Source organism: Streptomyces sp. NA04227, assembly GCF_013364195.1.
GTDB lineage: Bacteria > Actinomycetota > Actinomycetes > Streptomycetales > Streptomycetaceae > Streptomyces.
On record NZ_CP054918.1, the window covers coordinates 1,391,552 to 1,506,894 of the forward strand.

The 115,343-nt window shown below is 71.2% G+C and carries 99 protein-coding genes, 1 pseudogene and 2 riboswitches (2 of these 102 running past the window's edge); of the genes and pseudogenes, 36 read left to right on the top strand and 64 right to left on the bottom strand.

Features of this window, described 5'->3' with window-relative positions; translation table 11 throughout:
- A protein-coding gene (dnaE, locus tag HUT18_RS05740) for a DNA polymerase III subunit alpha (RefSeq protein WP_254878441.1) crosses the window boundary here: on the bottom strand, positions 1–1,925 show its 5' portion. 1,636 nt of this gene lie to the left of the window's left edge; the window shows 1,925 of its 3,561 coding nt (coding positions 1–1,925); its start codon is at positions 1,923–1,925; its stop codon lies off the left edge, out of view.
- 356 nt (positions 1,926–2,281) lie between these two features.
- On the opposite strand from dnaE, the gene HUT18_RS05745 reads away from it, so the two are divergent.
- From HUT18_RS05745 to HUT18_RS05765, 5 genes are all read left to right on the top strand, one after another.
- Entirely contained in the window at positions 2,282–3,610 is a 1,329-nt protein-coding gene (locus HUT18_RS05745) for a DUF2252 domain-containing protein (RefSeq protein WP_176098405.1), read from the top strand.
- A 209-nt stretch (positions 3,611–3,819) separates the two neighbouring features.
- A complete protein-coding gene (locus tag HUT18_RS05750; RefSeq protein ID WP_176098407.1) occupies positions 3,820–4,506 on the top strand; it encodes a hypothetical protein in 687 nt (228 codons plus the stop codon).
- Between the two features lie 57 nt (positions 4,507–4,563).
- Entirely contained in the window at positions 4,564–5,382 is an 819-nt protein-coding gene (locus HUT18_RS05755; protein WP_176098409.1) for a thioredoxin domain-containing protein, read from the top strand.
- An 85-nt stretch (positions 5,383–5,467) separates the two neighbouring features.
- Positions 5,468–7,123: an alkaline phosphatase gene (locus HUT18_RS05760; protein ID WP_176098411.1), complete on the top strand. Its 1,656-nt coding sequence runs from the start codon at positions 5,468–5,470 to the stop codon at positions 7,121–7,123.
- A gap of 343 nt (positions 7,124–7,466) precedes the next feature.
- Positions 7,467–8,450, top strand: a complete 984-nt coding sequence (locus HUT18_RS05765; protein ID WP_176098412.1) for a zinc metalloprotease — start codon at positions 7,467–7,469, stop codon at positions 8,448–8,450.
- 186 nt (positions 8,451–8,636) lie between these two features.
- Here the strand turns inward: HUT18_RS05765 and HUT18_RS05770 are convergent, their stop codons facing one another.
- Positions 8,637–9,206: a dienelactone hydrolase family protein gene (locus tag HUT18_RS05770; RefSeq protein WP_176098414.1), complete on the bottom strand. Its 570-nt coding sequence runs from the start codon at positions 9,204–9,206 to the stop codon at positions 8,637–8,639.
- Between the two features lie 30 nt (positions 9,207–9,236).
- On the opposite strand from HUT18_RS05770, the gene HUT18_RS05775 reads away from it, so the two are divergent.
- Positions 9,237–10,463, top strand: coding sequence for a mechanosensitive ion channel family protein (locus HUT18_RS05775; protein WP_176098416.1), 1,227 nt, complete (start codon positions 9,237–9,239; stop codon positions 10,461–10,463).
- 88 nt (positions 10,464–10,551) lie between these two features.
- Here HUT18_RS05775 and HUT18_RS05780 read toward each other — a convergent pair whose 3' ends face one another.
- Positions 10,552–11,292 carry an SDR family oxidoreductase gene (locus tag HUT18_RS05780; protein ID WP_176098418.1) on the bottom strand — a complete coding sequence of 247 codons (741 nt, stop codon included), beginning with the start codon at positions 11,290–11,292 and terminating at the stop codon, positions 10,552–10,554.
- A gap of 361 nt (positions 11,293–11,653) precedes the next feature.
- Positions 11,654–13,240, bottom strand: a complete 1,587-nt coding sequence (locus HUT18_RS05785; RefSeq protein WP_176098420.1) for a Na+/H+ antiporter — start codon at positions 13,238–13,240, stop codon at positions 11,654–11,656.
- Between the two features lie 357 nt (positions 13,241–13,597).
- Between HUT18_RS05785 and HUT18_RS05790 the strand changes: the two genes are divergently transcribed.
- Positions 13,598–14,554, top strand: a complete 957-nt coding sequence (locus HUT18_RS05790; protein ID WP_176098421.1) for a phosphotransferase family protein — start codon at positions 13,598–13,600, stop codon at positions 14,552–14,554.
- A gap of 107 nt (positions 14,555–14,661) precedes the next feature.
- On the opposite strand, the gene HUT18_RS05795 is transcribed toward HUT18_RS05790, so the two are convergent.
- The 4 genes from HUT18_RS05795 to HUT18_RS05810 all read right to left on the bottom strand — a co-directional run bounded on the left by HUT18_RS05795 (position 14,662) and on the right by HUT18_RS05810 (position 18,157).
- On the bottom strand, positions 14,662–15,183 hold the full coding sequence (locus HUT18_RS05795; protein ID WP_176098423.1) for a GNAT family N-acetyltransferase: 522 nt from the start codon (positions 15,181–15,183) through the stop codon (positions 14,662–14,664).
- Between the two features lie 29 nt (positions 15,184–15,212).
- Positions 15,213–16,154: an RluA family pseudouridine synthase gene (locus HUT18_RS05800; protein ID WP_176098425.1), complete on the bottom strand. Its 942-nt coding sequence runs from the start codon at positions 16,152–16,154 to the stop codon at positions 15,213–15,215.
- Between the two features lie 203 nt (positions 16,155–16,357).
- On the bottom strand, positions 16,358–17,074 hold the full coding sequence (lspA, locus tag HUT18_RS05805; RefSeq protein WP_176098427.1) for a signal peptidase II: 717 nt from the start codon (positions 17,072–17,074) through the stop codon (positions 16,358–16,360).
- Between the two features lie 141 nt (positions 17,075–17,215).
- Positions 17,216–18,157: a TraR/DksA family transcriptional regulator gene (locus HUT18_RS05810; RefSeq protein ID WP_176098429.1), complete on the bottom strand. Its 942-nt coding sequence runs from the start codon at positions 18,155–18,157 to the stop codon at positions 17,216–17,218.
- Positions 18,158–18,741: 584 nt separating this feature from the next.
- Here HUT18_RS05810 and ileS point away from each other — a divergent pair.
- Positions 18,742–21,939 (top strand): isoleucine--tRNA ligase, encoded by a 3,198-nt coding sequence (ileS, locus tag HUT18_RS05815; RefSeq protein ID WP_176098431.1) that lies wholly within the window; start codon positions 18,742–18,744, stop codon positions 21,937–21,939.
- 270 nt (positions 21,940–22,209) lie between these two features.
- Here the strand turns inward: ileS and HUT18_RS05820 are convergent, their stop codons facing one another.
- The 16 genes from HUT18_RS05820 to rsmH all read right to left on the bottom strand — a co-directional run bounded on the left by HUT18_RS05820 (position 22,210) and on the right by rsmH (position 40,199).
- Positions 22,210–23,328: a DivIVA domain-containing protein gene (locus HUT18_RS05820; protein WP_176098433.1), complete on the bottom strand. Its 1,119-nt coding sequence runs from the start codon at positions 23,326–23,328 to the stop codon at positions 22,210–22,212.
- A 64-nt stretch (positions 23,329–23,392) separates the two neighbouring features.
- Complete coding sequence (locus HUT18_RS05825) at positions 23,393–23,677, bottom strand: YggT family protein (RefSeq protein WP_176098435.1); 285 nt, start codon at positions 23,675–23,677, stop codon at positions 23,393–23,395.
- A 62-nt stretch (positions 23,678–23,739) separates the two neighbouring features.
- The gene (locus HUT18_RS05830) at positions 23,740–24,372 is read right to left on the bottom strand and encodes a cell division protein SepF (protein ID WP_176098437.1); all 633 of its coding nucleotides are present in this window, start codon (positions 24,370–24,372) and stop codon (positions 23,740–23,742) included.
- Positions 24,373–24,497: 125 nt separating this feature from the next.
- Positions 24,498–25,271: a YggS family pyridoxal phosphate enzyme gene (locus HUT18_RS05835; RefSeq protein WP_176098439.1), complete on the bottom strand. Its 774-nt coding sequence runs from the start codon at positions 25,269–25,271 to the stop codon at positions 24,498–24,500.
- A gap of 6 nt (positions 25,272–25,277) precedes the next feature.
- Positions 25,278–26,009 (bottom strand): peptidoglycan editing factor PgeF, encoded by a 732-nt coding sequence (gene pgeF / locus HUT18_RS05840; protein WP_176104307.1) that lies wholly within the window; start codon positions 26,007–26,009, stop codon positions 25,278–25,280.
- Positions 26,009–27,256 carry a cell division protein FtsZ gene (gene ftsZ, locus HUT18_RS05845; RefSeq protein ID WP_176098441.1) on the bottom strand — a complete coding sequence of 416 codons (1,248 nt, stop codon included), beginning with the start codon at positions 27,254–27,256 and terminating at the stop codon, positions 26,009–26,011. The genes pgeF and ftsZ overlap by 1 nt, the downstream gene beginning before the upstream one ends.
- Positions 27,257–27,540: 284 nt before the next feature.
- Positions 27,541–28,323 carry a cell division protein FtsQ/DivIB gene (locus HUT18_RS05850; RefSeq protein WP_176098443.1) on the bottom strand — a complete coding sequence of 261 codons (783 nt, stop codon included), beginning with the start codon at positions 28,321–28,323 and terminating at the stop codon, positions 27,541–27,543.
- Between the two features lie 45 nt (positions 28,324–28,368).
- A complete protein-coding gene (gene murG, locus HUT18_RS05855; RefSeq protein WP_176098445.1) occupies positions 28,369–29,463 on the bottom strand; it encodes an undecaprenyldiphospho-muramoylpentapeptide beta-N-acetylglucosaminyltransferase in 1,095 nt (364 codons plus the stop codon).
- A gap of 6 nt (positions 29,464–29,469) precedes the next feature.
- Positions 29,470–30,792 (bottom strand): putative lipid II flippase FtsW, encoded by a 1,323-nt coding sequence (gene ftsW / locus HUT18_RS05860; protein WP_254878933.1) that lies wholly within the window; start codon positions 30,790–30,792, stop codon positions 29,470–29,472.
- 195 nt (positions 30,793–30,987) lie between these two features.
- A complete protein-coding gene (gene murD, locus HUT18_RS05865) occupies positions 30,988–32,412 on the bottom strand; it encodes a UDP-N-acetylmuramoyl-L-alanine--D-glutamate ligase (protein ID WP_254878442.1) in 1,425 nt (474 codons plus the stop codon).
- Positions 32,394–33,464 carry a phospho-N-acetylmuramoyl-pentapeptide-transferase gene (gene mraY / locus HUT18_RS05870; protein ID WP_176098447.1) on the bottom strand — a complete coding sequence of 357 codons (1,071 nt, stop codon included), beginning with the start codon at positions 33,462–33,464 and terminating at the stop codon, positions 32,394–32,396. Before mraY ends, murD begins: the two co-directional genes overlap by 19 nt.
- On the bottom strand, positions 33,461–34,888 hold the full coding sequence (murF, locus tag HUT18_RS05875) for a UDP-N-acetylmuramoyl-tripeptide--D-alanyl-D-alanine ligase (RefSeq protein WP_176098449.1): 1,428 nt from the start codon (positions 34,886–34,888) through the stop codon (positions 33,461–33,463). The genes mraY and murF overlap by 4 nt, the downstream gene beginning before the upstream one ends.
- Before the next feature lie 3 nt (positions 34,889–34,891).
- Positions 34,892–36,523 carry a UDP-N-acetylmuramoyl-L-alanyl-D-glutamate--2,6-diaminopimelate ligase gene (locus tag HUT18_RS05880; protein WP_254878934.1) on the bottom strand — a complete coding sequence of 544 codons (1,632 nt, stop codon included), beginning with the start codon at positions 36,521–36,523 and terminating at the stop codon, positions 34,892–34,894.
- 95 nt (positions 36,524–36,618) lie between these two features.
- Positions 36,619–38,583 (bottom strand): penicillin-binding protein 2, encoded by a 1,965-nt coding sequence (locus HUT18_RS05885; RefSeq protein ID WP_254878443.1) that lies wholly within the window; start codon positions 38,581–38,583, stop codon positions 36,619–36,621.
- Positions 38,584–38,587: 4 nt separating this feature from the next.
- Positions 38,588–39,127: a cell division protein FtsL gene (locus tag HUT18_RS05890; protein WP_176098454.1), complete on the bottom strand. Its 540-nt coding sequence runs from the start codon at positions 39,125–39,127 to the stop codon at positions 38,588–38,590.
- 61 nt (positions 39,128–39,188) lie between these two features.
- Complete coding sequence (gene rsmH, locus HUT18_RS05895) at positions 39,189–40,199, bottom strand: 16S rRNA (cytosine(1402)-N(4))-methyltransferase RsmH (protein ID WP_254878444.1); 1,011 nt, start codon at positions 40,197–40,199, stop codon at positions 39,189–39,191.
- Between the two features lie 494 nt (positions 40,200–40,693).
- Between rsmH and HUT18_RS05900 the strand changes: the two genes are divergently transcribed.
- The 4 genes from HUT18_RS05900 (at position 40,694) to HUT18_RS05915 (ending at position 46,490) form a co-directional block, all read left to right on the top strand.
- Positions 40,694–41,254, top strand: coding sequence for a carbonic anhydrase (locus HUT18_RS05900; protein ID WP_254878445.1), 561 nt, complete (start codon positions 40,694–40,696; stop codon positions 41,252–41,254).
- Between the two features lie 438 nt (positions 41,255–41,692).
- The gene (locus HUT18_RS05905) at positions 41,693–42,724 is read left to right on the top strand and encodes a MoxR family ATPase (protein ID WP_176104312.1); all 1,032 of its coding nucleotides are present in this window, start codon (positions 41,693–41,695) and stop codon (positions 42,722–42,724) included.
- Positions 42,724–44,088: a DUF58 domain-containing protein gene (locus HUT18_RS05910; protein ID WP_176098456.1), complete on the top strand. Its 1,365-nt coding sequence runs from the start codon at positions 42,724–42,726 to the stop codon at positions 44,086–44,088. Before HUT18_RS05905 ends, HUT18_RS05910 begins: the two co-directional genes overlap by 1 nt.
- Positions 44,085–46,490 carry a DUF3488 and transglutaminase-like domain-containing protein gene (locus HUT18_RS05915; protein ID WP_176098458.1) on the top strand — a complete coding sequence of 802 codons (2,406 nt, stop codon included), beginning with the start codon at positions 44,085–44,087 and terminating at the stop codon, positions 46,488–46,490. The genes HUT18_RS05910 and HUT18_RS05915 overlap by 4 nt, the downstream gene beginning before the upstream one ends.
- Positions 46,491–46,856: 366 nt before the next feature.
- Here the strand turns inward: HUT18_RS05915 and HUT18_RS05920 are convergent, their stop codons facing one another.
- From HUT18_RS05920 to HUT18_RS05930, 3 genes are all read right to left on the bottom strand, one after another.
- The gene (locus HUT18_RS05920) at positions 46,857–47,264 is read right to left on the bottom strand and encodes a DUF3040 domain-containing protein (protein ID WP_176098460.1); all 408 of its coding nucleotides are present in this window, start codon (positions 47,262–47,264) and stop codon (positions 46,857–46,859) included.
- Positions 47,265–47,628: 364 nt separating this feature from the next.
- Positions 47,629–48,408, bottom strand: coding sequence for a methyltransferase (locus HUT18_RS05925; protein ID WP_176098461.1), 780 nt, complete (start codon positions 48,406–48,408; stop codon positions 47,629–47,631).
- A 224-nt stretch (positions 48,409–48,632) separates the two neighbouring features.
- The gene (locus HUT18_RS05930; protein WP_176098463.1) at positions 48,633–49,178 is read right to left on the bottom strand and encodes an SAV_6107 family HEPN domain-containing protein; all 546 of its coding nucleotides are present in this window, start codon (positions 49,176–49,178) and stop codon (positions 48,633–48,635) included.
- Between the two features lie 273 nt (positions 49,179–49,451).
- On the opposite strand from HUT18_RS05930, the gene HUT18_RS05935 reads away from it, so the two are divergent.
- The 6 genes from HUT18_RS05935 to HUT18_RS05960 all read left to right on the top strand — a co-directional run bounded on the left by HUT18_RS05935 (position 49,452) and on the right by HUT18_RS05960 (position 57,345).
- Positions 49,452–50,270: an ATP-binding cassette domain-containing protein gene (locus HUT18_RS05935; RefSeq protein ID WP_254878446.1), complete on the top strand. Its 819-nt coding sequence runs from the start codon at positions 49,452–49,454 to the stop codon at positions 50,268–50,270.
- Positions 50,242–52,332: a YhgE/Pip family protein gene (locus tag HUT18_RS05940; protein ID WP_176098466.1), complete on the top strand. Its 2,091-nt coding sequence runs from the start codon at positions 50,242–50,244 to the stop codon at positions 52,330–52,332. The genes HUT18_RS05935 and HUT18_RS05940 overlap by 29 nt, the downstream gene beginning before the upstream one ends.
- Positions 52,333–52,343: 11 nt before the next feature.
- The gene (locus HUT18_RS05945) at positions 52,344–52,955 is read left to right on the top strand and encodes a TetR/AcrR family transcriptional regulator (protein WP_176098467.1); all 612 of its coding nucleotides are present in this window, start codon (positions 52,344–52,346) and stop codon (positions 52,953–52,955) included.
- A gap of 419 nt (positions 52,956–53,374) precedes the next feature.
- The gene (locus HUT18_RS05950; protein ID WP_176098468.1) at positions 53,375–54,001 is read left to right on the top strand and encodes a DUF4126 domain-containing protein; all 627 of its coding nucleotides are present in this window, start codon (positions 53,375–53,377) and stop codon (positions 53,999–54,001) included.
- 81 nt (positions 54,002–54,082) lie between these two features.
- Positions 54,083–55,678: an NAD(P)/FAD-dependent oxidoreductase gene (locus tag HUT18_RS05955; RefSeq protein ID WP_176098469.1), complete on the top strand. Its 1,596-nt coding sequence runs from the start codon at positions 54,083–54,085 to the stop codon at positions 55,676–55,678.
- Between the two features lie 392 nt (positions 55,679–56,070).
- Positions 56,071–57,345, top strand: coding sequence for a GDSL-type esterase/lipase family protein (locus HUT18_RS05960; protein WP_254878447.1), 1,275 nt, complete (start codon positions 56,071–56,073; stop codon positions 57,343–57,345).
- A gap of 144 nt (positions 57,346–57,489) precedes the next feature.
- On the opposite strand, the gene HUT18_RS05965 is transcribed toward HUT18_RS05960, so the two are convergent.
- The 7 genes and pseudogenes from HUT18_RS05965 to HUT18_RS05995 all read right to left on the bottom strand — a co-directional run bounded on the left by HUT18_RS05965 (position 57,490) and on the right by HUT18_RS05995 (position 63,592).
- Complete coding sequence (locus HUT18_RS05965) at positions 57,490–57,915, bottom strand: pyridoxamine 5'-phosphate oxidase family protein (RefSeq protein ID WP_176098471.1); 426 nt, start codon at positions 57,913–57,915, stop codon at positions 57,490–57,492.
- Between the two features lie 1,240 nt (positions 57,916–59,155).
- Positions 59,156–59,482: pseudogene (locus HUT18_RS05970) on the bottom strand (hypothetical protein); the annotation flags it as partial.
- Between the two features lie 51 nt (positions 59,483–59,533).
- On the bottom strand, positions 59,534–60,454 hold the full coding sequence (metF, locus tag HUT18_RS05975) for a methylenetetrahydrofolate reductase [NAD(P)H] (protein WP_176098472.1): 921 nt from the start codon (positions 60,452–60,454) through the stop codon (positions 59,534–59,536).
- A gap of 179 nt (positions 60,455–60,633) precedes the next feature.
- A complete protein-coding gene (gene thiE / locus HUT18_RS05980; RefSeq protein ID WP_176098473.1) occupies positions 60,634–61,284 on the bottom strand; it encodes a thiamine phosphate synthase in 651 nt (216 codons plus the stop codon).
- 75 nt (positions 61,285–61,359) lie between these two features.
- Positions 61,360–61,725: an Rv2175c family DNA-binding protein gene (locus tag HUT18_RS05985; RefSeq protein WP_176098475.1), complete on the bottom strand. Its 366-nt coding sequence runs from the start codon at positions 61,723–61,725 to the stop codon at positions 61,360–61,362.
- Between the two features lie 227 nt (positions 61,726–61,952).
- A complete protein-coding gene (locus tag HUT18_RS05990; protein WP_176098476.1) occupies positions 61,953–63,206 on the bottom strand; it encodes an NAD(P)/FAD-dependent oxidoreductase in 1,254 nt (417 codons plus the stop codon).
- Between the two features lie 38 nt (positions 63,207–63,244).
- Positions 63,245–63,592 (bottom strand): hypothetical protein, encoded by a 348-nt coding sequence (locus HUT18_RS05995; protein ID WP_176098478.1) that lies wholly within the window; start codon positions 63,590–63,592, stop codon positions 63,245–63,247.
- Between the two features lie 92 nt (positions 63,593–63,684).
- Positions 63,685–63,798, top strand: a riboswitch (TPP riboswitch).
- On the opposite strand from HUT18_RS05995, the gene thiO reads away from it, so the two are divergent.
- The 5 genes from thiO to HUT18_RS06020 all read left to right on the top strand — a co-directional run bounded on the left by thiO (position 63,795) and on the right by HUT18_RS06020 (position 69,222).
- Positions 63,795–64,979, top strand: coding sequence for a glycine oxidase ThiO (gene thiO / locus HUT18_RS06000; RefSeq protein WP_176098480.1), 1,185 nt, complete (start codon positions 63,795–63,797; stop codon positions 64,977–64,979). Its footprint overlaps the riboswitch before it by 4 nt.
- Before the next feature lie 20 nt (positions 64,980–64,999).
- Positions 65,000–65,200, top strand: coding sequence for a sulfur carrier protein ThiS (thiS, locus tag HUT18_RS06005; protein ID WP_176104313.1), 201 nt, complete (start codon positions 65,000–65,002; stop codon positions 65,198–65,200).
- 2 nt (positions 65,201–65,202) lie between these two features.
- Positions 65,203–65,997, top strand: a complete 795-nt coding sequence (locus tag HUT18_RS06010; RefSeq protein ID WP_176098481.1) for a thiazole synthase — start codon at positions 65,203–65,205, stop codon at positions 65,995–65,997.
- Between the two features lie 308 nt (positions 65,998–66,305).
- On the top strand, positions 66,306–68,255 hold the full coding sequence (gene pknB / locus HUT18_RS06015) for a Stk1 family PASTA domain-containing Ser/Thr kinase (protein ID WP_176098483.1): 1,950 nt from the start codon (positions 66,306–66,308) through the stop codon (positions 68,253–68,255).
- 97 nt (positions 68,256–68,352) lie between these two features.
- Positions 68,353–69,222: a deoxyribonuclease IV gene (locus tag HUT18_RS06020; RefSeq protein WP_254878448.1), complete on the top strand. Its 870-nt coding sequence runs from the start codon at positions 68,353–68,355 to the stop codon at positions 69,220–69,222.
- A gap of 77 nt (positions 69,223–69,299) precedes the next feature.
- Here the strand turns inward: HUT18_RS06020 and HUT18_RS06025 are convergent, their stop codons facing one another.
- Positions 69,300–69,932 carry a sulfite oxidase-like oxidoreductase gene (locus HUT18_RS06025; protein WP_176098485.1) on the bottom strand — a complete coding sequence of 211 codons (633 nt, stop codon included), beginning with the start codon at positions 69,930–69,932 and terminating at the stop codon, positions 69,300–69,302.
- Between the two features lie 158 nt (positions 69,933–70,090).
- Here HUT18_RS06025 and bfr point away from each other — a divergent pair, with 158 nt between their 5' ends.
- Positions 70,091–70,570, top strand: coding sequence for a bacterioferritin (gene bfr / locus HUT18_RS06030; RefSeq protein ID WP_176098487.1), 480 nt, complete (start codon positions 70,091–70,093; stop codon positions 70,568–70,570).
- A 79-nt stretch (positions 70,571–70,649) separates the two neighbouring features.
- Here bfr and HUT18_RS06035 read toward each other — a convergent pair whose 3' ends face one another.
- From HUT18_RS06035 to HUT18_RS06045, 3 genes are all read right to left on the bottom strand, one after another.
- Positions 70,650–70,910 (bottom strand): bacterioferritin-associated ferredoxin, encoded by a 261-nt coding sequence (locus HUT18_RS06035; protein ID WP_176098489.1) that lies wholly within the window; start codon positions 70,908–70,910, stop codon positions 70,650–70,652.
- Positions 70,911–71,100: 190 nt separating this feature from the next.
- On the bottom strand, positions 71,101–72,453 hold the full coding sequence (locus tag HUT18_RS06040) for a class II 3-deoxy-7-phosphoheptulonate synthase (RefSeq protein WP_176098491.1): 1,353 nt from the start codon (positions 72,451–72,453) through the stop codon (positions 71,101–71,103).
- A 43-nt stretch (positions 72,454–72,496) separates the two neighbouring features.
- The gene (locus HUT18_RS06045; RefSeq protein ID WP_254878449.1) at positions 72,497–73,474 is read right to left on the bottom strand and encodes an SRPBCC family protein; all 978 of its coding nucleotides are present in this window, start codon (positions 73,472–73,474) and stop codon (positions 72,497–72,499) included.
- A gap of 45 nt (positions 73,475–73,519) precedes the next feature.
- On the opposite strand from HUT18_RS06045, the gene HUT18_RS06050 reads away from it, so the two are divergent.
- Both HUT18_RS06050 and HUT18_RS06055 read left to right on the top strand, forming a co-directional pair.
- Complete coding sequence (locus HUT18_RS06050) at positions 73,520–74,113, top strand: TetR/AcrR family transcriptional regulator (protein WP_176098493.1); 594 nt, start codon at positions 73,520–73,522, stop codon at positions 74,111–74,113.
- A gap of 274 nt (positions 74,114–74,387) precedes the next feature.
- Positions 74,388–76,433 (top strand): anthranilate synthase family protein, encoded by a 2,046-nt coding sequence (locus tag HUT18_RS06055; protein WP_176098494.1) that lies wholly within the window; start codon positions 74,388–74,390, stop codon positions 76,431–76,433.
- On the opposite strand, the gene HUT18_RS06060 is transcribed toward HUT18_RS06055, so the two are convergent.
- Entirely contained in the window at positions 76,403–77,440 is a 1,038-nt protein-coding gene (locus HUT18_RS06060) for a 6-phosphofructokinase (RefSeq protein WP_176098496.1), read from the bottom strand. The genes HUT18_RS06055 and HUT18_RS06060 overlap by 31 nt on opposite strands.
- Positions 77,441–77,827: 387 nt before the next feature.
- Between HUT18_RS06060 and HUT18_RS06065 the strand changes: the two genes are divergently transcribed.
- Positions 77,828–78,808: a PRC and DUF2382 domain-containing protein gene (locus HUT18_RS06065; protein WP_176098498.1), complete on the top strand. Its 981-nt coding sequence runs from the start codon at positions 77,828–77,830 to the stop codon at positions 78,806–78,808.
- A 126-nt stretch (positions 78,809–78,934) separates the two neighbouring features.
- Here the strand turns inward: HUT18_RS06065 and HUT18_RS06070 are convergent, their stop codons facing one another.
- The 3 genes from HUT18_RS06070 to HUT18_RS06080 are packed head-to-tail and all read right to left on the bottom strand — an operon-like array spanning position 78,935 to position 81,710.
- Positions 78,935–79,648 (bottom strand): response regulator transcription factor, encoded by a 714-nt coding sequence (locus tag HUT18_RS06070; RefSeq protein ID WP_176098500.1) that lies wholly within the window; start codon positions 79,646–79,648, stop codon positions 78,935–78,937.
- Positions 79,645–80,910, bottom strand: coding sequence for a MacS family sensor histidine kinase (gene macS, locus HUT18_RS06075; RefSeq protein WP_176098502.1), 1,266 nt, complete (start codon positions 80,908–80,910; stop codon positions 79,645–79,647). The genes HUT18_RS06070 and macS overlap by 4 nt, the downstream gene beginning before the upstream one ends.
- Positions 80,911–80,945: 35 nt before the next feature.
- Entirely contained in the window at positions 80,946–81,710 is a 765-nt protein-coding gene (locus HUT18_RS06080) for a 1-acyl-sn-glycerol-3-phosphate acyltransferase (protein ID WP_176098503.1), read from the bottom strand.
- Positions 81,711–81,972: 262 nt separating this feature from the next.
- On the opposite strand from HUT18_RS06080, the gene HUT18_RS06085 reads away from it, so the two are divergent.
- Both HUT18_RS06085 and HUT18_RS06090 read left to right on the top strand, forming a co-directional pair.
- Positions 81,973–82,752 (top strand): carboxylesterase, encoded by a 780-nt coding sequence (locus HUT18_RS06085; protein WP_176098505.1) that lies wholly within the window; start codon positions 81,973–81,975, stop codon positions 82,750–82,752.
- On the top strand, positions 82,745–83,584 hold the full coding sequence (locus HUT18_RS06090; RefSeq protein WP_368661505.1) for a hypothetical protein: 840 nt from the start codon (positions 82,745–82,747) through the stop codon (positions 83,582–83,584). The genes HUT18_RS06085 and HUT18_RS06090 overlap by 8 nt, the downstream gene beginning before the upstream one ends.
- 108 nt (positions 83,585–83,692) lie before the next feature.
- Here the strand turns inward: HUT18_RS06090 and HUT18_RS06095 are convergent, their stop codons facing one another.
- From HUT18_RS06095 to HUT18_RS06110, 4 genes are all read right to left on the bottom strand, one after another.
- Positions 83,693–84,448 carry an endonuclease/exonuclease/phosphatase family protein gene (locus tag HUT18_RS06095; protein WP_176098507.1) on the bottom strand — a complete coding sequence of 252 codons (756 nt, stop codon included), beginning with the start codon at positions 84,446–84,448 and terminating at the stop codon, positions 83,693–83,695.
- 160 nt (positions 84,449–84,608) lie between these two features.
- On the bottom strand, positions 84,609–85,550 hold the full coding sequence (locus HUT18_RS06100) for an ROK family glucokinase (protein WP_176098509.1): 942 nt from the start codon (positions 85,548–85,550) through the stop codon (positions 84,609–84,611).
- A gap of 197 nt (positions 85,551–85,747) precedes the next feature.
- Positions 85,748–86,275, bottom strand: coding sequence for a DUF5304 domain-containing protein (locus tag HUT18_RS06105; RefSeq protein ID WP_176098511.1), 528 nt, complete (start codon positions 86,273–86,275; stop codon positions 85,748–85,750).
- 119 nt (positions 86,276–86,394) lie between these two features.
- Positions 86,395–87,810, bottom strand: a complete 1,416-nt coding sequence (locus HUT18_RS06110) for an ArsA family ATPase (protein ID WP_176098512.1) — start codon at positions 87,808–87,810, stop codon at positions 86,395–86,397.
- Between the two features lie 140 nt (positions 87,811–87,950).
- On the opposite strand from HUT18_RS06110, the gene HUT18_RS06115 reads away from it, so the two are divergent.
- Entirely contained in the window at positions 87,951–88,547 is a 597-nt protein-coding gene (locus HUT18_RS06115; protein WP_254878450.1) for an HIT family protein, read from the top strand.
- A gap of 69 nt (positions 88,548–88,616) precedes the next feature.
- Here HUT18_RS06115 and HUT18_RS06120 read toward each other — a convergent pair whose 3' ends face one another.
- Positions 88,617–89,057, bottom strand: a complete 441-nt coding sequence (locus HUT18_RS06120) for an SRPBCC family protein (RefSeq protein ID WP_176098514.1) — start codon at positions 89,055–89,057, stop codon at positions 88,617–88,619.
- Positions 89,058–89,128: 71 nt separating this feature from the next.
- Positions 89,129–89,956, bottom strand: a complete 828-nt coding sequence (locus HUT18_RS06125) for a metallophosphoesterase (protein ID WP_176098516.1) — start codon at positions 89,954–89,956, stop codon at positions 89,129–89,131.
- A 287-nt stretch (positions 89,957–90,243) separates the two neighbouring features.
- Here HUT18_RS06125 and HUT18_RS06130 point away from each other — a divergent pair, with 287 nt between their 5' ends.
- Positions 90,244–92,040: a long-chain fatty acid--CoA ligase gene (locus tag HUT18_RS06130; RefSeq protein WP_176098518.1), complete on the top strand. Its 1,797-nt coding sequence runs from the start codon at positions 90,244–90,246 to the stop codon at positions 92,038–92,040.
- Positions 92,041–92,107: 67 nt separating this feature from the next.
- Here HUT18_RS06130 and HUT18_RS06135 read toward each other — a convergent pair whose 3' ends face one another.
- A complete protein-coding gene (locus HUT18_RS06135; protein ID WP_176098520.1) occupies positions 92,108–93,286 on the bottom strand; it encodes a glycosyltransferase family 4 protein in 1,179 nt (392 codons plus the stop codon).
- Positions 93,287–93,513: 227 nt separating this feature from the next.
- On the opposite strand from HUT18_RS06135, the gene HUT18_RS06140 reads away from it, so the two are divergent.
- Complete coding sequence (locus HUT18_RS06140; protein WP_176098522.1) at positions 93,514–94,779, top strand: glycosyltransferase family 87 protein; 1,266 nt, start codon at positions 93,514–93,516, stop codon at positions 94,777–94,779.
- A 118-nt stretch (positions 94,780–94,897) separates the two neighbouring features.
- Here HUT18_RS06140 and HUT18_RS06145 read toward each other — a convergent pair whose 3' ends face one another.
- The 5 genes from HUT18_RS06145 to HUT18_RS06165 form a co-directional block, all read right to left on the bottom strand.
- Positions 94,898–96,097 carry a hypothetical protein gene (locus tag HUT18_RS06145; RefSeq protein WP_176098523.1) on the bottom strand — a complete coding sequence of 400 codons (1,200 nt, stop codon included), beginning with the start codon at positions 96,095–96,097 and terminating at the stop codon, positions 94,898–94,900.
- Between the two features lie 129 nt (positions 96,098–96,226).
- Positions 96,227–97,192, bottom strand: coding sequence for an NlpC/P60 family protein (locus HUT18_RS06150; RefSeq protein ID WP_254878935.1), 966 nt, complete (start codon positions 97,190–97,192; stop codon positions 96,227–96,229).
- Positions 97,193–97,680: 488 nt separating this feature from the next.
- Positions 97,681–98,712, bottom strand: coding sequence for an NlpC/P60 family protein (locus tag HUT18_RS06155; protein ID WP_176098526.1), 1,032 nt, complete (start codon positions 98,710–98,712; stop codon positions 97,681–97,683).
- 471 nt (positions 98,713–99,183) lie between these two features.
- Positions 99,184–100,542: an NYN domain-containing protein gene (locus HUT18_RS06160; RefSeq protein ID WP_176098528.1), complete on the bottom strand. Its 1,359-nt coding sequence runs from the start codon at positions 100,540–100,542 to the stop codon at positions 99,184–99,186.
- Between the two features lie 30 nt (positions 100,543–100,572).
- On the bottom strand, positions 100,573–100,767 hold the full coding sequence (locus HUT18_RS06165) for a hypothetical protein (protein ID WP_176098530.1): 195 nt from the start codon (positions 100,765–100,767) through the stop codon (positions 100,573–100,575).
- Positions 100,768–100,897: 130 nt separating this feature from the next.
- Here HUT18_RS06165 and HUT18_RS06170 point away from each other — a divergent pair, with 130 nt between their 5' ends.
- Both HUT18_RS06170 and HUT18_RS06175 read left to right on the top strand, forming a co-directional pair.
- A complete protein-coding gene (locus tag HUT18_RS06170) occupies positions 100,898–101,647 on the top strand; it encodes a rhomboid family intramembrane serine protease (protein WP_176098532.1) in 750 nt (249 codons plus the stop codon).
- 64 nt (positions 101,648–101,711) lie between these two features.
- Positions 101,712–101,993 carry an Lrp/AsnC family transcriptional regulator gene (locus HUT18_RS06175; RefSeq protein ID WP_176098533.1) on the top strand — a complete coding sequence of 94 codons (282 nt, stop codon included), beginning with the start codon at positions 101,712–101,714 and terminating at the stop codon, positions 101,991–101,993.
- A gap of 31 nt (positions 101,994–102,024) precedes the next feature.
- Here the strand turns inward: HUT18_RS06175 and HUT18_RS06180 are convergent, their stop codons facing one another.
- The 6 genes from HUT18_RS06180 to HUT18_RS06205 all read right to left on the bottom strand — a co-directional run bounded on the left by HUT18_RS06180 (position 102,025) and on the right by HUT18_RS06205 (position 109,508).
- On the bottom strand, positions 102,025–103,482 hold the full coding sequence (locus HUT18_RS06180) for an aminotransferase class V-fold PLP-dependent enzyme (RefSeq protein ID WP_176098535.1): 1,458 nt from the start codon (positions 103,480–103,482) through the stop codon (positions 102,025–102,027).
- Between the two features lie 306 nt (positions 103,483–103,788).
- Positions 103,789–103,905, bottom strand: a riboswitch (SAM riboswitch).
- A 188-nt stretch (positions 103,906–104,093) separates the two neighbouring features.
- Positions 104,094–105,158, bottom strand: a complete 1,065-nt coding sequence (gene trpD, locus HUT18_RS06185; protein ID WP_176098537.1) for an anthranilate phosphoribosyltransferase — start codon at positions 105,156–105,158, stop codon at positions 104,094–104,096.
- A gap of 151 nt (positions 105,159–105,309) precedes the next feature.
- Positions 105,310–106,962, bottom strand: coding sequence for a cytochrome bc complex cytochrome b subunit (locus HUT18_RS06190; RefSeq protein WP_176098538.1), 1,653 nt, complete (start codon positions 106,960–106,962; stop codon positions 105,310–105,312).
- The gene (locus HUT18_RS06195) at positions 106,959–108,020 is read right to left on the bottom strand and encodes a ubiquinol-cytochrome c reductase iron-sulfur subunit (RefSeq protein ID WP_176098539.1); all 1,062 of its coding nucleotides are present in this window, start codon (positions 108,018–108,020) and stop codon (positions 106,959–106,961) included. The genes HUT18_RS06190 and HUT18_RS06195 overlap by 4 nt, the downstream gene beginning before the upstream one ends.
- Positions 108,017–108,826, bottom strand: a complete 810-nt coding sequence (locus tag HUT18_RS06200; protein WP_176098540.1) for a c-type cytochrome — start codon at positions 108,824–108,826, stop codon at positions 108,017–108,019. Before HUT18_RS06200 ends, HUT18_RS06195 begins: the two co-directional genes overlap by 4 nt.
- Before the next feature lie 70 nt (positions 108,827–108,896).
- A complete protein-coding gene (locus tag HUT18_RS06205; protein ID WP_176098541.1) occupies positions 108,897–109,508 on the bottom strand; it encodes a heme-copper oxidase subunit III in 612 nt (203 codons plus the stop codon).
- A gap of 232 nt (positions 109,509–109,740) precedes the next feature.
- Here HUT18_RS06205 and HUT18_RS06210 point away from each other — a divergent pair, with 232 nt between their 5' ends.
- On the top strand, positions 109,741–110,142 hold the full coding sequence (locus tag HUT18_RS06210) for a hypothetical protein (RefSeq protein ID WP_176098542.1): 402 nt from the start codon (positions 109,741–109,743) through the stop codon (positions 110,140–110,142).
- A 173-nt stretch (positions 110,143–110,315) separates the two neighbouring features.
- Here HUT18_RS06210 and HUT18_RS06215 read toward each other — a convergent pair whose 3' ends face one another.
- The 4 genes from HUT18_RS06215 to coxB all read right to left on the bottom strand — a co-directional run bounded on the left by HUT18_RS06215 (position 110,316) and on the right by coxB (position 114,840).
- Entirely contained in the window at positions 110,316–111,578 is a 1,263-nt protein-coding gene (locus HUT18_RS06215) for an Ig-like domain-containing protein (RefSeq protein ID WP_176098543.1), read from the bottom strand.
- A gap of 129 nt (positions 111,579–111,707) precedes the next feature.
- Positions 111,708–112,106, bottom strand: a complete 399-nt coding sequence (locus tag HUT18_RS06220) for a cytochrome c oxidase subunit 4 (protein ID WP_176098544.1) — start codon at positions 112,104–112,106, stop codon at positions 111,708–111,710.
- On the bottom strand, positions 112,103–113,839 hold the full coding sequence (ctaD, locus tag HUT18_RS06225; RefSeq protein WP_176098546.1) for a cytochrome c oxidase subunit I: 1,737 nt from the start codon (positions 113,837–113,839) through the stop codon (positions 112,103–112,105). Before ctaD ends, HUT18_RS06220 begins: the two co-directional genes overlap by 4 nt.
- On the bottom strand, positions 113,836–114,840 hold the full coding sequence (gene coxB, locus HUT18_RS06230) for a cytochrome c oxidase subunit II (protein WP_176098548.1): 1,005 nt from the start codon (positions 114,838–114,840) through the stop codon (positions 113,836–113,838). The genes ctaD and coxB overlap by 4 nt, the downstream gene beginning before the upstream one ends.
- Before the next feature lie 370 nt (positions 114,841–115,210).
- Between coxB and HUT18_RS06235 the strand changes: the two genes are divergently transcribed.
- Positions 115,211–115,343: the beginning of a cysteine desulfurase/sulfurtransferase TusA family protein gene (locus tag HUT18_RS06235; RefSeq protein ID WP_176098550.1), read on the top strand. The gene runs 1,247 nt beyond the window's last position; only the first 133 of its 1,380 coding nucleotides appear in the window; its start codon is at positions 115,211–115,213; its stop codon lies off the right edge, out of view.

A 115,343-nucleotide genomic window follows, 5' to 3' on the forward strand; every position in this document is an offset into this window, starting at 1 on the left:
CCGTCGAACTGGAAGACGCCCAGGGTTTCGCCGCGCTGGAGCAGTTCGAAGGTCTTCGGATCGTCCAGTGGCAGGGCCAGCAGGTCGAGTTCGACGCCCTTGTTGGACTTCACCATCTTGACGGCGTCGTCCATGATCGTGAGGTTGCGCAGGCCCAGGAAGTCCATCTTGAGCAGGCCGAGCGACTCGCACTGCGGGTAGTCCCACTGGGTGATGGTCACGCCGTCGGTGTGCCGCGTCCACAGCGGGGCGTGGTCGACGATCGGCTCACTGGACATGATCACGCCGGCGGCGTGCACGCCCATCTGCCGGACCAGGCCCTCGACACCCTTGGCGGTGTCGATGACCTTCTTCACGTCCGGTTCGTTCTCGTACATGCCCCGGATCTCGCCCGCCTCGCCGTACCGCGGGTGAGTGGGGTTGGTGATGCCGTCGAGGTCGATGCCCTTGCCGAGGACGTCGGCGGGCATCGCCTTGGTCAGCCGGTCGCCCATCGCGTACGGGTAACCGAGCACGCGGGCCGAGTCCTTGATGGCGTTCTTGGCCTTGATCTTGCCGTAGGTGCCGATCATGGCGACCTTGTCGGCGCCGTACTTCTCCGTCACGTACCGGATCACCTCGACGCGCCTGCGCTCGTCGAAGTCGATGTCGACATCGGGCATGGAGACGCGCTCGGGGTTGAGGAAGCGCTCGAAGATCAGGCCGTGCGGGATCGGGTCGAGGTCGGTGATGCCCATCGCGTACGCCACGATCGAACCGGCCGCGGAGCCTCGGCCAGGGCCCACCGCGATGCCCTGCTCCTTCGCCCACATGATGAAGTCGGCGACCACCAGGAAGTAGCCCGGGAAGCCCATCGAGATGATGACGTCCATCTCGTACTCGGCCTGCTTCTGGCGGTCCTCGGGGACGCCGCCGGGGAAGCGCCGCGCCATGCCCCGGCGGACCTCCTCCTGGAACCAGGTGACCTCGGTGAAGCCCTCGGGGATCTCGAACTTCGGCATGAGGTCGCGCTTCTCGAACATGCCGGTGGTGTCGATCTGTTCGGCCACCAGGAGGGTGTTGGCGCAGCCCTCCTGCCACGCGTCCGAGGAGTCGATGGCGTACATCTCGTCGGTGGACTTGAGGTAGTAGCCGGTGCCGTCGAACCGGAAGCGGTCCGGGTCGGAGAGGTTCTTGCCGGTCTGGATGCACAGCAGGGCGTCGTGCGCCCCGGCCTCGTGGGAGTAGGTGTAGTGCGAGTCGTTGGTGACCAGCGGGGGGATGCCGAGCTTCTTGCCGACCTCCAGGAGGCCGTCGCGGACCCGGCGCTCGATCTCGATGCCGTGGTCCATCAGTTCCAGGAAGTAGCGGTCCTTGCCGAAGATGTCCTGGTACTCGGAGGCCGCCTTGAGCGCCTCGTCGAACTGGCCGAGGCGCAGCCGGGTCTGGAGTTCGCCGGAGGGGCAGCCGGTGGAGGCGATCAGGCCCTCGGACCACTGGGAGATGGTCTCCTTGTCCATCCGGGGCCACTTCTGCAGCCAGCCCTCGGCGTACGCGTCGGAGGAGAGCCTGAAGAGGTTGTGCAGTCCGGTGGAGTTCGCCGCCCAGATGGTCTTGTGGGTGTAACCACCCGAACCCGAGACGTCGTCGCGCTTCTGGTGCGGCTGGCCCCACTGGATCTTGCGCTTGGTGCGCCGCGACTCGGGCGCCACGTACGCCTCGATGCCGATGATCGGGGTGACCCCGGACTTCTTGGCCGTGTGGAAGAAGTCGTAGGCACCGTGCAGGTTGCCGTGATCGCTCATGGCGATATGCGTCATGCCCATCTCGTTGCAGGCATTGAACATGTCCTTGAGCCGCGCGGCACCGTCCAGCAGCGAGTACTGCGTGTGCACGTGCAGGTGCGTGAACGGCGGCTTCCCGGCGGGAACGGACGAGTCGGCCACGGCGGAAGCCTCCAGCGGAACTTTCGACGACATGTGTGCGACGTCCCGCCGACAGCACGGAAACCGACACGGACGACCGGCACGCGAAGCGCTCCGCGGACAGTCCGGCGGGACAGCCACGAAGTCTACTGACGGCCACTGACAGCCGGGTCCCGCGCACGGACTCCCCGGGCGGGGAGCGGGTGACGCGGGCGGGCACTCCCGCGTACCTTCGAGCGTTGGAAGGGATCGGAGCCCCCGGGTCCGGAAGTACGTACGACCCCGCCCGGCTGCCCCTTCCCGTACACGGTGCACGGCCCCGCGCCCGCGAGCGCGTTCCCGAGGCACCTTCGTCCCGTCCCAGGAGGCATCCACCGATGTCGGTCCCGCAGCCCGCCGCCGAAGCGCGCGGGGAGCAGATCCTCAGCGTTTTCGACACCGCGTTCGGCGAGCTCCTCGCCGCCGACCCGGCCGCCTTCCGTGTGAAGTTCCGGAAGATGGCCTCCTCGGCCTTCGCCTTCTACCGAGGCACCGCCTGCCTCTTCTACGAGGACCTGGAGGGGGACCGGGAGGGCGGCCCGTACCTGGACGAGCGCACCGCGCGGGTGTGGATCCACGGCGACCTGCACGCCGAGAACTTCGGCACCTACATGGACTCCCAGGGCCGTCTGATCTTCAACGTCAACGACTTCGACGAGGCCTATGTGGGCCCCTTCACCTGGGACCTCAAGCGCTTCGCCGCCTCCATCGCGCTGATCGGGTACGCCAAGGCGCTCAGCGACGAGCAGATCACCGAGCTGGTCCGGATCTACGCCACCGCCTACCGGGAGCGGGTGCGCGCCCTGGCCACCGGCGCCAAGGACGACGAGGTGCCGCCGTTCACCCTGGACACCGCGCAGGGTCCGCTCCTGGACGCGCTGCGTGACGCGCGCGCCTTGACCCGGTTCGGTCTGCTCGACTCGATGACCGAGATCCGCGAGTTCGAGCGGCGCTTCGCGGCCGGCGGCGGCGCGGTCGAGCTGGACGCGGCGACCCGCTACAAGGTGCTAGCCGCCTTCGACGGCTACCTGGAGACGCTGCCCGAGTCCTCGCTGAGCCGCCCCGACTCCTACCGCGTCAAGGACGTCGTCGGGCGCCGCGGCATCGGCATCGGCTCGGCGGGGCTGCCCTCGTACAACATCCTGCTCGAGGGCAACAGCGACGCCCTGGAGAACGACGTCGTGATCTATATGAAGCAGGCGCAGACGCCGGCCGTCTCGCGGCACATCACGGACCCGGCGATCCGCGGCTACTTCCGGCACGAGGGCCACCGCACGGTGATCTCGCAGCGCTCGCTCCAGGCGCACGCCGACCCGTGGCTGGGCTGGACCGAGCTGAACGGCGCGGGCCAGCTGGTCGCCGAGGTCTCGCCGTACGCGGTGGACCTGGACTGGTCGGACATCGACGACCCGGTGGAGATCGCGGCCGTGGTCGCGGACCTCGGCCGGGCGACGGCCACCATGCACTCGGCCGCCGACGACGAGAGCGGCCACTCCGAGCTGGTGCCGTTCTCCACCGAGCGGGCCATCGACGCCGCGATCGCCGCGGACGAGGCGGGCTTCGGCGAGCTCCTGGTGGACTTCGCGCACGCCTACGGCGCACGGGCCCGCGCGGACCACCAGATCTTCGTGGACCTGTTCCGCAACGGCCGTATCACCGGGGTCTGAAGCACCTCGGTCGGCGCCGAAGTCCGGGCGGCGCGGCACGGCCAGCGGAGATCGAGCGGCGCGGCACGGCCCCACAGCGTCTCTTTAGGAGGCCCTTACCCGGGGCCGTGCCACACTCCTGGTCGGCGACCGACAACCACGAGACGAGCGAACGGGACGACGCGCCCGGCACGAGCCGGAGGGCGCGGGAAGGGCGAGGGCGGACGGCAGTGGACCTCACACGGACGGCACCCCGGGTGGTGCGCGCGGCGCTCTTCACGGCGCTCGTCGTGCTGCTCTCCGCGGCCTCCCATGTGCTGCTGTCCCGGGCGCCGCTCCCGCTGAGCACCGTCGCCGCCATCGCGGCGGGCGTGTTCGCGGTCTCCTACGCCTTCGCCGGACGCGTGCGCGGCTTCGGCCGTACGGCCGCCCTGTTCGTCCCGCTCGAACTGGCCGCCGACACCGTCTTCACCGCCGGGCAGCACGCCTGTTACGGCCCGGCCGGCGGACCGGTGACCGGGCCGCTGCGCTCCCTGGGCTTCGACGCGCTGTGCGGCAGCCCCGTCGGGACCCCGCTCGCACAGGTGGCGGGCGGCCCCGGCCGGGGCGCCGCCGAGGTCCTCGCGCACACCAATCCGGCGGTGCCCTGGCTGCTGCTCGCCGCGCACGTCACCGTCGGCCTGCTCGCGACCGCCTGGCTGCGGCGGGGCGAGCGCGCCCTGGCCGAGCTGCTCCGGGCGGCCGCCCTCAGCGGCTTCCGCCCGCTGCTGCTCGCGCTCACCGGTGTCCGGGCGTACCGCCTGCCGCCGCGCCGGCTCCGGGCCAGGACGTTCCGTGTTCCGTCGGCACGCTCCCGACTGTGGGTGCACTCCGTGGGGCGGCGTGGGCCGCCTCGGCCGGTCCTCACCACCGGCTGACCCGCGCGGGCCTTGTGCGCCCGCGCTCCCACGCATTCCACGGAGCGGAACACCACCATGAGCAAGAGGAACAGCCAGGCCGCGAAGCAGGCGGCCCGCGAGCGCATGCGCGCCGAGCGCGAGCGCCAGGCCAAGAAGGACAAGATGCGGCGGCAGTTGATCGTCGCGGGCGCCATCGTCGGCGTCCTCGCCGCCTCGGGCGGCATCGGCTACGCCGTCGTCCAGAGCAACAAGCCCGGCTACTGGGAGTCCGCCAAGGACAACCCGCTGGTCAAGCCCACGAACACCAGCGGCGAGAACGGCACCACCGTCCTCCTCGGCAAGGACAGCGCCAAGAAGACCCTGAAGCTCTACGAGGACTCGCGCTGCCCGGTCTGTGCGCAGTTCGAGCAGCAGGTCGGCCCGGAGATCGACAAGGACCTGGCCGACGGCAAGTACCGGATCCAGTACATCGGCGCCACCTTCATCGACAAGGGCGCCCCGGGTGAGGGCTCGCGCAACGCGCTCAGCGCGCTGGGCGCCGCGCTGAACGTCGGCGAGGACGCGTTCCTCGACTACAAGGCCCAGCTGTACTCGGCGAAGTTCCACCCCTCGGAGCAGGACGACAAGTTCAAGTCGGACGCGTATCTGCTGAAGGTCGCCGAGCAGGTGCCCGAGCTGAAGGGCAACGCCGCGTTCCGCAAGGCGGTTCAGGCCGGTACGTACGACCGCTGGGCGCTGGAGATGTCGGACACCTTCACCAAGAACAAGGACGGGGTGGACGGCACTCCCTCCCTCGTCATGAACGGCAAGAAGCTGACCGGCGACGACAACGAGCACGCGCCGATGACTGTGCCGGAGTTCCGCAAGGCGGTCGATGCCGCGCTGAAGGGATAAACCCGGCGAAGCCGAGCTGAAAAGCGGGCGAACTCTTTCGAGTTCGCCCGCTCTTCAGTACAACCGGTCAGTAACCTGACCGGTCGTGAACAATTCTCACTTCCCCGAGCCCCAGTCCCCCGGGGCACCGGCCCCGCGCCGCCGCACCGTTGTCAAGGCCGCCGCCACCACCGCGGTCCTCGCCCCGCTCGCCGCGGGTGCCCTTCAGCCGACGGCCCACGCCGCCACCGGCCCCAGCTTTTCGCACGGTGTCGCCTCCGGCGACCCGCTCCCCGACGGCGTCCTGCTGTGGACGCGTGTGACCCCCACGGCCGAGGCCGTCCCCGGCTCCGGCAAGGGCCCGGACACCGAGGTGAGCTGGGAGGTCGCGGAGGACAAGGACTTCCAGCGGATCGTGGTGCGCGGCAGCACCACCAGCCGCGCGGCCACCGACCACACGGTGAAGGCCGATGTGCGCGGCCTGCGCCCGGCCACCGCGTACTGGTACCGCTTCCGCGCCGGTGACGTCGTCTCGGCGGTCGGGCGCACCCGTACCACCGCGACCCACGACGCCGACGTGTCCGGCGTGCGCTTCGGTGTCGTCTCGTGCTCCAACTGGGAGGCGGGGTACTTCTCCTCGTACCGCCACCTCGCCGCGCGCGGCGACCTGGACGCCGTGCTCCACCTCGGCGACTACATCTACGAGTACGGCACCGGCGAGTACCCCGAGAAGGGCGTCCGCGCGACGAGCCCGGCGCACGAGATTCTGACGCTGGCCGACTACCGCACCCGGCACGGCAGTTACAAGACGGACGCCGATCTGCTCGCGCTGCACGCCAGGCACCCGGTGATCGCGATGTGGGACGACCACGAGATCGCCAACGACACCTGGGCGGGCGGCGCGGAGAACCACACCCCCGGCACCGAGGGCGACTGGGCGCAGCGTCAGGCGGCGGCCAAGCAGGCGTACTTCGAGTGGATGCCGGTGCGTCCCTCCACCGAGGGCACCACCTACCGGCGGCTGCGTTTCGGCAAGCTCGCCGATCTGCACCTGCTCGACCTGCGGTCGTTCCGCTCGCAGCAGGTGGGCGTGGGCAACGGCGATGTGGACTCGCCCGAGCGCACCCTCACCGGGCGCAAGCAGCTCGACTGGCTGAAGGCGGGCCTGTCCGCCTCGCAGACCTCCTGGCGGCTCGTCGGCACCTCGGTGATGATCTCGCCGATGGCCTTCGGCTCGCTGCCCGCCGAGTTGCTCAAGCCGCTGCTCGAACTCCTCGGTCTGCCCTCGCAGGGTCTCGCCGTCAACACCGACCAGTGGGACGGCTACACCCACGACCGTGCGGAACTCCTGGGCCACCTCCAGGCGCAGGCGATCCGCAACACCGTCTTCCTCACCGGTGACATCCACATGGCCTTCGCCAACGAGGTCCCGGTGAAGGCGGGTACCTACCCGTTGTCGGGCAGTGCGGCCACCGAGTTCGTGGTGACCTCGGTGACCTCGGACAACATCGACGACATCGTCGGGTCCTGGGCCTCCCCCCTCGCGGAGGGCGCCATCAAGCTCGCCAACCGGCACATCAAGTGGCTCGACATGGACTCGCACGGTTACGGCGTCCTCGATGTGACCGCCCAGGCCTCGCAGATGGACTACTACGTGGTCTCCGACCGCGAGGACCCGGCGGCGACGGTCTCCTGGACCCGCGGTTACCGCACCCCGAGCGGCACCCAGAAGGTGGAGCGGGCGAACGCTCCGGTGCGCTGATCGGGCAATTCCCACAGGGTGCACCGACTTTGGGAGCTTTGACCGAACGTTTTCAGCCATCCTCCCTCTGCGTTTCCCTGTGATCACACCCCTGTGACGGCTGGCCCCCTCCGGACGCTCGAATCCGGACACACCCACCCGTCACAGGGGTTTTCTGTCACCACAAGCAATCCGCCGGGCGGTCGGTTTGAGCCGGAAACCCTCCCGCGATGCACCGATTTGGCGGGCGAAGTGCCGGTCGGGAGTGGGCCAGAAGAACACTCTTCACCTTCTGACATGGCCGCGTAATCTCCCCGCGTCGGCCGAGGATTTGCCTCGCCGACTTCTTACGCGAGGAGTTGTGATGGGCAGATCTGTCCGCATTTCCCCGTCCGTTCGCCGACGGATACTTGGCACGACGCTGGTGGCCGGAACGCTGGCCCTGGCCCCGCTGTCCGCCCCCACGGGCAGCGTGGCCGTCGCCAAGGCCGTCACCGGCGCCGAGGCCTGCGCCGAGGACGGCGCCGCCAACGCCCGCGTGGCCCACCCGGACAAGCACGGACACGCCGCGGAGCCCAACGCCGTCAGCGCCACCAAGGCGAAGGCCATGGACGCCGACCTGGACAAGAAGCTGGACAAGCTCCGCAGCAGCGGCCGCGGCATCAGTGCCGCCTCGGCCACCATCCCGGTCTACTTCCACGTCATCCACAAGGGGACCGAGGGCAAGCTGTCCGCCACGGACGTCTCCAACCAGATGAACGTGCTGAACGACGCGTTCGCGGGCCAGGGCAGCGGCAACAACGACACCGGCTTCCGGTTCCAGCTCGCCGGCACGGACTACACGGACAACGCCGCCTGGTACAACGTGACTCCGGGCAGCTCCGCCGAGACGCAGATGAAGAACGCGCTGCGCAAGGGCGGCCCCGAGACCCTGAACATCTACGCCGCCGAGATCGGCGACGGCCTCCTCGGCTGGGCGACCTTCCCGAGCGACTACTCCTCGCACCCGAAGGACGACGGCGTCGTCCTGCTCAACTCCTCGCTGCCCGGCGGCTCCGCGGCCAACTACAACGAGGGCGACACCGCCACCCACGAGGTCGGCCACTGGATGGGCCTCTACCACACCTTCCAGGGCGGCTGTACCGGCAAGGGCGACTACGTCAGCGACACCCCCGCCGAGAAGTCCGCCGCGTTCGAGTGCCCGACCGGCCGTGACACCTGCGCCACCAAGCCGGGCGCCGACCCGATCCACAACTTCATGGACTACACGTACGACAACTGCATGTACCAGTTCACCTCCGGCCAGGTGACGCGCATGCAGGAGCACTGGACCGCCTACCGCGGCTGATCCACGGCACCTCCGCGCGACGCGGCGTGAGCCGTCCCCGCGCACACCGGCGGCCGGGTCCTTACGGGCCCGGCCGCTGCCGTTGTCGCGGTTTGCCGTTGTCGCGGTTTGCCGTTGTCTCGGTCTGCGCTTGTCGCGGCCTGTCCTTGTCGCGAGCCTGTCCTTGGCGGCCCAAGTCCTCGGTTCTCAGAGGCTGTCGAGGAAGCCCAGGGCGGTGCGCCAGGTGTCCGACGCGGCGCGCTCGTCGTAGTCCGGGAGTTCCGGGTCGGTGTACAGGTGGCCCGCGCCCCGGTACCGGTAGATCTCGACGTCCGCGCCCGCCCGCCGCATCCGCAGGTACCAGGCGCTCAGCCAGTCCTCGCTCTCGAACGGGTCCGGCTCGGCGACGTGCAACTGCACCGGCAGGTCGTCGGCCGAGGCGTTCTCCGCGAGGTCGGAGGTGCCGTGCAGCAGAAGCAGCCCGCGCGCCTTCTCGTCGCCGAGCGCCAGGGTCTGCGCGACGGCGGCGCCGAAGGAGAACCCTGCGTAGACGAGTCCGCGCTCCGAGTAGGGCGCGGCGGCGAGCACCGCCCGCTTCAGGAGTTCGTCCTTACCGAGCGCGTCCCGGTAGCCCAGTCCCTCCTCGACCGTCTGGAAGATCCGGCCCTCGAAGAGGTCGGGAGTCCACACCTGGTGGCCCGCGGCGCGCAGCGTGTCCGCGGCCTCCGCAACCGCCGGGCGCGGCCCGAAGGCCGAGTGGAAGAGCACGATGTTCATGCCCCCATCATGCCGGTTAGGTTCGAGGGCATGGACAATGTGCTGCGCCCGCTGATCGTTCTCGGCGGTGCGGTCGTACTGGCCGTGCTCCTGGCATGGGTGGCCGACCGACTGCTGAGACTGGCCGATGAAAGGCACCGGGACACCCCGTTGTGGGGCCTGCTCCGCCGCGGCCGGGTCCCCTTCCGGTTCGCCCTGTGCGCCGCCCTGCTCCGCGGGTCCTACGGTGAGGCCGAGGTGGCCGAGGACCACTCCGCGGGCATCGGCCAGATCCTCACCCTGACCCTGATCGCCTCCACCGCCTGGCTGGTGGTACGCATCGCCGCCGCGGTGGTCGAGTCGAGTTACGCCCGCTTCGCCACCACCAGCCGTGATCCAGCCCGGGTACGCCGGGTCCGCACCCAAGTAACCCTGATACAGCGGGTGGTCTCCGCCGTGGTCGGCGTGGTCGCCTTCGCCTCCATGCTGCTCACCTTCCCCACGATGCGCACCGTCGGCACCTCGCTGCTCGCCTCCGCCGGACTCGTCGGCATCGTCGCCGGTGTGGCCGCCCAGTCCACGCTCGGCAACCTGTTCGCGGGGCTCCAGATCGCCTTCGGCGACATGGTGCGGATCGGCGACACCGTCGTGGTCGACGACGAGATGGGCACCGTCGACGAGATCACGCTGACCTATCTGACCGTGCGCACCTGGGACGAGCGCCGCATCACCATGCCCGTCTCCTACTTCACCAGCAAGCCCTACGAGAACTGGTCGCGCGGCGGCAACGAGATGACGGGCACCGTCACCCTGCACGTCGACCACAGCGCCCCGGTGGATCTCATGCGCGAGAAACTGGAGGAAATCGTCCGCTCCTGCCCGGCCTGGGACGGCCGCGAATGGGGCCTCGCCGTAACCGGCTCCACCCCCAACACCATCGAGGTACGGGCCCTCGTCACCGCCAAGGACCCCGACGATGTCTGGACGGTACGTGTCACCGTCCGCGAACAACTCATCCGCTGGCTGGCCGCCGAACACCCCTACTCCCTTCCCCACGTGAACACGGCTGAGGCTGTGTTGCCTCCGGCGGGGGCGCGTGCGGGGGCGTCTCGTTCGGGAGTGTTGCGCTCCGGAGAGTCACGTTCGGGCGAGTTGCGTTCGGGAGAGGTGCCTTCGGCGCGTGAGTCGGCCGAGCGGAGCGGGAGTGACGTGCGGGGCGAGACCGAGGTGCGTGGTACAGCGAGTGAGCACGGGGGTTCGGGCAGCCGGGCCGAGTGAGTACGAGGGTCGGAGTGAGGGACCGATCGCCTGCGGAGCGGGGGCGGGACCACCGCCCGCGCTCCGCGGAGCAGACGAACGGCTGGGCTCAACGCCCGCGCTCCTCCCCGCCGTTGACCTGGATCACCTGAGCGGTGATGTGGCCCGCCGCGTGCGAGGCGAGGAAGTGCAGGGTCTCGGCGATGTCCTCCGGCGTACCCGCCCGGCCGGTCAACGTACGGGCGGCGCGCGAGGCCCTCTCCTCCTCCGGCATCTCGGGGCCGAAGAACTCCGTACGCTCCACGAACCCCGGCGAGACCACATTGACCGTGATACCGCGCGGGCCGAGTTCGCGGGCCAGGTCGAAGGCGTACGGGTGCAGCGCCGCCTTGGAGGCCGCGTACGCCCCGGATCCCGAGCCTCGGTACGAGGCGATGGAGCTGAGGAAGAGGAGCCGACCGCCCGGTGAGGCGAGCCGGTCCTTGAGTGCCTCGGTCAACAGCGCGGCAGTCAATGTGTTGATGCGAAAGTTGACCGTCCAGTCATGAGCGACCCGGTCCAGTGCGTCCTCGGATTCCGCCCCGGGTTCGAGCCCCCCGTTGCCGCCCGCACTGTGGATCAGCACATCCACGGTGCCCAGTTCACGTGCCACGAAGTCGGCCACCGCACGCGCACCGGCCACCTCACCGAGGTCTGCGACGAAGCTGAGCGCCCCGGGAACATCGGCCTCTTCCAGAACCTTGGCCCGGCGTCCGAGCAGCAGCACCCGGTCGCCATCCGCGGCGAACGCACGTGCCGCCGCCAACCCGATGCCCGTACCGCCGCCGCTGATCACTACGTTGCGCGTCATGCCGGGATCCTACAAAGACGTACTGGACGAACAGCGCAGATAGTGGACGCGGGCGATGCGACGGAGGCGGTCCGTACATGTGGTCCACAGGATCCACAAATCGATGCACTTGGTCCACTATGGACTCAACACGATCAATGTCACGCAATGCGCTCAATGCAAGCCACATCATCGTCAACGCCGTCATCATCATCCATCTGGTCAATGCATTGCTCCGGCAGGCTCAACATGCTCAACACGGTCAACACCGGCTCGCGCAGTCAAGATTGATCAACAGACCGCACTGCCAACGCCGAACGCCGAACATCGAACGCCACGAGGCGCGTGCCGGTACACATGCCGCAGGGACCATCAAGACGACTCAACGCATGCTGCGCACATCGAGATGACGCAACACCCGGTCGACGATCTCCGGATCGGCACCGGCCTCACTGCGCGCGGCCAGGATCTCGTGCCGGGCCGCCGACAGCAGTTCGCCGTTGAGACGCCGTAGCAACCGGATGCGCTCGACCCGGTGCTGGTGGGCTTCGCGGCGCTCCTCCTCGGCCATGTCGGGGCTGATGCGCACCCCGATCTCCAGTGCCCTGCGCATGAGTTGGTCGGCCAGGTCCTCCGGGATGTCCTCGGCGGCCTCCAGTTCCTTGAGCCGGTGCCGCGCGGCCTTGGCGGCGCGTACGGCGAGTTCCTTCTCCATGGCCTTCTCGGCGCCGATGTCCCGGCGCACGTCGAGGGTCCGTACCAGCCAGGGCAAGCTGAGGCCCTGGAGGACGAGGGTGGTCATGACGACGCTGAAGGCGATGAAGACGAGTTCGTCGCGGTAGGGGAAGTCGGCGCCGGAGTCCGTGTGCAGCGGGATGGCGAGGGCAAGGGCCACCGAGGCCACTCCGCGCATGCCGGACCACCAGACGACCACGGTTTCGCGCCAGCTGGCGGGGATGTCCTCGTCGTAGTCGCGCCGTGCGTGCAATCGCTTGGTGAGCCAGGTGGCGGGCAGCAGCCACATCAGGCGTACGAGGACGACGACGACGACCACGGCGGCGCCCCAGCCGAGCACCTTGCTCCAGCGGCCCTCGGCGGTTTCCAGCGCGGTGTGCAGTTCGAGCCCGATGAGCCCGAAGGCGACGCCGGTGATGAGGGTGTCCAACACGCCCCAGAAGGCACCGCCGGTCAGCCGGACCATGACGTCGTCCGGGTCCGTCGAGAACTCGGCGAGGTAGAGCGCGGTGACCAGTACCGAGAGCACGCCGGAGCCGTGCAGTTCCTCGGCGACGATGTACGAGGCATAGGGCACCAGAACGCTCAGGCCGACTTGCAGGGTGGAGTCGTCGAGCCGTGCCATGACCTGGCCGCTGGCCCAGCCGAGGGCCAGTCCGATCACGAGCGCGACCACGGCGGACAGGACCAGGTCGAGGGCGGCCTCGCCGAGCGAGAAACTGCCGCTGACGGCGGCGGTGATGGCGACGTTGTAGAGCACGATCGCGGTGACGTCGTTGAACAGCCCCTCGCCCTCCAGGATCGACAGCAGCCGTCGCGGCAGGCCCAACTGGCCCGCCACAGCGGTCGCGGCCACCGGGTCCGGCGGCGCGACCAGGGCGCCGAGTGCCACCGCCGCCGCGAGCGGGATGCCGGGCAGAAGCGCGTCGGCGACCGCGGCGACGGCCGCCGTGGTGACGAAGACCAGGGCCACGGCCAGCAGGAAGATGGGCCGCTTGTTGGCGGCGAACTGACGCCAGGAGGTGCGCTGTACGGCCGCGTAGAGGAGTGGCGGCAACAGCAGGGGCAGGATCAGTTCCGGCGGGATCTCGACGTTGGGCACGAATTCGAGCAGGGCGAGCACGATGCCGAGCACCGTCATCAGCACCGGCGCGGGCAGCCGCAACCGGTCGCCCAGCGGCACACTGACCACGGCTCCGAGCAACAGGACGAACAGCAGGGCCAATTGATCCACGGCAGCGCTCCGGGCCGGTTAGCGATCAGGACGGGGCAGAACGGTGAGGGCGGTCGAAGGCGGGCGTGGACGGGACGTAGGCAGGTCAGCGCCCTCCGGGCGGAAGGGCCGGGCCAACGGGAGGGCCGGGCTAAAGGGTGCCAGCAGGTCGGGTGAAAAGCATTGATAACGGGTCAACAAGGGCAGCGATTCTGCTGCCCCTCAACGTGGCCGATGCCGCACCACGACCCGCACCACAACCCGAACCGAGCCCGCCGTACGGTCCTCAGAACGTCCGCAGTACGCCTCGCGGCACGACTCCCCGCCCGCACCCGCACCCGCACCCGCACCCGCACCCGGCGGGCATACCCTGAGTCGGTGGCCGATGATCCGCAGCTTCCCCTGCATCCGCGTACCCATGCCTGGGTGGAGCGTTTCCTCGCCGAAGGTGAACGGCTCGACGGCGTGACCCGGCTCAAGGGCGGGTGGTCGGCCGAGATGCGGTCAGTGCGTGTGGCGGGGCCCGCGGGCGGACGCCAACTGGTCCTGCGCTCCTTCGTGAAGCCCTTCTTCGTCCGGCACGCCCCCGGGCTGCTCAACCGCGAGGCGGACGTGCTCCGGCTCCTGGACGCCTCGGAGGTTCGCGCCGCGCGGCTGGTCGCGGTCGACCCGGACGGTACGTACTGCGCGCGCCCTTCGCTCCTGATGACCCGGCTGCCCGGGAGCATCCGCCTCGACGAAGGAGACGTGAGCAGTCGACTGCCGCTGCTGGCAAGGGAGTTGGTGCGGATCTACGGCCTTGAGGTCGCCGAGGAGCAGCGCCCCCGGGTGTACCAGGCCTGGGCCTCGGCGGAATCGGTGGAGCTGCCGCCGCGGACCCGGCGCCCGTGGCTGTGGAAGCGCGCGGTCGAGGTGATCGGGCAGGAGCCGCCGCCGTACGTACCGCGGTTTCTGCACCGGGACTTCCACCCGGGCAACGTCCTGTTCGAAGGCGCGGGCGCCGACCTGGCCGTCAGCGGAGTGGTCGACTGGGTCGAGACCTCCTGGGGCCCGGCCGAACTCGACCTCGCCCACTGCTCGACCAACCTGGCCTTCCTGCACGGCACCGGGACCGGCCTCGCCTTCACCGGGCACTACCTCGCGGCCGGGGGGCGCCTCACGGACGATCCGGCGGCCCGCCTGTACTGGCATCTGCTCGACGCGCTCGCCTTCGCACCGCACGCGGAGAAGGTCGGCGAACCCTGGCGGGAGAGCGGCCGCCCCGACCTCACCGAGGAACTCCTCGCGGAGCGCCTCGAAGACTGGCTACAGGCACTGTTCGACACGTACGGCTAGGTCCGCGCGGCCGGATTCACGGCGCGACCGAAAGGCCCAAGTGACCGCTCGGCGCCCCAACCACGTTCCGGAGCCGCGCAGTTGAGCCCCGCCCAACCGCAAACCGGTTAGGCCGCCCCGCCACCGCCGACGCCGACAGCCTCAGCCCCACCGCTCCCAAGCCCCCTGCGCATCGACTGATGCGGCAGCCCCGCCTCCTCGAACTCCGGCCCGTATGCGACGTAGCCGAGCCGTTCGTAGAAGCCGAGGGCATGGGTCTGGGCGTGCAGGCCGACGGTGGTGAGGCCGCGCAGGCGGGCCGCCTCCTCGATGCCCCGCACCAGTGCGGCGCCCACGCCGAGGCCGCGGACGTGCCGGGTCACGGCGAGCCTGTCGAGGGATCCGAGGCCGGGTTCGCCGCCGGTCTTCGTGGCGGCGCCCGGGCCGTACAGCAGGCGGCCGGTGCCGAGCGGGGTGCCGTCGCTGTCGACCGCGAGGACGTGGACGACGAGGGAGGCGTCGTTGTCGTAGGCGTCGTATTCGAGGTCCTCGGGCACGCCCAGCTCGGCGACGAAGACGTCCTCGCGGATCGCGAAGCAGGCCGCTCGGTCCGCGTCGGCCACGGCCTCCCGCACCCGGACCTCACCCACGGCCCCGCCCCCGTCCCCGCTCGGGCCGGTCACGAGCTCTCGGCCCGCACCCGGTCCAGGGCCTGCTGGAGGTCGTCGGGGTAGCCGCTCTCGTACTCGACCCAGCGGGCCTCGCCGGGGTGCTCGAAGCCGAGCCGTACGGCGTGCAGCCACTGCCTGGTCAGGTTCAGACGGCGGGCGAGGGTGGGGTCGGCGCCGTAGGTCAGGTCGCCCACGCAGGGGTGCCGGTGGGCGGCCATGTGCACCCGGATCTGGTGGGTGCGGCCGGTCTCCAGCTTCACGTCGAGGAGCGAGGCGGCGCGGAAGGCCTCGACGAGGTCGTAGTGGGTGACCGAGGGCTTGCCGTCGGCGGTCACGGCCCACTTGTAGTCGTGGTTGGGGTGTCGGCCGATCGGGGCGTCGATGGTGCCGCTGGTCGGGTCGGGGTGGCCCTGGACCAGGGTGTGGTAGCGCTTGTCCACGGTGCGCTCGCGGAACTGCTGCTTGAGCGAGCTGTACGCGTACTCGGACTTGGCCACCACCATCAGGCCCGAGGTGCCGACGTCGAGACGGTGCACGATGCCCTGGCGTTCTGCGGCGCCGGAGGTGGAGATGCGGTAACCGGCCGCGGCCAGACCGCCGATGACGGTGGGGCCGCTCCAGCCGGGGCTCGGGTGGGCGGCCACGCCGACCGGCTTCACGATGACCACGACATCGTCGTCGTCGTGCACGATCTCCATGCCCTCGACCGGTTCGGCCACGATCTGCACCGGGGCGGGCGCCTGCGGCATCTCGACCTCGAGCCAGGCGCCGCCGTGAACGCGCTCCGACTTTCCGGCGACCGTGCCGTCGATCAGCACCTTGCCGGCCGCGGCGAGCTCTGCGGCCTTGGTACGGGAGAAGCCGAACATGCGCGAGATGGCGGCGTCGACGCGCTCGCCCTCCAGGCCGTCCGGCACGGGCAGGGTACGGATCTCGGGAATCGTGCTCACCCGTCGAGTATGCCGGACCCCGGGAGGGCCCCTCGCCCACAGGGCGGCTGGGCAGCCACCGCACGGGTGTGGGACGTGGCCCGGGCCACGTCCCACACCCGTGCGACGGTTCGGTCCCCGCGGACCGCGGCCCTCGTAGACCGTGTCCGCACACCCAGTCCTCGTGGACGGCGTCCGAACCCTCAGTCCTCAGTCCTCAGTCCTCAGTCCTTGTGGACGGTGCCGTCCGGGTCGAGCCCGCGGAACGACAGCAGCACGATCAGGATGCCGCCGCAGACGATCGCGGAGTCGGCGAGGTTGAACACGGCGAAGTGCTTCGGTGCGATGAAGTCCACGACCGCGCCCTCGAAGACGCCCGGCGCGCGGAAGATACGGTCCGTGAGGTTGCCGAGCGCGCCGCCGAGCAGCAGCCCGAGCGCGATCGCCCACGGCAGGCTGTAGAGCTTGCGGGCGAGACGGACGATGACCACGATCACGGACGCGGCGATCAGCGTGAAGATCACGGTGAAGGCCTCACCCATGCCGAACGCGGCACCGGGATTGCGCACCGCCTCCAGCTGCAGCCACTCCCCGATGATCTCCACCGAGGCGCGGTGTTCGAGCTTGGCGACCACGATCATCTTGCTGACCAGGTCGAGGATGTACGCGACGGCCGCGACCGCGAACAGCACGGCGATACGGCGCCTGCCGCGCGAGGCCTGGGCCTGCTCGGTCCCCTCGCCCTCGGCCGACGCGGACGCTTCGGTGCTCTGGGAGGCCGAGCGGTCCGCGCCCTCCTCGGGGGCGGCGCTCTCGGCGGGCCGGTCGGCGGCCGCCTCACGGGCGTGCTCCCCGGGCGCATCCGGCCGCGGCGTCGCGGGCTGTGCGCCCGCCGCCCCGGCACTCTGCGGCGTACTGATGATGCGCTCCGCCTCTGCCACGTAAGTGTCCCTCGATCCGGATACCGACTGGGCACGAGGGTACGTCACAGGGGGCCCCGGCCCCGAGCCGAGAGGCCCCGGCAGCGCTGCCGCGAGGCCGGAACGAGCCGCCGGGGCCCGGCGGCGGTCACCGGCGGGTGGTCAGACGCGGCGTTCCTGCTTCTGCTTGCACTCCACGCACAGGGTGGCGCGCGGGAAGGCCTGCATCCGGGCCTTGCCGATGGGGTTGCCGCAGTTCTCGCAGCTCCCGTAGGTGCCCGCCTCGATGCGATCCAGTGCGCGTTCGGTCTGCAGCAGCACCTCGCGGGCGTTGGCCGCGATGCCGAGTTCGTGCTCCCTGGTGATGTTCTTGGAGCCGGTGTCGGCGTCGTCCTCGCCCGCCCCGTCCTGCGAGTCCCGCATCAGGCCGACCAGGGACTCCTCGGAGGACTCGATCTCGCTGCGCAGCCGCAGCGCCTCGGCGGACAGTTCCGCGCGGGCCTCGGCGACCTCCTCCGGGGTCCAGGGCTCCTCCCCCGGCCGTACGGCGAGTTCTCCCGGCTCGGCCGCGGTGTGCCGCGCCTTGGGCACTCCGGCCGTGGCCGTGCCCGTCTTCGCTGCCGCCTTCTTCGCAACCACCGTCGTGGCTCCCGTCGTCGTCGCGGTCTGCGCCGCAGCCGCCTGTTCCTGCTCTTTCCCGGTGCTCTTCTTGGCCGTGCTCTTCTTGGCCGCGCTCTTCTTGGCCGTGGCCTTCTTCGCCGCCGTCTTCTCGGCCGGGGCCTTCTTGACTGCTGTCTTCTTGGCCACGGCCTTCTTCTCCGGCTTCTTGGACTTCTTGGGCTTCTCGGGCTTGTCCGGCTCGGCGCTCTGCGCGCTCTTCTCCGGCTTCTCGCTCTTCGCGCTCTTCTCGGACTTCCCGGGTTTCGCGGCCTTCGCCGCCGTCTTCTTCGCCGTGGCCTTCTTCGCCGCGGATTTCTTCGCGGCCGTCTTCTTCGCGGCCGTCGTCTTTGCCGCCGCCTTCTTCACGGGGGACGCTTCAGTCGTTTTCCCGGCCGCCGATTTCTGCGCCGTCGACTGCTTCGCCGTCGACTTCTTCGCCACCATGGCCGCGGCCCCTTCACATATTGTGATCTTGCTCGCGAATCGTGCTGGGACGATAAATCGACTCCCAGCGCGCGGCAACGGGGCACGCCGCCCGATTCGCCGCCCCGCCAACGCGGTGCGGCCGACCTGCAAGCGTTGTGCCCAGCTCCCCGGCCGGTAATCCGCCGAGCTGCGCGGATCGCGGTCCGCGGCCCGGCGTCTGACCATTCGGGTCACCGGCCGGCCCGGGCGGGACGAGAGCCGGGGCGCCGAAAATCCGGTCATCGCCGCTCCCCGAGGGCCCGTACACTGGGCACAGCGAAAAGCGTTGATGGGGACGAGTAACGCCGTACGCAGCCATGAGCGACCCGGGGACGGTGCGAGCCCGGGGGACTGCCCGACGTGAAGATCACCCCGGAGCCGCCGGAAGAAAGCCGCGGGCGCGGATGGGCGCCACGGCCGGTAGAACCGGTATCGCGACCCCAATGAGGGGGCCTTTCGGCGTCGATCGCCGAAGGCCAAGGAGGGTGGTACCGCGGGAGTCCAGCCGCTCTGGCTCTCGTCCCTCCGACGGAAGGCAGCAGTCCGTTGGAGGAGCAACCTCGATGAAATCGACCGAGCAGCAGTACCACCAGGTACCCGCGCAGGTGGACCTCCCCGCGCTCGAGCACACGGTCCTCGACTTCTGGCGCGAGCAGAAGATCTTCGCCAAGTCCCTGGAGCAGTCCGAGGGCCGCCCCGAGTGGGTCTTCTACGAGGGCCCGCCGACCGCGAACGGCATGCCCGGCGCCCACCACATCGAGGCCCGCGTCTTCAAGGACGTCTTCCCGCGCTTTCGCACCATGCGCGGCTACCACGTCGCCCGCAAGGCCGGCTGGGACTGCCACGGACTGCCCGTCGAGCTCGCCGTCGAGAAGGAACTCGGCTTCAACGGCAAGAAGGACATCGAGGCGTACGGAATCGCCGAGTTCAACGCCAAGTGCCGCGAGTCGGTGACCCGGCACACCGACGCCTTCGCCGAGCTGACGACCCGCATGGGCTACTGGGTGGACCTCGACGAGGCCTACCGCACCATGGACCCCGAGTACGTGGAGTCCGTCTGGTGGTCGCTGAAGGAGATCTTCGGCAAGGGCCTGCTGGTCCAGGACCACCGGGTGGCCCCCTGGTGTCCGCGCTGCGGCACCGGCCTGTCGGACCACGAGCTCGCGCAGGGCTACGAGACCGTCGTGGACCCCTCGGTCTACGTCCGTTTCCCGCTCACCTCCGGTCCGCTCGCCGGTGAGGCCTCGCTCCTGGTCTGGACGACGACCCCCTGGACGCTGGTCTCCAACACCGCGGTGGCCGCGCACCCCGACGTCACCTATGTCGTCGCCACCGACGGCGCGGAGAAGGTCGTCGTCGCCGAGCCGCTCGTCCAGAAGGCGCTCGGCGAGGGCTGGGAGCCGACCGGCCTGCGCTTCACCGGTGCCGAAATGGAACGCTGGAACTACCAACGGCCGTTCGCGCTCGTGGAGTTCCCGGCCGGGGAAGGCGCCGCCGAACAGAGCCCCACCGGCGCCCACTTCGTGGTGAACGCCGGCTACGTCACCACCGAGGACGGCACCGGCCTCGTCCACCAGGCCCCCGCCTTCGGTGAGGACGACCTCAAGGTCTGCCGCTCCTACGGCCTGCCCGTGGTCAACCCGGTCCGGTCGGACGGCACCTTCGACGAGAGCCTCGACCTGATCGGCGGCCAGTTCTTCAAGAAGGCCGACGAGGCGCTGACCGCCGACCTCGGCGCACGCGGCCTGCTCTTCCGCCACCTCCCGTACGAGCACAGCTATCCGCACTGCTGGCGCTGCCACACCGCGCTGCTCTACTACGCGCAGCCGTCCTGGTACATCCGCACCACCGCGATCAAGGACCGCCTGCTCGAGGAGAACGAGCGGACCAACTGGTTCCCGGACTCCGTCAAGCATGGCCGCTTCGGCGACTGGCTGAACAACAACATCGACTGGGCGCTGTCGCGCAACCGCTACTGGGGCACCCCGCTGCCGATCTGGCGCTGCGAGGAGGGCCACCTCACCTGCGTGGGCTCGCGCGCGGAGCTTAGCGAGCTGAGCGGCACCGACCAGTCCGCGCTCGACCCGCACCGGCCCTACATCGACGAGGTCACCTTCGGCTGCACCCACGAGGGCTGCGCGCTCACCGCGACCCGGGTGCCCGAGGTCATCGACGCCTGGTACGACTCGGGCTCGATGCCCTTCGCGCAGTGGGGCTACCCGTACAAGAACAAGGAGCTCTTCGAGAGCCGGTACCCGGCGCAGTTCATCTCGGAGGCGATCGACCAGACCCGCGGCTGGTTCTACACGCTGATGGCCGTCGGCACCCTGGTCTTCGACAAGTCCTCCTACGAGAACGTCGTCTGCCTCGGCCACATCCTCGCCGAGGACGGCCGCAAGATGTCCAAGCACCTGGGCAACATCCTCCAGCCGATCCCGCTCATGGACGAGCACGGCGCCGACGCGGTCCGCTGGTTCATGGCGGCGGGCGGCTCCCCGTGGGCCGCCCGGCGGGTGGGCCACGGCACCATCCAGGAGGTCGTCCGCAAGACGCTCCTGACCTACTGGAACACGGTCGCCTTCCAGGCCCTGTACGCGCGTACCTCCAACTGGGCGCCCTCGGCCGCGGACCCGGCCCCGGCCGAGCGCCCGCTGCTCGACCGCTGGCTGCTCTCCGAGCTGCACGCCCTGACCGCCCAGGTCACCACCGCCCTGGAGGCCTACGACACCCAGCGCGCGGGCAAGCTGCTCTCGGCCTTCGTGGACGACCTGTCCAACTGGTACGTACGCCGCTCCCGTCGCCGCTTCTGGAAGGGCGACCCGGCCGCGCTGCGCACCCTGCACGAGGTCGTCGAAACCATCACGCGGCTGATGGCGCCGCTGACGCCGTTCGTGACCGAGCGGGTCTGGCAGGACCTGGTGGTGCCGGTGACGCCGGACGCCCCGGAGTCGGTGCACCTGTCCGACTGGCCCGAGGCCGACCCGTCCGCGATCGACCCGGAACTGTCGAAGCAGATGGCGCTGGTCCGCAGGCTGGTCGAGCTCGGCCGGGCCACCCGTGCCGAGTCGGGTGTGAAGACCCGCCAGCCGCTGTCCCGCGCGCTGGTCGCCGCTACCGGTTTCGAGCGGCTCTCGCCCGAGCTGCGGACGCAGATCACCGAGGAGCTGAACGTCTCCTCGGTGGCCGCGCTGTCGGATTCCTCCACTGGTGCAGCGGGCGGCGGCTCGCTCGTGGACACCACCGCCAAGGCGAACTTCCGGCCGCTCGGCAAGCGCTTCGGCAAGGGGGTCCAGGCGGTGGCCAAGGCCATCGCCGCCGCCGACGCCGCTGCGCTGTCCCAGGCCCTGCGGGCGGGTACGGCGAGCGTCGAGGTCGACGGCGAGACGGTGACCCTGGAGCCGGAAGAGGTGATCATCACGGAGACGCCGCGCGAGGGCTGGTCCGTCGCCTCGGACTCCGGTGCCACCGTGGCCCTGGATCTGGAGATCACCGAGGAACTGCGGCGCGCGGGCCTGGCCCGCGACGCGATCCGCCTGATCCAGGAGGCCCGTAAGAACAGCGGCCTGGACGTCGCCGACCGGATCGCCCTGCGCTGGGCGTCCACCGACCCGGCGGTCACCGAGGCCCTGGCCGAGCACACCCTGATGATCGCGGAGGAGGTCCTCGCGACCGACTTCGCCGAGGGCGAGGCCGACGGCTCCTACGGTGACGCGTTCACCGACGAGCCGCTCGCGCTGACCTTCCGGCTGCGCAAGGCCTGAGCCCGAGCACCGGCGACCGGTCGGCCAAACGGTCGCCGGTCGCCGGTCGCCGGTCGCCGGTCGCCGGTCGCCGGTCGCCGGTCGAGCATCTGTACGCCGAGGCCCGGGCCCGCGGAAAGGATCTTCCGCGGGCCCGGGCCTCGGCATTGCGTGCGCGCGTACAGGCGTACGTCCTGGGCAGGGCGGAGGCACAAAAGGAGCGGGGCCCCGGATCTCCGGGGCCCCGCTCCTTGAACGCTTCCGACGCCAGTGGCGCCGCTCGGACGTCCGTCAGTTGTCGTCCTCGTCGATGAGGAAGCCGCGCATCGGCGACGGTGCCTGCTGCATGGGCTGCGGGCCCTGCGGCCGGACCGGGGCCATCGGCTGGGTCATCGCGGGGGACATCTGCTGCTGACCGCCGTAGGACGGGCCACCGGCCGGGGACGGGGTGTTGCCGCCCATCGTCTGGTTGCCGCCGTAGGACGGGGCGCTCGCACCGGCCGAGGCCATCGAAGGCGCCGGGGACGGCGGGAGCGAGGCCGTCGCCGGGGTGCGCGGCGGGGCCAGCGAGTCGTCGGCCTGGGTCTCCAGCTGACGGAGCTGGCTCTCCAGGTAGGACTTCAGGCGGGTGCGGTACTCGCGCTCGAAGCCGCGCAGGTCCTCGACCTTGCGCTCCAGCGTGGCGCGCGCGGACTCCAGGGAGCCCATCGCCACACGGTGCTTCTCCTGCGCGTCCCGCTCCAGGGCGTCGGCCTTGGCACGGGCGTCGCGCTCCAGACCCTCGGCACGGCTGCGCGCCTCACCGACGATCTTGTTCGCCTCGGAACGGGCCTCGGCGATCGCCTGGTCGGCGGTCTGCTGGGCCAGCGAGAGCACACGGGCGGCGCTGTCGCCACCGGGACCCTGACCGGGCTGCGGAAGCTGCGGGCCACCGTGACCACCGGGGCCGCCCATGGGGCCGCCCATCGGACCACCCTGCTGCTGCATCGGGCCGCCCTGCTGCTGCATGGGGCCACCCTGCTGCTGCATCGGGCCGGGGCCGTGCGGGCCCTGCGGTCCGCCGGGGCCCGGGGGCAGCTGCGGAGCGCCACCCGGCAGCTGGGGCGGGCCGCCCATCTGCTGCTGGTGCGGCGGTACCGGCTGCGGACCGGATATGGCAGCGGGCACGGGAGCGCCGGGACGGTCCTGCGGCTCCGGCGGCTTGCGCATCTGCTGCTGTTGCTGGTTCTGCGCGGCGGCACGGGTGGCGGCGGCGAGCTTCGCGCGAAGGTCCTCGTTCTCGCGGAGCAGCCGTGTCAGTTCGGCCTCGACCTCGTCTAGGAAGGCATCGACCTCGTCCTCGTCATAGCCTTCTCGGAGACGGACGGTCGTGAACTGCTTGTTCCGCACGTCCTCGGGGGTCAACGGCATCTCTTCACCTCAACTGGGTTCCATCGGCGGGGCCATCCCCGCGTGGGGCAGGGAACACCATCATTCACAGCTGACCCACGATGGCGATCAGAATGTAGACGATGATCATCAGGACGAAGAAGGACAGGTCGAGCGCCACGCCCCCGAGACGCAGCGGCGGGATGAACCGCCGCAGAAGCTTGAGCGGTGGATCGGTGACAGTGTAGGTGGCCTCCAGTACGACCACCATCGGCTTGCCCGGTTGCCACGAGCGGGCGAACTGGAACACGTAGTCCATGACCAGCCTGAAGATCAGCACGATGAGGAAACACATCAGCGCGATGTAGAGCACATCCATGACCACGCTCATCTCCGCGCGTCCCTCTCCCCTGTCACTCTGGTCCTTAGGACCGGTCTCGTCGGCCTTGCGTCTCAGCTCTGGTTGAAGAACCCGCCCTCTGCGATGCGGGCCTTGTCCTCCGCCGTTACATCGACGTTAGCAGGCGAGAGCAGGAAGACCTTCTGAGTCACCCTTTCAATACTTCCGTGAAGACCGAACACGAGTCCGGCAGCAAAGTCGACAAGTCGCTTCGCGTCGGTGTCGTCCATCTCCGTCAGATTCATGATCACCGGAGTGCCCTCGCGGAAGTGTTCCCCGATGGTACGGGCTTCGTTGTAGGTCCGCGGGTGCAGAGTGGTGATGCGGTAGGGCTCCCGCTCGGACACAACCTTGGGCATGATCACCGGTGCGTTCTTCTCCAGACTCTGACGTTCGGGTGTGATGGATGCCACGGGGGCGATTCGCGCCGGACGTCCTGATTCCGCGGGCAGCGAAACAGCGTGGGCGGACGGTTCGCGCTGCGCGGGCGGCGCCACCGCGCGCACCGACTCCTCCCGCGAGGGGGTGTGCGACTGGTGCGACGGCTCGTGCCGTCGTCTGTCCCGCTCGGGCTCCGGGTCGAGCTCGGGCTCGAACTCGTCGTCGGGGTCAAAGCCCCTGCCGTCGTACCCATCGTCCTCCACGAGGCCGAGGTAGACCGCCATCTTGCGCATCGCGCCGGCCATGCTCTGAGTCCTCCGCTCTGTGGTGGATCGGCTGACGCCAACAGTGCCCGCGATCCACGAGGTACACCCCGCTTCATCTGCGGGAATGACCATATTTTGTGCTGTGGTCCGACTTCTTGGCGACGTTACCCGAGCCGTGGTCGGACTCCGAGTACCGCCGTACCGACGCGTACATGTGTCGCCCCGGCCGCAACGGCCTGCTCGAGGTCCGTACTCATCCCCGCTGAAACCATGTTCGCAGCCGGATGGGCCGCGCGCACAAGGGTTGAGAATTCCATCAGCCGCTGGAACGCCGCCAGTTGCCTCCCCGCATACGGCCCGGTGAGCGGCGCGACGGTCATCAGACCGCCGAGTCGCAGACCCTCGGCCGCGTCGATCAGAGAGGCCAACTCCTCGATTCCGTCCGGCGTCACGCCTCCGCGCGCACCGGTCCGCCCCTGTCCCCCGGCAGCGCCGGCCTCCCCTCCCCCGACGCCCGTGGCCGCCTCGCCGAAGTCCGCGTCGAGCGCGACCTGGACCAGGCAGTCCAGTTCGCGCCCGGAGCGCACGGCCTCCTTGGACAGCGCCGTGACCAGCCGCGGCCGGTCGACGGACTGCACCACATCCGCGTAACTCACCACGGAACGTACCTTGTTGGTCTGCAACTGGCCCACAAAGTGCCAGGAAAGGGGCAGGTCCGCACAGTCGGAGGCCTTCGCTCCGGCTTCCTGATCACGGTTCTCGGCCACGTGACGGACACCTAGTTCCGACAAGATCCGCACATCGCTCGCCGGGTAGGTCTTGGTGACGACGATCAGCGTCACCTCTTCCCGCTTGCGGTCCGCGGCCGCGCAGGCGCGCGTGATGCGGTCCTCAACCGCGGCCAGATTCGAGGCCAGTTCGGCCCTGCGGTCGTTCATCCCACCTCAGTCCAGCCACACATAGCCCGCGAGACGGCCGGTGGCCCCCTCGCGGCGGTACGAGAAATGGTCCGCGGACTCCAGCGTGCAGACCTCGGACCCGGCGAGGTCACGGACCCCGAGCCGGTCCAGTTGCGCGTGCACCCCGGCGGTGACGTCGACGGCGGGCGTACCCCAGCTCGTCTCCGCGTACGAGGCGGGCTCGACCTCGGCCACCTCGGCGCGCATCGCGGCCGGGACCTCGTAGCACCTCCCGCAGACGGCCGGGCCGGTGCGGGCGACGATACGGGCGGGTTCGGCGCCGAGTTCGGTCATCGCGCGCAGGGCCGCCGGAACGATTCCCTTGACCATTCCGGGCCGTCCCGCGTGCGCCGCGGCCACCACACCCGCGACCGGGTCGGCGAGGAGCACGGGGGTGCAGTCCGCGGTGAGTACGGCGAGAGCCAGTCCACGGCGTGCGGTGACCAGCGCGTCCGCCTCCGGGAGCTCCTCGTCCGCGGCCCAGGGCCCGACCACGGTCACCGCGGTGTCGCCGTGGACCTGCCGCATCCAGACCACCCGGGCGGCGTCCAGGCCGAGTTCGGCGGCGGCGCGTGCGCGGTTGCCGAGCACCGCGGCCGGGTCGTCACCGACCGCGCCGCCGAGATTGAGCTCCTCGTACGGAGTGGCGCTCACCCCGCCCCACCTGTCGGTGAAGGCGAAGTGCGCGCCACTCGTCGTACGGGTGTGTGCGGTTATCACTTCAGGAAGTCCGGCACGTCCAGCTCCTCGGCGGCGCTGTCCTGGTACCGGGCCGAGGGAACCTGCGGGGTGGTGAGCGAGGAGGTGCCGCGCTCCGAGGCCTCGCTCACGGGCGACGGGCTCACGGGCTCGGACGCCGGCTCCGGGGCGGGGGCCAGGTCGCGGTCCTCGCGCGGGGTGACGCTGCCGAGGCCACCGAAGGCCGGGCGGCTCTCGGTCGCCGGACGGGCCGGGGCGGGAGCCTCCTCGCGCTTGGCCGAGGCGGAGCCGAGCACACCGTCGCGCTTGGAGGGCGGCTGACCGCCGTCGAAGCCCGCGGCGATGACCGTGACCCGTACCTCGTCGCCGAGGGCGTCGTCGATGACCGCGCCGAAGATGATGTTGGCCTCGGGGTGGGCGGCCTCGCTCACCAGCTGGGCGGCCTCGTTGATCTCGAAGAGACCGAGGTCGCTGCCGCCGGAGATGGACAGCAGCACGCCGCGGGCGCCGTCGATGGACGCCTCCAGGAGCGGCGAGGAGATCGCCATCTCCGCGGCGGCCACCGCGCGGTCGTCGCCGCGGGCCGAGCCGATGCCCATCAGGGCCGAACCCGCCTCGGACATCACGGACTTGACGTCGGCGAAGTCGAGGTTGATCAGGCCCGGCGTGGTGATGAGGTCGGTGATGCCCTGCACACCGGAGAGCAGTACTTGGTCCGCGGACTTGAACGCGTCGAGGACACTGACCTGGCGGTCCGAGATGGACAGCAGCCGGTCGTTGGGGATGACGATGAGGGTGTCGACCTCGTCGCGGAGTTCGGCGATGCCGTCCTCGGCCTGGTTCGCGCGCCGACGGCCCTCGAAGGTGAACGGGCGGGTGACCACGCCGATCGTCAGGGCGCCGAGCGAGCGGGCGATGTTGGCCACGACGGGTGCGCCGCCGGTACCGGTGCCGCCGCCCTCTCCGGCGGTGACGAAGACCATGTCGGCCCCCTTGAGGACCTCCTCGATCTCCTCGCGGTGGTCCTCGGCGGCCTTGCGGCCGACTTGCGGGTTGGCCCCGGCGCCGAGTCCGCGGGTGAGTTCACGGCCGACGTCGAGCTTGACGTCGGCGTCGCTCATCAACAGGGCTTGCGCGTCAGTGTTGATCGCGATGAACTCGACGCCTTTGAGGCCGACCTCGATCATCCGGTTGATGGCATTGACACCACCGCCGCCGACACCGATGACTTTGATGACTGCGAGGTAGTTCTGCGGTGCTGCCACGTCGAAGGCCTCTCGCCTCGAGTTACGTGTCGCCGCTTCGCAGCTTGGCTGCGCGACGACTGATGCCGAATGGGACGGTTCGAACGCCGACCCGAACCCTAACGCTGAAGTTTAGGGTTACCAGAGTGTTCCTTGCTGGAACTTCATTGACTGTTCCGAACAGGACACTAAGTCGACAAGTGGCGCGCGTTCAATGAACACGCCGAACCTCCCTCTTTTCTTTTCACCCTATGTGATCAGGCGTTGCGCTGCTCAACCAGGGTGCTGGCCTGCGACGACGGGCGTCAACTCCGTGACGTGGCAGGGGCGGTGGGAACACTCACATCGAAGTGCCGCGCCTTCGGGGCGGCTTTCAGAAGTGCCGTGAGTGTACGGGCCTTCGCCGCGCTCTTCTCACTGCTTCCCCACTCGACACTGCGGCCCCCGCTCAGCTCCAGCGAGAAGTCGTCGTACGAACTCGCCTTCAGCAGACGGGTCTCACGGGCCACCGGGTCCGGGAGGCGACCGGCGACCCGGACCGCTTCGCGTACCAGCCGGGAGACCGGGAAGCGGCGCAGACTGGGTGAGTCGGCGGTGGCGAGTTCGAGAACCGGAATGCCCTCGGGCGCCCGGTCCAGCTCGGCGAACCGCACGCCCTCGGCGTCGACTTCGGTGTAGCGCCCGTCCTTTCGGACGAGCAGTACGGCCTTGCGTTCGGTGAGTTCGACGCTGATGGTGTGCGGCCAGGAACGGCTCACATCGACCAGGTCGATACGCGGCAATTTCTTGCGCAGCCGCGCCTCGACGGCGTCCGTGTCGACGGAAATGAGCGGGGAGCCGATCGGAAGGTCGGCCGCCTCGCGGACCTGAGCGGGCGTCAGTACCCGGGTGCCGCGTACCGAGGACTTCTCCGCGCGCAGCCAACTCGACCCGTACAGCGCCCAGATGGCGAATCCGGTGAGCAGGAGGAGGACGACGAGTACGAGAAGCAGCAGACGCGGCCGGGTCAGCCTCGGGCCCGGCGGCCGGGGCGGGCCGGTCCTCGGCTCCTGCCGTTCGCCGCGTTCGGCGGTGGTGGATCCGGCCACGCTCCCCTGCCTTCTGTCACGCGCTGGGGCGTGACCCTTTCACGGTCACGCGCTCTGCCGTGACCTGATCGCCTCGTACACCATGCCGACGAGCAGGTCGTCGGCGTCCCGGCGGCCGAACTCCGAGGCGGCGCGGGACATCTCGTAGAGCCGGTGCGGATCGGCGAGCACCGGCAGGACGTTGCCGTGCACCCATTCCGGGGTGAGTTCGGCGTCGTCGACGAGGAGTCCGCCGCCTGCCTTGACCACCGGCTGGGCGTTGAGCCGCTGTTCGCCGTTGCCGATCGGCAGCGGGACGTACGCGGCGGGGAGCCCGACGGCGGAGAGTTCGGCCACGGTCATCGCGCCCGCGCGGCAGAGCATCATGTCGGCCGCGGCGTACGCGAGGTCCATCCGATCCACGTACGGTACCGGGATGTAGGGGGGCATTCCCGGCATGTTGTCCACGTGCGGCAGTTCGTTCTTCGGGCCGACCGCGTGCAGGATCTGAATTCCCGCCCGCTGAAGGGCCGGAGCGACCTGCTGGACGACCTCGTTCAGGCGACGGGCGCCCTGCGAACCGCCCGAGACGAGCAGGGTGGGCAGCTGCTGGTCGAGGCCGAACAGGGCGCGGGCCTCGGGGCGGGCGGCCGCGCGGTCCAGGGTGGCGATGGAACGGCGCAGCGGAATGCCGATGTAGCGCGAGCCGCGCAGCTTGCTGTCCGGCGTGGAGACGGCGACCTGGGAGGCGTAGCGCGAACCGATCTTGTTGGCGAGGCCGGGGCGGGCGTTGGCCTCGTGCACCACGATCGGCACCCCGAGCCGCTTGGCCGCGAGGTACCCGGGCAGCGCCACGTAACCGCCGAAGCCGACCACCGCGTCCGCCCGCGTGCGCTCCAGGATCTGCTCGGCCGCCTTGATGGTGCCGCGCAGTCGGCCGGGCACCGTGATGAGCTCCGCGGTGGGCTTGCGCGGCAGCGGAACGGCCGGGATCAGGGCGAGTTCGTAGCCGCGCTCCGGCACCAGGCGGGTCTCCAGGCCGCGTTCGGTTCCGAGGGCGGTGATGCCCACGCTCGGGTCCTGCCTGCGCAGGGCGTCCGCGAGGGCGAGCGCGGGCTCGATGTGACCGGCGGTCCCCCCACCGGCGAGTACGACATGCACCGAAATTCACCGCTCTCCGGACGAACGCGTCGTGGCGCGCCGTCTCATCGTGTTCCATCTGCGAGGACCCCGGTCGCCCGGAGTGCCTTGTGGCGCCTCACGCTTCGCCTCACGCTTTCTACCAAAGGCGCTCCCCCAGTGCCTGAGCGGCCCGGGTGATGCCTTCTTCCGCAGCGCGAGCGCCGCCCGCGCCGCGGGTTCCTCCCGTGCGAAGGCGATGAGGAGCCCGATCGCGAACATGGTCGGCAGCAGGGCCGAGCCTCCGTAGGAGAACAGCGGGAGCGGGACACCGGCGATCGGCAACAGGCCGAGCACCGCACCGATGTTGATCACCGCCTGCGCCGTGATCCAGGTTGTCACGCCTCCCGCGGCGTACCTCACGAAAGGTTCCTCCGTGCGTCCGGCCACGCGGATACCCGCATAGCCTAGAGCCGCGAAGAGCACGAGTACGGACAGCGTCCCGGCCAGGCCCAGTTCCTCCCCGGTGATGGCGAAGATGAAGTCCGTGTGGGCTTCGGGGAGTTGACCCCATTTCTCCACACTCGCACCGAGTCCGGATCCGAACAGACCGCCGGAGGCGAGGGCGTAGGTTCCGTGCACCGCCTGCCAGCACTGGTCGTTGGGGCCGGGGTCGGTCGCGAACATGCAGGCGAGTCGGCCCATCCGGTTCGGGTTGGTCTTGATGAGCACCGCGCCGATGAACAGGGCCACGCCGAGTACGCCCGCGAACAGCCGGGTCGGCGCGCCCGCGAGCCACAACAGGCCGAACAGGATGGCCGAGAGGATGATCGCGGTGCCCATGTCGCCGCCGAGCATGATGAGTCCGAGCAGCATGAAGGCGACCGGAACCAGCGGCACCAGCATGTGCTTCCACTGCGTCAGAAGGCGCTTGTCGTTCTTGCGGGCGAGCAGGTCCGCGCCCCACAGCACGAGCGCGAGTTTGCCGAACTCGCTCGGCTGGAGCTGGAAGGGGCCGCCCAGGGAGATCCAGTTCTGGTTCCCGTTGACCGCGACTCCTATCCCGGGAACCTGCACCAGGATCATCAGAAAGACCGATCCTGCGAGGATCGGATAAGCCAGCGCCCGGTGCAGTCGGACGGGCATCCGCGTCGCCGCGTACATCAGGATGCTGCCGAGCACCGCCGCCACGAACTGCTTCTTGAAGAAGTACGCACCGGGCAGCGAGAGCTGGAGCGCCGTGATCATCGACGCGGAGTACACCATCACGAGCCCGAGGGCGGTGATCAGCAGCGCGCTGCCGAACAGCAGGTAGTACGCCGTGAGCGGCCGGTCCCAGGCGCGTTTGAAGCTCAGGTACAGCCGCAGCAGCCGGGGTTCGCGAGGCGGTCGGGGGCGGCCCGGCGGCGGTGAACGCCGCGCGGAGGGACGCCGGTTGGCGCCCTGTGGGCCGCGGCCGCCGCCGCGCGGCGACGCCCCTTCATCGGCCCGGGACCCGGGACCCAGCCATGAAGATGTCACGTTCCCCTCCGAGGTGCCCGGCGCCGCCGGGCCACGCCGGCCCGGTCAGGCGCTGGCGGCGTCGAGTTCACGGACCGCAGCCGCGAACGCCTCACCGCGCTTGTTGTAGTTGGTGAACATGTCCATCGAGGCACAGGCGGGCGCCATCAGCACGGTGTCGCCCGACTTCGCGAGTCGTGCCGCCTCCTGGACCGCCGCCGACATCGCCCCAGTGTCTGTCCGGTCGAGGTCGACCACCGGGACCCCGGGCGCGTGTCGCGCGAGCGCTTCACGGATGAGGGCGCGGTCGGCACCGATGAGCACAACACCGCGCAGCCGGGGCGCGGCCTTCTGTACGAGCTCGTCGAAAGTCGCGCCCTTGGCCAGGCCGCCCGCGATCCAGACGATCGACTCGTACGAGGCCAGCGAGGCTTCGGCGGCATGGGTGTTGGTGGCCTTGGAGTCGTCCACGTAGGCGACCGAGTCGACGTCCGCGACATGCTCGATGCGGTGCGGGTCGGGCCGGAAAGCGCGCAGTCCCTCGCGTACGGCGGCCGGTTCGACACCGTAGGCACGGGCGAGGGCCGCCGCGGCGAGGGCGTTGGCGATGTTGTGCGGGACCGGCGGCCGGACGTCGGTCACCTCGGCGAGTTCCTGTGCCTGCTTCTGCCGGTCCGCCACGAACGCGCGGTCGACCAGGAGGCCCTCCACGACGCCGAGTTGGGAGGGCGCCGGGGTGCCGAGCGTGAAGCCGATGGCGCGGCAGCCCTCCTCCACGTCGGCGGCGCGCACGAGTTCCTCGGTGGCGGGGTCGGCGACGTTGTACACACAGGCGACCTGGTTGCCCTCGTAGACCCGGCCCTTGTCGGCGGCGTACGCCCGCATCGAGCCGTGCCAGTCCAGGTGGTCGGGCGCCAGGTTGAGGACCGCGGCGGAGTGCGCGCGCAGGCTGGGCGCCCAGTGCAGCTGGTAGCTGGAGAGTTCGACGGCCAGGACGTCGAACTTCTCCTCGCCGAGGACGAGGTCGACGATCGGGGTGCCGATGTTGCCGACCGCGGCGGTGCGCAGTCCGGCGGCCTCCAGGATGGCGGCCAGCATCCGGGTCGTGGTGGTCTTGCCGTTGGTGCCGGTGACCGCGAGCCAGGGCGCCGCCCCGGGGCCGCGCAGCCGCCAGGCGATCTCGACATCGCCGACCACGTCCACACCCACCGCGGCGGCGGCCGCGAACAGCGGGCTGCCCGGCTTCCAGCCCGGTGAGGTGACGACGAGTTCGGTGCCCTCGGGCAGCGTCTCGGCGTCCGCGAGGCGTACCGCGACGCCCTCGGCGCGCAGTTCCTCGGCACGGGCGCGCAGGCCCTCGTTGTCGCCGCCGTCCACGACGGTCACCGAAGCGCCGAGGCCGGCCAGGGCGCGGGCGGCACTGATGCCGCTCACGCCGAGACCGGCGACGGTGATCTGCTGTCCCCGGAAGGTCACTTGTCGGCTGCCCACCCTGCGTAGAAGAGTCCGAGGCCGACGATGACGCACATGCCCTGGATGATCCAGAACCGGACCACGACCAGGACCTCGGACCAGCCCTTGAGTTCGAAGTGGTGCTGGAGCGGGGCCATCCGGAAGACGCGCTTGCCGGTCATCCGGAACGAGCCGACCTGGATCACCACGGACATGGTGATGAGGACGAACAGGCCGCCGAGCAGGGCGAGCAGCAGCTCCGTACGGGAGCAGATGGCCAGGCCCGCCAGCGCGCCGCCGAGGGCGAGCGAACCGGTGTCGCCCATGAAGATCTTCGCGGGTGAGGTGTTCCACCACAGGAAGCCGAAGCAGGCACCCATGAGCGCGGAGGCGACCACCGCGAGGTCGAGTGGGTCGCGCACCTCGAAGCAGGCCGACGGGTTGGTCAGCGTCGCCGCGTTGGCGCAGGACTCCTGGTACTGCCAGATGCCGATGAAGGTGTAGGCGCCGAAGACCATCACCGAGGCGCCGGTGGCCAGGCCGTCGAGGCCGTCGGTGAGGTTCACGCCGTTCGACATGGCGAGGATCATGAACAGGGCCCAGACCACGAACACGACCGGGCCGATGGACCAGCCGAAGTCGGTCACGAAGGAGAGCTTCGTGGAGGCCGGGGTGTTGTTGCGGTTGTCGGCGAACTGCAGCGACAGGACCGCGAAGGCGATGCCGACGATGAGCTGTCCGGCCATCTTCGCCTTGGCCCGCAGACCCAGCGAGCGCTGTTTGACGATCTTGATGTAGTCGTCCAGGAAGCCGACCAGACCCATGCCCGCCATCAGGAAGAGCACCAGGACACCGGAGAAGGTCGGGTCCTCGCCGGTGATCACCTTGGCGAGCGCGTAGGCGATCAGGGTCGCCAGGATGAAGGCGATACCACCCATGGTCGGGGTGCCGCGCTTGCTGTGGTGCTCGCGCGGGCCGTCGTCCCGGATGAACTGTCCGTATCCCTTGCGGGCCAGGAACTTGATCAGCAGCGGGGTGCCGACCAGTGTCAGGAAGAGCCCGATTACTCCCGCGAAGAGGATCTGCCTCATCGGCCGGCGACCTGCCCCTCGCCCGATGCGACGCCCGCGAGCAGCTGTTCGGCCACCCGCTCCAGGCCCACCGACCTGGAGGCCTTCACGAGTACGACGTCACCCGGGCGCAATTCGCTGCGCAATAGGTCGACCGCCGCCTGTGCGTCGGACACGTGCACCGACTCCTCACCCCACGAACCCTCGTTGTATGCGCCCATCTGCAGCCAGGCGGCTTCCCTGCCCCCGACGGCCACGAGCTTGCCCACGTTCAGCCGGACGGCGAGCCGCCCGACCGCGTCGTGTTCGGCGAGAGCCTCGTCACCGAGCTCGGCCATCTGACCGAGCACCGCCCACGTACGTCCCCCTCTGGCCTGTGCGGCCTGACCCATGGCGGCGAGCGCGCGCAGCGCCGCTCGCATGGACTCGGGGTTCGCGTTGTAGGCGTCGTTGACGACCGTCACGCCGTCCGGGCGCTCGGTGACCTCCATACGCCAGCGAGAGAGGGAGCCCGCCTCACTGAGCGCAAGGGCGATCTCTTCCGCGGACATGCCCAGTTCATGGGCTACGGCGGCCGCTGCGAGCGCGTTCGACACGTGGTGCTCACCGTACAGGCGCAAGGTCACATCGCTGCACCCGGAGGGTGTGTGCAGGGCGAAGGAGGGCTGTCCGGTGTCCGTCAGGCGCACATTTTCGGCGCGTACGTCGGCTTCGCCCGCCTCACCGAAGAGCAGCACCCTGGCCTTGGTCCGGCTCGCCATGGCGCGTACGAGCGGATCGTCGGCGTTGAGGATCGCGGTCCCCTCGGCGGGCAGGCTCTCCACGAGCTCGCCCTTGGCCACGGCGATCTGCTCCCGGCCGCCGAACTCCCCGATGTGGGCGCTGCCGACGTTCAGTACGACGCCGATCCGCGGTGGGGTGAGTTCGGTGAGGTAGCGGATGTGGCCGATTCCGCGCGCTCCCATCTCCAGTACCAGGTAACGGGTTTCGGCCGTGGCGGCGAGCGCGGTCAGCGGCAGACCGATCTCGTTGTTGAGCGAGCCGGGCGTCCACACGGTGGGCGCCTTGCGCTGGAGGACCTGGGCGATCAGGTCCTTGGTGCTGGTCTTTCCGGCCGAGCCGGTGACCGCGACGAGGGTGGCGCCAAGACGCCGCACGACGGTACGGGCCAGGGCGCCGAGCGCCGTTTGCACATCCTCGACCACGATGGCCGGAACGCCGACGGGGCGGGTCGCGAGTACGGCGACGGCCCCCTTGGCGACGACCTCGGCGGCGTAGTCGTGGCCGTCCACGCGCGCGCCCGCGAAGGCGGCGAAGAGAGATCCCGGCCGCACTTCCCGGGAGTCCTTGACGACGGATCCGGTCACTTCCACGGACGGATCCGGTATGTCGTACGTCTGCCCGCCGACGGCTTTGGCGATCTCGGCGAGGGAGAGGGCGATCAAGAGTTATCCCTGGGTCTTGTCGATGGCTTCGCGGAGCACTTCGCGGTCGTCGAAGGGGCGGATCACCCCGGCGATGTCCTGGCCCTGTTCGTGTCCCTTGCCCGCGACGAGCACGGTGTCGCCGGGCTCGGCTCGGGCGACGGCGGCCGCGATGGCCGCGGCCCGGTCCTCGAAGACCGCGACATCGCCGCGCTCGTGGGCGGGGACCTCCGCGGCGCCCGCCATCATCGTGGCGAGGATGGCCAGCGGGTCCTCCGAACGCGGGTTGTCCGAGGTGAGGATGGCGGTGTCCGACAGCCGTGCGGCAGCGGCGCCCATCGGCTTGCGCTTGGTCTTGTCGCGGTCGCCGCCGCAGCCGAGCACGATGTGGATACGGCCCTCGGTGACCTTGCGCAGGGCGCGCAGCACCGATTCGACGGCGTCGGTCTTGTGCGCGTAGTCGACGACGGCGAGATAGTCCTGGCCCGCGTCCACCCGCTCGAGCCGGCCGGGGACGCCGGGGATCGCGCCCACGCCGGCGGCGGCGCGCACCGGGTCCAGGCCCGCGACGGCGAGGGTGACGATCGCGGCGAGGGTGTTGGAGACGTTGAAGGGTCCGGGCAGCGGCGCCCTGGCGGGGATCCGCTCCTCCTTGGGGCCGATCACGGTGAACGTCGAGCCGAGCGGCCCGACTTCGACGTCCTCGGCGCGCCAGTCGGCGTCCGGGTGGCCCTCGGCGGAGTAGGTGGTGACGGGCACCCCGGACTCCTTGACCAGGCGTCGGCCGTACTCGTCGTCGAGGTTGACCACGCCCTGCTTGCTGCGCAGTGGCGTGAACAACTGGGCCTTGGCCTGGAAGTAGTCCTCCATGTCGGAGTGGAACTCCATGTGCTCCGGGCTCAGGTTGGTGAAGACCGCCACGTCGAAGACGCAGGCGTCCACCCGGCCGAGGACCAGGGCGTGGCTGGAGACCTCCATGGCGACGGCCTGTACGCCGCGTTCGCGCATGACGGCGAACAGCGCCTGCAGATCGGTGGCCTCGGGGGTGGTGCGCTCGGACTTGACACGCTCCTCGCCGATCCGGATCTCCACGGTGCCGATGAGTCCGGGTACGCCCCCGGCCGCCTCGTCGAGTCCGCCCTGGACGAGGTAGGCGGTGGTGGTCTTGCCGGAGGTGCCGGTGATTCCGAGCTGGAGCAGATGACGCCCGGGATGGCCGTAGACGGTCGCGGCGAGCTGGCCCATCCGCGCCCGGGGGCTGTCCACGACGAGGACGGGCAGGCCGGTGCGCTCGGCGCGTTCGGCGCCCGAGGCGTCGGTGAGGATCGCGACCGCGCCGAGGTCGGCGGCCTGCGCGACGAAGTCCGCGCCGTGCAGGCGGGCGCCGGGCAGTGCGGCGTAGATGTCCCCGGGGCGTACCGCGCGGGAGTCGTGGGTGACGCCCGTGACCTGGGCCTCGGCGCTCGCGGTGACGCCCATTTCGGCGGCGAGCTCGGTGAGGGCGGTGGGCTCGACCCGCTCCGGACGCGGTGGTCCCGGGTAACCGGCGTTCGCGTCGTTCTGGGCGTTTTGTGACTGATCAGCATGTGGCACGGCGGTAACCGTACCGGCCCCACCCCCGCCGGGGCGAAGTGAAGGGCGCGGCGAAGCAAGCACCTGTTTCTCGGTGCCGGACTGGAGATCGTTCGTCGTCACAGATGATTCCCGGTCAATCTTTCAGGGGGTGAACCGGACGTTCGGGGTGGTTCGGATCAGGGCTTGAACGCTACGGGCAGCCTCGCGGGCTCGGCTCCGGTCGGCGGCACCTGGAGCGTCTTCAGGGCGAATTCCATGACCTTCTTGTAGATCGGACCGCAGATCTGCCCACCGAAGTAGCCGCCTTTGGTGGCGTTCTGGATCGCGCAGTACACGGTGACCCGCGGCTTGTCGGCGGGGGCGAACCCGGCGAACGACGAGGTGTAGCCGTTGTAGCGGCCGGTCTCGGGGTCCACGCGGTTGGCCGTTCCCGTCTTGCCCGCGACCCGGTAGCCCGGGATACGGGCCTTGACGCCGGTGCCCTCTTCGTCGTCGACCACGGACTCCAGCATCTGCGAGAGGGTCCGTGCGGTCCGTTCGCTGACGACCCGGGTCGACTCGGGCTTCGGCGCGGGCGTGAACTCGCCGTCCGCGCCGCGGCTGCCGCGTACCAGGGTGGGCTCGATACGGGTGCCGCCGTTGGCGATGGTCGAGTAGACCGAGGCCGCCTGCATGGCGTTGATCGAGAAGCCCTGGCCGAAGGGGATCGTGTACTGCTGCGAGGTGGACCAGTCGTCGGGCTGGGCGAGGATGCCGGGCGTCTCGCCCGGGAAGCCGAGTCCGGTGGGCTTTCCGATACCGAACTTGCGCAGGTACGTGGAGAGCACCTGGTTGGACTCGGCCTGGTTCTTGCCGAGTTGACCGGTGGCCAGGATGGTGCCGATGTTGCTGGACTTGGCGAGCACCCCGTTCAGGGTCAGGTGCCAGGTCGGGTGGTCGATGTCGTCCTGGAAGAGCCGGTCGCCGCGGTGCAGCCGGTTGGGCACCGTCACATGCGTGCCGGGCGTGGCCTTCTTCTCCTCGAGTACGGCCGCCATCGACATGACCTTGGCGGTGGAGCCGGGCTCGAACGCGTCCTGCACGGCGGCGTTGCCGAGCGAGCCGCCCTTGGCCGTGGACAGGTCGTTGGGGTCAAAGCCGGGCGCGTTGGCCATGGCGAGGATCTCGCCGGTCTGCGTGTCCTGGACGATCACATAGCCGCGATCCGCTTTGGACTTCCTGACCTGCTTGCTGATGGCCTCCTGGGCCGCCCACTGGATGTCCCGGTCGATGGTCAGCTCGACCTCGGCGCCGGGTACGGGCGGCTTCTCGGTACCGCCCGCGGTGGGCACCCGGCGGCCGCCGGACTGCGCGTAGGTGATCTTGCCGTTCTTGCCCGCGAGTTGCTCCTGGAGCTGCTGCTCCAGACCGCCGCCGCCCTTGCCCTCGGCGTTGACCCAGCCCAGTATCCCGGCGGCGAGATCTCCATTGGGGTACACGCGCTTGCTGCTGGCCTCCTGGAAGACCCCGGACAGGATGTTGACCGAACCGTCCTGCTGCGCACGGTCGTTGAGGGTGCTGCGCAGGTCCTTGATCTGCTTCCAGACCGAGGGCGCCTGACGGCGGGCGAGCACCACGTAGCGGGTCTTGGGGGTACGCAGCTTCTCGGCCAGGCTCTCCGTGGGCTGCCCGAGGATCGGCCCGAGCAGCGCGGCCGCCTGGTCCGGGGCGTCCTTGGCCTTGGTGAACCGGGCCGTGAACATGGTGGGGTCGGCGGTGATGTCGTACGCGTCGTCGCTGATCGCGAGGGCCACGCCGGTGCGGTCGGTGATCCGGCCCCGCTCGGCGGCCAGGGTGTGGGTGAGGTACCGGTCCTTCTCGGCCTTGGCGGCGTAGGCGCTGGCGTCCACGGCCTGCACCTGGAGCAACCGTCCCACGAAGATCAGCATGACCACGGTCAGGCCGAGGCCGACCATGCGCAGCCGGGGGCGCGGGCTGCCGAGACGGATGGTGCGGCCCCGGTTGCGCAGCGCCGGGCGCGGCGTGCGCGCCGGGCGTGTGCCCTGGCGCGGGGGGCGCGGGCGCCCGCCCCGGCTGCCGCCGGAGCGCTCGGGCCGTGCGGGCCCGGGCACTTTGCGCCGCGGGGGTTGCCTGTCGGTCACGGCGTCACCTGCCGGAGGTCGAGGGGGCGGGGTGCGAACTGCGGGGAGTCGCGGGGGTGGCGAAAGGCGCGTCGGACCTGGAGCCCTGCGCCGTGGGCGCCGTGTCCGCCGGGGCATCGGAGCTCGCGGATGCGGAGGGGCGCGGTGTGGACCGCGGCCGCGCCGGAGCGCTCGCGGGTTTCTGGGCCACGCCCGGCACTCCGCGCAGGGTGCCGTCGGGAGCGAGGAAGACCGGGTCGCCGCCGGGCACCATGCCCAGTTCCCTGGCCCGGCGTTGCAGGGCGCCGGGGGCGGCGTAGCCGTCCACGTCCCGTTCGAGTTCCTGGCGTTCCTCGGTCAGCGAGGTGGTGTCCTTCTTGAGCTCGCTGAGCTCGAAGGAGCCCGCGTTCAAGGAGGAGTTGAGCATCAGCAGCACGATCAGACCGCCACCGAGAAGCACCACCACGAGCAGAACGAACGGCGTACGTGCGGCCCCGCTCGGCCCCGTGGGAAACAGCCGCGCCAGACGCGCCGCACGCCCCTTGAGTTCGGGTGACTTGCTCATGCGCACGCCCCTCGGTCTTGTCGCTGCGGGTCGCCGACCGGCTCCTCTGCCTCTTGGGGCACTAGCCCTCCTCGGGGCGGATGCGCTGCGCACCTCGCAGCCGTGCCGGTGCCGCCCTGCGGTTGACGGCGATCTCTTCCTCGGTGGGCAGTTCGGCACCTCGGGTCAGAAGCTTGAGCCGGGGCTGGTAGCGCTCGGGCACCACGGGCAGTCCGGGCGGTGCGGTGTTGGCGGCCCCGGCCGCGAAGACCTGCTTGACCAGCCGGTCCTCCAGCGAGTGGTACGAGAGCACCGCGATCCGTCCGTCGACCGCGAGCGCGCCGACGGCTGCCGGGATCGCCCGCTCCAGGACGGAGAGTTCGCCGTTCACCTCGATACGCAGGGCCTGGAAGGTGCGCTTGGCGGGGTTGCCGCCGGTCCGCTTGGCGGCCTGCGGCAGTGCCTCGCGGATGAGTTCGACCAGGCGCGCGCTGTTAGCGAAGGGCTCCTTCTCGCGCTCCTTGACGACCATCGAGACGATCCGCTTGGCCTGCTTCTCCTCGCCGTACGCCCGCAGGATGCGCACGAGTTCACCGGCCGGGTAGGTGTTGAGCACCTCGGCCGCGCTCAGGCCGGTGCTCTGGTCCATGCGCATGTCCAGCGGGGCGTCCTGCGCGTAGGCGAACCCGCGCTCGGCCTCGTCGAGTTGCATGGAGGAGACGCCGAGGTCGAAGAGGATGCCCTGCACCTTGGCGATGCCGAGCCGGTCCAGGACCTCGGGGAGTTCGTCGTAGACGGCGTGCACCAGGGTGGCCCGCTCGCCGAAGGGCGCGAGCCGCTGGCCGGACAGGCGCAGCGCCTCCTTGTCCCGGTCGAGGGCGACCAGGCGCGCCTCGGGGAACTCCGTGAGCAGGGCCTCGCTGTGGCCGCCGAGTCCGAGGGTGCAGTCGACCACGACCGGGGCCGTGTCGAAGGATCCGGTGAGGGCGGGGGCCAGCAGGTCCAGGCAGCGCCGCAGCATGACCGGTACGTGGCGTGGCCCGTCCGCGCCGGGCTGCGCCCCCTCGTCGGGGAGCACCTCGCGCTCTTGCATCGGCCCTCCCGTGTCTCGCGCCGTCGCCCCCGGGGGTGCTCGGCGCCGTCGCCCTGTGCTCGGCCCGCGCTCCGGACGGTGGGTACCGCTGACTCCGTCCTCCCCGAAACGGGGAACGGGCCGCCGGTGCCGGGTGAGGTTCCTCGGCCGGCCGAGGAATGGGTGGAGGCCGGGCCGTATGTGTCCGCCGCACGCCGAAAAGCCCCGGTCGCGGGGCCTCAAGGGGGGCGTGCGAGCCGCAGGAAACTCTCTCGCCTGCCGCTTCGCGTCACTTTAGTCCACACTGTCTTGCGGTCAATCAACTGGCCCGCGCGTGGCGGCGGCTGTGCGCGGGAAACCGGCCGAGTGTCCGGATGCCCCGTCCGCGGACCGTCCGCCACCCGGACGGGTGAGCCGCGCGGGGCCTGTGCACTTGCTCACAGCGGGGCTCATTGGGGTTCTTTGTCCGTCCTCACAGCGGGCCCCGCGCAGGTCGGCCGGTTAACGTCGGTCCCATGTCGACTTCCGCGTCCCCTCAGGGGAATCTCGCCACCAGCTCCGACGAGGGCATACACACCGACTCCTCGGTGACGGACCGGCTCGTCGAGTCCAACCGCGCCTACGCGGCGGACTTCACCGATCCCGGTATGGACGCACGGCCCGTCCTGAAAGTGGCCGTCGTGGCCTGTATGGACGCCCGGCTCGACCTGCACGACGCGCTCGGCCTCGCCCTGGGCGACTGCCACACCATCCGCAACGCCGGTGGCGTGGTGACCGACGACGTCATCCGCTCCCTCACCATCAGCCAGCGCGCGCTGGGCACCCGCAGTGTGGTCCTGATCCACCACACCGGATGTGGCCTGGAATCGCTGACCGAGGACTTCCGGCACGAGATCGAGATGGAGGTCGGCCAGCGCCCGGCGTGGGCGGTCGAGTCCTTCCGCGACGTCGACCAGGACGTGCGCCAGTCCATGCAGCGGGTGCGCACCTCGCCCTTCCTGCTGCACACCGAAGATGTGCGCGGCTTCGTCTTCGACGTGCACACCGGTCTGCTCCGCGAGATCGAGCCCGCCTGAGACACCCGGAGCCCCGGTCGGCGTCGCCCAGGCGAACGCTGCCCGGGGCCCTTTCGGTCCGACACCGCAAGCCCTGTGGACAACTGGCCGCCGGAACACCCGAGTCCGGCCCGGGGCGGACCGCGATTCGACCGAGTGTGACCGCGCGGACGCGAAAACACACCGGCGAAGCACGTCAAAGGCCGACAAATCGGCTCCAGTTGTCCACAGGCAAGTGACACGAACCGGTACGGCCATCAAGAATGCTGCATGTGACACTGCGGGGAACTCCCCGCTACCGGTGTCCGTGTAAGGGGTGGGCCGGTCCGCTTCCCAGGCGACGGTCCTGAGATGGGTTTCCCTGCTCCTCGCGAGCGCGGGAAGGGCCGAGGAGGGCCGGTGACGACCTATGAGGATCGGGCGAGCCATGGGGGTGTCCCCGCTCGTGCGAAGTCGAGGGTGGGGGAAGACCTGACGACGACCGCGGAGCGGGTGCGCGCGTCGGTGGAGAGCGTGATCGAGGGCAAGCCGGAGGTCGTACGGCTGTCGCTGACCGTGCTGCTCGCCGAGGGGCATCTGCTCATCGAGGACGTCCCCGGCGTGGGCAAGACCATGCTGGCCAAGGCTCTCGCGCGGTCCGTCGACTGCTCGGTGCGGCGCATCCAGTTCACACCCGACCTGCTGCCCTCGGACATCACCGGTGTGTCCATCTGGGACCAGCAGCGCCGCGAGTTCGAGTTCAAGCCCGGGGCGATCTTCGCGCAGATCGTGATCGGCGACGAGATCAACCGGGCTTCGCCGAAGACGCAGTCCGCCCTCCTGGAGTCGATGGAGGAGCGCCAGGTCACCATCGACGGCACGAGCTACGAACTCCCCGACCCCTTCATGGTGGTGGCCACCCAGAACCCGGTCGAGATGGAGGGCACCTACCCGCTGCCGGAGGCCCAGCGCGACCGGTTCATGGCCCGGGTGTCGATGGGATACCCCAGCCCGGCGGCCGAGCTGCGGATGCTCGACGTACACGGCGGGCCCTCGCCGCTGGAGGACCTGCAGCCGGTGGCGCACGCGGACGACATCGTCAAGCTGATCGAAACGGTGCGCACCGTGCACGTGGCCGAGGCCGTGCGCCGCTACGCGGTGGACCTGGTCTCCGCCACCCGCAGCCACCCCGAGCTGCGGCTCGGTGCCTCGCCGCGCGCCACCCTGCATCTCGTACGGGCCGCGAAGGCCTCAGCGGCGCTCGGCGGCCGTGAGTACGTCCTGCCGGACGATGTGCAGTCGCTGGCCGTGGCCGTACTGGCGCACCGTCTGCTGCCCACCGCCCAGGCGCAGTTGAACCGCCGCACCGCCGAGCAGATCGTCCGCGAGATCCTTCAGCGCGTACCGGTGCCCGCCTCCGGACCGGCGCCCGCGCCCGGTCCCGCCTTCACCGCGGGGAACGGGCGGCCGCCGATGCCGCCGCACCAGCCGCACGGCGCGCGGAGGGCCTGATGTCCCTCGGGGCCGGTCCCCCGGTGTCCGCGGGCGAGCGGGACAAAGCCCGTCTGCGTACGGCGTTCGCGGGGCTGACCACCCGGGGGCGGTCCTTTCTCGCGGCCGGTGTGGCCGCCGGGATCTGCGCGTACGTCCTCGGGCAGGACGACCTGCTGCGGGTGGGCCTGCTGCTCGCCACGCTGCCGCTGGTCTGCACCCTCGTCCTGTTCCGCACCCGGCACCGGGTCGCGGGCAGCCGTCGGCTGTCCCCCGCCCGGGTCCCGGCCTCCGCCGAGGCCAAGGTCCACCTGCGGGTGGAGAACATCTCCCGTATGCCCACCGGCCTGCTCATGCTCCAGGACCAGGTCCCCTATGTGCTCGGTCCCAGGCCCCGCTTCGTCCTGGACCGGGTGGAGCCCGGTGGCCGCCGCGAGGTCGCCTACCGGGTCCGCTCCGACCTGCGCGGCCGCTATCCGCTGGGGCCCCTGCAACTGCGTCTGAGCGACCCGTTCGGGATGTGCGAGCTCACCCGCTCCTTCTCCTCCCAGGACATGCTCACCGTCGTCCCCCGGGTGGAGGCGCTGCCCGCGGTCCGGCTGACCGGCGAGGCCAGGGGGTACGGCGAGGGCCGGTTGCGCGCCCCCGCACTCGCCGGGGACGACGACGTCATCCCGCGCGGCTACCGGCACGGCGACGACGTACGCCGCGTGCACTGGCGCTCCACGGCCCGGCACGGCGAGCTGATGGTGCGCCGCGAGGAACAGCCGCAGCAGGCGCGGTGCACGGTGCTGCTCGACACCCGCGGCGTGGCCTACTACGGCGCGGGGCCCGGCTCGGCCTTCGAATGGGCGGTCTCGGCGGCCGCCTCCGCCATCACGCATCTGCTCGAACGCGGCTTCTCCGCCCGGCTGTTGACCGACACCGGCGCCTCGGTACCGCGCTCGGGCGCGGAGGCCGCGCTCACCGGGCAGGACTCCGCCGAGGCGGCCGGGCTGATGCTGGACACCCTCGCCGAGGTCGACCACTCCGAACTGCCCGGACTCTCCCTCGCCTACGACCAGTTGCGCGGCGGCAAGGAGGGCCTGCTGCTCGGCTTCTTCGGCGACGTGGACGACGAACAGGCCGCGGTCATCGGCCGGATGTGCCGACGCAGCGGTGCCGCGGTGGCCTTCGTCCTGGACAGCTCCGCCTGGGCGAGCGAAACGGATCCCGACTTCCCGCCCGGGGCGACGGGCTCGTGGACCGAGGAGCGCAGACGCATGCTGCACGAGGCGGGCTGGACGGTGGTACCCGTACTGCCGGGCACCGCGATGGCCGACATCTGGCGGCAGGCGGACCAACTGCGCGCCCATGAACGCGCGAGCGCGGGAGGCCGGACATGAGCGGACACAGCCGGATGGCACTGTGCGCGGCCCTGGCCTCGGTACTCGCCGCCACGGCCCTGCTGCCGCTGGTGGACCCGGCCACCTGGATCCTCCAGGCCGCGGTGCTCGTCCTGGTACAGGCCGCGGTGGGCATCGCCGGGCGGCGGGCACCGCTGCCCCGACCCGCGACGGTGGCCGCCCAGGCGCTGGTCAGCCTGATGCTCCTGACGCTCTTCTTCGCCGGTTCGTACGCGATCGCCGGGGTGATTCCCGGACCCCAGGCCGTGAACGAACTGGGCGGCCTGCTCCAGGCGGGCGCCGACGACGTCAACAGGTTCGCGATACCGGCACCGCTGTCCAAGGGCATCAAGCTGATGCTGGTCGGCGGTGTCCTGGTCATCGCCCTGATCGTGGACGCGGTGGCGGTGACCTACCGCAGCGCCGCCGCGGCCGGGCTTCCGCTGCTCGCCCTGTACTCGGTGGCCGCGGGTCTCTCCGAGGGCGGCGCGGGCTGGCTGTGGTTCCTGCTGGCCGCCGCCGGCTATCTGTTGCTGCTGCTCGCCGAGGGCCGCGACCGGCTCGCCCGGTGGGGCCGGGTGTTCACCGGCGCGCCCCGCGCCCCCGGCGGTTATTCGGCGGCGGCCGAGGGCGCGGCCACCGCACCGGTGCGCACCGGGCGGCGCATCGGCGCGCTGGCCCTGGGCATCGCCCTGATCGTGCCGCTCGGCCTGCCCGCCCTGGACGGCGGACTGCTCGACTCGGCGGGCCGGGCCGACGGGAAGGGACCGGGCGGCGGCACCATCTCGGCCGTCAACCCGGTGGTCTCGCTGCAGAACAACCTGAACCAGGCCGAGGACCGCGAGGTGCTGACGTACCGCACCGACGGCGCCCAGTCGCAGCCCCTGTATCTGCGCATCGTGGCCCTGGACAAGTTCGACGGCTCCGCGTGGAAACCCGCGGTGCGCCGGGTCCAGGAGATCCCCTCGCCCTTCCCGACACCGAAGGGGCTGGCCGCCGGGGTGCGCAGCATCGAGCTGAACACCCGGGTCCAGGCCTCCGACGACTATGCGCAGGGCTGGCTGCCGATGCCCTATCCGGCGAGCAATCTGCGGATCGACGGCGACTGGCGGTTCGAACCGGTGGGCCGCAACGTGGTGGGCGACCACGGCGAGACCACCCGCGGCAAGTCCTACCTGGTCTCCAGCCTCGCCGTGGAGCCGACTCGGTACCAGCTCGCCGAGGCGGGGGAAGCGCCCGCCGAGATCATGCGCGAGTTCACCGAGGTGCCCGGCAACCTGCCCACCGTCGTGGAGCGGACCGCGCGCAGGATCACCAAGGGCACGAACAACGACTACGAGGCTGCGGTCCGGCTGCAGGACTGGTTCGCGGCCGACGGCGGCTTCCTGTACGACACCAAGGTGAAGGCGGGCAGCGGGCCGGACGCCATCGCCCGGTTCCTGCGGGACAAGGAGGGCTTCTGCGTCCACTTCTCCTTCACGATGGCGGCCATGGCCCGCACCCTCGGCATCCCGGCCCGGGTCGCGGTCGGCTTCACACCCGGCTCCCCGCAGTCGGACGGCTCGATGTCGGTGGGCCTGCGGGACGCGCACGCCTGGCCGGAGCTCTACTTCGAGGGCGTGGGCTGGACCCGCTTCGAGCCCACCCCGGCCCGTGGCACCATCCCCGACTACGCGCGCAGCCAGACCCCCGGCAGCACCCCGACGATGCCCGCCGAACCGACGCCGTCCGCCTCCGAGGACATCGCGGTCCCCACCCCCGGCACCGACGCGTGCCCGCCCGGCGCGCACAGGTCGGGCTCCTGCGAGGACTCCGCGCTGCCCGAGGCCAAGGACGAGGACGAGGAACACTGGTACGAACGCCTCGACCTGCTCGCGATGATCGCCCTCGGCGTGCTGCTGGCCCTCGCGCTGCCGCTGCTGCCGATGGCCTGCCGCATGCGGACCAGATCGCTCAGACTCCTGCCGGCGCCCGGCTCCCCCGCCCTCGCGGGCCCGGCCACGCTCCGGGTCTGGGAGGAGGTCCAGGACAGCGCCTGGGACTACGGGATCCCGCCCGACCCCTCGCTCACGCCCCGTGGGGCGGCGCAGCGGATCGTGCACGGCATGGATCTGCACGGCCCGGACGCGGCCTCGGTGAACCGGGTGGCGGGAGCCGTGGAGCAGACGCTGTACGCGCCGCGGGCCGAACCGGTACCAGGGCTGGGCGACGAGGCCCGCCGTATCGCGGCCGCCCTCGGCAGACAGGCGGGCCGCGGCGCCCGGCTGCGGGCACGCTTCCTGCCCCGGTCCAACGCCCGGCTGGCCTGGGCGTTCACCCAGGAACGACGCAAGGCGACGGAACGCCTCCGCGCCGGGCTGCGCTCAGGACTCCCGCGGCTTCGACCGCGACTGCGGCGCTGAGCCCGGGGCTCCGGGTCCGATGCCGGCCGGGGCTCCGGGTCCGGTGCCGGGCCCCGGGTATCTGGGCGTGGGGCGGGGCTTGGGCTTCGGCTTGGGCCCCGAGCCTCAAGCCCCGAACCCCGATCCTGAACCCCGATCCCCGAACCCCAAGGTCCGGAATCCGGAGCAAATCCCCGTCCCGGCCCGCGAAGAATTCCGGGCCTTCCGTGGCCCCCCGAACTCCGGTGGAATTACCCATGCCCCGGGGAAATGCCGGGGCATACGGAATTCCCCGCACCGGAATACGCCTGTGGGGTGACCGTCGGTGCGGTCACCCCACAGAGCGAGTGGTACCGGGATTGCTGCCGCTGCGTCAGCGGCGGAGGATCAGTGGCCCTGTTCGTCGCGGCGGCGCTGCCAGCGCTGCTCGATGCGGTCCATTACGGAACGGCGCTGCCTGGTCTGACGCCGGGCGGTGCCGCCTTGCCGGTTACCGGATCCGGGCTGCTGCTGCTCGCCCGGCTTGGGTGCCTTGCGCCAGCCGGTTACCGCGAGCACCGCACAGCCCAGCATGACGAGGAACCCCACCACACTGATCCAGATCTGCTGCGCGACCATACCGGCCATGAGGAGCGCGATACCCACCAGAAAGCCCGCGGCCGCCTGGTAGACCCGTCGCCGGGTATACGTACGCAGCCCGCTTCCCTCAAGCGCTGTCGCGAACTTGGGATCTTCGGCGTACAGCGCTCGCTCCATCTGCTCGAGCATTCGCTGCTCGTGCTCCGAGAGCGGCACGGAGTCCTCCTCATCGTGCAGTCGCCGGGGGCGACCGGGGGTCCCCTTCAGGATAGGCAGGGAATCGCCCCCGTGAAACCCGCCCCTCTACGCCAACTTCGCCTTCCGGACCCGCCAGGAAGACCGGATCCGCTGAAGCCGTCATTCCCCAGCAGCCGGTCCGTCATGCCGGACCTTCGGGGCCATCTCACGGATTCGTCGGCTCGGGCAGCGGGACGCACCCCTCTGCGCCGACCGGTCCGACCCGGAAAAACGGCCCACGGCCGATCATACGGGGCCGGAGCCCGGTTCGGAGGGGCTGTGGCGTACTCCATCCACGGCTTCGCCCCTGATCAGGACGCGGAGGCCGGGCTGTGCTACGGATTCACGCCACTGTGGCCGCTTGCGACTCCCGCTTCACACCGAGCACATGGAGCTGGCTCGCGATGGAGCGGAAGGCCGGGAGTTCGGACGCGGCGCTCTCCAGCTGGAGCAGGGCGTCCAGGGCACCGGGTTCGGTGTCCACCAGGGCGCCGGGGACCTGATCGGCGAAGACGCGTACGCCGTGCACCGCGCCCACGGCGAGGCCCGCCTCCTCGGCGAGGCCGACGAGCTGGTCGGCGGAGAAGCGCCGGGGCACCGGGTCGCCCTCGCCCCAGCGTCCGTTCTCGTCGGTCAGCGCGCGGTGGGCCTCCTTGAAGTGCCCGGCCAGCGCCCTGGCCAGGACCGCGCCGCCGAGCCCGGCCGCGAGCAGGCTGAGCACACCGGAGGGGCGCAGCGCGGCGGTGACATTGCGCAGCCCCTCGGCGGCGTCGTCCACGTACTCAAGGACTCCGTGGCAGAGCACGGCGTCGTATCCCCCGCGCTCCACGACGTCGAAGAGGCCGTGAGCGTCGCCCTGGACGCCGCGCACCCGGTCGGCCACGCCCTCCTCGGCGGCCCGGCGCTCCAGGGCGAACAGGGCGTTGGGGCTCGGGTCGACGACGGTGACGCGGTGGCCGAGCCCGGCCACCGGTACCGCGAAGTGTCCGCTGCCGCCGCCGGTGTCGAGGACGTCGAGCGCGCCACGTCCGGTGGCCGCGACCCGCTTGTCGAGGGCGGCACGCAGCACGTCCCAGACCACGGCGGTACGAAGGGCGGCGCGGGGGCGCATCGGGTCGGGCACGGCAGTTGACTCCTAGGGCCTGTCGTTTGGATCTTGTCGGGGTCGCGGGGTCAGGCGCGGCACCGCCTCCCGAAGGGCGGAGCGATGGTCTTTCGCCCCTCCGTACACGGTGCGCGTCGTACACACTGCGCGCGGCAAGGGGGCACGGGTCCCAGCCTATTGCCTCCGGGCCGTTCGCCCGTGCCCCCTTCGCCCCCCGGGCGCCCGCGCGCCCGGCCGTGCGCTCAGCCGGTCCGGGATCCGACCGCATCACCGCCTTCGGCCCGCGGGCGCGGCAAGGTCGGCACGGGGACCAGCATGCGTTCCACGATGCCGAGGAACATCTCCACGTCCCGCAGCAGATCGTCGGCGTCGCGACGGCTCGCGGCGTCCTTTATCCCCGCTTCGGCGAGGGCCCGGCGGCGGGCGCCGGAGGCGAACAGGGCGCTCCACTCGGTGAGTTCGGGGGCGACCTGGGGCAGGACCTCCCAGGCGCTGCGGATACGGGCCCGGCGGCGGGGCGAGGGGTCGGGCCTGCCGCGGGCGGCGAGTACCGCCGCGGCCGTGCGCAGGGCGGCGAGGTGGGCGGTGGCGTACCGCTCGTTGGCGGTGGGCAGGAGTGCGGCTTCGTCCAGACCTTGGCGGGCCTGGCCGAGCAGGTCGAGGGCGGCCGGCGGGACGGATGCCCGGCGGAGCACGGGGTGCACGTCGGCGGCGGGTGAGCGCGGCGCCGAGTTCGCCGGGTTCAGAGTGCGGGGCCACTGTGCGGCCGCGGCGGATGAAGCTGCCATGACGAACCTCCTGTCGTCCGTGAGTACGGCAGGCGCGTACGAGGTGTACGGCACTGTCCGTATGGCCCCCATCGTGAGGTACGCCACTGACAGTCCGAGGTGACCTGCGGTTTTGGCGTCTCGCGGCAGACGGCGGGCGGGAGTTGGGCGCTGGGGCTTTGCCTCGCGTACCCGCCGTGGCTATTTTTGTACTGACCGGTCAGTTCAAAAATGGTCGGAGGCCCGCCGGTGGACGACCGCGGACGGGCCGGAACCGGAACCAAGGGGAGGAACGTGGACGGGCAGGCGGCCGCAAAAGCGGCCCTGAACACCGCAGGGGTGGCGGTCAGGGCCGAGGGCTTCGGGCTCGAGGGCCCGCGCGGATGGGCCTTCCGCGACCTCACCATCGACGCCGAACCCGGCTCCCTGATCGCGATCGAGGGCCCGTCCGGGACCGGCCGTACCTGCTTGCTCCTCGCGCTCACGGGCCGGATGCGCCCCACCGAGGGGACCGCTTCGGTCGGCCGGATGCGGCTGCCCAAGCAGATGGCCGCGGTGCGCCGGATCAGCGCACTCGGGCACACCCCGGGCGTCAGCGAACTCGAACCCGCGCTGACCGTCGCCGAGCACCTGCGCGAACGCGCCCTGCTCCAGCGCCGGTTCGGCGGTTCGCTGCGCGGACTGCTGCGCCCTCGTGCCGAGCGCACGGCCGAGGCCCGGCTACGCATCGAGCGCGCGCTCCAGGCGGCGGGGCTCGATCCCGAGACGCTGCCCAAGGGCACCCGTACCGCCGTGCGCGACCTGGAGCGGACCGAGGCGCTGCGGCTGTCGATCGCGCTGGCGCTGATCGCCGAGCCACGACTGCTCGGCATCGACGACACCGATCTGAAGCTGTCCGACGACGAGCGCACCGAGATCTGGGAACTCCTCGCCTCCCTCGCCGAGAGCGGCACGACCGTCGTCGCGGTGTGCAGCGAGGCGCCCGCGAACGCGGTCGTGATCTCCACGGCAGCCGCCACCGACACCGGCGCGAACGACGACACAACCGACGGCACCACCGCCGACAGCAGAAGGGGGAACGGGGATGCGCTCGCCGAGGCTCGCCGCGCTTGAGTTCAGGCGGTTCGCGCGGGGGCGGCTGCCGCGTGCGGCGATGGTCGCGCTGTTGCTGCTGCCGCTGCTGTACGGGGCGCTGTACCTGTGGTCGTTCTGGGACCCGTACAGCCGTCTCGACAAGATCCCGGTCGCGCTGGTCAACCAGGACGAGGGCACCGTCGCCTCGGGCAAGAAGATCACCGCGGGCGACGACCTGGTCAAGGGGCTGCACGGCAGCAACACCTTCGACTGGCGGGAGGTCAGCGCCGAGGAGGCCGAGGACGGTGTCGCGAGCGGGGAGTACTACCTGTCGCTGACCATGCCCGCGGACTTCAGCAAGCGGATCGCCTCCAGTTCCGGCGACAGTCCCGAGACCAGCCCGCTGCGGGTGAAGACCAACGACGCCAACAACTACATCGTCGGGCAGATCTCCCGGACGGTGTTCTCCGAGGTGCGGGCGGCGGCGTCCAGCAAGGCCTCGCGCGGCTTCTACGACCGCATCTTCATCGCCTTCTCCGACATCCACGACGCGACGGAGAAGGCCGCCAAGGGCGCCTCGCAGCTGGAGGGCGGCATCGGGCGCGCGACGAACGGTTCCAAGGACCTCGCGGACGGCCTCAAGGAGGCCAAGAACGGCAGCGGCAAGCTGCACGGCGGCATGAAGAAGCTCGACAAGGGCTCCGGTGACCTGTCCACGGGCGCGGGCCAAGTCGCGGGCGGCACACAGCAGTTGGCCGACAAGGTCAACAACGTGAACACCAAGCTCGGGCCGTTCCTGCGGGACAACAAGGACGCCATCGAGCACACCGCCCGGCTGGTCTCGGACTCCACCGGCGTCATCCGGGGGCACCTGGACACCTTCGTGAAGGTCGCCCCGGCCGCCGCCGAGGGCACCCGGAAGGCCTCCGAGGCGCTCGACGGGGTCTACGAACGCCGTTGCGAGAACGCCGTGTTGCCCGACCCCGCCTGCCCCGAGCTGAAGAAGGCCAGGGACGCCGCCCGGACCGCGGCGAAGCTGACCAAGGACGTGGACGACGTCCTCAAGGACTACGACTACGACGTACGCGAACTCGACAAGCGCCTCGGCACGCTGCAGAAGCAGGCCGACGCGCTCGCCGAGGCGGCACCGCACCTGGACAAGGACCTGGCCAAGGCCGTCGCGCAGATCAACAAGCTCAACGACGGCGCGCACAAGGTCGCCACGGGCGCCAAGACCCTGCACACCGGGCTCGGCACCGCACGCAAGGGCTCCAAGCAGCTCGACACCGGGGTGGGCAAGCTCAAGAGCGGCGCGTACGAGCTGCGCGGCGGCATGTACAAGATCTCCGACGGCTCGCAGCAGCTCGCCACCGGCCTGCACGACGGCGTCGACAAGATCCCCGACTACGGCAAGAAGGACCGCGACCAGCGCTCCGGCGTGATGTCCGACCCGGTCCAGCTCGCCTCGCAGGCCATGCACCAGGCGCCCAACTACGGCACCGGCTTCGCGCCGTACTTCATCCCGCTCGCGCTGTGGGTCGGGGCGATGGTCGCGTACATGTTGATCTCCCCGCTGAACCAGCGCGCCCTCGCCGCCGGGGCCTCGGCCCTGCGCATCGCGCTCGCGGGCTGGCTGCCGGTCGCCACGCTCGGCGTCGCGCAGGCCGCCGCCCTGATGGCGGTGCTGCACTGGTCTCCCGGCATGGGGCTGCAAATGGAGCACGCCGCGGGAGTGGCGGGGTTCCTGGTCCTCGTGGTGGCCTGCTACGCGTCGATCGTGCAGTGGCTCAACGCACGCTTCGGGGCGGCCGGACGGATCCTCGTACTCGCGCTCCTGATGCTCCAGTTGACCTCGGCGGGCGGTACGTATCCGGTCGAGACCAGCCCGGGCTTCTTCAACGCCATTCACCCGTTCCTGCCGATGACGTACATCGTGGAGGCACTCAGAAGGCTGATCACGGGCGGCGACCTGACACCGGTGTGGACGGGCTGCGCGGTCCTGGTGGCCTTCACCGTGGGCGCCCTCGCCCTGACGGCCTTGTCCGCGCGCAGCAAGCAGGTGTGGACCTTCGCACGTCTGCACCCCGAGCTGAGCCTGTGACAATCTCTGTCATGGCAAGCAGCAGCGGCCGACGACAGGCCACCCGTCAGAAGGTCTTCGAGGCGGCGGTGCCCCTCCTCGCCGAGAAGGGCTTCGCCGCCACCACGGTCGACGAGATCGCGGAGCGGGCGGGGGTCGCGAAGGGCACCGTCTACTACAACTTCGAGAGCAAGTCGGTTCTCTTCGAGGAGCTGCTGCGGCACGGCGTCGCCCTGCTCACCGCGTCCCTGCGGGAGACGGCCGAGCAGACGGTGCGCGAGGGCGGCAGCCAGGTCGACGCGCTGGACGCGATGATCGGCGCGGGGCTCGCCTTCATCGAGCGGTACCCGGCGATCACCACGCTCTACGTCAGTGAGCTGTGGCGGCCCCACACGGAGTGGAACGCCGCCCTGCGGATGGTCCGCGAGGACGCCGTCGCGGTGGTGCGCGGCGTCCTCGAAGCGGGCGTGGCGGGAGGCGAGTTCAGCGGCGAGATCGACGTACAGCTGACCGCCTCGGCGATGACCGGGATGGTGCTCGTGGTCGCCCTGGACTGGCGCACCTTCCAGCCGGACCGCAGCCGCGAGGACGTGCACGCCTCCCTGTCGCTGCTGCTCCAGGGCAGGGTCGCGGCGCGGCGCTGAGCGCCGGGCAACCAGTGCCGAGTGCCGAGTAACCAGTGCCGAGTGCCGAGTCCGGAGTGGCCCAAGCCGCCCGCCACGGACGGTACTTGGGCCCCGACCCACCGGCCCGGCCGGTCGGACCCACCCGTAAACGCACAGCGTCGGCCCGGCGGTGATTCCCGCCGGGCCGACGCCCCCGTTGGCCCCCGTGTTCTCCCCCGCGCCCGCGGTCGGACGGGCAGCGGGCGGGACCCGCTCCGTACCGCCGCCCCGTGTCGGCGGTGCGGTGCGCTGTCCTGCCGCGCGGCCCACTCTTCCGTGTGCCGGGCTCCGGGCCCATCCGTTTTCGTACTCATCTCGCCGTCTGGGTACGGGTACTCAGTTACCCAGGTCCCCCCGCGCCCGCAGCCATGAGCATGCCCACTGGCTACGATCGCCCCGTGTCCGTACTTCCGCTTGTCTTCACCAGCGGCTGGGCGAGCGGGATCAACGCCTACGCCGTCGTCCTCCTCCTCGGCGTCCTCGGTGCCACCGGCGTGAGCGACGAGGTCCCCGAGGCGCTGCAGCGCCCCGACGTGATCGCCGTCGCGGCCGTGCTGTTCCTGTGCGAGGCCGTCGCCGACAAGATCCCGTACGTGGACTCGGTCTGGGACGTGGTGCACACCGTGATCCGGCCGGTCTCCGGGGCGGTGGTCGGGGCGCTGCTCGCCGGGCAGGACGGTTCGCTGCCCGATCTCGCGGCCGGTGCGCTGGGCGGCTCCACGGCGCTGGCCAGCCATGCGGTGAAGGCCGGTACGCGGATGGCGATCAACAGTTCGCCGGAGCCGTTCAGCAATGTGCTGATGTCCCTCGCCGAGGACCTGTCGGTGGCGGGCCTGATCACCTTCGCCCTGTTCCATCCGGAGATCGCGGCGACGATCGCCGCCGCCCTGCTGCTGCTCGGCTTCGGCCTGGTCTGGTTCCTGGTCTCCCGGATCCGGCGGTTCTGGCGGCGGCGGGCGGAACGCCGGGCCGAGCGCCGTGCGCGAAGGGGCAGACCGGTCGCCGCCTCCCAGTGGCCGCAATGAATCCGAGGCGGCCAAAGCCCCGCCCGCCTCGGCGGGAGCCGGGCGCCAAGACCGCCCCGCCCTGTCGGTAAGGTCCCTGGCATGGCAAGGATTGCGGTGATCGGCGCAGGCACGGGCGCCCTGGCGGCGGCTGCCCGGCTGGCCGTGGCGGGACACAGCGTGGTGGTCCACGAGCGCGCCGACACCTACGGCGGAGCCCTGGGCCACCGCACCCGCGACGGCTTCTCCTTCGACACGGGGCCGGTGCTGCTGCCGCTGCCCGCGGTCCACCGCGACCTGTTCCTGAAGACGGGCAAACAGCCCCTGGAGGACCGGGTCCGCCTCACCCAGATCGAGCCCGCGGTACGGCACCTGTTCGCCGACGGCACCCGTACCGATCTGCCGAACGCCTCACGGGCGGGCGTACGCGAGGCACTGGACAGCTCGCTCGGCGGGGGCGCGGGCGCCCTGTGGGCGGACTTCATGAACCGGGCGAGGGAGGCCTGGGACCGGGCCCGCCGACCACTGCTCGAAGAGCCGCTGTGGCCCAACTGGCAGGTCCTTGCCGAGCAGGAGCCCTATCCCGCGCTGCGCCAACGCCGGCTGCTGCGCCGCGACCTCACCGCGCGCACCCTCGCCGAGATCGCCACGCTCGAACTCGGCGACGAGCCCCGCCTGCGCGCCCTCCTGGAGCACTACGCGCTCGCCCAGGGGCTCGACCCGCGCACGGTACCCGCGAGCGCCGCCGTACTGCCGTACATGGAGCAGACCTTCGGGCTGTGGGCGGTCGAGGGCGGCATGCGGGAACTGGCCCGGGCGATGTACGAGCGGTGCCTGGAGCGGCGGGTGACCTTTCGCTTCGGGGCGGAGGTGACCCGGGTGGTCACGCATGAGGGGCGGGCGACGGGGATCGAGGTCGCCGGTGGGGCGGGCGGCGAGAACGACGACCACGGCACCTCCGCACCAGCCGAACCGGGCGCCGGGACGCCGCGGTTCGAGGCCGCCGACTTCGTCGTCGCGGGCATCGCGCCCACCCTCCTGGACCGGCTGGTTCCCGACGGGACGCCTGAGCGCGCCGATGGACCGCCGACCCGGCCGAACCACGCGAGCCGGGTGACGGTCCTGCTCGCGCTGCGCGGGAGCCGCCCGGCCGACGCCCCGTACCGCACCGTGGTCCACTCCCACGACCGCGACGAGGAACTGGGCACGCTCTTCCCGCCGCTGCCCACGCTGCCGGAGCACCCGACGGTGACCGTGCACCGGCCCAGCGGCCCCGGCCACACGCCGGACGCCGAGCACGAGGCCGTGATCCTCACCGCCACCGCGGCCGTGTCACCGCCCGAGCGCTTCGAGCTCGGCGAGGAGCACGAAATCCGGCCCGCCTACGAGCTGTTCGCCGACCGGATGATCGCGGCGGCACAACGGGAGATCCCGGACCTCTCCGAGCGGCTGCTCTGGCACGAGGTCCTGACCCCCTACGACATCGCCCGCGCGACCGGAGTCGAAGCGGTGCCCGCCCCCGCACTCGCCGCGGGCGCGGGCCAGTGGCTGCACCCCGCCAACAGCACCGGAATCGACGGCCTGTTCACCGTCGGCGGCTGGTCCCACCCGGGCGGCGGGCTGCCGCACGCGGGCATGTCCGGCGCCCTGGTCGCGGGACTGATCGTGGAGGGGCCGGGGTTTCGCGGGTCCCAGTGAGGCGCCGGTCGCGGTGCGGCACTGTCCACGTGCGACGCGGGAACCGGTGCGGTGCTCACCACGGTGAGCACCGGGCCCGACGCCACGCTCGCCGCGGTGAGCACCGGACCCGTCGCAGCGCTTGCCGTGCAGCTCAGAGCGGTGTCGTAATCGAACCGACATCTTTCGCTACCTTGCGGTAACAATCAGCGCCGTGTGAGATTGCGCTCCACCACCGGTCGGCGGCCTTCCCCAAGGCCGCCGGGTCCACACGGTGTTCGAGACCCGCGGGTCCACGGGAGACCCCCATGGCCGCGGCCTCCTCTGGCGCACCTCCCGGGACCGCCTCGCACTTCTCCCCATCAGCGTCCCGCCGCATTCCCCTCGGCGTGGCCTACCGCAGGAGTTCCACCGTGCTCGGATTCCGTCTGCGCCGCGCGAGCGACGCCCCCTCCCCAAGCGGTGTCACCCACAGATCCCGCCCCGCCCCTGCGACCCGTACGCGGGCCCGTACCGGCTCCGTCCGTCGGCTCACCGCCGCGCTCCTCCCCCTGACCCTGACCGGCCTGGCGCTCACCGCCGCGCCCTCTCTCGCGGCCTCGTCCCCCGCCGACGGGGAGGCCGCCGGCTTCGCGGCGACCGGTCCCACCGCCCTGGTCACCATGGGCGACAGCTACATCTCCGGCGAGGCCGGCCGCTGGCGCGGCAACAGCCTCAACAACACCGGCAGCCGCGACGGCACCGACCGCGCGTGGACCGGCAGCACCTACGACCCCACCCGGGTGTACGGCACCAGCCAGGCCAACGGCTGCCACCGCTCCGACTCCGCCGAGGCGAAGTCCGCGACCGGCACCACGCAGGAACTGATCAACCTCGCCTGCTCCGGGGCCACCACCGAGAACGTCTTCCGCTCCAGCAACGGCGGCGTGGCCTACCGGGGCGAGGCGCCGCAGGCCGACCAGCTCGCCGCGCTCGCCGCCACCAAGGACATCAAGCTCATCGCCCTGTCCATCGGCGGCAACGACCTCGGCTTCGCCGACATCATCACCGCCTGCGCCACGGACTACATCGTCTGGTACTCGTACTGCAACGACGACCAGCAGACCGTGGTCGACACGAAGATCGACGGCGCGATGGCCAAGGTCGGCAAGGCGATCGACGAGATCCGTGCGGTCATGTCCGGTGCGGGACACCAGAGTTCGGACTACCGCATCGTGCTCCAGTCGTACCCCTCCCCGATTCCCCGGGGCGCCGAGAACAGATACGCGGAGAGCGGCTGGAGCCGCGTCAACACCGGCGGCTGCCCCTTCTGGAACGACGACTCCGACTGGGCGCGCGACTCGCTCGTCCCGCAGCTCGCCGACCGTCTGAAGGGCGTCGCCGCCGCCAAGGGCGCGCAGTTCCTCGACCTGCGCGACATGCTCCAGGGCCGCGAGGTCTGCGCCAAGGCGAGCAAGCAGGTGACCGGTACCCAGCAGCCGTCCGCCGCCACCAGCGAGTGGGTCCGCTGGATCGACAGCCGGTCCACCCAGGGCCAGGTCCAGGAGTCCTTCCACCCCAACTACTACGGCCAGTTGGCACAGGGCCGCTGCCTGTCCCTGCTGTACGCGAAGCCGAGCGGCGACTTCAGCTGCCGGAACACGGCGGGGCAGGGCACCTCGGGGATCCACCTGACGTCGGTGTCGTGAGCCACTGACAGCGCGGTGCCGTGAGCCACTGACTCCGCACCGCGCGCCACCTGCCAAGGGACCGGCCCACCCCACGGGCCGGTCCCTTGGTCATGGTGCTTCCGGGGGCCGGCCGCACTCGCGGTTTCGGCGGTTCCGGGCGGCTCAGATCGTCCCGAGGTCCGCGCCGAGCCAGTGCTCGGGAGACATCCGGACCAGCACCTGCTCCCCCAACTCGGCCTCGGCGCGGGCGACATAGCGTTCGAGGACGTCACCGGCGAGGTACCGGCTCGCGATCCGCCGATGGCAGTCCTCGTCCGCGGGGACGATCGCGGCCACCGGCCCCTCGACCGAGACGTACCGGACCGAGGGCACAGTGTCCTCCACCAGCAGGCTGAACCGCCCGGCCGCCTTGAGCAGGGCGGTCTTGCGGGAGTCGGCTCCGGTGATCAGCCAGGGTTCACCACCCGGCTCGTAGCCGTACCAGACAGGGACCAGGAGCGGGCCGCGGCCGGGCCCCGCCGCGACCCCCAGGGCGGCGACGCGCGGCTCGGACAGAAAACTTTCCCGTTCTTCGCGTGAGAGTGCCATGGCGCCGACTGTAGGGAGCGGCACTGACAACGGGGGGATGTCCGGGCCGAGCCGGTACGGACCACCCGTCGGGAACCGGCCATCACCCGGTTCCCACGGCGGCTGCGGGTTGCGGGTTGCGAGTCGCGGGGGCTCAGTACCGGTACTGCTGGCCCTCGTAGCCTTCGTATCCCTCGTACGCGCCCCCGGGAGCGTACGGGTACGGGTCCTCCGGGGGCAGGGCGCCGCCGTAGGGGTCGGAGTCGCGCTGCTGCGGGACCCAGACGCCGCCCGGGGGCGTCTCGCCGTACGACTCGGGGCCGGGCTGTGCGTAGGACTGCTGGCCGCCGTAGGAGTCGTAGGAAGCCTGGGAGTCGTAGGAAGCCTGGGAGTCGTAGGACGGGTCGTAGTGGGGGTCGTACGCCGGGGCGGGGGTTCCCTGGACGTAGGAGTACGGATCCTGGGATCCGCCGTAGCCGGGGACGCCCGCTTGCTGGGCGCCATAGCCCGGGTCCTGGCCGTAGCCCTGGAACACGTCGGCGCCGTTGCTGTCGGCCGAGGAGGCCGCGGCGTAGGCCGCGTCGCTGTACACCCCGTAGTTGCCGGTGTCGTCGGGCATCGGCTGGGGCTGGTAGACGGGCGGCGGGGGCATCTCGTCCGGCAGGGGGCGGCTGTGCTCGCCGGTGCCCTGGCCGAAGGGCGCGAACTCGGAGGGAGCCGTGGGGCCGGTGAGCGGGTCCTCGTGGCCGTAGGGCGGGTAGCCCGGGTGCGCGCCGCCGTACCCGTCCTGACCGGGGAGGCCGGAGCCGGGGAAGTCGGAGCCTGGGAGCCCTGAGCCGTGGGGCTGTTCCGGCGGGAGCGGGTAGCCGGAGGCCGCGGCGGTGGCCGCCTGGTACTCGTGGTCCTGGTATCCGTGCGAGGGATAGCCGTGTTCCGGACCGGCGGAGGCGTACGTCTCGGAGGGGTAGCCGTAGCCGGTGCCCGGGTAGTCGTAGGACCCGCGCTCCTCGTATCCGAGGGGAGTGTCCTCGTACCCGAGGGAGGTGTCCTCGTATCCACCGGAGGTGTCAGCCCGGCCGCCGTAACCGGCCGGGGCCGCCGGCTCGTCCGGGTGGGCGGCCGGAATGTGGCCGGGGTACGGCGGCGGCGTCTGGGGGCGGGGCGGTTCGGCGTCGAGGGGGGCGCCGCCCGGCTGCGGGGGCGCGTACGACGCGTCGTCGTAGGCGCCGCGGTCGCCGTGCTCGTCGTGCTCGTCTGCGGACTCGACACCGGAGACGGAGAGTTCGGGATCGCGGCGGCCGCCGCCGGAACGGCGCCGCTTGCTGGCGCCGGGGCTGCCGCCGAGGGCCCAGCCGGTGGAGAAGCCGCGGCGGAAGGAGAGGGTCACATAGGTCTGGCCGACGGCGAATCCGGCCGCGCCGAGCGCGATGACCACGATCGAGGGGATCAGTACACCGAACACGACACCGAGGAAGCCCACGAACGCGAGCAGCCGCCAGCGCAGCCGCGCCTTGTACTGCAGCAGCACCTCGCCGAGCAGCCAGAGCGCGACCAGTCCGAACGCGATGTAGAGGACCGTCCAGCCCATGTACGCCCCTCTCGAACGGCCGCGCCCCTCGTTGGACGCGGCCGGGCCGGCCTAGGCCGGAGTGTGGTGCAGACCCAGATTTTCGTAGATCTCGAGTGTCGCCGTGGAGTTGTTCAGCGTGATGAAGTGCAGCCCGGGCACGCCCTCGGCCAGCAGCCTCGCACAGAACTCCGTCGCGAAGTCGATGCCAATGGAGCGTACCGCCGCCGGATCGCCCTGTGCGGCGAGGATGCGCTCTTTCAGGGTCTCGGGGATGGCGGCGTTGCTCAGCATCGGCAGCCGCTCCAGCATCTTCACGCTGGTCACGGGCATGACCTCGGGAATGATGGGCGTCTCGCAGCCCGCCGCGGCCACCTGGTCGCGCAGCCGCAGATACGACTCCGGGTGGAAGAACATCTGCGTGATCGCGTAGTCGGCGCCCGCGCGGCACTTGTCGACGAAGTGCCGTACGTCCTCGTCCTCACGGGCCGAGCGCGGGTGCATCTCGGGGAACGCGGCGACGCCGACACAGAAGTCGCCGGACTCCTTGATCAGCTCCACCAGTTCGGAGGCGTAGGTGAGCCCCTCGGGGTGCGGCACCCACTCGGCCATCGGGTCGCCGGGCGGGTCGCCCCGTACGGCGAGCATGTTGCGGATCCCGGCGTCCGCGTACTGGCCGATGATGTTCCGCAGCTCGGCCACCGAGTGGTTGACCGCGGTGAGGTGGGCGATCGGGGTGAGGGTGGTGTCGGCGACGATCTGCTGGGTCGCCTTGACCGTGCCGTCCCGGGTGGAGCCGCCCGCGCCGTAGGTCACCGAGACGAAGCTCGGGGAGACCGCCTCGACCCGGCGCAGGGAGTTCCACAGGCTCCGCTCGCCCTTCGGCGTCTTGGGCGCGTGGAACTCGAAGGAGTAGGTCGTCGCCTGGGAGGCGAGCATGTCGCGCACCGTATGCGCGCGATCCGTCCGGGTGGACGCAGTTCCGAGGGCCATACCCGCAGGTTAGTCAGCCGTACGGCGTCCCCCAACAGGACGCATCGGATTTGCCCCGGTATGGCCAGCTTGTTGTCCACGCATCGGACGGGACGAGAGACGGATGTCGGCCGCTGTTCAAAATACGGACACATTCGGGGCGCCGGACAGGCCCAAGGGGGGCGCGCCGAGGCGGGGCGTCAGACGTCCCGCAGGCGCCGGACGAACTCGGCCGCGGCCGCGCCGGGGTCGTCGGCCTCGGTGAGGGCCCGCACCACCACGACCCGGCGGGCGCCCGCCTCGACGACCTGGTCGAGGTTGCCGAGGCCGATGCCGCCGATGGCGAACCAGGGGCGGTCGGTGCCGAGGCCCGCCGTGTACCGGACCAGGTCGAGTCCGGGCGCGTGCCGTCCCGGCTTGGTGGGGGTGGGCCAGCAGGGCCCGGTGCAGAAGTAGTCGACGCCCGGCTGTACGGCCGCCGCGGCGGCCTCGGCGGGGGCGTGGGTGGAGCGGCCGATCAGCGGCCTCTCTCCGAGGAGAGCGCGGGCGGCGGGCACCGGCAGGTCGCCCTGGCCGAGGTGGAGGACGTCGGCGCCGGCGGCGTGGGCGACGTCCGCCCGGTCGTTCACCGCGAGCAGCTTGCCGTGCCTGCGGCAGGCCTCGGCGAAGATCTCCAGGCAGTCCAGCTCCTCGGCCGCCTCCATGCCCTTGTCCCGCAGCTGCACGATGTCGACGCCGCCCGCGAGCACCGCGTCGAGGAACTCGGGCAGGTCGCCCTGTCGCTTGCGGCCGTCCACACAGAGGTAGAGGCGGGCCGCCGCGAGCTGTGCGCGCGGTGTGGTGCTGGGCATGTGGCGGTGTCCCCCCGGCTTTCGGTGGGCGGGAGCCGCGCGTGCGCGGTCCCGCCCACCGGTCGTGGTGTCGGCTCAGACGGCGAGCGCCTGTGCCCGGCGCTTCACCTCGGTGCCCCGATTCTCGCTCAGGGCCTGGGCGGGGGTGCCCGGCAGGGTGTCGTCAGGAGTGAAGAGCCACTCCAGCATCTCCTCGTCGGTGAAGCCGTCGTCCCGCAGCAGCGTCAGGGTGCCGTTGAGGCCCTTGACCACCTTGTCGCCGTCGATGAAGGCGGCCGGTACGTGCAGCGCCCGGTTCTCACCACGGCGTACGGCGATGAGCTGGCCCTCCTTGACCAGCTGCCGCACCCGGGTCACCTCGACACCGAGCATCTCGGCGATGTCGGGGAGGGTGAGCCAGGCAGGGACGAGAGCATCGGTCTTCGCATCAATCTCGGTCACGGTGACAAGCGTGCCATCCGGGACCGACAGTCGGAAGCCGGACCGCCGGGACAACGCTCCTCGTGCGGCACTCGCGCAGGTGGGAGAGGGTGCGCACGGAGGTGGCCGCCGCGCCGGTGCGCGGCCCGAAGGGCCCAGCGGCGCCCGGAGTCGCCATGTGCGGCGACGTTCCCCGGCCATCCGGAGGGCCCGTGTGGGGGCGGCTGCCCGGGTCGGGGGCGAGTGCCTCAGCCCGTGACCGCCGACTTCAGCGGCCGCGCCGGGTCGGCGAGTACCGCCCGGTCGACGGTCCGGCCCGACTCGATCAGCTTGCGTCCCTGGGCGAGGTCGCGCGGGCGCCCGACCGCCAGCACGGCGGCCAGCCGGTCCTCGCGCAGCCAGCACACCGACCAGGCGGCGCCGGCCGGGTCCCCGCGCCAGACCAGCGTGTCCGCCCCGCCGTGGAACCCCGCGTACTGCACGAACCGGCCGAACTGCTCGGACCAGAAGTAGGGCACGGGGTCGTACTCGGCGGGGGCGCCGCCGACGTCGGCGATGATGTTCGCCGCCACCGTGCGCGGGCCTTGGAGGGCGTTGTCCCAGTGGTGGACGAGCAGGCGGCGGCCGTAGCGGCGGGAGGGGAAGGACGCGCAGTCGCCGACCGCGTAGACGTCGGGGGCCGAGGCGGCGAGGCGGGAGTCGGCGAGGACCGAGCCGTCCTCGCCGAGGGCGAGGCCGCTGTCGCGCAGCCAGCGGGTGGCGGGCCGGGCGCCGATGCCGACCACGACCGCGTCCGCCGTGAGCCGGGTGCCGTCCGCGAGCAGCACCGCGCCCTTCTCGACGGCGGCGACCAGGGCGCCGGTGCGCAGGTCGACGCCCGCGTCCGCGTACCAGCGGGCCATCGGCGCCGCGACCTCCGGCGGCAGCGTGCCCGCGAGCGGCACCGGACCGGCTTCGACGACCGTCACCGCACAGCCCGCCGCCCGTGCGGCGGTGGCGAACTCCGCGCCGATCCAGCCCGCGCCGACCACCACGATGCGGTGCCGCCGTTCCAGTACGGGCCGCAGCCGCGCGGCGTCGTCGAGGGTGCGCAGCAGGTGTACGCCGGGGACATGGGTGGCGCCCGGCAGTTCGATCGGCTCGGCGCCGGTGGCCAGCACGAGACGGTCGTAGCGGACCGGGCCCGCCTCGGTGTCCAGGGTGTGCTCGGCCGGGCGCAGGGCGGTGACCTCGCAGCCCAGGCGCAGTTCGATGCCGAGTGCCTCGAAGTCGACCTCGAAGGCGGAGCTTTCGGCGGTGCCGAGCAGGATCGCCTTGGACAGCGGCGGCCGGTCGTAGGGCTGATGGGGTTCCGCGCCGAGCAGCGTGACGGAGCCGGTCCAGCCCTGGTCGCGCAGGGCGACAGCGGTCTGCACCCCGGCCATCCCGGCACCGGCGATGACCACGCCCTCGGGGCGGTCCGGCTCCGAGTGCGGCTGCGCTGCCTGCGTCTGCTCGGTCATCTGCCCACCTTAGTCAGCCGGGGCCACCGGCCGACGGCTCACCGAGGCGTAGTGACCTCTTCCACAACGCTGGTCCCGGCACCCGCCTTCGACTCCCACTGCCAGCTCTCCGCCAACCGCAGCCGCCCGTCGGGCAGTTCGGTGATCTCGGAGACGCAGTGGCCGGTGGCGGTGGCGCCGTCGAGGGTGAGCTGGAGGTAGCGGAAGTCGATACGGTCACCGGTCCGGGTGCCGACGAGCCGCCCGTAGGCGATGTCGCCGCCCTCGTACTCGGCCCAGATGCGGCCCTCGTGCTCGTGGTAGGCGAACCGGGTGCGGGCGCCCACCTGTCCGGGGGCCTGGTCTGCCACCGGGGCGAACCACACCCCGTCCAGCGAGCGGGTCATGTACGGCTCCTCCTGCTCCTCGGCGGTGCTCTGCGAGCCACTCGTCACCGCGGTCTTCGGCCCCGGAGCGGCCCGAGTTAGGCTGACCAACGTAGAGCACTCGCGGGAGCCCGGCGCACCGGGCTGAGAGGGAGGCTGAGGCGGCCTCCGACCGTACGAACCTGATCCGGGTCATACCGGCGAAGGGAGGAGCCGATCAGTCGTGCGATCTCACGCACCGAACGGTGCCACCTGCGACGTGGTCGTCGTGGGTGGCGGAATCATCGGGCTCGTCACCGCCTGGCGGGCCGCGCAGCGCGGTCTGCGCACCGCGGTGGCCGACCCCGAACCGGGCGGCGGGGCGGCCAAGGTGGCGGCCGGGATGCTGGCCGCGGTCACCGAACTCCACTACGGCGAACAGGACCTGCTCGCCCTCAACCTCGCCTCCGCACGCGCCTATCCGGACTTCGTCGCGGAGCTCACCTCGGCCACCGGCATGGACCTCGGCCATCGCACCTGCGGCACCCTGGCCGTGGCGCTGGACGCCGACGACCGGGCCCATCTGCGCGAACTGCACGCCCTCCAGCGCGATTCGGGCCTGGAATCGGAGTGGCTCACCGGACGTGAGTGCCGCCGTCTGGAGCCCATGCTGGCCCCGGGCGTACGCGGCGGTCTGCGAGTGGACGGCGACCACCAGGTGGACCCGCGCCGTCTGCTCGCCGCGCTGCTGCGGGCCTGCCAGTCGGCCGGGGTGGTCTTCCACCGGCGGTGGGTCCGGCGCCTGCGGGTCGAGGGCGACCGTGCCACCGGCGTCGTGCTCGACGACGGCGGCGTGCTGGCCGCGGACCGGGTGGTGCTCGCCGCGGGCAGTCACAGTGCCTCGCTCGACGGGGTGCCGCCCTCCGTCGTGCCGCCGGTACGGCCGGTCAAGGGCCAGGTGCTGCGGCTCCAAGTGCCGCGCGCCCGGGCGCCGTTCCTCAATCGGACGGTGCGCGCCATGGTCCGCGGCAGCCATGTCTATCTGGTGCCGCGCGAGAACGGCGAGCTGGTCGTCGGCGCCACCAGCGAGGAACTCGGTTTCGACACCACGGTCACCGCGGGCGGCGTGTACGAACTCCTGCGGGACGCCCACGAGTTGGTGCCCGGTCTGACCGAACTCCCGCTCACCGAGACCCGGGCCGGACTGCGCCCCGGCTCCCCCGACAACGCGCCGCTGCTCGGCCCGACCGAGCTGCCGGGCCTGCTGCTCGCCACCGGTCACCACCGCAACGGCGTCCTGCTCGCCCCGGCCACCGGCGAGATCCTCGCGCACGCCCTGACCACGGGCGAACTGCCCGAGCAGGCACGCGCGTTCAGCCCCGGACGTTTTCGTACGGCCGCCCACCACCTCACGGAGCAGCCCACATGAGCGACACCGCACCCGCCACGATGCGGGTCACCCTCAACGGCACACCCCACGAACTCGACCCGGCCACCACACTGGCGGCCCTCGTCGCCACCTTGACCACCGCGCCCTCCGGCGTGGCGGCCGCGCTCAACGAGACCGTGGTGCCCCGCACCCGGTGGAGCGCGACTGTCCTCGGCCAGGGCGACCGGGTCGAGGTCCTCACCGCGGTACAGGGAGGCTGACCATGGCCGACGACGCGCTGGTGATCGGCGACCTCCTCCTGGGTTCCCGGCTGATCATGGGAACCGGGGGCGCGCCCTCCCTCGAGGTGCTCGAACGTTCCCTGATCGCCTCCGGCACCGAGCTGACCACGGTCGCGATGCGCCGGGTCAACACCGAGGTGCACGGCTCCGTACTGTCCGTGCTGTCCCGGCTCGGCATCCGCGTACTGCCCAACACCGCGGGCTGCTACACGGCGGGCGAGGCCGTCCTGACCGCCCGGCTGGCCCGGGAGGCACTCGGCACCGAACTGGTGAAGCTGGAGGTCATCGCCGACGAGCGGACCCTGCTGCCCGACCCGATCGAACTGCTGGACGCGGCGGAGGTGTTGGTGGACGACGGGTTCACGGTGCTGCCGTACACCAACGACGACCCGGTGCTCGCGCGCAAGCTCCAGGACGTGGGCTGCGCGGCGGTGATGCCGCTCGGCTCCCCCATCGGCTCCGGGCTCGGCATCCGCAATCCGCACAACTTCCAGCTGATCGTCGAGCAGTCCGAGGTGCCGGTGATCCTCGACGCGGGCGCCGGAACCGCCTCGGACGCGGCCATCGCGATGGAGCTCGGCTGCGCCGGGGTGATGCTCGCCTCGGCGGTGACCCGGGCCCAGGAGCCGGTGCTCATGGCCGAGGCGATGCGCGCCGCGGTGCACGCGGGACGGCTCGCCCACCGGGCCGGACGCATCCCGCGCCGTCACTTCGCGGAGGCGTCCTCGCCCGGTGAGGGCATGGCGCGGCTGGATCCGGAGCGGCCCGCGTTCTGATCGCGCGGGCGGGCGGGCGCCGGTCACGCGGGCGGGTGCGCCCGGCGCGGGTATGCGGGCACGTGCGCGGGCGTGCGTGACCGCGTGTGCGCGGGCGCGGGTACTCCCGTGGGCGCGGCCCGGCCGGGAGGCGCGGGACCGGGAGGCGCCGGGCCACGCGTACGAACGGACGCGTCCGCGTCGCCCGTACCGGTGACGGTCCGCCGTGCGGGTACGGCGGACCCGGGCTGTCACAGCTCGGCTGCAGTACTGTTGCCGGTTTCCCGCAGTGGCCTGGGGTGTCGGTGACTGCTCGTACACTCGCCTGCGTGGACACGACCCTTCAGGATCCCCTCGTCGGGCAGCTGCTCGACGGCCGCTACCGCGTGGACGCGCGTATCGCGACGGGCGGGATGGCCACGGTCTACCGGGCCGTGGACACCCGCCTCGACCGGGTGCTCGCGCTCAAGGTGATGCACACCTCGCTCGCCGGGGACGCCGTCTTCGTGGAGCGCTTCATGCGCGAGGCCAAGTCGGTGGCCAGGCTCTCGCACCCCAATGTGGTCGCGGTGTACGACCAGGGGGCGGACGGCGCGTATGTGTACCTCGCCATGGAGTACGTGGCCGGGTGCACCCTGCGTGACGTCCTGCGGGATCGCGGGGCGCTCTCGCCGCGGGCCGCGCTCGACATCCTGGAGCCGGTGCTCGCCGCGCTCGGCGCCGCGCACCGCGCCGGGTTCGTGCACCGGGACATGAAGCCGGAGAACGTCCTGATCGGGGACGACGGCCGGGTCAAGGTCGCCGACTTCGGCCTGGTCCGCGCCGTGAACACGGTCACCAGCTCCACCGACACGATCCTCGGCACGGTCTCGTACCTGGCGCCCGAGCAGATCGACAGCGGTACGGCCGAGCCGCGCGTGGACGTCTACGCCTGCGGTGTGCTCCTGTACGAGATGCTCACCGGCGCCAAGCCGCACGACGGCGACACCCCGGCGCAGGTCCTGTTCCGGCACCTCAACGAGGACATGCCGCTGCCGTCGGCCGTCGTGCCCGGCCTCGCACCGGGGCTCGACCCGCTGGTCTCGACGGCGGCCGCCCGCGATCCGGAGGCACGCCCGCAGGACGCGCGCGAACTCCTCGCCCAGGTGCGCGAGGCGCGCGCCGCGCTCACCGCGGCGCAGCTCGACGCCGTACCCCCGCAGGCGCACGGCGCGGAACACGACAACGCCGAGGACCGCACCAGCGTGATCCCGCGTATCGCCCCGCGCCCCGGACCTTCCGCGCAGACCGCCGCGGCCGAGGACGAGCTGAACCGGACGAGCAGGCTGCTCCTGCCGCCGCAGCCGCCGGTCGAGTCGGCCCCGGCCGCCTCGGTGGAACCGCCCGACCCCCGGCGGCGCCGTCTGATCCTTGTCCTGGTCGCCGCCGTCGTCTGTGCCCTGGGCCTGGGCGTCGGGGTCTGGTACATCAACTCGGGCCAGTTCACCAAGGTCCCGCCGTTGCTGACGAAGACCGAGGCCCAGGCCCGGGACCGGATCGAGGCGGCCGGTCTGGAAGTCGGTGACATCAAGCGCACGTACAGCGACACCGACAAGCGCGGCACCGTGATGGCCAGTTCGCCCGAGGCCGGTGCCAAGATCCGCGACAACGACGAGGTGGACCTGACCGTCTCGCTGGGCCCCGAGAACGTGAAGGTGCCCGCGCTGGAAGGCGTCCCGCTGGCCAAGGCCAAGGAGCGGCTGAAGCAGGCGGGCCTCAAACCAGGCATGGTGACAAAGGAGTTCGACGACGAGCTCGCCGTGGGCTCCGTCGTCTCGGCGGAGCCCGGCGAGGGCACCAAGCGCCGCGCCGGGTCCGCGGTGGCCCTCGTGGTGAGCCGTGGCCCCGCGATCGAGGTGCCCGACGTCACCGGCGAGTCCGCCACGGACGCCACCAGCGAACTGCAGGACCTGGGCCTGAAGGTCGAGATCTCCAGTACGCGCGTCAACTCCGCCTTCGACGCGGGACAGGTCGCCGACCAGAACCCCGCCACGGACGCCGAAGTGGGCGAGGGCGACACCATCACGCTGATCCTGTCCAAGGGGCCGGTGATGGTGGAGGTGCCCGACGTCGAGGGCATGAAGGTCGACGCCGCCGAGCAGAAGCTGTCCGACCTCGGCTTCCAGGTGCACGTCGACCGCGGGATCTTCGGGATCTTCGACGACGAGGTGAGCGGACAGTCCGTGGAGGCGGGCGAGAAGGCACCCAAGGGCAGCGAGATCACGATCAAGGTGGAGTAGGGCAGCGGGGCGGCCGGGCCGGGCATCGCGGTTCCGATGCCCGGCCCGGCCGCCCGCGATTCCCCTTCGGACCGCGCGACGTGCCACCCTGGGCGCCGTGACCGAACCCCTCAGCACCCGCCCGGTCGGCGGGCACGTCCCGGTGGCCGGTGGCCTCGCCAAGGTCGGCCTCGCGTACGCGCGGGAGATCGGCGCCGAGGCCGTACAGGTCTTCGTCGCCAATCCGCGCGGCTGGGCTACGCCCACCGGGGACCCGCGTCAGGACGCCCTGTTCCGCGAGTCCTGCGCCGAGCGGGACCTGCCGGTGTACGTACACGCCCCGTACCTGATCAACTTCGGTTCCTTCACCGAGGCGACCGTGGAACGGTCGGTCGAGTCGCTGCGGCACTCGCTGCGACGGGGCCGGGCGATAGGCGCGCGCGGGGTCGTCGTGCACACCGGTTCGGCGACCGGCGGCCGGGCCCGCGAGGTGGCGCTGCGCCAGGTGCGCGCCCATCTGCTGCCGCTGCTCGACGAGTTGACGCACGAGGACGATCCGTACCTTCTGATCGAGTCGACCGCGGGCCAGGGCGCCTCGCTCTGCTCGCGCGCCGAGGACTTCGGCCCCTACTTCGCGGCCCTGGACGCGCACCCGATGCTGGGCCTGTGCCTGGACACCTGCCATGTCTTCGCCGCCGGGCACGACCTCGCGGGGCCGGACGGGGTCCACCGGTTCCTCGAAGAGCTCACCGCCGTGACGGGCGAGGGCAGACTGCGCCTGATCCACGCCAACGACTCCAAGGACGTGGTCGGCGCGCACAAGGACCGGCACGAGAACATCGGCCGCGGCCACATCGGCGAGGACGCCTTCCGGGCACTGCTCGCCCACCCGGCCACCGAGAACGTGCCGCTGATCATCGAGACCCCCGGCGGCACATCCGGCCACGCCGCGGATGTCGAACTCCTGAAGAAGCTCCGGGACGGGTAACGGCGCCACGGCGCACGGGCCCGCGTTTGACCTCTGCGAGGGTCCCGGACAGACACCGATGCGCGGCCGCGCGGGATCTACAACTCCGGCCCGTCGCCGGGCTCTTCCTGGTACGAGTACCGCTGCTCGCGCCACGGGTCGCCCAGGTTGTGGTACCCGCGCTCCTCCCAGAAGCCGCGCCGGTCCGCGGTCATGTACTCGATGCCGCGGACCCACTTGGGGCCCTTCCACGCGTACAGGTGCGGCACGATCAGCCGGACCGGGAAGCCGTGCTCGGCGGTGAGCAGCTCACCGTCCTTGTGGGTGGCGAAGATTGTGCGCTCGGAGGCGAAGTCCTCGAGGCAGAGATTGGCGCTGTAGCCGTACTCGGCCCAGACCATCACATGGCTGACCTCGGCGGCGGGCGGCGCGAGTTCCAGGACCGCGGTGGCCGCCACCCCGCCCCATTCGGCGCCGAGCATGCTGAACTTCGTGACGCAGTGCAGGTCCGCCTCGACGGTCGTATAGGGCAGCGCGGTGAACTCCGGGTGTGTCCAGCGGGACTTGTCACCGCTCTTGGTGGCGCCGAAGACGGCGAACTCCCAGCGCTCCGGGCGGAACTTGGGCACCGGACCGTAGTGCGTGACGGGCCAGCCGCGCTGGAGCCGCTGCCCCGGCGGAAGCTCCGGCTGCCCTGCCTGCCGAGATTCGCGACCAACCGGATGACCCATGCCTCCATCCTGACAGACCCCACGCGTATGCCGTGACCTGGGCCCAGGCGATTCGGGCAACTCCCACTAAGCCTGCACTTACTGGACGCTCCCGATCACCGATGCGAGGATGCGGCCACCATCCGCCAGCCACGCGATCCGGACAAGGAGTCCCACCGATGCAGGGCGATCCCGAGGTCATCGAGTTCCTCAACGAGCAGCTGACGGCCGAGCTGACGGCCATCAACCAGTACTTCCTGCACGCGAAGATGCAGGAGAACTTCGGCTGGACCAAGCTCGCCAAGTACACGCGGTCCGAGTCGATCGACGAGATGAAGCACGCGGAGCGGCTGACCGACCGCATTCTCTTCCTCGAGGGCCTGCCCAACTACCAGCGGCTGTTCCATGTCCGGGTGGGGCAGACGGTCACCGAGATGTTCCAGGCGGACCGCCAGATCGAGGCCGAGGCGATCGACCGGCTGAAGCGCGGTATCGAGGTCATGCGCACCAAGGGCGACATCACCTCGGCGAACATCTTCGAGGACATCCTCGCGGACGAGGAGCACCACATCGACTACCTGGACACCCAGCTGGATCTGGTCGACAAGCTCGGTGAGGCGCTCTACATCGCCCAGATCATCGAGCAGCCCGAGAGCTGAGCCGGCCGGGCACTGCTCTACGCCGGGAAGGTCCGCGTACGCGGCGGAAGGGACGGCCGGGTTCTCCCCCGGCCGGACATCAGGCGGCCTCGTCCAGCGCTTCGGCGAGAGCGGGTTCGGCGGCGAGCGCCGCAGCCGAGTCGCCCTGGTCCATCAGCTCACGACGCGGGCAGGCCTCACGGCCGAGCAGTGCCTGTATACGCCGTACGCAGGAGCCGCAGTCCGTACCCGCCTTGCAGGCGGAGGCGATCTGCCGAGGCGTGCAGGCGCCGTCCTGTGCGTGCTGCTTGACCTGCGCTTCCGTCACACCGAAGCAATTGCACACAAACACGCGGCCCACCTCCCCGGAATCACGCGGGAACCCTTGTTCGGATACTGCGAACGCTGCCCCGACTTCTCGGTGAGGCCAACCTAACCTTACCCATAGCCCGGGTTCGCGAAAAGTCCCGCGTACGACGTTGGGGCGTGGATCACAGATCCACGCCCCAACGGCCGTTTCCGGCGTGCGCCCCGGCCCTCGGCCGGTTATGTCACTGGTCCCGGTACATCTCCGCGACCAGGAAGGCCAGGTCGAGGGACTGGCTGCGGTTGAGCCGCGGGTCGCAGGCCGTCTCGTAGCGCTGGTGCAGGTCGTCGACGAAGATCTCGTCGCCGCCGCCCACGCACTCGGTGACGTCGTCACCGGTGAGCTCGACGTGGATGCCGCCCGGGTGGGTGCCCAGTTCCTTGTGGACCTCGAAGAAGCCCTTGACCTCGTCGAGCACGTCGTCGAAGCGGCGGGTCTTGTGGCCGGAGGCCGCCTCGAAGGTGTTGCCGTGCATCGGGTCGGTGACCCAGGCGACGACCGCGCCGGAGGCGGTGACCTTCTCGACCAGCTCGGGCAGGCGGTCGCGGACCTTGTCCGCGCCCATCCGCACGATGAAGGTCAGCCGGCCCGGCTCGCGGTCCGGGTCGAGGCGCTCGATGTACTGCAGCGCGTCCTCGGCCGTGGTGGTCGGGCCGAGCTTGATGCCGATCGGGTTGCGGATCTGCGAGGCGAACTCGATGTGGGCGTGGTCGTGCTGGCGGGTGCGCTCGCCGATCCAGACCATGTGGCCCGAGACGTCGTAGAGGTGCCCGGTGCGCGAGTCGGTGCGGGTGAGGGCGGACTCGTAGTCGAGGAGCAGCGCCTCGTGGGAGGCGAAGAACTCGACGGTGCGGAACTCCTCGGGCTCGGCGCCGCAGGCGCGCATGAAGCTCAGCGCCTGGTCGATCTCCCGGGCCACCTGCTCGTAGCGCTGACCGGAGGGGGAGGACTTCACGAAGTCCTGGTTCCAGGCGTGCACCTGGCGCAGGTCGGCGTAGCCGCCGGTGGTGAAGGCGCGCACCAGGTTCAGCGTGGAGGCCGAGGCGTGGTACATCCGCTTGAGGCGCTCCGGATCGGGGATCCGGGACTCCTCGGTGAAGTCGAAGCCGTTGACCGAGTCGCCCCGGTAGGTCGGCAGGGTGACGCCGTCGCGGGTCTCGGTGGGCTTGGAGCGGGGCTTGGAGTACTGCCCGGCGATCCGGCCGACCTTCACGACCGGCACGGATGCCGCGTAGGTGAGGACCGCGCCCATCTGGAGCAGGGTCTTGAGCTTGTTGCGGATGTGGTCGGCCGAGACGGCGTTGAACGCCTCGGCACAGTCGCCGCCCTGAAGCAGGAACGCCTCGCCCTTGGCGACGGCTCCCAGGCGGGCGCGCAGCTGGTCGCACTCGCCCGCGAAGACGAGTGGCGGATACGACTCGAGGTCCGCGATCACATCGCGCAGAGCCTCGGCATCGGGGTACTCGGGCTGCTGCGCCGCGGGCAGGTCTCGCCAGGTGTTGCCACCGGCAGCGGTGGGCTTAGCGTTCACGGTCACCTGTCCAACAGTACGGGGTCCCGGGGGCCGGACGGCGGCCCGCTCAAGGGGTGAGACGGGCACTGGACGCCTCCGGAACGCCCTTCCGCAGGGCTATCCGGAACCGCTCCCGGGACACCGGCCCGGGCGCGGCGAAGGCCAGTCTGCGGTGCTCCTTGCGGAGCATGAGGCGGGCCATCACCGGATGCCCGAGAGCGACCACCCGGAAGCGGAGTCTGCCGAGGCGGCCACCGCGAACCCGGGCCACCGTGTTGAGAGTCACACGGCGCTTTTCGGTGTCGATGTGCAGGGAAGCGCGGGCGTGGACTCCTGCTGTGTCGACGTTCAGCAGGAGTTCGTTCCCGCTTCGTTCGAGTACCGGGAAGGACTCGCGCAGTACGCCCGTCCACGCCTCGGGGTCGACGGGCTGACCCGGCAGCAGTTCCAGTTGCCAGGCGTCGTGGAAGTCGGCGGACTCCGGCCCACCGAGGGCGCCGCGGATCAGGGTGGCGTCCTCGGGGATCTCGGCGGCGGTGGCGCGCGGCCAGGCGAGGCGACCGAAGAGCGCGGCGCGTGCCGGGCGGCGGTGTCCGCGGCGCAGGGTGCCGGTGGCGAGTTCCTCGGCGTTGTCGAAGAGCTCCTCGACCATCGCCTCGTGCACGGGCTTGATCGCGGCGATCCACAGCAGCCAGTCGGCCGGGCCCTGCGGGGCGAACAGCTCGTGGCGCAGCCGGCAGCGATCCGGGCCCAGCGGCTCCACGGTCAGCTCGTGGTGGCCGGTGCCCGCGGGCAGGAAGTCGAAGCGGATCCGGCGGCCGGGCTCGTACGCCACGACCTCGTACTCCAGACCACCATGGCCGCCGACCGCGCCCACGCCCAGCGGGCGGTCGAGCCGCAGCGGGGGCCAGTCGGGCACCGGGAACACCGGGTCCTCCCAGGTGCTCAGCCGGTCGATCAGCGCTCCGACCCGGTCCGCCGACGCCGCGACGACCCGTTCGTGCACGTCGCGGACCTTGATCCGCATTCCCGCACCCATCCCCATGGCGCACCTCCATACGCTGGCGTATGTTCAACCGTACGGTAGCGTATGGACATGGCGCAACGAGCTTCGAGCACAGCGAAAAAGCCCCGGCTGACCGCCGAGAACTGGGCCGACGCGGCACTGGCCGCCATGCGCGAGGGCGGGCTCGCCGCGGTCGCCGTGGAGCCGCTGGCCGCCCGTCTCGGCACCACGAAGGGGAGCTTCTACTGGCACTTCACGGGGCGGGACGCGCTGATCGAGGCGGCGCTGCGGCGCTGGGCGCAGACGGAGACCGAGGCGACGATCGCCGCGCTCGAGGCGGAACCGGATCCGGAGCGGCGGCTGCGCGCCCTGTTCGTGGACGCCGTCGAATCGGCCACCGCCGACACCCTGGAGGTCTCGCTGCTCGCCACGGCCGACGACCCCCGGGTCGCCTCGGTCCTCAAGGAGGTCACCCGGCGCCGGATCGCGTACGTCTCCGAGCAGTTCGCCGCGCTCGGCTTCGACTCGGTGGAAGCGCACCGCCGCGGCTTGCAGGCCTACAGCGTCTACCTCGGCCACACCCAGCTCGGCCACGCCGTCCCCGAGGCACTGCCCTCCGGGCCCGATCTCGCCGCCTACCTGGACTCGGTCATCGACCCGCTGGTGCGCAGGGACTGATCCGGTGGGTGCACGGAGCCCGCACGGACGGCCGGGCCGTCGCGCCGCCGCCGTCGGGTAGGGTGCCGCTCATGTTCGCGCACTCGACCCGCACCTGGTGGTGGCCCGCTCCTTCGGCGGCCCACTGACTGCGCGTACCCAGCGAACCGAGGCCGCCCGAGGGCGGCCTTTCGTGTTTTCCCGGGCCGTTCCTCCCCGCGTACGCCGCGCCCCCGGCGCCGCACGCAGGCAGCCGCACGAGACCAGCGGCACCGAAGACCCGGAAGGAACCACCATGGATAAGCCCAATCCGCTCAATCCATCCAATGCATCCAATGCATCCATTCCATCCAATCCGCTCGATCTGCTCGATCAGCTCGCACCCGGCACCGGACCCGGCACCCCGTTCGCCCTGCTGCACCGCCGCACCCCCGGACACCCCGCCGACACCGTCGAGGTGCTGCGCGGCCCCGTCGAGGAGTACGCGCGCCTGGCCGACATCCCCGTCGACGAACGGCCCCGGCTGGCGCTGATCCCGTTCCGCCAGATCCGCGAGCGCGGCTTCGACGTACGCGACGACGGCACACCGCTGGCCGTGCTGCGGGCGGACACCCGCGAGGAGATCCCGCTGGCGGAGGCGCTGGAGGCACTGCCCCGGCACGAAGTGCGGGTCGAGGGCGGCGGGTTCGACGTCGGGGACGAGGAGTACGCGCGGATCGTCGAGCGGGTCCTGGCCGAGGAGATCGGCAGCGGCGAGGGGGCCAACTTCGTCATCCGTCGCACCTTCCGGGGGCACCTGCCGGGCTTCGGGGCGGCGGACGCGCTCGCGCTGTTCCGGCGGCTCCTTGCGGGGGAACGGGGCGCGTACTGGACCTATGTGGTCCACACCGGCGACCGCACGTTGGTCGGCGCGAGCCCCGAGGTGCACGTACGGATGTCCGGCGGCACCGTCACGATGAACCCCATCAGCGGCACCTACCGGTACCCGGCCACCGGGCCCGACGCCGAGGGGCTGCTCCGGTTCCTGGCGGACGGCAAGGAGCAGGAGGAGCTGTCGATGGTCGTCGACGAGGAGCTCAAGATGATGTGCACGGTCGGCGACCGCGGCGGCGTGGTGGTCGGCCCGCGTCTGAAGGAGATGGCCCATCTCGCCCACACCGAGTACGAGTTGAGGGGCCGGTCCACCCTCGATGTGCGCGAGGTGCTGCGCGAGACGATGTTCGCGGCGACCGTCACCGGCTCGCCCGTGCAGAACGCCTGCCGGGTCATCGAGCGCCACGAGCCGCTGGACGCGGACGGCCGGGCCCGGGGCTACTACGCCGGGGCGCTCGCCCTGCTCGGGGCCGACGAGAACGGTGCGCAGACGCTCGACTCCCCCATCCTCATCCGTACCGCCGACATCGCGGCCGACGGACAACTGCGGGTGCCGGTCGGCGCCACACTGGTGCGCGGTTCCGATCCGCACGGCGAGGTCGCCGAGACCCGGGCGAAGGCGGCCGCGGTGCTCGCGGCGCTCGGTGCGGCGCCGCGCCGCGCGGAGCCGGCCGGGGCGCGGCCGGTGCTGGCCGACGACCCCCGGGTACGGGCCGCGCTGGATGCCCGGCGCGAGCGACTGGCCCCGTTCTGGCTGCGAATGCAGCGGGCCGGTACGGAACTTGCCGGGCGGGCCGGTACGGAACTTGCCGGGCACGCGCTGGTGGTGGACGCCGAGGACACCTTCACGGCGATGCTCGCCCATCTGCTGCGGGCGGGCGGTCTGACCGTCACCGTCCGCCGCTACGACGAGCCCGGACTGCCCGGGGCGGCGCTCGCCCACCGGGGTCCGCTCGTCCTCGGCCCTGGCCCCGGCGACCCGGCCGACACGAGGGATCCGAAGATGCGCCTGCTGCGCTCGCTGACCGCCGACGCCCTCGCCCGCCATCCGTACGGGGTGCTCGGCGTCTGTCTCGGCCACGAGCTGATCGCGGCCGAACTCGGCCTGGACCTGGTGCGCAAGGCGGTGCCCTTCCAGGGCGCGCAGACCCGGATCGACCTCTTCGGGCGCGCGGAGACGGTCGGCTTCTACAACAGCTTCACCGCCCGCTGCGACAAGGCCCGCGCCGCCGCGCTCGCCGCCGAGGGGGTCGAGATCTCCCGCGATCCGGCGACCGACGAGGTGCACGCACTGCGCGGCCCGGGCTTCGCCGGGGTGCAGTTCCACCCGGAGTCGGTGCTGTCGGTGCGGGGCGAGGGGATCGTGCGGGAGCTGATGGGCGCGCTTGTCGCCGGGGCCGACGGGGCTGCCCGAACGCCGGGCGCACAGCCGGGCGCTCAGCCGAAGAAGACCCCCGCCTCCTCGTAGAGCGCCGGGTCGACGGTCTTCAGCGTGGCGGTCGCCTCGGCGATCGGGACGCGGACGATGCGGGTGCCGTGCAGGGCGACCATCTTGCCGAAGTCGCCCTCGCGCACCGCGTCCACGGCGTGCAGCCCGAAGCGCGTGGCCAGCCAGCGGTCGTACGCGCTCGGGGTGCCGCCGCGCTGTACGTGGCCGAGCACCGTGGTGCGTGCCTCGTGCCCGGTGCGCCGCTCGATCTCGTGCGCCAGCCACTCGCCCACGCCGGACAGGCGTACATGCCCGAAGGAGTCGCGCGAGGTGTCCTTGAGGACGAGTTCGCCGTCCTTGGGTACGGCGCCCTCGGAGACGACCACGATCGGGGCGTACGAGGCCTCGAAACGGGAGGTGACCCAGGCGCAGACCTGCGCCATGTCGAAGCGCTGCTCGGGGATCAGGATGACGTTGGCCCCGCCCGCGAGGCCCGCGTGCAGCGCGATCCAGCCGGTGTGCCGGCCCATCACCTCGACCACCAGGACCCGCATGTGGGACTCGGCGGTGGTGTGCAGCCGGTCGATGGCCTCGGTGGCGATCTGTACGGCCGTGTCGAAGCCGAAGGTGTAGTCGGTGGCCGACAGGTCGTTGTCGATGGTCTTGGGTACGCCGACGCACCGGATGCCGTGCTCGTCGGTCAGCCGGGCGGCGACGCCGAGGGTGTCCTCGCCGCCGATCGCGATCAGCGGGCCCACCTCGGCCTTGGCGAGGGTCTCCCTGATCCGGCGGATGCCGTCCTTCTCGGCGAACGGATTGGTGCGCGAGGAGCCGAGGATGGTGCCGCCGCGCGGCAGGATGCCCCGTACCGCGGGGATGTCCAGGCGGACGGTGCGGCCGTCGAGGGTGCCGCGCCAGCCGTCGCGGAACCCCGTGAACTCCATGCCGTAGTCCTGGACGCCCTTGCGGACGACGGCCCGGATGACGGCGTTGAGGCCGGGGCAGTCGCCGCCCCCGGTGAGCACTCCGATGCGTGTCGCGGGCATGGCCGTCCCGTCCCTTCGCGTGCTGCTGTTCCGGTCTCGGTCAATCCGGCCGCATCCGGAGTATCCGGCGGGATATGAGCCGGTCCGGCGGGATCCGGGTTCACGCTAGCCGCGCCCCGGCCGCAGGAGGCGCCCGTGGCGCGTCCGGCGCGGCGCCGGTGCCCGGCCGGGGCGGTCCCGGGCCCGGCCGCCTCACCCGTTCGGATCAGTGCCGCTCGGCGCGGCGACACCGCCCGCCGTCACCGCAACGGCCGCGTGACCGGCCCAAACGGACCGTGACCGGGACCCTGTGCGCCGCCGTCCCGACTCGCTGCGGCGCCCGAGGGCGCGCGCAATAGAGGTTGTGCGCGCCTCTCCCGCCGGCGCGCGCGGAAGGAGAGAGACGTCATGAATGCACCCCTGGGTGACAGCCCGCAGGACCTGGCCGGTCTCAACGTCGTCGACGCGGACGGCGGCAAGGTCGGATCCGTCCAGCAGATCTACCGGGACGATGCCACCAACGCCCCCGAGTGGATCACCGTGCGCACCGGTCTGTTCGGGATGAAGGAGACCTTCGTGCCCCTGGCTGGCGCCCGCCGTGCCGAGGACGCCGTCCAGGTCCCGTACACCAAGGACCAGATCAAGGACGCCCCGCGGATGGAGGCGGACGGGCACCTCGACCCCTCCGAGGAGGAGCAGCTCTACCGCCACTACGGACTCACCCGGCGCGGCAACGCGGGGATGGGCCGCGGTGAGGGCATGGGCCGCGAGGAGACCGCGGCGGCCGGTGGCATGGGTGCCGCGGGTGCGGCCGGTACGGCGGCGGGCACGGGTCGGCACGCCCGTCCCGAGGACACCACCGTGGAGAAGCCGATGGCCGGGATGGGCACCGGCCAGCGCGACATGGCGATGTCCCGTGGTGCCCAGGCGCCGGAGACCGGCCGGGCCCAGGAGCAGGTGCCGGACATCGTCCTGAACGAGGAGCGCGTCGACATCGGCACCGAGGAGCGCGTGAGCGGCCGGGCCCGGCTGCGCAAGACGGTCGTGACCGAGAACGTCAGCCGCACCGTGCCGATCAGTCACGAGGAAGTGCGGATGACGCGCGAGAAGATCAGCCCCGAGGAGGCCTCCCGGCTGGGTTCCCGCGAAGCACGCATCGGTGAGGGCGGCGACTACGAGATCGTCCTGCACGAGGAACAGGCCACCGTCAGCAAGACGACCGTGCCGGTGGAGCGCGTGCACCTGGAGACGACCCGGGTGACCGAGCAGCAGGAGGTCAGCGCCGAAGTCCGCAAGGAGCAGCTGGAGTTCGACGACGGCGCCAGCGAGCGCAAGGCCCGCCGCAGGGGCGCCGCAGGACCGGACCGCGGCACCGAACCCCGCCGGTGACCTCTCTCCCCGCCCGTCGCCCCCGCTCCCGTCGTCCCCGGTGAGAACCGGGAGACGGCGGGCGGGGGCGTCGGCGCGGGGAGCGCCGCGGGGACCTCGCGGGCGTGACGCCCGGCCCGGTGGCGCTCAGTCCGTGTCGAGCCCCCGCTCGATCGCGTACCGCACCAGCTCCACCCTGTTGTGCAACTGGAGCTTGCCCAGGGTGTTCTGGACGTGGTTCTGGACCGTGCGGTGCGAGATGACCAGACGTTCGGCGATCTGCTTGTAGCCGAGGCCCTTGGCGACCAGCCGGAGCACCTCGGTCTCGCGGTCGGTCAGGCGCGGGGCCGCGGGCTCGTTGGGGGTCGCCGGGGCGGGTTCGGCGGCGAGCCTGCGGTACTCGCCGAGGACCAGGCCCGCCAGTCCCGGGGTGAACACCGGGTCGCCGACGGCGGTCCTGTGCACCGCGTCCACCAGTTCCTCGGTCGACGCCGACTTCAGCAGATAGCCCGTCGCACCCGACTTCACCGCTTCCAGTACGTCGGCGTGCTCACCGCTGGCGGACAGCACGAGCACCCGCAACGAGGGGTCGGCGCCCACGAGTTCACGGCACACCTCCACGCCCGGCTTGGCGGGCAGGTTGAGGTCGAGGACCAGTACGCCCGGTGTCACGGCCCGGGCCCTGCGTACCGCCTGCTCGCCGTCGCCCGCGGTGGCGACCACGTCGAAGCCCGCCTCGGCCAGGTCGCGGGCGACCGCGTCCCGCCACATCGGGTGGTCGTCGACGACCATCACCCGCACCGGGCCGCCCTCCCCCGGCCGGCCCCGCTCGTCGGTCGTGCCCTGCTCCTGCTCGCTCATGCCCGTCCCTTCCCCCGGTCCTGTCGCGGGACCCGTAGTTCCACTTCCGTGCCCTGGCCCGGTACGGAGACCAGTTCGGCGCTGCCGCCGATGTCGCGCAGCCTGCCCTTGATCGAGAGTGCGACGCCGAGCCTGCCCTCGCCCTCCGCCTGGGCCAGCCTGCCCTCGGGGATGCCGGGGCCCTCGTCGCGCACCGTGACGATCACCTCGTCCGACCAGTCCTCGACCAGGATCCAGGCGCGTGCCTCCTCCCCGACGTGTCTGCGCACATTGTCCAGTGCGGCACCGACAGCGGCCGCCAGCTCCCGGGCCGCGCGGGGCGGCAGCGGGACCGGGGCGCCGGGCTCGGAGAGCGTGACCCGCGCGCCGGCGTACGGGGCGAGCAGGGTGCGCAGGTCGCCGGGCGTCGCGCCGGGGCCGTCCTCCTCCGTACGTCCCTCGCGCGCGGCGGCACCCTCCCCCCGCTCCTCCCCTTCGTCGACGAGCCGGACCACCGCGCCCTGTGCCGCGTCCTCGCTGACCCGGGAGGGGCGGATGAGCCCGCCCGCGACCAGGGTGCGCAGGGCGACCTCCTGCTCGCCGGCCATCCGGCCGAGCTCCGCCGCCTCGCCGCCCAGCGCGTTGCCGCGGCGCTGCACCATCGCGAGCACCTGAAGGACGCTGTCGTGGATGTCCCGGGCGAGACGCTCGCGTTCGCGGGTCGCGGCCTCGATCTCCAGGGCGCGGGCGAGGGTGCGCTCGGAGGCGCGCGCGACCTCGACCACGTAGCCGATGGCGATCGCCGCGACCCAGACGAGCAGCACGTTGTGCAGGGTGTCCTGGACGAGGGCGCCGCGCTGGACGACGTTGGCCACGCCGACCAGGGCCGCGGCCACCGCCGCCCAGCGCCAGCCGCCCTTGAGGGCGAAGGCGAGCACCGAGCCCGCGGTCCATATCGACGGCAGGGTGGGCCCGCCGTCGACGATGCTCTCGTGGGCGACAGCCACCGGCGTCAGCAGAATTCCGGCCAGCGCGACGGCCAGGTCGCAGAAGAGGAAGCGCCGGGTGCAGGCGGCCTCCCCGGCGACCTTGCGCAGGGTGCCGAGCGTCCACAGGGCGAGCACCGCGTAGTAGCCGATGGCGACGGCCGGGCGGGTGCAGCGGTCGTAGTCGGAGAAGAACAGACCGATGGCGTACGCCATGGTGAGCGGGCGGTAGAAGGTCAGGGCACGCCACATCGGCTGCTCCACCGACATCCGCATGACCTTTTCGCGCCGTGCCATTTCGACTCCCCCGCCCTCCTGTGCCCCGTGCGGGCTCAGGCCCCGCCGCTGTGCTCGCCGGACGCCTGGGCGTTACCGGTCTCCTTGGCCTCTCGCGCCGCCTTGGCCGCCTTCGCCTCCTCGGCGATACGGCGCTTGGCGGCGGTCGCGTAGATGTCCACGTACTCCTGGCCGGAGAGCTTCATGATCTCGTACATGACCTCGTCGGTCACCGCGCGCAGGACGAAGCGGTCGCCCTCCATGCCCTGGTACCGGCCGAAGTCCAGCGGCTCGCCGATACGGATGCCCGGCCGCATCAGCTTGGGCATCACCTTGCCGGGCGGCTGGATCTTCTCGGTGTCGATCATCGCGACCGGGATCACCGGCGCCCCGCTCGCCAGCGCCACCCGGGCGAGACCGCCGGGCTTGCCGCGGTACAGCCTGCCGTCGGGCGAGCGGGTGCCCTCCGGGTAGATACCGAACAGCTCGCCCCTGGCCAGGACGTCGAGTCCGCTCTGGATCGCGGCCTGGCCCGCGCCGCGCACCACCGCGCGGTCGACGGGGAGTTGGCCGACGCCCTTGAAGAAGGCGGCCGTCATCCGGCCCTTGAGGCCCGGGGTGGTGAAGTACTCCGCCTTGGCGATGAAGGTGACCTTGCGGTCGAGGACGGCGGGCAGGAAGAACGAGTCGGAGAACGAGAGATGGTTGCTGGCGAGAATCGCCGGGCCGTCGGCGGGGATGTGCTCAAGGCCCTCCACCCAGGGCCGGAAGGCGAGCTTCAGCGGCCCCCCTACGGTGAACTTCATCGCGCCGTACAACAACGTCAGCCGCCTCCTGTGTCCGTCGCACCGACATCGCACCGACATTACTGACATTCGCTCCAAGCTGTCGCGCGGGGTCCCGCCCGCCGCCCGGGGCGCCCGACCGGCGCCGCGCCGCGTCCCGCATCCCGGACCGGGCGGCTGCGGATCTGGTCGGGTGTCACTGTGCTCGCGTACGGTGAAGCCACGCCGCGCAGTGGGCCGACGCACCGGCCGTCCGTCCCGTGATCGAGCCCGCGCCAACCCGAAGTGGAGACCCGACGTGCCCCTGCTTCCCGGAGCCGAGCCCTACCGTCACGAGGGCAACGAGGTCGGAGTCCTGCTCTGCCACGGCTTCACCGGCTCCCCGCAGTCCATGCGGCCGTGGGGCCAGTACCTGGCGGCCCAGGGCCTGACGGTCTCGGTGCCGCTGCTGCCGGGCCACGGCACCCGCTGGGAGGACATGCAGCTCACCGGGTGGCAGGACTGGTACGCGGAGGTCGACCGCAAACTGACCGCGCTCACCGACCGGTGCGAGCGGGTCTTCGTCTGCGGCCTGTCCATGGGCGGCGCCCTTGCGCTGCGGCTCGCGGCCAAGCACGGCGAGGCGGTCAGCGGCATCGCGGTGGTCAACCCCGCGAACAAGATGCACGGCATCGCGGTGAACGCACTGCCCGTGGCACGCCATCTGATCCGTACGACCAAGGGTGTGGCCGGCGACATCGTCAAGCCCGGCGTCAAGGAGGTCGGCTACGACCGCGTCCCGCTGCACGCCGCGGACTCGCTGCGCCGGTTCCTGCGCCTGCTCGACGGAGAACTCCCCCAGGTCACCCAGCCCCTGCTGCTGATGCACAGCACCGTGGACCATGTGGTGCCGCCCACCGACTCCGCCCGCATCCTCGGCCGGGTCTCGTCCACCGATGTCCGCGAGGTGCTGCTGGAACAGAGCTACCACGTCGCGACGTTGGACCATGACGCGGACCGGATCTTCGAGGAGAGCTTCGCCTTCTTCGCCCGGCTCGCTCCCAGTGTCGGCAAGGAAGGGACGGCCACCGGTGGCTGAGCACGACGCGGACCGCGAGGACGGCCGCGAGCCCGAGGAGGGCGCGGCGTCCGCGGACCCGGCGGCCTCCGCACCGGATGCCGTACCGGCCTTCGACGAGAAGGCCGCGTGGGAACAGATCGTCGCGGCCTACGGCGAGGAGCCCGCGGACCCGCCGGGCGCACGGCCCTTCCGGTCCGTGGAGGACCTCGCGCTGCGCGAGAGCTTCGACTTCGGGGACAAGGACAAGGACGGGGGCAAGCCCGAGGACGGGGGCACGGCCGAGTCCGAGTCCGACGTGGGCACGGTGAAGGACCGCCCGACGGACCGGGACGGCGCCGGTAGCGACGCGGCTACGGGCACGGTGAGCGATTCCGGTACGGGCACTGACACCGGCACCGGCACCACTTCCGGAAGCAAGGATTCCGCCGGGCCCGAGAGCCCGGACCCGGACCCGGACTCGGACCCCAAGGCGGGCGAAGGCACCGGAGCCACCGGCTGGGCAGGCGGTGCGCTGGGCAGTTCGGTCATCTTCGCCCCGGGACAGGGACCGCGCGACCACACCGCGCCGGAGCCCTCCGAGGACGACTTCGACAAGGACGACGAGGGCCACTTCGTACCGCCAGAGCCGCCGCCGCTGCCCGCCGCGGACACCACGGCGAAGTTCGCCTGGCTCGGCGCCCTGGGCGGACCGCTGCTCCTGCTGTTCGCGGTGCTCCTCGGCTGGCAGATGACCTGGTGGCTGACGGCCCTGAGCATCGGCGGCTTCCTCGGCGGCGTCGCCACCCTGGTCGCCCGGATGCGGGACGGGGACGAGGACGACGAGGACCCGGGGCGCGGCGCGGTCGTCTGACCCGGGCCGCGCGCCCGGTCCCGACCTCTCGATCCCCAGCCTCTCGATCCCCGGCCGGAGTCTGCTCAGCCTCCGGCCGGAATCGGCTCGGTCCCCGGCCGGATCCGCTCAGTCCCCGGCCGGAATCCGCAGCGCCGCGAGGACCGGCAGATGGTCGGTCGCGGTCCGCAGGTCCTCCTCGGTCACGCCCGGATGGCCGGTGGGTACGCCGCAGCCGAGGATGTCGACGCCCTCGGTGACGAAGAGCGCGTCGATCCGCCGCTTGGGCCCGGTGGCCGGAAACGTGTACTCACTGCCCCAGGGCCGCTCCACCCAGCAGTCCCGCAGGGCCTCGGCGATGAGCCGGAACGTACGGCCGTGCGGACGGTCGTTCACGTCGCCGCCCGCCAGCAGGTGCGGGGCGTCCAACGTCTCCAGCTGGGCGAGGAGTTTGCCGCCCTGCGCATAGCGCTCGGCGTTGTCCAGGGAGAGGTGACAGCACAGGACGCCGAGCCGGGCGTCGCCGAAACGGACCACCGCGGTGGAGAAGCCGCGCCGGTGCAGGCCGGGGGTGAGTTCGAGCAGGACGTCCTCGGTACGTTCCACCGTCGCCCGCAGCGAGCAGAGCAGCGCGGGCCCGGCGGCCGGGCCGCCGCCGGAGAGGATCACCAGTCCGGCGGCGTGCGCCAGCCTCGCCAGCTTCTTGCGCCAGCGGAAGAAGCGCGGTGTCTCCTGGAGCAGCACCAGGTCGGGGGCGCAGGCGCGGATCACCCGGACCAGCGCGTCGAAGTCGTCCTGGAGCGAGCGGACGTTGTAACTGAGCACCCGGATGACGGCCGAACCGTCCTCGTCGGTACGGGAGTCGGGCAGCGCACTCGTCGGCATGCCGATCAAGATACGCCGCACGGCCCCGGCGGCGGCGGCCTTCGCACGATCGCCACCGCCGGCGCCGTGCGGCCTCACAGGTCCGTAAGCCGGGTCCGTACGCCGGGGCCGTGCGGCGTCACGGGTCCGTACGAAGGTGCCGGTCTCGGCCCTGCCTCGCTCAGCCCTGCCGGGCCAGGTCCGCCGCGCCGACCAGTCCGGCCTTGTTGCCGAGTTGGGCGGCGAGTACCTGGGCGTGCGGCCGCCACTTGGCGCCGATGAGCCAGCGGCGGAAGGACTTGCGGATGGGGTCGAGGACCAGGTCGCCCTCGTCGGAGACACCGCCGCCGACGATGAACGCCGAGGGGTCGAAGAGCGAGGCGAGGTCGGCCAGGCCCGCCCCGGCCCAGCGGGCCAGCTCACGGAAGGAGTCGACGGCGACCGGGTCGCCCTGCCGGGCGGCGAGGCTGATGTGCCTGCCCTCGATGCCGTCGGCGGTGCCGTCGCCGAGGCCGAGCAGTACGGCGGCGTTCTCCGGGGTGGCGAGGGCGCGCTGGCGTGCGTAGCGCACCAGCGCGCGGCCGGAGGCGTACTGCTCCCAGCAGCCCTGGCTGCCGCAGCCGCACAGCAGTCCGTCCGGGACCACCCGGATGTGGCCGAACTCGGCGGCCACCCCGAACCGGCCGCGGCGCAGCTTGTTGCCCATGATGATGCCGCCGCCCAGGCCGGTGCCCAGGGTGATGCAGATGACGTCCTCGTGGCCCTGGCCCGCGCCGAAGCGGTACTCGCCCCAGGCGGCGGCGTTGGCGTCGTTCTCGACCACCACGGGCAGGCCGACCCGCTGCTCGACCTTGTCCTTGAGCGGTTCGTGCCGCCAGTGGATGTTGGGCGCGAACAGGACCGTCGCGCACTTCTCGTCCACGTAGCCCGCCGCGCCGATGCCGACGGCCTCGATGTCGTGACCCTTGCCCGCCCCGATGACCGCGGCGGCGATGGCCTCCACGATGCCCTCGGCGGTCGGCGGGGTGGGCACCGTGTGCGTTTCGAGGATCGCCCCCGACTCGTCGACCACACCGGCCGCGATCTTGGTACCGCCGATGTCTACGCCGATGGTGAGTCCCATGTGTCCCTACAGTCAGAAGTCGGCCGCGTGAGCGCGCACGGCTCCGTCGCCGTGTCGCGTGCGTGGACACCTTTCCGCCGATGCCGGTGGGGACGCGCCAGAAACGCAGTCACGCGCGGGCATCAAGGCGACGGCGTCGCGGCAAACGCTACCGGAGCCACGGGCCGGTCACGGTCAGTGCGGGCCGGACGACGGGGTCAGTCCAGGTCGATGTGCTCGCCCGGGCCGAGGCCGTCGTCGCGGGGGTCGTCCCCGCCCTTGCCGCGTGCGGTGTCGTCCGGGTCGCCGAGGCCGGTGCTCTTCTCCCGGGTCCAGCGGTTCTCCTGCTGGGAAACGGCCGAGCGGTAGGCCGCGAGCAGTTCCGATCCTGCCGCGGCGAGGTGGTCGAAGACCTGCGGGTTGCGCTCGACGACGGGTTCGACGGCCGCTCTGGCCTGCCGCACCACCTGGCGTACGGCCTGCTGCGCGGCGCCCTGACCGGCCGGTCCGAGCAGCGGGCCGCCGATCTCGGAGAGCTTCTCGCCCACGGCGTCGACCAGTTTCAGGAGTTCCTCGGCCGCCGAGCCGGGTTCCCGCCCCGTGCGGGCCCGCTGCCGCGCCCGCTCCGCGGCGAGGTCCTCGGCACAGGCCTTCGCCCAGGCGTCCGCGTCGGTCGCCCCGGCGGGCTCGGCGGTTTCGGCGGCCTCGGCGGGCTCGTCCGCCGGGCGCTCGGTGGCATCACTCATGACGGGCAGGCACTTCCCTCGTCCGCGTGGGCCCGGGCCGGGCCCTGGGTTCTCGTACCTTCGACGGTACCGGACCGCCCCCGGCAACCGACCGCTGCGGGCCCCGGTTCCGGCCGCGCTCAGCGTTCCTTCGGCCAGAGGTCGGGGTCGGGCGCGAACCGCAGTTCCAGTACGCCCTCGCGCAGCGCCGCACCGGCCACCCGGCAGCGCCGCAGCGCCGAGGGCAGCGGCACGATCCGGCGGAACGGGCCCACGGAGAGCGCCAGTTCGGTGCCCCGCCGGACCAGATCGAGCTCCCCGCGTACGGCACCGGGCAGCGGGATCCGCCACAGCAGCAGCCCGTCCTCGGCGAGGCGGTCGCGTACCGGCCAAGGGTCGTCGCGCTCCGGCCAGGAGTCGTCTCGATCCGGCCGGGCGAGCGGCCCTTCTCCGCCCAACAACCTCTGTCCGCCGAGGAGTTGATCCGCGCCCGGTACGGCAAGGGCGGCCAGGTCGTCGGTGCCCTGCGGGTCGTGGCCCAGGTGCGGCACCTCGGTCGGGAACGGTCCGCCGTCCGCGGGCCACCAGCCGCAGTCCCGCCACTCGGCCAGGGTCTTGCGCTGCTGTACGAGGAGGGCCTCGCCCCAGGGGCCGTGGGCGCCGGACGGCAGCAGCCGGTTGGCGGCCAGGGCGCGGACGTCGAGGAGATGCAGGGCCAGCCCGGCGACGGCGGTACGGACCGCCTCGGCGGCGGCCGGGCCGGGCTCGGCCACCAGGAGGACACCGGTGTCCGGGCTCTCCACCAGGGCCTGGGCGGCGGCGAGTTCACCGTCCCAGCGGGCGGCCATCGCGTACAGCGCCTCGGCGGGCAGCGGGACCCCGGCGAGCCGCCCGAGCACCGGCCGCAGCGCCCTGGCGGCCTGCCGCTCGGGCGGCAGGAGCCGCTGGAGGTAGCGCCGCAGCTGGGCGGGCAGCGCGAGCGCCGCGAGGGCCTCGACCACGGGCGGCAGGTCGACGACGAGGAGTTCGCAGGCGAGGGGGTCGTCGGCCCGGAGATCACCGGCGCGGAGGTGACCGGCGCGGAGGTCGTCGGCGTGCGGTTCGCCCGAGAGGGGCTCGCTGGAGAGGGGCTCGCTGGAAGGGCGTTCACCGGCGAGGGCCTGGGCGGCGTCGGCGGGCCGGGCGGCGCGAGCCGTCGAGATCGCGCGCAGGGCCCGCAGCAGCGCCAGTTCGCGGGCGCCGGGGAGCGGGGTCAGTTCCTCGCCGTCGAGCCGTCCGGCGCCCAGCAGGTCCAGCGCGGAGGCGGCGCGGTCCTGGAGACCGAGCAGTGCGCGCCGGAACGCCTCGGCCGGATCCGGCCGCAGCGCGGTGAGTCCCGGCTCGACGGTGACCGGTTCGGCGCCCACGGGCAGGCCGAGCGCGGCGCCGAGGCTGTCGACCGGATCGGTGGACAGGACCAGGGTGCGCGTACCGCGCCGGGCCGCGGCGAGAGCGGTGGCGGCGGCGACGGTGGTGCGGCCGCTGCCGCCGGGGCCGGTGACGAGGAGGGTACGCATGGGTCGGAACGGTACGTCAGGGACGGCGCGGACGCCGAAGCGGGGAGCCGGAAACAGCCTGGTTCGAGGGCCGAACTCCCTGCTGGAATAGGGCAGGTGAGGGATGGTGAAGTGCCGAGGCCGAACGGGGAGCGAGCCGGATGGCACAGGGCGAGGGCAGCACGGACGGCAGCCCGACGGTGGACGCCGACGAGGGCGCCCCCGGCTCTGCGGCCGACCTCACCGCCGTCCCGGGCACCGCGCCCACGACCTCACCGCCGCACTGGACCGCGGACCGTATCGGCGCCGCCGAGCGTGGCGAGAATCCGACGGTGCTTGGGCGGATGCGTTCTGGGTGGGCGGTGATCGGCGACGTGCAGCATCTGCCCGGCTACTGTCTGCTGCTGCACGCGGGCACCGCCACCGCCCTGAACGAACTCCCGCGCGCCGAAAGGGCGGAGTTCCTGTACGACGTCTCCCTCCTCGGGGAGGTCGTCGAGACGGTCTGCCGCCGCCGTGATCCCGGATTCCGGCGCCTCAACCACGAGATCCTCGGCAACACCTGGGAGCACCTGCACGCACACCTCCACCCGCGCTTCCACTGGGAGCCGGAGGAGTTCCGCAAGGGCCCGGTCTGGCGCTACGGCGACGCGCGCCTCGCGCCCGCGCACCGGCTCGGCCCCCGCCACGACGCCCTCCGCGCGGAACTCACCGAAACCCTGCGCGGGGTACTCGCCGAGGCGTACCAGGAGCACTAGAGCTCTAGGAGCACGGAGGCGCACCGGGAGCACAAGCGGGCCGCCGCATGCACGGCCCCGGAGTACCGCCTACTTGGGCCCGGACTCCACGCGCTTCTTCAGACCGGCCAAGGCCCGGTCGGTGATGACCTTTTCGGCCTTGCGCTTGATCATGCCGAGCATGGGGATCTTGACGTCCACGGTCAGCTGGTAGGTGACCTCGGTGCCGGACCCGGCGGGCGCGAGCAGGTAGGTGCCGTCCAGGGAGCGCAGCATCTGGGACTTCACCAGGGTCCAGCTCACCTGGTTCGCGCTGTCCCAGGTGTAGGCGAGGGTCTGGTCGTCCTTGATGGCGCCGGCGTCCATGACCAGGCGGACCTGTTCGGCCCTGCCCTGCTCGTCGGTGGACAGGACCTGGGCCTCCTTGACCTCTCCCGTCCACTCCGGATAGCGGGCGAAATCGGCGATCACCCCCATCACATCGGCCGGGGCCGCGTGGATCGTGATGCTCGAGCTGGTGTGTTCCGCCATCGCCGTGGCTCCTTGAGGTGCTCCGCTGCGGGGTCAATGCATGCAGCCGAAGGCTACCCCGCACGGCGCGCTCACCACTCCAGGGCCCAGGGCCTGCCCGAACCGGCGAAGTGGCCCACGTTCACGCACTCGGTGACGCCGATCCGCATACGTTGCGCGAGGGGCTGGTGCACATGGCCGAAAAGTGAATAGCGGGGCCTGGTACGGCGGATGGCGTCGAGCAGCGCGCGGCTGCCGCGCTCGAAGCGGCGGGCGACAGTGTCGTAGAGGAGTTCGGGCACGTCCGGCGGGATGTGCGTACACAGCACGTCGACCTCGCCGACCGCCTCGATCTTGGCGGCGTACTCCTCGTCGCCGATCTCGTAGGGCGTGCGCATCGGGGTCCGCAGCCCGCCGCCGACGAAGCCGAAGACCCGGCCGCCGATCTCGACCCGCTCGCCGTCGAGCACCCGGGTGCCCCCGCCCGCGAACTCCGGCCACAGCGCGGGGATGTCGACATTGCCGTAGGTGGCGTACGTCGGATCCGGGAAGGCGGCGAAGAGTTCGGAGTACTGACGGCGTACCGCCTCCTCTATGGCGCTCTGCCGGTCGGTGCCCAGCTCCGCCCACAGCCGGGCGCCGAACTCGCGGGCCTCGGCGAACCGGCGCGCGGTGCGCAGTTCGACGATGCGGTCGGCGTTCTCGGTGCCGAAGAGTTCGGGGAAGATGCCGCGCGAATGGTCGGCGTAGTCGAGGAAGAGCACCAGGTCGCCGAGGCACACCAGCGCGTCGGCGCCCTCTCCGGCGCGCGCCAGATCGCGCGCGTTGCCGTGCACGTCGCTCACTACGTGGACGCGCGTGCGCCCCCGGCGCTCGGTACCGACCCCCGCGCGCTGTTCACTGACCGGTGTGGCTGCCATGACGATCAGCCTAGGCGGCCGGTCGGCCGACTGGGTAGTGGCGGTCCCACCTGCGCTTCCTTCCGGTTCCTGGAGACGGTGGACTACCCTGCCGAAGGCACCGCCGTACCGTGTGACGCAGCGAACATCTGACCGTGGCCCCTACCGGAGGCAAGTACTGGTGGGTAACGTCCGGGCAGTCCCACAGTGCCCGGTTTCCCCCAGGAATCCGGGGCACCCGAGCCCGTGGACAGATACCGTCGCCACGCGCACCGTGGTGGCGTCGGCGCATTAGAGGAGCAAGAGTCTTGCGCGAGTTCAGCCTTCCGGCCCTGTACGAGGTTCCCTCGGACGGGAACCTGACCGACATCATCCGCAGGAACGCGGTGCAGCACCCCGATGTCGCAGTCATCGCGCGCAAGCGGGGCGGAACCTGGCAGGACGTCACGGCGGCCGCGTTCCTCGCCGAGGTGAACACGGCGGCCAAGGGTCTGATCGCGGCGGGTGTGCAGCCCGGTGACCGGGTCGGCCTGATGTCGCGTACCCGCTACGAGTGGACGCTCCTGGACTTCGCGATCTGGAGCGCGGGCGGGGTGACGGTGCCGGTCTACGAGACCAGCTCACCGGAGCAGGTGCAATGGATCCTCGGGGACTCCGGCGCGGTGGCCTGCCTCGTGGAGCTGGACGTACACGCCTCGACGGTGGAGTCGGTGCGCGAGCGGCTGCCGCAGCTGGACCACGTCTGGCAGATCGAGGCGGGCGGCGTCGAGGAACTGGCCCGGCTGGGCGCCCAGGTGGACGACACGACCCTCCGGGCCCGCGGCTCGGTGGCCAAGGCGGACTCCCCCGCCACCCTCGTCTACACCTCGGGCACCACCGGCCGCCCCAAGGGCTGTGTGCTCACCCACCGCAACTTCTTCGCGGAGTGCGGGAACATCGTGGAGCGGCTGCGCCCCCTGTTCCGTACCGGCGAATGCTCCGTACTGCTCTTCCTGCCGCTCGCCCATGTCTTCGGACGGATGGTGCAGATCGCGCCGATGATGGCGCCGATCAAGCTGGGCCTGGTGCCCGACATCAAGAACCTCACCACCGAACTCGCCGCGTTCCGGCCGACGTTGATCCTCGGCGTGCCCCGCGTCTTCGAGAAGGTCTACAACTCGGCGCGGGCCAAGGCGCAGGCCGACGGCAAGGGCAAGATCTTCGACCGCGCGGGCGACACGGCCATCGCGTACTCGAAGGCGCTGGACTCCCCGTCGGGCCCCTCGCTCGGACTGCGCGTCAAGCACCGGATCTTCGACCGTCTCGTCTACAGCAAGCTGCGTGCGGTGCTCGGCGGGCGCGGTGAGTACGCGATCTCCGGCGGCGCCCCGCTCGGCGAGCGGCTCGGCCACTTCTTCCGCGGTATCGGCTTCACCGTTCTGGAGGGCTACGGGCTCACCGAGTCCTGCGCGGCGACCTCCTTCAACCCCTGGGACCGGCAGAAGATCGGCACGGTCGGGCAGCCGCTGCCGGGTTCGGTGGTACGGATCGCCGACGACGGCGAGGTCCTGCTGCACGGGGAGCACCTGTTCCAGGGGTACTGGAACAACGAGGCCGCCACCGCCGAGGCGCTGGCCGACGGCTGGTTCCACACCGGCGACGTCGGCACCCTCGACGAGGACGGCTATCTGCGCATCACCGGCCGCAAGAAGGAACTCATCGTCACGGCGGGCGGCAAGAACGTCGCCCCGGCCGTGATCGAGGACCGCATCCGCGCCCACGCGCTGGTGGCCGAGTGCATGGTGGTCGGCGACGGACGGCCGTTCGTGGGCGCCCTGGTCACCCTCGACGAGGAGTTCCTGGGCCGCTGGGCCGCCGAGAACGGCAAGCCCGAGGGCTCCACCCCCGAGTCGCTGCGCGCGGACCCGGACCTGCTGCTCGCCGTGCAGGGCGCCGTGGACGACGGCAACGCGGCCGTCTCCAAGGCCGAGTCGGTGCGCAAGTTCCGCGTCCTGGGCACCCAGTTCACCGAGGAGAGCGGCCATCTGACGCCCTCGCTGAAGCTCAAGCGCAATGTGGTCGCCAAGGACTACGCGGACGAGGTCGAGGCGCTGTACGGGGGCTGAGGCGCCCCCTCTTGCCGAGTACGGCACCTTGCCCCGTGTACGGCAGCCGATCACCCCGCCAACTAACCTACGCAGGGCGGCCGTCGGGCTGCTCGGGCCGTGTCCGGAGCAGCTCCTCCAGGCGGTGGGCGAGCAGGTCCCAGCGCCATTTCTCCTCCACCCATCGGCGGCCGCGCGCTCCCATCCGCTGGCGCAGTTCCGGGTCGCCGAGCAGGGTGACGAGGCGGTCCGCGCACTCCTCGCTGTTGCCGCCGCGCACCACCCAGCCGGTCTCGCCGTCGAGGACGGCGTCCGGCGCGCCGCCGGAGTCGCCCGCGAGGACCGGCAGTCCGGTGGCGGAGGCCTCCAGGTAGACGATGCCGAGGCCCTCCACGTCGAGTCCGCCGCGGCGGGTGCGGCAGGGCATCGCGAAGACGTCACCGGCGCCGTAGTGGGCGGGCAGTTCGGACCAGGGGACCGCGCCGGTGAAGCGCACCGAGTCGGAGACGCCGGTCTCGGCGGCCAGGCGCCGCAGGTTCCGCTCGTAGGGTCCGCCGCCGACGACGAGCAGGACGGTGTCCGGGTGCGCGGCCAGGATCCGGGGCAGGGCGAGGATGAGGGTGTCCTGGCCCTTGCGCGGGACCAGCCGGGAGACGCAGACCACCACCGGCCGGTCGGTGAGCCCGAGTTCGGCCCGCACCCCGGCTCCCCCGGAGTCGGGGTGGAAGGTCTTCTCGTCGACGCCCGGCGGCAGGTGCGTCATCCGGGCCGCGGCCTCGGGGCTCAGCGCGGCCGCGATCCGGGACCGGGTGTACTCGCCGAGGTAGGTCAGGGAGTCGGTGCCCTCCCCGATGCGACGCAACAGCCCCCGGGCGACCGGGAGTTGGGCCCAGCCCGCCTCGTGGCCGTGGGTGGTGCCGATCAGCCGTTCGGCGCCCGCCCTGCGCAGGGCGGGCGCCATCAGACCGAGCGGCGCGGCCGCCCCGAACCACACCGAGGTGCAGCCGTGCTCGCGCAGCAGCGCGGTGGCCCGGCGGGTGACCCTCGGGGTGGGCAGCAACATGGTGGTGCGGTCGCGGACGACGGTGAACGGCTGCTCGGCGTCGAAGGCGGCGGTGGCCTCTGCACCCTCGCGCCCGCGCTTCCAGGTGGAGGCGTAGACGACGATCCCGGCCGGGTCCAGGCGCAGCGCCATGTTGTGCAGGAAGGCCTGGATCCCACCGGGGCGGGGCGGGAAGTCGTTGGTCACGATCAGCGTCTTGTGCATCGCGGCCGACAGTACCGGGCCGGGGGCGCGCTGGCCCTCGCGCCCGCACGGCCTGCATGATGACTGCTCCAGGTCGTGACCTCGCGGACACGGCCTGACTTTGCGGCGGACCGACCACCCGCCGCGGCACACGGCGCACGCACCGCCCGGGCAGCACCCGCCCGGCGCGCGAAGGCGACGCCCGCGCCACACAGCACCACGGGCCGCGAGGCCGGGACGGGGAACTCATGCGCGCCGCATGGCAGGACGGGATCGCGAGCCGGGCGGTGATGGCGGTGCTCTTCGCGGCGACCAGAACGCTGCTGATGCTCTGGGTGCTCAAGATCGTCGTCATGCCGGGCCCGGACGTCACCAGCGACGTCTCGGTGATCTACCACGGCTGGTACGAGACCCTGAGCGAGGGACGCTTCCCGCAGGACGACGTGGCCTGGCAGTACCCGCCCGCCGCCGCCCTCGCCATCCTCTCCCCCGCCCTGCTGCCCTTCCTCGGCTACGCCACCGCCTTCTTCGTCCTGGCCCTGGTCACCGACACCGTCGTGATGGCGATGCTGGTGGCCGCGGGCCGCGGCGAGGGCCGCACGCCGCGCGGTGCCTGGCTCTGGCTCGCCGGTGTGCCGCTGCTCGGGCCGACCGCGTACGCGCGCTACGACCTGATGGTGACGGCGCTCGCGGTGGCGGCGCTGCTCGCGGGCGCCCGGCGGCCCGGCTCCTTCGGGGTGCTCGCCGCGCTCGGCGCCCTGGTGAAGGTCTGGCCCGCGCTGACCCTGCTCGGCACTCCGCGCGGCCGCGCCACCCGGGACTCGTGGATCAGCGCCGTGCTCACCGGCACCGGTCTGGTACTCCTGTTCGCCCTGCTGATGCCCGGCTCCCTCGACTTCCTCACCGCGCAGCGCGACCGCGGCACCGAGGTCGAGTCGCTCGGCGCGCTCGTCTTCCATGTGGCACGCCACTTCGGCTGGTCCGGGCGGATCGAACTGCACTACGGATCCATGGAGTTCCTCGGCCCGCACGTCGGCCTGGTGAGCACGCTGGCCCAGCTCCTTTCGCTGCTCGCGCTGGCCTGGCTGGTGCTGTGGCGGGTGCGCGCGCGGATCTGGTCGGTGACCACCCCGGCCGACGCCGCCTTCGTGGCCACCCTGCTGTTCACCACCACCAGCCGGGTCATCAGCCCGCAGTACATGATCTGGCTGGTGGGCCTCGCGGCGGTCTGCCTGCTGCACCGGGCGAGCCGGATGACGGTGCCCGCGGTCCTGGTGCTCGCGGCCACCCTGGTGACCATGCTGGAGTTCCCGATGTGGTTCTTCCACGTGGTGACGAGCGATGCCCGCGGGCTCACCCTGATGTTCCTGCGCAACGGGCTCCTGGTCGCCGCCTGTCTGTGCGCGGGCCGGATCCTGTGGCGGCAGTCGGTGAGCGGGACGCCGGGCGACCGGCCCGTACGGCACCTGCCACCGCAGACCAAGCGCGGCGAGGGCCGTCTCACCGCGCCCTGAGGCACTCGACGGCGTCTCCCCCGCCCGGGCGACGAGGTCCCGATGAGCGCGTCGGCGGGTCCCAGGGCGTGGACTTCACCGGGCGGCCACTTGGGCTGAATTCCCCTCCTCGCCGTACCTACTGGCCGAGTTCGGTACGCAGGTACGCCCGCCACCGCCGGGTGAACTCCCCCTCGTCCACGCCGAGCACCTTCCGCAGCGACGCGGACACCGCCTCCTTGCTCCGCTCGTAGGTGTCCACCTCCCGGTACAGGGCGCGCAGCCGCTCCTCGTCCCACTGGTCGGCGATCATCCGGCAGGCGAGCCAGGCCCCTTCGTACGCCTCGGAGAGTCCGGTGGGCTCCCGGCCGAAGGTGAAGTCGAGGTCGGCGGGCAGCGTGCGGGGCACCCGGCCCTCGCGGACGGCGCGCGCCAGCTCCGGGGCGGCGGAGCGCGGGTCGCGCCCGCTGTCGCGGTAGCCGGACCAGTCCGCGAAGCCCTCGGACAGCCACAGCGGGGTCGCCTCGCCGGTGTGCGAGCGGGTGGCGACATGGGTGATCTCGTGCGTCATGACGACGCGCTTGCCCGTGTCGCCGAGCTGCGCGAAGGCATCGGGATTGATGATCACGCGGTCCGCGGGGGTCTTCCCCGATCCCGCGTTCTCGCCGGTGGTCACGGCCGCGATGCCCTGGTACGCGGAGGGCTCGGCGCCGAGCAGGCCCGCCATCTCGTCCAGCGACCCGGGGACGAGCACGATCACCCGCCGCTGCCAGCCCTCGCCCCAGGCCTCGGTGACCCGTGGCACCGCCTCGTCGGCGAGCCGAGCGTAGTCCCGCAGCTGCCCGCCCTGCCGCCCCTCGCCGAGCACCAGCGAGCGTGCGCCCCGGACGACGCCCACCTCGCCCTGCTCCCAGAACATGTCCCGGTCACGGTCGGCGGGACGCTCGTCGACGACGTACCACCGGCCCTCGCGCCGCCGCAGCTCGAAGGCCCGGTCGGTCCGCACCGGGGAACGGTCGTAGCCGCTGAGCCGGTAGCCGAGCTCGGCCCGTACCCGTGCGGTGTCGCGGCCGGTCTCCTCGTACCGGGTGAGCCGGTACGACCAGGCGGCCAGCGGCACCGCCCGCAGATTGGTGAACTCCTCGCCGCGGTCGGCGGCGCGCGGGTCCTCGGTCGCCAGATAGGCCGTCCGGTCATGGTCGAGTACGGCGCGGGCGCGCGCGTCGAGCAGGTGCTGTGCCTGCCCGCGCGCGGGGTCCTCCGTCGCCGCGCCCTGGCACCCGGCGAGCAGCGCGCAGCACAGGGCCAGGGCCCCCGCCACGCGCCGTCGAACAGACATCTGCCGATCGTACGGCCTGTTCCGCGCCTGCTCAGGGCTTGTGCGCACGGCTTTCCTCGGCAGGGGCGGGTTCGCGGGGGCGATGCCCCGAGCGTGCGGCGTACGCGCCCGTCCGGCGTCGCGGGGGCCTCAGACCCGGGTGACCGACGAGACCGGCATCATGCCGACCGGATCGTGGCGGACCGGGGCGCCCGGGTACGGGGCGTGCACCACCTGGCCGTTGCCCGCGTAGATGCCGATGTGGCTCGCGTCGCCGTGGTACGCGACCAGGTCGCCGGGGCGCGCCTGGGACAGCGGCACCCGGGTACCGGCCCGGGTCTGTGCCTGCGAGGTGCGCGGCAGGCTCACGCCCGCGTGCGCGTAGGCCCACTGCACCAGGCCCGAACAGTCGAAGCCGGAGGGGCCGTTGGCACCCCAGACGTAGGGGCGGCCCAGTGCGCTGCGGGCGGCGGCGAGGGCGGCGGCGGCCCGGGGCGAGGCGGCCGGGCCGCCGCCCGGCAGGCCGAGGTCGAATCGGTCGCCGCGGGAGGCGCGCGGGTCCAGGGCCCCGGCGCCCCCGGGCAGCTCGGCGAGGAGTTCACGGGCCCGGGCCAGCCGGCTGGTGACGGCGCGCTTGTGGCGGGCCAGCGCGGTACGGCTGCGCTCCAGCTCCCGTACGGCCCGGCGTGCCTCGGCCCGCTCCTGGTCGACCTCGCGCAGGGCGTGCTGCAGGGTGCGCAGCCGACGGTCGCCGACGGTGCCGATACGGTCCAGCGCGGTCGCCTCGTCGAGCCAGTCCTCGGGGTCGGCGCTCAGCAGCAGGCCCACCGCCGGATCGATGCCGCCCGACCGGTACTGCGCCCCCGCGAGCGAACCCAGCGACTCGCGCAGCTCGTTGACCCGGTCCTGGCTCCGCGCGATCCGGTCCTGGCTCCGCGCGAGCCTGCCGCGCAGCGCCCGCTCCTTGGCCCCGGCGCCGTTGTACGCCTCGGTGGCGCGCTCGGCCTCCTGGAAGAGGTGCTCCACCTCGGCCCTGGCGCGCGCCGGGTCCTCGGGCGCGGCGCCCGCGGGCACCGAGGCCAGCGCCGTGGCGGCGGTCGCGAACGCGGCCGACAGGACGGTGGCCCGGGCGGCGGGCCCGGTAAGTCGTCCACCAAGGCCCCCACCGCCCCCGACGGCACGGTCGGTGGGGGCGGCGGCGGAGGAGCGGCGGTGCGAGCCCACGGCGCGGCTCTCCCTTCGGTCACTGATCGGACGCGAACCCCACGGGCGGGGCAGGCGGCGCCGAACAGTAACCACCGCGGAGCGTGACGGCCAACGCCCCTTTGGGGTACGGAAGGTGAGCACGCGAGGGAAGCGCAGGTCACCGCGGGGGCGCCGGGGAGAACCAGTGGCACGCGATTCGCCCGATCGGGCGGCGGGAGGTCGTCTTGGCAACCGCACGGCGGCGCAGGGGACTTCGGAGTACGGCACCGCGCGAGCCACGGAACACGGGCGCGCGAACCGTGCGCATCGCGCGAGCCACCGCGCGCGGACGGACGCCGCACACACCGAAGGCCGGTCCCGTCAGCACACGGACCGGCCCTCGAAGGACGAGCGGAGTCTCAGATACGTACGCCGAACTGGTACGGCATGTTGTCGATCGACTCGTAGCGCACGTTGGCGCCGGTGCGCGGGGCGTGCAGGACCTGGCCGTTGCCCGCGTAGAAGCCGACGTGGTGCAGGTCGCTGTAGAAGATGACCAGGTCGCCGACCTGGAGGTCGCTCTGCGAGTAGATCCGGGTGCCCGCGTTGGCCTGCGCCTGCGAGGTGCGCGGGATGGAGACACCGGCCTGCGAGAAGGCCCAGGAGGTCAGGCCGGAGCAGTCGAAGGAGCTGGGGCCGCTGGCGCCGTAGACGTAGGGTGTGCCGATCTTGCTCTGTGCGGCGGAGAAGGCCTGGCCCGCGAAGCCGGAGGCGGGCTTGCCGGGGTTGCCGATGGCCTCGCGGGCGCTGTCGCGGTTGGCGCGCGCCTCCTCGGCGGCCATCTCCGCCTTCTCCTTGGCCGTCAGCGTGTTGAGCAGCTTCTGGGCCTCGGCGAGCTTGCCCTGGACTTCCTTCTTCTTCTTGCCGAGCTGCTCGCGCGTGTCGGCAAGGTCCTTGAGCTTGTCCGAGGCCTCCTGGCGCTGCTGGGCCAGCGAGCGCTGCTTCTCCTGGATCTTCTTCAGCGAGTCGACCTGCTGGCCGCTCATCTGGTCCAGGGTGGAGGCCTTGTCGAGGTAGCTGTCCGGGTCGCCGGAGAGGAACAGCTGGACGGACGGGTCTATGCCGCCCGAGCGGTACTGGGCGCTGGCCAGCGAACCGAGGCCGTCCCGCATCTCGTTGAGCTCGTCCTGGCCGCGCGCGACCTTGTCCTGGAGATTGCCGATCTCCTTGTCGAGCTCTTTCTGCTTCTCCTTGGCGCCGTTGTACTTCTCGGTGGCCTTCTCGGCCTCCTCGTACAACTTGTCGACCTTCTGCTTCACCTGGTCCTTGTTGGACTTCGGTGCCGCCTGCGCACCGCCCTGGGCGGTAAGGGCCACGGCTGCGGCAGCGGTCGCGGTGAGCACGGTCACTCGGGCCCGGCTGGTCTGCTTGGGTCGACGGTGGGACGCCACGGAGGCGAGCTCCTCTTCCTCAAGCCGCCTACCGAACCCGGTGGGCGGTCGCCTTCGCCAGTCACCCCTTGTGAGTGATCACCCGAGCGAAGGTTCGGCCCGACCTTAGTGACCCTCCTGTGATCACTTCAAATCCTCCCGCGAAAAATCTCGGTCGCTGAGCGCATTCTTTGCTCACAACTCACGTGCAGTGATGCGCGATTGACAGTACGTCGCGCGCATAAGCCGTCAACGACGCTCATTGGCCCGCAACAACCTTCAATGACCGTCAATGACCTTCAAGGATCCTCAACAGACCTCAACGGTCCTCAATGGGCGACAACACCACGCAACCGGAACCAATCCACCCAAGCGACCTTCACGGAACCCCGACATCGTGAAGAGCCCCTCAACTCGGCTGTCGGGCACGGCAGTTGCATGGGAAGTCGTACGGAGGGGCCGGCGGCCGGAAAACCGCCCGGCGCCCGAACCTCAAGCCCGCGAGAGCCTCTTGAGCAGCACCGCCGAGGCGACCGGACGCGCCCCGGCCCTGGCCACCCCGTCGGCCACCTCACGGTCGGTGGAGACCACCACGACCGGGCGGCCGGGCGGCTCGGCCCGTACCAGTTGCCGGATCAGTTCGTCCGCCGTGACGCCGGGCTTCGAGAACAGGACGCGTACGCCGCGCGGCGGGGCGAGCAGTACGGGTGCGGCCAGTTCGGCACCGTCGAAGACACAGGTGACCTCGGCGCCGGTCTGCGCGGCGAGCAGGGACAGCGTGCCGAGCAGCCGCAACCGCTGCTTCTCCAGGGGCATCTGGGGATAGCCGGTCTTGGTGACGTTGTAGCCGTCGACCACCAGATGGGCCTGCGGCAGGGCGAGCAGCTGGTCGAGGATCGCGGGGTCGCTCTCCGACAGGGCCCGCGCCGCGATGTCCTTCGGCGTCATGGCGCCCGGCTCCACCGCGTCCACGGTCTCCGCGGGCCGTACGGACACCGGCGGCAGGGCGAGTTCGCGCCGCAGCCCCTGCGCGGCGTCCAGGACAGTGTCGAGCAGCAGCCGTACCCGCATGTCCTCCACGCTGCGGCCCTCGCGGGCGGCCCGCCGCGCGGCCTCCAGTGCCGCTTCCGTCTCGCCGAGCCGGGACTTGAGCCGCCGCGACTCGCTCTCGGCGGCGGTCAGCTCCGCCTGCACCTCGCCGCGCTCGGCCTCGAACTCGGCCCGCGCCTTGCGCAACGCCGCCTCACCGCGCTTCACATCGCTGAGCGCGGCCCGCAGCTTGCGCTGGAGCGCGTCGCCCTCGCGGCGCACGGCCTCCAGTTCGGCGCGCAGCCCCTCGGTCTCGGCCTTGGTCTGGGCCCGGGCGGCCGCGAGTTCCTCGCGCAGCCGCTCCGCCTCGGCCCGCGACCGCTCGTCGGCCCGCTCGGCGTCGGCGCGCTCGGCCTCCTCCCCGGCGGCGGCGACCAGCTTGACCCAGTCGACCGGGCGCAGCACGTACGCGGCGGCGGCGACATCCAGCGGATCGGCGGCCGGTGGCGGACTGCCCGAGTCCAGGGCGGCGGCCAGCTCCGGCTGCGAGGTCCGCAGCCGCTCGCCGATGCGCTGCCGGAAGACGGTGTCGCTCTCCACCGCCGCGGCCATCGCGTTGGCCGCGAACTTGGCCCGCCTGCTCGGCGTGAACCGGGCGAACTGCCGTAGCTGAGCGGGGAGTTCGGCGTGCGTCAGGGAGCCGAAGGCCTCGGAGACGAGCTGGACGACCCGACGGCGCACACCTTCGGGCAGCGGGCGGTCGAGCGCCTCGGCGGCGTCGTCCGCCGCACGGGGCGTCGCACTGCCCGCACTGTCCGTCATGCTCACCCACCGGTTCGGGGGCGCGGCCCCTCAGGAGCCGACGCCCGGCCTGTCCACGAGTTCGGTCCGGTCCGCCGCGCTGCTCCGGCGGCGGTACACCGACTCGATGGTCTCACTGCTGGCCTCGCGTTCCGCGACCCCGGGCCCCTGGGCCCGGTCACGGCGCGCTCGTCCCACGTCCCTGCCCGTGCACCATGTCCGTCCAGCTGTGTCCACGATGTACATGGTTTACATGGTGCTCCTGCCCGCTGGTACGTGGCGACCAACCCTACGACCTGGAACCCGGCCCGCGCGCGAACGTCCACGGCGGCGAGGCACTCCGCACACCCGGCGTCCGGTACGTCATGATCTGTCCATGATCGAAGGACGGACACCCCGGTGGGGCACGCACCTCGGACGGGCCGTGCTGCGCGGTCCGGCCCCGGTGACCTCCGCGCTCATCGCCGCCTGCTGCCTCGTCTTCGTGATCAGCCCGGTCTCCGGCCTGTTCCCCGGCTACGGAACGGGCGAGCGGCTCCTCGCGGCACAGCGCGCGTACTTCGACCACTGGGGCGTGGTCCCCGACGAACTCCTCGGTCTGCGGCCCGGCGCCCTGCTGACCCCGCTGTCCGCCCTGTTCGTCCACGGGAGCTGGCTGCACCTGCTCGGCAACATGCTCTTCCTCTACGTCTTCGGCGCGATGGCCGAGGAACGCCTGGGCAGGCTGCACTACGTCTTCTTCTACGTGGGCTCGGGCGCCCTCGCCCTGATCGGCTACGCCCTCGCGCACCCCGACTCCGGCCAGAGCCTGGTCGGCGCCTCCGGAGCGATCTCGGCGGTACTCGGCGCCTTCCTCTACCTCTTCCCGAAGGCCAGGGTCACCAGCCTGTTCCCGTTCCTCTTCTTCCTGCCGCTGCGCTTTCCCGCCTGGCTGGTACTGCCGTTCTGGGCCACCCTCCAGTGGCTCGCCCTCGGCCGGAGCGGCCAGGGCCCGGGCGTCGCCTACCTGGCCCACCTCGTCGGCTTCGCGCTCGGCTTCACGTACGCCTGGCTGCGCTACCGGGGCAGCGGGTGCCCGAGACCACTCCCCCGGCGACCGGCGGGCTGCGCGGTACGGCTCCTCTAGAGTGAGAGGCCCCAAGAGTGCGCCCACAAGGCGTCACGTGCCCGGTCAACCAGGGAGAATCACCGTGATCACCGCGATCGTGCTCATCAAGACCAGCGTGGACCGGATCCCGGAGATCGCCGAGTCGATCGCCTCGCTGGACAGCGTCAGCGAGGTCTTCTCCGTCACCGGCACCTACGACCTGATCGCCATGGTCCGCGTCCGCTCCCACGACGACCTCGCGGACGTCATCCCCGGCCGGATCAGCAAGATCCCCGGCGTCGAGGGCACCGACACCCACGTGGCCTTCCGCACCTACTCCCAGCACGACCTGGAGGCGGCGTTCGCCATCGGGCTGGACTCCTGAGCCTGCCCGCCTCCGGCCGCCCGCTCCGAGGTCAGCCGCGCGCCGCCCCGGCAGCCCGGTCCGGCACGCAACGCCCGTCCTCCGTGCGGTAGTTCCAGCGGGCGCCGGAGCGGACCAGCTCGCCCACCGCGGCGAGGAAGCGGTCGATGTGCTCGTCGGGGGTGCCCGCGCCGAAGCTCACGCGCACCGCGTTCAGGGCCTTCTCGCCGGGGGCCGTCTCGGGGGAGCCGCACTCGCCGGGGGCGTCGTCCTCGGCGCCGAGGAGGGTGCGCAGCAGCGGGTGGGCGCAGAACAGGCCGTCGCGTACGCCGATTCCGTACTCGGCGGAGAGGGCGGCCGCGAAGTGGGAGCTGTTCCAGCCGTCCACCACGAAGGACAGCACGCCGACCCGCGCCGCGTGCTCTCCGAACAGGGACAGCACCCGGACGCCGGGCACCTCGGCGAGGCCCTCGCTGAGCCTGGCCACCAGGTGCTCCTCGCGGGCCACCACCGAGTCGAAGCCCGCCTCGGTCAGGGCCTTGCAGGCGGAGGCGATCGCATGGGCGCCGATGACGTTCGGGGAGCCGGCCTCGTGCCGTGCGGCGCTCTCGTGCCACTCGACCTCGACGCCGCCGTCCGCCCGCCGCGAGACCTTGCGCGAGGCGCCGCCCCCGGCCAGGTACGGCTCGGCGGCGCGCAGCCAGTCGGCGCGGCCCGCGAGGATGCCCGAGCCGAACGGCGCGTAGAGCTTGTGGCCGGAGAACGCGACCCAGTCCACGTCGAGTTCGGCGATGTCCACCGGCCGGTGCGGGGCGAGCTGGGCCGCGTCAAGGACGATTCGGGCGCCGAACTCGTGGGCGGCGGCGGCCAGTTCACGGACCGGCCAGAGTTCACCGGTCACATTCGAGGCACCGGTGACGCACACCAGCGCGGGTACGTTCGCCTCGCGCGCGGCGAGTGCGGTGCGCAGGGTGTCCACGGCCTCCGCGGGCGAGCGGGGTGCGTCCAGGTAGCTCACCCGCTCGTCGGGCCAGGGCAGCAGCGAGGCGTGGTGCTCCGTCTCGAAGACGTAGACCCGGCAGTCGGCGGGCAGCACCGAGGCGAGCAGGTTGAGCGAGTCGGTGGTGGACCGGGTGAAGATCAGCTGGTCGTCCGCGCGGCAGCCGAGGAACTCCGCCACCGTCACCCTGGCCTGCTCGAACAGTTCGGTGGAGAGCTGCGAGAGGTAACCGGCACCCCGGTGGACGCTGCCGTAGTACGGGGCGTAGGCGGCGACGTCGTCCCAGACCCGCTGGAGCGCGGGGGCGCTGGCCGCGTAGTCGAGGGCCGCGTAGGTGACGTCGCCCCCGGTCACCAGCGGGACGGTGACGTCGGCGCCGAGGACCGGCAGCGGGGCGGGGACGGCACTACGGGCGGTGTCGGCGGCAGGGCAGGCGCTCTCGGCGTCGCCGGCGGCGCAGACGGTCTCGGCGGCGGCGCGGGCGGCGTCGGTGGTGTGGGTGGCAGACATAAGCAACTCCCGTATGTGGCAAGCGAGATGGGCACGCCGGGGCCGCCGCGGGGCAGGACGGTGCCTGCCCGGGGGCCGTGCACGGCGCGGACAAAGGAAAGGGGTGCGGGACGGGCCTGAGGCTCGCAACTCCGGGCCGGGGACGGCGCGTACGGGGGCACTGTGCTACCGAAAAGAGAGATCCGGTGGCGGGGGCCCGGTACGGCCGAGCGGCATGCGGAGCCGTGGGCCGGAAGGGGGCGTGTGCCCTAGCGCATTCGCTTGCTCATGAGAACTCCTCGACGACCAGGATCCCTGGTTGCGAGGGATCCGCGCTTGCCGCAGACCTTGCTGTCTGCTGCCTGGTCTTCACCCGGGGCACCCCGCCACGGACGGAGGGTTGCCGGACAGCGGGCCGGGGCCTTTTCGCTGTCACTCATGACCTGCCCAGAAGTATGGTCATCGGCCCGCGACTTCGCAAGCCACGGGCCGATGACCCACTGGACGAAACGGAACAGAAGCCAAGGAAACCGGCGGCTGTTCGCACAACTGTCACACGGTGCCCGACGCCGCCACTCGGTGCCCGACGCCCTCAGGCGTCGCTCGGCACTCTCGGACCTCGCCCGACGCTCTCAGGCGTTGCTGGCCGCCACCCAGCGCTCCAGGGCCCGACGTGCCGCGCCCGAGTCGATGGACTCGGCGGCGCGGTCGAGCCCGCCGCGGATCTGCTCGGTCAGCGGTGCGTCGCTCGGACTGAGCGCCGCGAGCGCCGCCGCCGAGTTCAGCAGTACGGCGTCGCGTACGGGGCCGCCCTCGCCGTCCAGGAGCCGCCGCGCGACCTCCGCGTTGTACGAGGCGTCGGCGCCCCGCAGAGCCTGAACGGGGACCAGTTCGATACCGACGTCACGCGGGTCGAAGGCCTCCTCCGCGACGGCGCCGTCGCGGACCACCCAGACCCGCGAGGTGGCCGTGGTGGTCAGCTCGTCCAGGCCGTCGTCGCCGCGGAAGACGAGCGCCGAGGAGCCGCGGGCGGCGAGCACACCGGCCACGATCGGCGCCATCCTGGCGTCCGCGACGCCGGTCGCCAGGGACCGCACCCGGGCCGGGTTGGTCAGCGGGCCGAGGATGTTGAAGGTGGTGCGGATGCCCAACTCCTTGCGGGCGGCGGCCACATGGCGCAGCGCGGGGTGGAACTTCACCGCGAAACAGAAGGTGATCCCCGCCTCCTCGGCCACCTCGGCGACCCGGTCGGGGGTCAGCTCCAGGTTGACGCCGAGCTTCTCCAGTACATCGGAGGCGCCGCTGGCGGACGAAGCGGCGCGGTTGCCGTGCTTGACGACCCGGGCCCCGGTCCCGGCCACCACGATCGCCGACATGGTGGAGATGTTGACCGTCTGGGCACCGTCGCCGCCGGTGCCGACGATGTCCACGCTCGGCCCCGCCACCTCGATCAGCCGGGCGTGCTCGTACATGGTGCGGACCAGGCCGGTGATCTCCTCGACCGTCTCGCCCTTGGCGCGCAGGGCGACCGCGAAACCGGCGATCTGGGCGTTTGTCGCCTCGCCGCGCAGGATGCGGTCCATCGCCCAGGCCGTGGCGTCGGCGCTCTGGTCCTTGCCCGCCAGCAGTGCGTTCAGCACCTCGGGCCAGGAACGGCCCGCCGTGTTGGTGCCTCCAGCGGGTGTCGCAGCGCTCATGGGTCGCTCCTGGTGAGTGGGAAGGTGCGGGCGGACGTAAAGAGTCCGTAACCCCCAGCCTATCCACCCCGCGGCAACGGACGAAGAGCCCCGTCCAGGCAGTGGACGGGGCTCTTCGCTGTGGCGTTGACCGGGCAGTTACGCCGAGGGATCAGTGGTGGCCGTGGCCGCTCGTGATCTCCTCGTACTCCTTGGCGTTCGGCTTGGTGATCTGGTTGCCGTCGCCGAAGTAACCGCGGGACAGCTTGCCGCGGAGCTTCTGGCCACGGGTGATCTTCTTCGCCACGCCGTTCTCGTCGACCTCGGACTCGATCTCGGCCGGCGAGTACTGCTCGTGCATCGTGAGCTGGTAGACCGCGCTGCGGTCCAGCGGCTCGTGAACCTCGATGAACTCACCGTGCGGCAGCCGCTTGATCATGCCGGACTCGCGTCCGTGCAACACCTTCTCGCGGTCCCGGCGCTGGAGGCCCAGGCAGATGCGCTTGGTGATGACGAAGTTGATGACCGGCAGGACGAATACACCGATCCGGACGAACCAGGTGATCGCGTTGATCGACAGGTTCAGGTGAGTGGCAAATAGGTCGTTGCCACCACCGATCAGCAGAACCATGTAGACCGTGAGCCACGCGACACCGAAGGCGGTACGGGTCGGAACGTTGCGCGGGCGGTCCAGGATGTGGTGCTCGCGCTTGTCGCCGGTGACCCAGGACTCGACGAACGGATAGACCGCGAGCGCGACGAGGACCAGCGGGAAGACCAGCAGCGGGATGAGCACACCCAGGACGAGTGTGTGACCCCAGAAGTTGATCTCCCAGCCCGGCATGACACGGACCGCACCTTCGGTGAAGCCCATGTACCAGTCTGGTTGTGCGTTGGTGGACACCTGGTCCGGCCGGTATGGACCGAGCACCCAGATCGGGTTGATCGTGACCATGGCCGCGATCAGCGCGATGACACCGAAGACCAGGAAGAAGAAGCCACCGGCCTTGGCGGCGTACACCGAGAGCAGCGGAGTGCCGACGATGTTGTTCTCGGTCTTTCCGGGTCCGCCCCACTGGGTGTGCTTGTGGTAGAAGACCAGGAACAGGTGCCCGACGATGAGGCCGAGCATCAGCCCTGGCAACAGCAGGACGTGGATCGAGTAGAGCCGCGCCACCAGGTCGCCGCCGGGGAACTCGCCCCCGAACGCGAAGAACGAGATGTACGTACCGACGATCGGTACGGACAGGATCGCACCTTCGACGAAGCGGATACCCGTACCCGAGAGCAGGTCGTCCGGCAGCGAGTACCCGGTGAAGCCGGTGAACATGCCGAGGACGAACAGGGTCCAGCCGAACAGCCAGTTGATCTCGCGCGGCTTGCGGAACGCGCCCGTGAAGAAGACGCGCATCATGTGCACGAACATCGCGGCGAGGAAGACCAGCGCCGCCCAGTGGTGGATCTGCCTTATGAGCAGACCGCCACGCACGTCGAAGCTGATCGTCATCGTGGAGTTGAAGGCCTCCGACATCAGCTGACCCTGCATGGGCACGTAACTGCCCGAGTACTCCACCTCGTTCATCGACGGGTGGAAGAACATCGTCAAGTAGATACCGGTGAGGATGATGATGATGAAGCTGTAGAGCGCGACCTCACCCAACATGAACGACCAGTGGTCGGGGAAGATCTTGCGCATTTGGGACTTGGCCAGGCTGTAGATGCCCAGGCGTCCGTCCGTCCAGTCGGCGAACCGCTCACCTGCGGACGCCTTGCCACGGCTGTTGTTGCCGCCAGCCTCTGACTTGTCGGTAGTTGCAGTGCTCATCCGCGCTCCCAGAATGCAGGACCGACAGGCTCCGCGAAGTCGCCGAGCGCTTCGAGGTACCCCTCATCATTCACGCCGATCTGCAGTTGCGGAAGGGCGTGTCCGGCCGGGCCGAAGATGACACGTGCGCCATCGGCCAGGTCGAAGGTGGACTGGTGGCACGGGCACAGCGCGTGGTGCGTCTGCTGTTCGTACAGGGAGATCGGGCAGCCCACGTGGGTGCAGATCTTCGAGTACGCCACGATCCCGTCGTGGGACCAGTCCAGTTCGCGCTTGTCCTTGATGTCTTCCGGCTGAATACGAACGATCATCAGCGCGGCCTTGGCGATCTGTGTGTTGAAATCGTGGTCGTGCTCCTCCAGGCCCTCGGGCTTGGCGAAGGTGAGCGAGCCGACGGCCACATCGGAGGGACGCAGCGGCTCGTTCGTGTTCATGTTGACAAGAAGCTTGCCCTTTTTCCAGGCCGTCTTGCGCAGGCTGTTGCCGGGCATCGGGCCCAGGTCGCGCAGCAGCACGACACCGGCGAGCGGCACCACGGTGAGGGCGCCGACCATCGTGTTCCGCATCAGCCTGCGGCGCGCGATGTTGGCTTCCTTCATACCCGCGGCGAAGTCGGCCATGACCTTGGCCTTGACCTCGGGCGAGGCCGCGACGGGGTGCCGGTCGTCGGCGACCTCCTCGTCGCTCATCAGCGTGCGGGCCCAGTGGACCGCGCCGGCGCCGATGCAGAAGAGGGCCAGGCCCAGCGTCGAACCCAGCGAGAAGTTCAACGCGCTGATGTGACCGAGCGGCCAGATGTAGACGATCTTGTCCACCGGCACCGTCACGTACGCGGCGATGAAGCCGATCGTGGACAGGATCGAGAGCGTGAACAGGAAGGTGACCACGCGCTCCGAGCGCTTGGCGGCCTTCTCGTCGATGTCCTGGACCCGGTGCTCGTGCGCGGGCATGCCCGGGTCGGTGAACAAGTCCTCGACGTGCGGGGCTACTTCGGCGCCGTGCGCCTCGTCCCGCTTGCTCGGCAGGTTCTCTTCCGGAATGTCTTCGTGGGTACTCATGACTTCTTCGCCTTCGTGGTCCGGGCGGCGATCCAGACACAGACGGCAACCAGGCCACCCAGTCCGAAGACCCAGGCGAACAGACCCTCGGCCACCGGGCCGATGCCGCCGAGCTTCGCACCGCCGGGCGTCGGGGTTTCGTCGCCGTTGACCGCCTGGACGTAAGCGATGATCTCCTTCTTGTTCTTCTCCGGCATGGTCTTGTCCGGGAAGGAAGGCATGTTCTGCGGGCCGGTTTCCATGGCCTCGTACATGTGCTTGGGCGAGACACCGTTGAGGTTCGGTGCGTACTTGCCGTTGGTCAGGGCACCGCCCTCACCGGTGAAGTTGTGGCACTGCGCGCAGTTGTTGCGGAACAGCTCGCCACCCTTGGCGATGTTCGCGCCCTGGGGGTCGTACTGCTTCTTGGTGGGGACGGCCGGACCGGCACCCAGCGAGGCGACGTACGCCGCGAGCTGGTCGATCTCGGCCTGGCTGTAGATCTTCTTCTTCTTGGGCACCTGGGCGCCCGGCTGCTGCGCGGGCATCCGGCCGGTGCCGACCTGGAAGTCCACGGCCGCCGCGCCCACGCCGACGAGGCTCGGGCCGTCGGAGGTTCCCTGTCCGCCGGTGCCGTGGCAGCTGGCGCAGCCCACCGAGTAGAGCCTCTTGCCCTCCTCGATGGCCAGGGACTGCGCGGTTTCGTCGGCCTTGGCCTTGTCCGCGGGAGCGAACGCGGCGTACAGCCCCCCGGTGGCCGCCAGCGCGAAGAGTAGGACGACGACCGCCGCCAGCGGATGGCGTCGTCGTGCGGAGAGCTTTTTCACGGATTACCCCGGTGTCAGGATCTTCTGCGTCGATGCTTCAGGAAATGGGTCGCTCGTCAGAACGATCCGGTTACTTGATCAGGTAGATCGTGGCGAAGAGGCCGATCCAGACGACATCGACGAAGTGCCAGTAATAGGACACGACGATGGCCGCGGTCGCCTGCTCGTGGGTGAACCTCCGGGCCGCGTACGTCCTGCCGAGTACCAGCAGGAAGGCGATGAGACCGCCTGTCACGTGCAGACCGTGGAAGCCGGTGGTCAGGTAGAACACCGAGCCGTACGGGTCGGACGACAGCGAGATGCCGTCGTGCTTGACCAGCTCGGTGTACTCAAAGACCTGACCGCCGATGAAGATCGCACCCATCACGAAGGTGACGATGAACCACATCCGGAGCTTCTTCACGTCCCCGCGCTCGGCGGCGAAGACGCCGAGCTGGCAGGTGAGCGAGGAGAGCACCAGGATCGTGGTGTTCGTCGCCGAGAACGGCACATTGAGTGCCTCGGACATTTCCTTCCAGTGATCGGGTCCCGTGACCGATCGCAGGGTGAAGTACATCGCGAAGAGGGCCGCGAAGAACATCAACTCGGAACTCAGCCAGATGATCGTTCCGACGCTGACGAGGTTCGGCCGGTTGACCGACGGGTGCGCGTGCCCGGTATCTACTGTCGTTGCTGTCGCCACGCCGACATTATGTCGGTCGCTTATCCAGCCCTCACCCCCGGGGGTGCCGTTCGGAGTGTTGGGCCCCGCTGCCCTGCTCGGATGGCCCACCAAAGCGGCGTGACGACCGGTGTTGACGGGGTGTCGGAAGGAGTAGCATCCGCGCCAGCGGTACCGACCCACGCCTGCCCGCCGCCCCTGCGGCGGAAGGGCGATCCGCAGCCCAGATGCGCCGAGATGCGTGGAGGAACACATGCAGCCGACCGCCACGGTCCTTGTCTACAGCGACAACGCGGCCACCCGCGAACAGGTGCGCCTGGCGACCGGCCGCAGGCCCGCCACGGACGTGCCCCAGGTCGAGTTCGTGGAGTGCGCGACCCTTCCGGCGGTCCTCACCGAGCTCGAACGCGGCGGAATCGACGTCTGCGTCCTGGACGGCGAGGCCGCGCCCGCGGGCGGCATGGGCGTCTGCCGTCAGATCAAGGACGAGATCTACGACTGCCCGCCCGTACTGCTGACCATCGGCCGCCCGCAGGACGCCTGGCTGGCGACCTGGAGCCGGGCCGAGGCCGCGGTGACGCTGCCGGTCGACCCGGTCGAGTTCGCCGACGCCCTGGCCGGTCTGCTGCGCGCCCGGCTCGCGGTCGACGCCTGAGGGACGCCTCAAGGACGCCTTCCGGACGCCTGAGGAGCGCTCAGGTCGTCCAACGGCCCGCCCGCGGGAGCCCGGAGGTCTCAGCGGCCTCAGGGGGCCCGGGAGGCCTCAGGAGGTCTCAGGGACCCGCACAGAGCGCACGGGGCCGCCGTACGCATGCGCCGGGTCCCCGCTCACAGGCGCGGGCTCAGACGGGTGGCGCCCGCCTTGCCGGTGTTGACGGTGACGCCGTTGCCGGGCTCCAGGGCGGTGCCCTCGCGCCACTTGGACCAGCTCAGGTTCCAGTCGCCGAAGCCGTTGTCGAAGGGCGCCATCATCTCGCCGTCGCTGTTGACGACCTTGACTATGTCGCCCTCCTTGACGGTGTTGAAGAACCACTCGGCGTTCTCGGTGCTCATACCGGTGCAGCCGTGGCTGACGTTGGCCGCGCCCTGCGAGCCGACCGACCAGGGCGCCGCGTGCACGTACTCGCCGCTGAGGGTGACGCGGGCCGCCCAGCGCACCGGCAGGTCGTAGGAATCCGCGCTGCCCGCGGCTATGCCGACCGTGCTGCTGCGCATACGTACGAAGGCTTCCTTCGCGAGCACGACCTTGATTCCGTTGCGGGTGTCGAAGCCGGGTTTGCCGGTGGTGACCGGAAGTTCCCTGATCACGCGGCCGTTGCGGTAGACCGTCATGGTGTGCGACGCCGCGTCCGTGATGGCCTCCACCCGGTCCCCCGTGGTGATCCGCAGCCCCTTCGAGGGAGCGCCCCACAGGTTCTTGCCGAGCTTCACGCCGGCGAGGGTGCTGTGCACGTCGACGGTGGCGTGCGTGGGCCAGTAGCTGCGCGGGCGGTAGTGCAGGGTCTTGGCGTCCACCCAGTACCAGGCGCCGTTCACGGCGGGGGTGGAGTCCACCCGCAGGGCGCTCTCCACGGTGGCCCGCGCCTCGCGGCCCTTGACCGGGCGGCTCAACTCGGCGGTTATCGGCTGACCGACGCCGTACTGGCCGGACTTGGGGCCGAGGGTGACCTTCAGGCGCCCGCGGTTCTTGTCCGCCTTCGCGGCCTTGAAGGTGAGCAGTTTGCGGCCGGGCCTGCCGTCCTCGTTCTCGGTGCGCACCCGCACCGTGTAGCGGGCGCCGGGTTCCAGGGCCGCCGAACTGCGCCAGCGTTCGCCGTCCTCGTCCAGGGCACCGGCCACCTGGTGGCCCCGGGCGTCGGTGGCGGTCACATCGGTGATCCGGCCGCCGCCGTGCGAACTGATCTCCAGGGGCTTGTCCGAGTCGGCCTTGTCGCCGGTGGGGCCGCCGAACTCGAGCTGGTCGCCCGCGTCGTAGGGGTCCGAGGAGAGGGAGGAGTTGTCCGAACCGCCACAGGCGGTGAGGCCGGCGCCGAGTGCGGCCGCCAGCACAGTGCAGCTCAAAAGCGTGGGTATGTGCGGTGTGTGCCTCATGGCGTCACGCTATGGAGCGCGCGCCCCGGCGGCACGGCCCGTGATCCGTACGGGTGGTTCCACTGCGGCAAACGAAGGAGCCCGGACCTCCTTGACGGAGTGTCCGGGCCCCTTCGGGTGTCCTACGTGTTACTGCGTCTGGTTCTCTCCGCGGTAGTACTCGAAGACCCAGCCCCAGATGCCGACCAGGATGACCGGCAGCGAGAAGTACAGCACCCACCAGCCGATCGCGACGCCCAGGAAGGCGAGGGCGCCACCGAAGCCGAGCGCCAGCGGCTGCCAGCTGTGCGGGCTGAAGAAGCCCACCTCGCCGGCCTCGTCCGCGACATCGGCTTCCTTGTTGTCCTGCGCCATGGCGTCCACGCGCCGGGCGGTGAAGGCCAGGTAGTACCCGATCATCACGCAGAGACCGAACGCCAGGAACAGCGCGGTGGTACCGGCCGGCTCCTTCGACCACACGCCGTAGACCACGGCGGAGATGAGGACGAAGAGGCTCAGCCAGAGGAACATCTTGCCCTGGATCTTCACTTGCCCGCCTCCTTGGCACCCGAGACGGCGCCGGCGCCGATTCCGGCGTGCTCCAGCTGATCCAGCTCCGCGACCTCCGGGTGGTGCAGGTCGAAGGCCGGGGATTCACTGCGAATCCGGGGCAGCGTGAGGAAGTTGTGCCGCGGCGGCGGGCAGGAGGTCGCCCACTCCAGGGAGCGGCCGTAACCCCACGGGTCGTCGGCCTCGACCTGCTTGCCGTACTTGGCGGTCTTCCAGACGTTGTAGAAGAACGGCAGGACCGACATACCGAGCACGAACGAGCTGATCGTCGAGATCGTGTTCAGGGCGGTGAACCCGTCCGCGGCCAGGTAGTCCGCGTAACGACGGGGCATGCCCTCGGCGCCCAGCCAGTGCTGCACCAGGAAGGTGCCGTGGAAGCCGATGAACAGCGTCCAGAAGGTGATCTTGCCGAGGCGCTCGTCCAGCATCTTGCCGGTGAACTTCGGCCACCAGAAGTGGAATCCGGCGAACATCGCGAAGACGACCGTACCGAAGACCACGTAGTGGAAGTGCGCCACCACGAAGTACGAGTCGGAGACGTGGAAGTCCATCGGCGGCGAGGCCAGGATGACGCCGGTCAGACCACCGAAGGTGAAGGTGATCAGGAAGCCGATCGTCCAGAGCATCGGTGTCTCGAAGGACAGCGAGCCCTTCCACATGGTGCCGATCCAGTTGAAGAACTTCACACCGGTCGGTACCGCGATCAGGAAGGTCATGAAGGAGAAGAACGGCAGCAGTACACCGCCGGTGACGTACATGTGGTGGGCCCACACCGTCACGGACAGACCCGCGATCGCGATGGTCGCGCCGATCAGACCGCCGTAACCGAACATCGGCTTGCGGCTGAAGACCGGGATGACCTCGGAGACGATGCCGAAGAACGGCAGCGCGATGATGTACACCTCTGGATGGCCGAAGAACCAGAAGAGGTGTTGCCAGAGCAGCGAACCGCCGTTGGCGGGATCGAAGATCTGCGCCCCGAACTTCCGGTCCGCCTCCAGGGCGAACAGCGCGGCGGCGAGCACCGGGAAGGCCAGCAGGACCAGCACACCGGTCAGCAGCACGTTCCAGGTGAAGATCGGCATGCGGAACATGGTCATGCCCGGTGCGCGCATGCAGATGATCGTGGTGATGAAGTTGACCGAACCGAGGATCGTGCCGAAGCCGGAGAGGGCCAGGCCCATGATCCACATGTCGGCGCCCACGCCCGGCGAGCGGACCGCGTCCGAGAGCGGCGAGTACGCGAACCAGCCGAAGTCGGCCGCGCCCTGCGGGGTGAGGAAGCCGGCCACCGCGATGAGCGAGCCGAACAGGTAGAGCCAGTAGGCGAACATGTTCAGCCGCGGGAACGCCACGTCGGGCGCGCCGATCTGCAGCGGCATGATCCAGTTCGCGAATCCGGCGAACAGCGGCGTCGCGAACATCAGCAGCATGATCGTGCCGTGCATCGTGAACGCCTGGTTGAACTGCTCGTTCGACATGATCTGCGTGCCGGGACGGGCGAGTTCGGCGCGCATGAAGAGCGCCATGACGCCGCCGATGCAGAAGAAGGCGAACGACGTGATCAGGTAGAGCGTGCCGATCGTCTTGTGGTCGGTGGTGGTGAGCCACTTGACCACGACGTTGCCGCGCTGTGCGCGCCTAAGCGGAAGCTCGTTCTCGTACGAGTCGTCGGCCGCCGCGGCACCCTGGGGTTCGTTGAGGATGCTCACAGTTGGTTCGTCTCCCGGTTCTTCTCATGGCCCGACTGCTCGATGCCGGCCGGGATGAAGCCCTTCTTGCCCTGCTTCTGCAGCTCCTTGAGGTGCTGCTGGTAGCGCTCGGGCGAGACGACCTTGACGTTGAAGAGCATCCGGGAGTGGTCGACGCCGCAGAGCTCGGCGCACTTGCCCATGAAGGTGCCCTCCTTGTTCGGAGTCACCTCGAAGGCGTTGGTGTGGCCCGGGATGACGTCCTGCTTCATCAGGAACGGCACCACCCAGAAGGAGTGGATGACATCCCGCGAGGTCAGGACGAAGCGCACACGCTCGCCCTTGGGGAGCCAGAGGGTCGGACCGGGGTTGTTCGTGTCCGGGTTGCGGTCACCCGGGACGCCCACGTCGTAGGCGCCTTCGGCGCCCTTGGGGAAGTCCTCGGCGAAGCGGTCCGGAATGGCCTTGAGCGCGCCTTCCTTCAACGCGTCGCCCGTGCCGGCGTCGCCGTCCACGTTCTCCACGTAGTTGAAGCCCCAGCTCCACTGGAAGCCGACCACGTTGACCGTGTGGGCCGGCTTGTCCTCCAGTTCGAGGAGCTTGGACTCGTCGCGTGCCGTGAAGTAGAAGAGCACGGAGACGATGATGATCGGAACCACTGTGTACAGCGCCTCGAGCGGCATGTTGTACCGCGTCTGCGGAGGCACCTCGACCTTGGTGCGGCTGCGCCGGTGGAAGATGACGCTCCACAGGATCAGGCCCCACACCAGGACACCGGTCGCGAGTGCGGCAGCCCACGAGCCCTGCCACAGGGACAGGATGCGGGGAGCCTCCTCCGTCACCGGGGTGGGCATACCGAGGCGAGGGAAGTCCTCCCAGTTGTACTCGCAACCGGAGGCAGTAGCCAGGATCAGGCCCGCAGTCAGCACCTGCGGCAGCTTCCGCCGCATCGGGCGCCGAGACTTGGGGGTACCTCCCGCGCCATTTAGGCGGTGAGGGAGGTCGGAGCCGTTGGGACTCACGTAGCGCCTTCCCGAGAGTCTCGCCCGCGCGTGCTGCGGCCTTCTCGCTGGTCGGTCGCGGTCCTGCTGCGGGCAGGGGTTTGGATGTTTATGCGGACCAAACCCTACTGGACGCAATTTGGGGCTGCGCGGGGAGGGTGCCCAACGCGCCGCCGCACTCCCCGAAGGGGTGGAATGCCCCGGTCCGAGCCCCATCTGACGGGCCTTCGGACTTCGGTGAAGTCCCTGATGACAGCCTACGTACGGACTCGTCCGGCCGAGCCCTCGGGGGTGCGCGCCGGAGCGGAGTCGCTCGCGCGCTCGTGTGCGGCGGGCCGGTGTGGCGGGGAGTGGATCCCGGCCACGGCCGCGGCGGAGTTAGCGTGGCGGCGTGCCCTACTTCGACGCCGCTTCCTCCGCCCCGCTGCACCCCGTCGCGCGGCAGGCGCTGACCGCCGCCCTGGACGAGGGCTGGGCCGATCCGGCCCGCCTGTACCGCGAGGGCAGGCGGGCCCGGCTGCTGC

Bases quoted from the DNA above. Each gene is read 5' to 3' on its own strand.
- HUT18_RS05745 (WP_176098405.1), top strand. From the start codon at position 2,282: ATGTCGGTCCCGCAGCCCGCCGCCGAAGCGCGCGGGGAGCAGATCCTC.
- HUT18_RS05755 (WP_176098409.1), top strand. From the start codon at position 4,564: ATGAGCAAGAGGAACAGCCAGGCCGCGAAGCAGGCGGCCCGCGAGCGC.
- HUT18_RS05765 (WP_176098412.1), top strand. From the start codon at position 7,467: ATGGGCAGATCTGTCCGCATTTCCCCGTCCGTTCGCCGACGGATACTT.
- HUT18_RS05770 (WP_176098414.1), bottom strand. From the start codon at position 9,206: ATGAACATCGTGCTCTTCCACTCGGCCTTCGGGCCGCGCCCGGCGGTT.
- HUT18_RS05775 (WP_176098416.1), top strand. From the start codon at position 9,237: ATGGACAATGTGCTGCGCCCGCTGATCGTTCTCGGCGGTGCGGTCGTA.
- HUT18_RS05780 (WP_176098418.1), bottom strand. From the start codon at position 11,292: ATGACGCGCAACGTAGTGATCAGCGGCGGCGGTACGGGCATCGGGTTG.
- HUT18_RS05810 (WP_176098429.1), bottom strand. From the start codon at position 18,157: ATGGTGGCGAAGAAGTCGACGGCGAAGCAGTCGACGGCGCAGAAATCG.
- ileS (WP_176098431.1), top strand. From the start codon at position 18,742: ATGAAATCGACCGAGCAGCAGTACCACCAGGTACCCGCGCAGGTGGAC.
- HUT18_RS05820 (WP_176098433.1), bottom strand. From the start codon at position 23,328: ATGCCGTTGACCCCCGAGGACGTGCGGAACAAGCAGTTCACGACCGTC.
- HUT18_RS05825 (WP_176098435.1), bottom strand. From the start codon at position 23,677: ATGAGCGTGGTCATGGATGTGCTCTACATCGCGCTGATGTGTTTCCTC.
- HUT18_RS05830 (WP_176098437.1), bottom strand. From the start codon at position 24,372: ATGGCCGGCGCGATGCGCAAGATGGCGGTCTACCTCGGCCTCGTGGAG.
- HUT18_RS05835 (WP_176098439.1), bottom strand. From the start codon at position 25,271: ATGAACGACCGCAGGGCCGAACTGGCCTCGAATCTGGCCGCGGTTGAG.
- mraY (WP_176098447.1), bottom strand. From the start codon at position 33,464: ATGAGGCAGATCCTCTTCGCGGGAGTAATCGGGCTCTTCCTGACACTG.
- HUT18_RS05890 (WP_176098454.1), bottom strand. From the start codon at position 39,127: ATGAGCAAGTCACCCGAACTCAAGGGGCGTGCGGCGCGTCTGGCGCGG.
- rsmH (WP_254878444.1), bottom strand. From the start codon at position 40,199: ATGCAAGAGCGCGAGGTGCTCCCCGACGAGGGGGCGCAGCCCGGCGCG.
- HUT18_RS05900 (WP_254878445.1), top strand. From the start codon at position 40,694: ATGTCGACTTCCGCGTCCCCTCAGGGGAATCTCGCCACCAGCTCCGAC.
- HUT18_RS05910 (WP_176098456.1), top strand. From the start codon at position 42,724: ATGTCCCTCGGGGCCGGTCCCCCGGTGTCCGCGGGCGAGCGGGACAAA.
- HUT18_RS05915 (WP_176098458.1), top strand. From the start codon at position 44,085: ATGAGCGGACACAGCCGGATGGCACTGTGCGCGGCCCTGGCCTCGGTA.
- HUT18_RS05930 (WP_176098463.1), bottom strand. From the start codon at position 49,178: ATGGCAGCTTCATCCGCCGCGGCCGCACAGTGGCCCCGCACTCTGAAC.
- HUT18_RS05940 (WP_176098466.1), top strand. From the start codon at position 50,242: ATGCGCTCGCCGAGGCTCGCCGCGCTTGAGTTCAGGCGGTTCGCGCGG.
- HUT18_RS05945 (WP_176098467.1), top strand. From the start codon at position 52,344: ATGGCAAGCAGCAGCGGCCGACGACAGGCCACCCGTCAGAAGGTCTTC.
- HUT18_RS05955 (WP_176098469.1), top strand. From the start codon at position 54,083: ATGGCAAGGATTGCGGTGATCGGCGCAGGCACGGGCGCCCTGGCGGCG.
- HUT18_RS05965 (WP_176098471.1), bottom strand. From the start codon at position 57,915: ATGGCACTCTCACGCGAAGAACGGGAAAGTTTTCTGTCCGAGCCGCGC.
- metF (WP_176098472.1), bottom strand. From the start codon at position 60,454: ATGGCCCTCGGAACTGCGTCCACCCGGACGGATCGCGCGCATACGGTG.
- thiE (WP_176098473.1), bottom strand. From the start codon at position 61,284: ATGCCCAGCACCACACCGCGCGCACAGCTCGCGGCGGCCCGCCTCTAC.
- HUT18_RS05990 (WP_176098476.1), bottom strand. From the start codon at position 63,206: ATGACCGAGCAGACGCAGGCAGCGCAGCCGCACTCGGAGCCGGACCGC.
- HUT18_RS05995 (WP_176098478.1), bottom strand. From the start codon at position 63,592: ATGACCCGCTCGCTGGACGGGGTGTGGTTCGCCCCGGTGGCAGACCAG.
- thiS (WP_176104313.1), top strand. From the start codon at position 65,000: ATGCGGGTCACCCTCAACGGCACACCCCACGAACTCGACCCGGCCACC.
- HUT18_RS06010 (WP_176098481.1), top strand. From the start codon at position 65,203: ATGGCCGACGACGCGCTGGTGATCGGCGACCTCCTCCTGGGTTCCCGG.
- HUT18_RS06025 (WP_176098485.1), bottom strand. From the start codon at position 69,932: ATGGGTCATCCGGTTGGTCGCGAATCTCGGCAGGCAGGGCAGCCGGAG.
- bfr (WP_176098487.1), top strand. From the start codon at position 70,091: ATGCAGGGCGATCCCGAGGTCATCGAGTTCCTCAACGAGCAGCTGACG.
- HUT18_RS06045 (WP_254878449.1), bottom strand. From the start codon at position 73,474: ATGGGGATGGGTGCGGGAATGCGGATCAAGGTCCGCGACGTGCACGAA.
- HUT18_RS06050 (WP_176098493.1), top strand. From the start codon at position 73,520: ATGGACATGGCGCAACGAGCTTCGAGCACAGCGAAAAAGCCCCGGCTG.
- HUT18_RS06055 (WP_176098494.1), top strand. From the start codon at position 74,388: ATGGATAAGCCCAATCCGCTCAATCCATCCAATGCATCCAATGCATCC.
- HUT18_RS06060 (WP_176098496.1), bottom strand. From the start codon at position 77,440: ATGCCCGCGACACGCATCGGAGTGCTCACCGGGGGCGGCGACTGCCCC.
- HUT18_RS06065 (WP_176098498.1), top strand. From the start codon at position 77,828: ATGAATGCACCCCTGGGTGACAGCCCGCAGGACCTGGCCGGTCTCAAC.
- HUT18_RS06070 (WP_176098500.1), bottom strand. From the start codon at position 79,648: ATGAGCGAGCAGGAGCAGGGCACGACCGACGAGCGGGGCCGGCCGGGG.
- macS (WP_176098502.1), bottom strand. From the start codon at position 80,910: ATGGCACGGCGCGAAAAGGTCATGCGGATGTCGGTGGAGCAGCCGATG.
- HUT18_RS06095 (WP_176098507.1), bottom strand. From the start codon at position 84,448: ATGCCGACGAGTGCGCTGCCCGACTCCCGTACCGACGAGGACGGTTCG.
- HUT18_RS06100 (WP_176098509.1), bottom strand. From the start codon at position 85,550: ATGGGACTCACCATCGGCGTAGACATCGGCGGTACCAAGATCGCGGCC.
- HUT18_RS06105 (WP_176098511.1), bottom strand. From the start codon at position 86,275: ATGAGTGATGCCACCGAGCGCCCGGCGGACGAGCCCGCCGAGGCCGCC.
- HUT18_RS06110 (WP_176098512.1), bottom strand. From the start codon at position 87,810: ATGCGTACCCTCCTCGTCACCGGCCCCGGCGGCAGCGGCCGCACCACC.
- HUT18_RS06115 (WP_254878450.1), top strand. From the start codon at position 87,951: ATGGCACAGGGCGAGGGCAGCACGGACGGCAGCCCGACGGTGGACGCC.
- HUT18_RS06120 (WP_176098514.1), bottom strand. From the start codon at position 89,057: ATGGCGGAACACACCAGCTCGAGCATCACGATCCACGCGGCCCCGGCC.
- HUT18_RS06125 (WP_176098516.1), bottom strand. From the start codon at position 89,956: ATGGCAGCCACACCGGTCAGTGAACAGCGCGCGGGGGTCGGTACCGAG.
- HUT18_RS06135 (WP_176098520.1), bottom strand. From the start codon at position 93,286: ATGCACAAGACGCTGATCGTGACCAACGACTTCCCGCCCCGCCCCGGT.
- HUT18_RS06140 (WP_176098522.1), top strand. From the start codon at position 93,514: ATGCGCGCCGCATGGCAGGACGGGATCGCGAGCCGGGCGGTGATGGCG.
- HUT18_RS06145 (WP_176098523.1), bottom strand. From the start codon at position 96,097: ATGTCTGTTCGACGGCGCGTGGCGGGGGCCCTGGCCCTGTGCTGCGCG.
- HUT18_RS06160 (WP_176098528.1), bottom strand. From the start codon at position 100,542: ATGACGGACAGTGCGGGCAGTGCGACGCCCCGTGCGGCGGACGACGCC.
- HUT18_RS06165 (WP_176098530.1), bottom strand. From the start codon at position 100,767: ATGTACATCGTGGACACAGCTGGACGGACATGGTGCACGGGCAGGGAC.
- HUT18_RS06170 (WP_176098532.1), top strand. From the start codon at position 100,898: ATGATCGAAGGACGGACACCCCGGTGGGGCACGCACCTCGGACGGGCC.
- HUT18_RS06180 (WP_176098535.1), bottom strand. From the start codon at position 103,482: ATGTCTGCCACCCACACCACCGACGCCGCCCGCGCCGCCGCCGAGACC.
- trpD (WP_176098537.1), bottom strand. From the start codon at position 105,158: ATGAGCGCTGCGACACCCGCTGGAGGCACCAACACGGCGGGCCGTTCC.
- HUT18_RS06190 (WP_176098538.1), bottom strand. From the start codon at position 106,962: ATGAGCACTGCAACTACCGACAAGTCAGAGGCTGGCGGCAACAACAGC.
- HUT18_RS06195 (WP_176098539.1), bottom strand. From the start codon at position 108,020: ATGAGTACCCACGAAGACATTCCGGAAGAGAACCTGCCGAGCAAGCGG.
- HUT18_RS06210 (WP_176098542.1), top strand. From the start codon at position 109,741: ATGCAGCCGACCGCCACGGTCCTTGTCTACAGCGACAACGCGGCCACC.
- HUT18_RS06215 (WP_176098543.1), bottom strand. From the start codon at position 111,578: ATGAGGCACACACCGCACATACCCACGCTTTTGAGCTGCACTGTGCTG.